This is a genomic window from Paracoccus limosus, from assembly GCF_009711185.1.
In the GTDB taxonomy this organism is placed as follows: domain Bacteria; phylum Pseudomonadota; class Alphaproteobacteria; order Rhodobacterales; family Rhodobacteraceae; genus Paracoccus; species Paracoccus limosus.
The window spans coordinates 1-92,421 of record NZ_WMIF01000016.1; the positions used below are offsets into that span (position 1 = coordinate 1).

General features: G+C 66.3%; 88 protein-coding genes, 2 tRNA genes and 1 pseudogene. 55 read left to right on the plus strand and 36 right to left on the minus strand.

Going from position 1 to position 92,421, the window contains the following annotated elements; all coding sequences use genetic code 11:
* Positions 1-141: 141 nt before the first annotated feature.
* Positions 142-612 carry a hypothetical protein gene (locus tag GL279_RS11945; protein WP_155064872.1) on the plus strand — a complete coding sequence of 157 codons (471 nt, stop codon included), beginning with the start codon at positions 142-144 and terminating at the stop codon, positions 610-612.
* A 284-nt stretch (positions 613-896) separates the two neighbouring features.
* Here the strand turns inward: GL279_RS11945 and GL279_RS11950 are convergent.
* Positions 897-986, minus strand: a tRNA-Ser gene (locus tag GL279_RS11950).
* A 127-nt stretch (positions 987-1,113) separates the two neighbouring features.
* Between GL279_RS11950 and GL279_RS11955 the strand changes: the two genes are divergently transcribed.
* The 3 genes from GL279_RS11955 to GL279_RS11965 all read left to right on the plus strand — a co-directional run bounded on the left by GL279_RS11955 (position 1,114) and on the right by GL279_RS11965 (position 5,790).
* Complete coding sequence (locus tag GL279_RS11955) at positions 1,114-2,172, plus strand: NUDIX domain-containing protein (protein WP_155064873.1); 1,059 nt, start codon at positions 1,114-1,116, stop codon at positions 2,170-2,172.
* A 97-nt stretch (positions 2,173-2,269) separates the two neighbouring features.
* Complete coding sequence (locus GL279_RS11960; protein ID WP_155064874.1) at positions 2,270-3,301, plus strand: cysteine synthase A; 1,032 nt, start codon at positions 2,270-2,272, stop codon at positions 3,299-3,301.
* 8 nt (positions 3,302-3,309) lie between these two features.
* Positions 3,310-5,790: a DUF3772 domain-containing protein gene (locus tag GL279_RS11965; protein WP_155064875.1), complete on the plus strand. Its 2,481-nt coding sequence runs from the start codon at positions 3,310-3,312 to the stop codon at positions 5,788-5,790.
* Between the two features lie 29 nt (positions 5,791-5,819).
* Here GL279_RS11965 and GL279_RS11970 read toward each other — a convergent pair whose 3' ends face one another.
* The 4 genes from GL279_RS11970 to GL279_RS11985 all read right to left on the minus strand — a co-directional run bounded on the left by GL279_RS11970 (position 5,820) and on the right by GL279_RS11985 (position 10,949).
* Positions 5,820-6,890 carry an AI-2E family transporter gene (locus GL279_RS11970; RefSeq protein ID WP_155064876.1) on the minus strand — a complete coding sequence of 357 codons (1,071 nt, stop codon included), beginning with the start codon at positions 6,888-6,890 and terminating at the stop codon, positions 5,820-5,822.
* 62 nt (positions 6,891-6,952) lie between these two features.
* Positions 6,953-9,700: a DNA gyrase subunit A gene (gene gyrA / locus GL279_RS11975; RefSeq protein ID WP_425495604.1), complete on the minus strand. Its 2,748-nt coding sequence runs from the start codon at positions 9,698-9,700 to the stop codon at positions 6,953-6,955.
* A gap of 105 nt (positions 9,701-9,805) precedes the next feature.
* A complete protein-coding gene (locus GL279_RS11980) occupies positions 9,806-10,291 on the minus strand; it encodes a disulfide bond formation protein B (protein WP_170293961.1) in 486 nt (161 codons plus the stop codon).
* Between the two features lie 61 nt (positions 10,292-10,352).
* Positions 10,353-10,949, minus strand: coding sequence for a DedA family protein (locus GL279_RS11985; protein WP_155064878.1), 597 nt, complete (start codon positions 10,947-10,949; stop codon positions 10,353-10,355).
* Between the two features lie 146 nt (positions 10,950-11,095).
* On the opposite strand from GL279_RS11985, the gene ypfJ reads away from it, so the two are divergent.
* The gene (ypfJ, locus tag GL279_RS11990) at positions 11,096-11,944 is read left to right on the plus strand and encodes a KPN_02809 family neutral zinc metallopeptidase (RefSeq protein WP_155064879.1); all 849 of its coding nucleotides are present in this window, start codon (positions 11,096-11,098) and stop codon (positions 11,942-11,944) included.
* 35 nt (positions 11,945-11,979) lie between these two features.
* On the opposite strand, the gene GL279_RS11995 is transcribed toward ypfJ, so the two are convergent.
* Complete coding sequence (locus GL279_RS11995; protein WP_155064880.1) at positions 11,980-12,168, minus strand: hypothetical protein; 189 nt, start codon at positions 12,166-12,168, stop codon at positions 11,980-11,982.
* Positions 12,169-12,223: 55 nt separating this feature from the next.
* Between GL279_RS11995 and GL279_RS12000 the strand changes: the two genes are divergently transcribed.
* Positions 12,224-12,688 (plus strand): type II toxin-antitoxin system RatA family toxin, encoded by a 465-nt coding sequence (locus tag GL279_RS12000; protein ID WP_155064881.1) that lies wholly within the window; start codon positions 12,224-12,226, stop codon positions 12,686-12,688.
* On the opposite strand, the gene GL279_RS12005 is transcribed toward GL279_RS12000, so the two are convergent.
* From GL279_RS12005 to ccrA, 3 genes are all read right to left on the minus strand, one after another.
* Positions 12,676-13,281, minus strand: coding sequence for a sulfotransferase family protein (locus GL279_RS12005; RefSeq protein ID WP_155064882.1), 606 nt, complete (start codon positions 13,279-13,281; stop codon positions 12,676-12,678). The genes GL279_RS12000 and GL279_RS12005 overlap by 13 nt on opposite strands.
* A 113-nt stretch (positions 13,282-13,394) precedes the next feature.
* Positions 13,395-14,756 (minus strand): NADP-specific glutamate dehydrogenase, encoded by a 1,362-nt coding sequence (gene gdhA / locus GL279_RS12010; protein ID WP_155064883.1) that lies wholly within the window; start codon positions 14,754-14,756, stop codon positions 13,395-13,397.
* 176 nt (positions 14,757-14,932) lie between these two features.
* A complete protein-coding gene (gene ccrA, locus GL279_RS12015) occupies positions 14,933-16,222 on the minus strand; it encodes a crotonyl-CoA carboxylase/reductase (RefSeq protein WP_155064884.1) in 1,290 nt (429 codons plus the stop codon).
* Between the two features lie 262 nt (positions 16,223-16,484).
* Here ccrA and GL279_RS12020 point away from each other — a divergent pair, with 262 nt between their 5' ends.
* Positions 16,485-17,564 (plus strand): acyltransferase family protein, encoded by a 1,080-nt coding sequence (locus tag GL279_RS12020; protein ID WP_170293962.1) that lies wholly within the window; start codon positions 16,485-16,487, stop codon positions 17,562-17,564.
* 11 nt (positions 17,565-17,575) lie between these two features.
* Here the strand turns inward: GL279_RS12020 and GL279_RS12025 are convergent, their stop codons facing one another.
* A complete protein-coding gene (locus GL279_RS12025; protein ID WP_155064886.1) occupies positions 17,576-18,466 on the minus strand; it encodes an alpha/beta hydrolase in 891 nt (296 codons plus the stop codon).
* 321 nt (positions 18,467-18,787) lie between these two features.
* Between GL279_RS12025 and GL279_RS12030 the strand changes: the two genes are divergently transcribed.
* Positions 18,788-20,746 carry a methylmalonyl-CoA mutase family protein gene (locus GL279_RS12030; protein WP_425495605.1) on the plus strand — a complete coding sequence of 653 codons (1,959 nt, stop codon included), beginning with the start codon at positions 18,788-18,790 and terminating at the stop codon, positions 20,744-20,746.
* Between the two features lie 139 nt (positions 20,747-20,885).
* Here the strand turns inward: GL279_RS12030 and GL279_RS12035 are convergent, their stop codons facing one another.
* Positions 20,886-21,455 carry a peroxidase-related enzyme gene (locus GL279_RS12035; RefSeq protein WP_155064887.1) on the minus strand — a complete coding sequence of 190 codons (570 nt, stop codon included), beginning with the start codon at positions 21,453-21,455 and terminating at the stop codon, positions 20,886-20,888.
* A gap of 230 nt (positions 21,456-21,685) precedes the next feature.
* On the opposite strand from GL279_RS12035, the gene ffh reads away from it, so the two are divergent.
* From ffh to rpmE, 8 genes are all read left to right on the plus strand, one after another.
* Positions 21,686-23,182 carry a signal recognition particle protein gene (gene ffh, locus GL279_RS12040; RefSeq protein WP_155064888.1) on the plus strand — a complete coding sequence of 499 codons (1,497 nt, stop codon included), beginning with the start codon at positions 21,686-21,688 and terminating at the stop codon, positions 23,180-23,182.
* Positions 23,183-23,713, plus strand: coding sequence for a GNAT family N-acetyltransferase (locus tag GL279_RS12045; protein WP_343039794.1), 531 nt, complete (start codon positions 23,183-23,185; stop codon positions 23,711-23,713).
* Between the two features lie 70 nt (positions 23,714-23,783).
* Entirely contained in the window at positions 23,784-24,098 is a 315-nt protein-coding gene (locus tag GL279_RS12050) for a chorismate mutase (RefSeq protein WP_155064889.1), read from the plus strand.
* Between the two features lie 46 nt (positions 24,099-24,144).
* Complete coding sequence (rpsP, locus tag GL279_RS12055; RefSeq protein WP_155064890.1) at positions 24,145-24,507, plus strand: 30S ribosomal protein S16; 363 nt, start codon at positions 24,145-24,147, stop codon at positions 24,505-24,507.
* Between the two features lie 4 nt (positions 24,508-24,511).
* Positions 24,512-25,018, plus strand: coding sequence for a ribosome maturation factor RimM (gene rimM, locus GL279_RS12060; RefSeq protein ID WP_155064891.1), 507 nt, complete (start codon positions 24,512-24,514; stop codon positions 25,016-25,018).
* A complete protein-coding gene (gene trmD, locus GL279_RS12065) occupies positions 25,015-25,869 on the plus strand; it encodes a tRNA (guanosine(37)-N1)-methyltransferase TrmD (protein ID WP_170293963.1) in 855 nt (284 codons plus the stop codon). Before rimM ends, trmD begins: the two co-directional genes overlap by 4 nt.
* A 16-nt stretch (positions 25,870-25,885) precedes the next feature.
* Positions 25,886-26,266 (plus strand): 50S ribosomal protein L19, encoded by a 381-nt coding sequence (gene rplS, locus GL279_RS12070; protein ID WP_155064892.1) that lies wholly within the window; start codon positions 25,886-25,888, stop codon positions 26,264-26,266.
* Positions 26,267-26,277: 11 nt separating this feature from the next.
* On the plus strand, positions 26,278-26,499 hold the full coding sequence (gene rpmE / locus GL279_RS12075; protein WP_155064893.1) for a 50S ribosomal protein L31: 222 nt from the start codon (positions 26,278-26,280) through the stop codon (positions 26,497-26,499).
* A gap of 150 nt (positions 26,500-26,649) precedes the next feature.
* Here the strand turns inward: rpmE and GL279_RS12080 are convergent, their stop codons facing one another.
* Together GL279_RS12080 and GL279_RS12085 are read right to left on the minus strand one after the other, a co-directional pair.
* Complete coding sequence (locus GL279_RS12080; RefSeq protein WP_155064894.1) at positions 26,650-26,877, minus strand: hypothetical protein; 228 nt, start codon at positions 26,875-26,877, stop codon at positions 26,650-26,652.
* Complete coding sequence (locus tag GL279_RS12085) at positions 26,877-27,113, minus strand: hypothetical protein (RefSeq protein WP_155064895.1); 237 nt, start codon at positions 27,111-27,113, stop codon at positions 26,877-26,879. The genes GL279_RS12080 and GL279_RS12085 overlap by 1 nt, the downstream gene beginning before the upstream one ends.
* Before the next feature lie 274 nt (positions 27,114-27,387).
* On the opposite strand from GL279_RS12085, the gene GL279_RS12090 reads away from it, so the two are divergent.
* From GL279_RS12090 to GL279_RS12100, 3 genes are all read left to right on the plus strand, one after another.
* Entirely contained in the window at positions 27,388-28,161 is a 774-nt protein-coding gene (locus GL279_RS12090; protein ID WP_343039796.1) for a division plane positioning ATPase MipZ, read from the plus strand.
* A 67-nt stretch (positions 28,162-28,228) separates the two neighbouring features.
* Complete coding sequence (locus GL279_RS12095; RefSeq protein WP_155064896.1) at positions 28,229-29,389, plus strand: efflux RND transporter periplasmic adaptor subunit; 1,161 nt, start codon at positions 28,229-28,231, stop codon at positions 29,387-29,389.
* Positions 29,386-32,454, plus strand: a complete 3,069-nt coding sequence (locus tag GL279_RS12100; RefSeq protein ID WP_155064897.1) for an efflux RND transporter permease subunit — start codon at positions 29,386-29,388, stop codon at positions 32,452-32,454. The genes GL279_RS12095 and GL279_RS12100 overlap by 4 nt, the downstream gene beginning before the upstream one ends.
* A gap of 124 nt (positions 32,455-32,578) precedes the next feature.
* Here the strand turns inward: GL279_RS12100 and GL279_RS12105 are convergent, their stop codons facing one another.
* From GL279_RS12105 to GL279_RS12120, 4 genes are all read right to left on the minus strand, one after another.
* A complete protein-coding gene (locus tag GL279_RS12105) occupies positions 32,579-33,871 on the minus strand; it encodes a pyruvate dehydrogenase complex dihydrolipoamide acetyltransferase (RefSeq protein WP_155064898.1) in 1,293 nt (430 codons plus the stop codon).
* Positions 33,872-33,883: 12 nt separating this feature from the next.
* Entirely contained in the window at positions 33,884-35,251 is a 1,368-nt protein-coding gene (locus GL279_RS12110; RefSeq protein WP_155064899.1) for a pyruvate dehydrogenase complex E1 component subunit beta, read from the minus strand.
* Between the two features lie 14 nt (positions 35,252-35,265).
* Positions 35,266-36,276 carry a pyruvate dehydrogenase (acetyl-transferring) E1 component subunit alpha gene (gene pdhA / locus GL279_RS12115; protein ID WP_155064900.1) on the minus strand — a complete coding sequence of 337 codons (1,011 nt, stop codon included), beginning with the start codon at positions 36,274-36,276 and terminating at the stop codon, positions 35,266-35,268.
* A gap of 122 nt (positions 36,277-36,398) precedes the next feature.
* Positions 36,399-36,692, minus strand: a complete 294-nt coding sequence (locus GL279_RS12120; protein ID WP_155064901.1) for a septum formation initiator family protein — start codon at positions 36,690-36,692, stop codon at positions 36,399-36,401.
* 127 nt (positions 36,693-36,819) lie between these two features.
* On the opposite strand from GL279_RS12120, the gene GL279_RS12125 reads away from it, so the two are divergent.
* Positions 36,820-37,101, plus strand: coding sequence for a hypothetical protein (locus tag GL279_RS12125; protein WP_155064902.1), 282 nt, complete (start codon positions 36,820-36,822; stop codon positions 37,099-37,101).
* Between the two features lie 12 nt (positions 37,102-37,113).
* Positions 37,114-37,776 carry a DUF1523 family protein gene (locus GL279_RS12130; RefSeq protein ID WP_155064903.1) on the plus strand — a complete coding sequence of 221 codons (663 nt, stop codon included), beginning with the start codon at positions 37,114-37,116 and terminating at the stop codon, positions 37,774-37,776.
* Positions 37,777-37,858: 82 nt separating this feature from the next.
* Here the strand turns inward: GL279_RS12130 and GL279_RS12135 are convergent, their stop codons facing one another.
* Complete coding sequence (locus tag GL279_RS12135) at positions 37,859-38,614, minus strand: hydroxypyruvate isomerase family protein (protein WP_155064904.1); 756 nt, start codon at positions 38,612-38,614, stop codon at positions 37,859-37,861.
* Position 38,615: 1 nt separating this feature from the next.
* Entirely contained in the window at positions 38,616-39,161 is a 546-nt protein-coding gene (locus tag GL279_RS12140) for a DUF1285 domain-containing protein (RefSeq protein ID WP_155064950.1), read from the minus strand.
* Positions 39,162-39,223: 62 nt separating this feature from the next.
* Between GL279_RS12140 and GL279_RS12145 the strand changes: the two genes are divergently transcribed.
* From GL279_RS12145 to lpxB, 8 genes and pseudogenes are all read left to right on the plus strand, one after another.
* On the plus strand, positions 39,224-40,225 hold the full coding sequence (locus GL279_RS12145; protein WP_155064905.1) for an AAA family ATPase: 1,002 nt from the start codon (positions 39,224-39,226) through the stop codon (positions 40,223-40,225).
* Positions 40,222-41,103, plus strand: coding sequence for a DUF58 domain-containing protein (locus GL279_RS12150; RefSeq protein WP_343039797.1), 882 nt, complete (start codon positions 40,222-40,224; stop codon positions 41,101-41,103). Before GL279_RS12145 ends, GL279_RS12150 begins: the two co-directional genes overlap by 4 nt.
* A pseudogene (locus GL279_RS12155) lies at positions 41,103-43,864 on the plus strand (DUF4159 domain-containing protein). The gene GL279_RS12150 and the pseudogene GL279_RS12155 overlap by 1 nt, the downstream one beginning before the upstream one ends.
* The gene (locus GL279_RS12160) at positions 43,861-45,960 is read left to right on the plus strand and encodes a hypothetical protein (RefSeq protein WP_155064906.1); all 2,100 of its coding nucleotides are present in this window, start codon (positions 43,861-43,863) and stop codon (positions 45,958-45,960) included. The pseudogene GL279_RS12155 and the gene GL279_RS12160 overlap by 4 nt, the downstream one beginning before the upstream one ends.
* A 63-nt stretch (positions 45,961-46,023) precedes the next feature.
* Positions 46,024-46,503 (plus strand): 3-hydroxyacyl-ACP dehydratase FabZ, encoded by a 480-nt coding sequence (gene fabZ / locus GL279_RS12165; RefSeq protein ID WP_155064907.1) that lies wholly within the window; start codon positions 46,024-46,026, stop codon positions 46,501-46,503.
* Positions 46,496-47,281 (plus strand): acyl-ACP--UDP-N-acetylglucosamine O-acyltransferase, encoded by a 786-nt coding sequence (gene lpxA, locus GL279_RS12170; RefSeq protein WP_155064908.1) that lies wholly within the window; start codon positions 46,496-46,498, stop codon positions 47,279-47,281. The genes fabZ and lpxA overlap by 8 nt, the downstream gene beginning before the upstream one ends.
* Before the next feature lie 10 nt (positions 47,282-47,291).
* On the plus strand, positions 47,292-48,089 hold the full coding sequence (locus GL279_RS12175; RefSeq protein ID WP_155064909.1) for an LpxI family protein: 798 nt from the start codon (positions 47,292-47,294) through the stop codon (positions 48,087-48,089).
* Between the two features lie 97 nt (positions 48,090-48,186).
* The gene (lpxB, locus tag GL279_RS12180) at positions 48,187-49,350 is read left to right on the plus strand and encodes a lipid-A-disaccharide synthase (RefSeq protein ID WP_155064910.1); all 1,164 of its coding nucleotides are present in this window, start codon (positions 48,187-48,189) and stop codon (positions 49,348-49,350) included.
* Here the strand turns inward: lpxB and GL279_RS12185 are convergent.
* The gene (locus GL279_RS12185) at positions 49,325-49,675 is read right to left on the minus strand and encodes a RidA family protein (RefSeq protein ID WP_155064911.1); all 351 of its coding nucleotides are present in this window, start codon (positions 49,673-49,675) and stop codon (positions 49,325-49,327) included. The genes lpxB and GL279_RS12185 overlap by 26 nt on opposite strands.
* A gap of 350 nt (positions 49,676-50,025) precedes the next feature.
* On the opposite strand from GL279_RS12185, the gene GL279_RS12190 reads away from it, so the two are divergent.
* The 3 genes from GL279_RS12190 to GL279_RS12200 all read left to right on the plus strand — a co-directional run bounded on the left by GL279_RS12190 (position 50,026) and on the right by GL279_RS12200 (position 51,171).
* Entirely contained in the window at positions 50,026-50,421 is a 396-nt protein-coding gene (locus tag GL279_RS12190; protein ID WP_155064912.1) for a hypothetical protein, read from the plus strand.
* A gap of 69 nt (positions 50,422-50,490) precedes the next feature.
* Positions 50,491-50,572: transfer RNA gene (locus GL279_RS12195), tRNA-Leu, on the plus strand.
* A gap of 221 nt (positions 50,573-50,793) precedes the next feature.
* Positions 50,794-51,171 (plus strand): hypothetical protein, encoded by a 378-nt coding sequence (locus GL279_RS12200; protein WP_246175294.1) that lies wholly within the window; start codon positions 50,794-50,796, stop codon positions 51,169-51,171.
* A 53-nt stretch (positions 51,172-51,224) separates the two neighbouring features.
* Here the strand turns inward: GL279_RS12200 and metG are convergent, their stop codons facing one another.
* From metG to GL279_RS12220, 4 genes are all read right to left on the minus strand, one after another.
* Positions 51,225-52,943: a methionine--tRNA ligase gene (gene metG / locus GL279_RS12205; protein WP_155064913.1), complete on the minus strand. Its 1,719-nt coding sequence runs from the start codon at positions 52,941-52,943 to the stop codon at positions 51,225-51,227.
* A gap of 210 nt (positions 52,944-53,153) precedes the next feature.
* Positions 53,154-53,675 (minus strand): CHAP domain-containing protein, encoded by a 522-nt coding sequence (locus GL279_RS12210; RefSeq protein WP_155064914.1) that lies wholly within the window; start codon positions 53,673-53,675, stop codon positions 53,154-53,156.
* Positions 53,676-53,795: 120 nt separating this feature from the next.
* Positions 53,796-54,236: an NUDIX hydrolase gene (locus tag GL279_RS12215; protein ID WP_155064915.1), complete on the minus strand. Its 441-nt coding sequence runs from the start codon at positions 54,234-54,236 to the stop codon at positions 53,796-53,798.
* Between the two features lies 1 nt (position 54,237).
* Entirely contained in the window at positions 54,238-54,855 is a 618-nt protein-coding gene (locus tag GL279_RS12220) for a GcrA family cell cycle regulator (RefSeq protein WP_155064916.1), read from the minus strand.
* A gap of 130 nt (positions 54,856-54,985) precedes the next feature.
* Between GL279_RS12220 and GL279_RS12225 the strand changes: the two genes are divergently transcribed.
* The 3 genes from GL279_RS12225 to argF all read left to right on the plus strand — a co-directional run bounded on the left by GL279_RS12225 (position 54,986) and on the right by argF (position 58,359).
* Positions 54,986-55,807, plus strand: coding sequence for an ABC transporter permease (locus GL279_RS12225; protein ID WP_155064917.1), 822 nt, complete (start codon positions 54,986-54,988; stop codon positions 55,805-55,807).
* A gap of 198 nt (positions 55,808-56,005) precedes the next feature.
* A complete protein-coding gene (locus GL279_RS12230; protein ID WP_155064918.1) occupies positions 56,006-57,178 on the plus strand; it encodes an aspartate aminotransferase family protein in 1,173 nt (390 codons plus the stop codon).
* A gap of 254 nt (positions 57,179-57,432) precedes the next feature.
* Positions 57,433-58,359, plus strand: a complete 927-nt coding sequence (gene argF / locus GL279_RS12235) for an ornithine carbamoyltransferase (RefSeq protein WP_155064919.1) — start codon at positions 57,433-57,435, stop codon at positions 58,357-58,359.
* 894 nt (positions 58,360-59,253) lie between these two features.
* On the opposite strand, the gene GL279_RS12240 is transcribed toward argF, so the two are convergent.
* Complete coding sequence (locus tag GL279_RS12240) at positions 59,254-60,573, minus strand: HlyD family type I secretion periplasmic adaptor subunit (protein ID WP_425495606.1); 1,320 nt, start codon at positions 60,571-60,573, stop codon at positions 59,254-59,256.
* Positions 60,574-60,647: 74 nt separating this feature from the next.
* Positions 60,648-62,390, minus strand: coding sequence for a type I secretion system permease/ATPase (locus tag GL279_RS12245; protein ID WP_155064920.1), 1,743 nt, complete (start codon positions 62,388-62,390; stop codon positions 60,648-60,650).
* Positions 62,391-62,542: 152 nt separating this feature from the next.
* Between GL279_RS12245 and GL279_RS12250 the strand changes: the two genes are divergently transcribed.
* Both GL279_RS12250 and GL279_RS12255 read left to right on the plus strand, forming a co-directional pair.
* The gene (locus GL279_RS12250; RefSeq protein ID WP_155064921.1) at positions 62,543-63,286 is read left to right on the plus strand and encodes an MlaA family lipoprotein; all 744 of its coding nucleotides are present in this window, start codon (positions 62,543-62,545) and stop codon (positions 63,284-63,286) included.
* On the plus strand, positions 63,276-63,872 hold the full coding sequence (locus GL279_RS12255) for an MlaC/ttg2D family ABC transporter substrate-binding protein (protein WP_155064954.1): 597 nt from the start codon (positions 63,276-63,278) through the stop codon (positions 63,870-63,872). The genes GL279_RS12250 and GL279_RS12255 overlap by 11 nt, the downstream gene beginning before the upstream one ends.
* Positions 63,873-63,919: 47 nt before the next feature.
* Here GL279_RS12255 and GL279_RS12260 read toward each other — a convergent pair whose 3' ends face one another.
* On the minus strand, positions 63,920-66,265 hold the full coding sequence (locus GL279_RS12260) for a transglycosylase domain-containing protein (protein ID WP_155064922.1): 2,346 nt from the start codon (positions 66,263-66,265) through the stop codon (positions 63,920-63,922).
* A 256-nt stretch (positions 66,266-66,521) separates the two neighbouring features.
* Here GL279_RS12260 and GL279_RS12265 point away from each other — a divergent pair, with 256 nt between their 5' ends.
* Positions 66,522-67,949, plus strand: a complete 1,428-nt coding sequence (locus GL279_RS12265; protein ID WP_155064923.1) for an ammonium transporter — start codon at positions 66,522-66,524, stop codon at positions 67,947-67,949.
* A gap of 98 nt (positions 67,950-68,047) precedes the next feature.
* Here the strand turns inward: GL279_RS12265 and GL279_RS12270 are convergent, their stop codons facing one another.
* A complete protein-coding gene (locus GL279_RS12270) occupies positions 68,048-69,049 on the minus strand; it encodes a polyprenyl synthetase family protein (protein WP_155064924.1) in 1,002 nt (333 codons plus the stop codon).
* Positions 69,050-69,124: 75 nt separating this feature from the next.
* On the opposite strand from GL279_RS12270, the gene GL279_RS12275 reads away from it, so the two are divergent.
* The 3 genes from GL279_RS12275 (at position 69,125) to GL279_RS12285 (ending at position 70,316) form a co-directional block, all read left to right on the plus strand.
* The gene (locus tag GL279_RS12275) at positions 69,125-69,340 is read left to right on the plus strand and encodes a putative signal transducing protein (RefSeq protein ID WP_155064925.1); all 216 of its coding nucleotides are present in this window, start codon (positions 69,125-69,127) and stop codon (positions 69,338-69,340) included.
* Positions 69,330-70,082 carry a tRNA1(Val) (adenine(37)-N6)-methyltransferase gene (locus GL279_RS12280; RefSeq protein WP_155064926.1) on the plus strand — a complete coding sequence of 251 codons (753 nt, stop codon included), beginning with the start codon at positions 69,330-69,332 and terminating at the stop codon, positions 70,080-70,082. Before GL279_RS12275 ends, GL279_RS12280 begins: the two co-directional genes overlap by 11 nt.
* 69 nt (positions 70,083-70,151) lie before the next feature.
* Complete coding sequence (locus GL279_RS12285) at positions 70,152-70,316, plus strand: YdcH family protein (protein ID WP_155064927.1); 165 nt, start codon at positions 70,152-70,154, stop codon at positions 70,314-70,316.
* Between the two features lie 95 nt (positions 70,317-70,411).
* Here the strand turns inward: GL279_RS12285 and phbB are convergent, their stop codons facing one another.
* The 3 genes from phbB to GL279_RS12300 form a co-directional block, all read right to left on the minus strand.
* Positions 70,412-71,137, minus strand: a complete 726-nt coding sequence (phbB, locus tag GL279_RS12290; protein ID WP_155064928.1) for an acetoacetyl-CoA reductase — start codon at positions 71,135-71,137, stop codon at positions 70,412-70,414.
* 90 nt (positions 71,138-71,227) lie between these two features.
* The gene (locus tag GL279_RS12295) at positions 71,228-72,400 is read right to left on the minus strand and encodes an acetyl-CoA C-acetyltransferase (RefSeq protein WP_155064929.1); all 1,173 of its coding nucleotides are present in this window, start codon (positions 72,398-72,400) and stop codon (positions 71,228-71,230) included.
* A gap of 785 nt (positions 72,401-73,185) precedes the next feature.
* Positions 73,186-74,013 (minus strand): EAL domain-containing protein, encoded by an 828-nt coding sequence (locus GL279_RS12300; RefSeq protein WP_155064930.1) that lies wholly within the window; start codon positions 74,011-74,013, stop codon positions 73,186-73,188.
* Positions 74,014-74,104: 91 nt separating this feature from the next.
* Between GL279_RS12300 and GL279_RS12305 the strand changes: the two genes are divergently transcribed.
* Positions 74,105-74,689: a DNA-3-methyladenine glycosylase I gene (locus GL279_RS12305; RefSeq protein ID WP_155064931.1), complete on the plus strand. Its 585-nt coding sequence runs from the start codon at positions 74,105-74,107 to the stop codon at positions 74,687-74,689.
* Here GL279_RS12305 and GL279_RS12310 read toward each other — a convergent pair.
* Positions 74,664-75,218, minus strand: coding sequence for a TlpA disulfide reductase family protein (locus GL279_RS12310; protein WP_155064932.1), 555 nt, complete (start codon positions 75,216-75,218; stop codon positions 74,664-74,666). The genes GL279_RS12305 and GL279_RS12310 overlap by 26 nt on opposite strands.
* 23 nt (positions 75,219-75,241) lie before the next feature.
* Between GL279_RS12310 and argH the strand changes: the two genes are divergently transcribed.
* From argH to GL279_RS12330, 5 genes are all read left to right on the plus strand, one after another.
* Entirely contained in the window at positions 75,242-76,642 is a 1,401-nt protein-coding gene (gene argH, locus GL279_RS12315) for an argininosuccinate lyase (RefSeq protein ID WP_155064933.1), read from the plus strand.
* A complete protein-coding gene (locus GL279_RS19145) occupies positions 76,639-76,794 on the plus strand; it encodes a hypothetical protein (protein ID WP_170293964.1) in 156 nt (51 codons plus the stop codon). Before argH ends, GL279_RS19145 begins: the two co-directional genes overlap by 4 nt.
* Positions 76,775-77,050, plus strand: a complete 276-nt coding sequence (locus tag GL279_RS12320; RefSeq protein WP_343039800.1) for a DUF2834 domain-containing protein — start codon at positions 76,775-76,777, stop codon at positions 77,048-77,050. The genes GL279_RS19145 and GL279_RS12320 overlap by 20 nt, the downstream gene beginning before the upstream one ends.
* Positions 77,050-78,315: a diaminopimelate decarboxylase gene (gene lysA / locus GL279_RS12325; RefSeq protein WP_155064935.1), complete on the plus strand. Its 1,266-nt coding sequence runs from the start codon at positions 77,050-77,052 to the stop codon at positions 78,313-78,315. The genes GL279_RS12320 and lysA overlap by 1 nt, the downstream gene beginning before the upstream one ends.
* Before the next feature lie 90 nt (positions 78,316-78,405).
* Entirely contained in the window at positions 78,406-80,931 is a 2,526-nt protein-coding gene (locus tag GL279_RS12330; RefSeq protein ID WP_155064936.1) for a DUF4175 domain-containing protein, read from the plus strand.
* A 28-nt stretch (positions 80,932-80,959) separates the two neighbouring features.
* On the opposite strand, the gene GL279_RS12335 is transcribed toward GL279_RS12330, so the two are convergent.
* On the minus strand, positions 80,960-82,069 hold the full coding sequence (locus tag GL279_RS12335; protein ID WP_155064937.1) for a zinc-ribbon domain-containing protein: 1,110 nt from the start codon (positions 82,067-82,069) through the stop codon (positions 80,960-80,962).
* Between the two features lie 151 nt (positions 82,070-82,220).
* On the opposite strand from GL279_RS12335, the gene GL279_RS12340 reads away from it, so the two are divergent.
* From GL279_RS12340 to GL279_RS12360, 5 genes are all read left to right on the plus strand, one after another.
* Positions 82,221-82,895 (plus strand): cell division ATP-binding protein FtsE, encoded by a 675-nt coding sequence (locus GL279_RS12340; protein ID WP_343039801.1) that lies wholly within the window; start codon positions 82,221-82,223, stop codon positions 82,893-82,895.
* A gap of 26 nt (positions 82,896-82,921) precedes the next feature.
* Positions 82,922-83,818: a cell division protein FtsX gene (locus GL279_RS12345; RefSeq protein ID WP_170293967.1), complete on the plus strand. Its 897-nt coding sequence runs from the start codon at positions 82,922-82,924 to the stop codon at positions 83,816-83,818.
* Positions 83,818-84,588 (plus strand): lysophospholipid acyltransferase family protein, encoded by a 771-nt coding sequence (locus GL279_RS12350; RefSeq protein WP_155064938.1) that lies wholly within the window; start codon positions 83,818-83,820, stop codon positions 84,586-84,588. Before GL279_RS12345 ends, GL279_RS12350 begins: the two co-directional genes overlap by 1 nt.
* Positions 84,589-84,721: 133 nt before the next feature.
* Positions 84,722-85,660, plus strand: coding sequence for an ABC transporter ATP-binding protein (locus GL279_RS12355; RefSeq protein ID WP_155064939.1), 939 nt, complete (start codon positions 84,722-84,724; stop codon positions 85,658-85,660).
* 8 nt (positions 85,661-85,668) lie between these two features.
* The gene (locus GL279_RS12360) at positions 85,669-86,430 is read left to right on the plus strand and encodes an ABC transporter permease (protein ID WP_343039802.1); all 762 of its coding nucleotides are present in this window, start codon (positions 85,669-85,671) and stop codon (positions 86,428-86,430) included.
* 40 nt (positions 86,431-86,470) lie between these two features.
* Here the strand turns inward: GL279_RS12360 and GL279_RS12365 are convergent, their stop codons facing one another.
* The 3 genes from GL279_RS12365 to GL279_RS12375 form a co-directional block, all read right to left on the minus strand.
* A complete protein-coding gene (locus GL279_RS12365) occupies positions 86,471-86,659 on the minus strand; it encodes a hypothetical protein (protein ID WP_155064941.1) in 189 nt (62 codons plus the stop codon).
* Positions 86,660-86,757: 98 nt separating this feature from the next.
* On the minus strand, positions 86,758-86,964 hold the full coding sequence (locus GL279_RS12370; RefSeq protein ID WP_155064942.1) for a cold-shock protein: 207 nt from the start codon (positions 86,962-86,964) through the stop codon (positions 86,758-86,760).
* A 171-nt stretch (positions 86,965-87,135) separates the two neighbouring features.
* The gene (locus GL279_RS12375) at positions 87,136-87,603 is read right to left on the minus strand and encodes a hypothetical protein (RefSeq protein WP_155064943.1); all 468 of its coding nucleotides are present in this window, start codon (positions 87,601-87,603) and stop codon (positions 87,136-87,138) included.
* A gap of 130 nt (positions 87,604-87,733) precedes the next feature.
* Here GL279_RS12375 and rimO point away from each other — a divergent pair, with 130 nt between their 5' ends.
* From rimO to ettA, 3 genes are all read left to right on the plus strand, one after another.
* Positions 87,734-89,104, plus strand: coding sequence for a 30S ribosomal protein S12 methylthiotransferase RimO (gene rimO, locus GL279_RS12380; protein ID WP_170293965.1), 1,371 nt, complete (start codon positions 87,734-87,736; stop codon positions 89,102-89,104).
* 121 nt (positions 89,105-89,225) lie between these two features.
* On the plus strand, positions 89,226-90,107 hold the full coding sequence (locus tag GL279_RS12385) for a sulfotransferase family protein (protein ID WP_246175295.1): 882 nt from the start codon (positions 89,226-89,228) through the stop codon (positions 90,105-90,107).
* 74 nt (positions 90,108-90,181) lie between these two features.
* On the plus strand, positions 90,182-91,837 hold the full coding sequence (gene ettA / locus GL279_RS12390) for an energy-dependent translational throttle protein EttA (RefSeq protein WP_155064945.1): 1,656 nt from the start codon (positions 90,182-90,184) through the stop codon (positions 91,835-91,837).
* The last annotated feature ends 584 nt before the right edge of the window (positions 91,838-92,421 follow it).

The window sequence follows — 92,421 nt, forward strand, 5'->3', positions numbered from 1 at the left end:
CCGAAACGCAGGCCCGCGTCGGCTGCGCCAGCTGGAAAGCTACGCCGCCACGGGCCTGCTCAACCGCGCGCCAAAGGGGTCACTTTTGGGCGCCGATCGGGGGGGCCGTTTGGATGCCGATTGACAGTCGCGCGTTTCCGCATGCTGACCAACTTCAGCCGCGATCTGGGGCCGAACGGTACGATGATCTTCGGCGGCCAGGCCGCCCACTTTGCCTGGATCGAGGCACGCTCGTCCTACGTCCACGGCAACTTCGCCGCCACAATCCTGCTGTGCCAGGGGCTGGTCGAGCATCTACTGGCGGCCTGGTTGCACGTCGGCCTTCTGATTGACGACATCCCCAACCGGATCTCCTTTCGTGAAACCCTGCGCCGCTGCCGCGAGCGGGACGTGATCTCCGATCTGGACGTGACCGACCTGCAAAGGCTGATGGGCCTGCGCACCCCGCTGTCCCATTTCCGGCACGCCGATGATGCCGGCAATCTCGACCGCCGCTCGCTCGACACCGGCCAGCACGCCGCCGACGTCGTTCGCCACGACGCCATCTTCGCCATCGGCCTCGCCGTCAGAATGCTGGCCAAGCCCGCCTTCCGCCTTGGACCGACCGCCTGAGCCGGGTGCCGCGACGCCATTACGGTTCGACTCCGGTTCCATCCCGCTAACGCCCCTCTCGTCGAAGTGCTCAGCCTGGCCCTGAAATAAACAATCCCTGCCAATGGCTTGCAGAACTTTACCAAATCCGCGCAGTCAACAGGTCCGGAGAATATCGGCCCGGAGAGAACGCTTTCGGGCCTACTGGCACCGGGGCCAGTGCTCAGCCCCTCCCGCATAACCCTCGAAAACAACGGAATAATCCGGCCGCAGCCGGATCGGGAGAACGCTTTCGCAAGGGCAAGTGGCGGAGAGGGTGGGATTCGAACCCACGGAACCCTTGCAGGCTCAACGGTTTTCGAGACCGCCCCGTTCGACCACTCCGGCACCTCTCCGCGCTTCTTGGGTGGTGGCGGGGATTTAGACGGGACGGGGTTGAAGCGCAAGGGGCTTCGCGCGAAAAAAACGGCGAAACTTTCAAGGCGGTGTCCCAATGTCCGATTTTCCCCGAAAACCTGCGCCATGCTGCTGATCGGCGCGCTTGCTCATCCGGCGCTGCGGCTGCGGCTGGCGCCTCAGGCGGTGGCGGCGCCGCCGATTGCGTGCCGGCTCTCGGGCGGTGGCCGGGCCGGGATTCTGGCCGGAGGCTTTGCCGCGCTGCGGCCCGGTCTGGGTCAGATCCCGGCATGGCGCACCGATTGGACGCCGCAATTGCGGCGCTATGCGGCGATCTTCGACCTGCACCCGCAAGAGGTCGAGGGCCAGCAGGTGCTGGGCGTGCAGACCGGCGATTCCGATCCCGATCTGGCGTGGCAGCCCGAACTGGCCGGCGCCATGGCGGACTGGTTGCTGAACCTGCCCGAAACCCGCCCGGCCGAGGCCATCCGCCAGCGCCTGAACGGCATCGCCATTTGGGTCGCCTCGCGCCTTCGGGCGGCGCAGGACAGCGCGCATCTGCCGCAGCTGGGCCCCGAGGGGGACGAGCGGTTGCAGGTGCTGGACCGGCACGAGCCCTATGCGAATTTCTTTTCGGTCGAGGAACTGACCCTGCGCCACCGCCGCCATCGTGGCGACTGGACGCCCGAGGTGCTGCGGGCGGTCTTTGTCTCGGGCGATGCCACGGTGGTGCTGCCCTGGGATCCGGTGCGCGACACCGTGCTGCTGATCGACCAGTTCCGCGCGGCCCCGGCGGCACGGGGCGATCTGCAACCGTGGTTCTATGAAACCGTTGCCGGCCGCGTCGATCCGGGCGAGACGCCCGAGACCGCCGCCCTGCGCGAGGCGCTGGAGGAGGCCGGGCTGCCGCTGCGCCAGCTGCTGCCCGGGCCGCACAACTATCCCAGCCCCGGCATGCTGGCCGAGTTCCTGTATCTTTACGTTGGCATTGCCGATCTGCCCGAGACGGCGGCGGGTTTCGGCGGGCTTGATGCCGAGGACGAGGACATCCGCAGCCATATCCTGCCGCGCGCCGAGCTGACGCGCATGGCCATGTCGGGCCAGATCCGCAACGGGCCGCTTCTGTCGCTGGCGCTGTGGCTGGAACTGGCGCATGAGGATCTGCGCAGGAAACTTCCGGGCTAAATCCCGGGTTTACTTCGGCGGCGACGGCCCGGCCGGGGTTGCCGCCATCCGACGCACCCGTGTAAACCGGGGCGATCCATTCGCGAAAGGCCAAGCCATGCGCATCTGCCCCGACCTCGCCTCTGCCATCGGCAATACCCCCCTGATCCGCCTGCGCCGGGCGTCCGAAGAAACGGGCTGCGAGATTCTGGGCAAGGCCGAATTCATGAACCCCGGCCAGTCGGTCAAGGACCGCGCCGCGCTTTATATCATCCGCGACGCGGTGGCGCGGGGCGAATTGAAGCCGGGCGGCACCATCGTCGAGGGCACCGCCGGCAACACCGGCATCGGTCTGGCGCTGGTCGGCGCCTCGATGGGCTTCCGCTCGGTCATCGTCATCCCCGAGACGCAGAGCCAGGAGAAAAAGGACATGCTGCGTCTGGCCGGTGCCGAACTGGTCGAGGTTCCGGCGCAGCCCTACAAGAACCCGAACAACTATGTGCGCTATTCCGGCCGTCTGGCCGAGGAACTGGCGCGGACCGAACCGAACGGCGCGATCTGGGCCAACCAGTTCGACAATACCGCCAACCGTCAGGCACATGTCGAAACCACCGGCCCCGAGATCTGGGAACAGACCGGCGGCCGGGTCGATGGCTTCATCTGCGCCGTGGGCTCGGGCGGCACGCTGGCCGGCGTCGCCGATGCCCTGCAACCCAAGGGCGTCAAGATCGGCCTTGCCGACCCCGAGGGCGCGGCGCTTTACAGCTTCTACACCGAGGGCGTGTTCGACAGCCCCGGTTCCTCGATCACCGAGGGCATCGGCCAGGGCCGCATCACCGCGAACCTCGAAGGCTTCACCCCCGATTTCGCCTATCGCATCTCTGATGCCGAGGCGCTGCCGGTGATCTTTGACCTGCTGGAGTACGAGGGGCTTTGCTTGGGTGGCTCGTCCGGGGTCAACATCGCCGGCGCGATCCGCATGGCGCGCGATATGGGCCCGGGCCATGTCATCACCACCGTGCTCTGCGACTACGGCACGCGCTACCAGACCAAGCTCTTCAACCCGGACTTCCTGCGCGCCAAAAGCTTGCCCGTGCCGCAATGGATGGTGCGCAAACCCGCCGAACTGCCCGAAGTCTTCGAGGATTGAGACCTGCCATGCCCCGGCTGACCAAGCTGATCGCGGCTTTCGTAACCGCGCTGTCGCTGTTTCTTGCCGTGTCCGCCTGGGCGCAGGACCAGCCGCAGGCGCCGGATTACGACGCCTGGAACAAGCTGGCCGGGCAGGCCGAGCAGATTCTTGAAAGCGGGCAGGCCAATGATGCCCGCCTGCAATCCATCCGCGATCAGGTCGTGGGCTGGCGCGACCGGTTCAAGGCGGCCGAGGGCACCAATTCAACCCGCATCGCCACCCTTAAGGATCAGATCAACGCCCTTGGGCCGCCACCGGCCGAGGGCCAGACCGAATCGGACGATATCGCCGCCCGGCGCAAGGATCTGAACGACCAGCTGTCGCAATTGCAGGCCCCCGGCCTGCAGGCGGTCGAGGGGTTCGGTCGCGCCGACGGCATCGTGCAGCAGATCGACCAGACGGTGCGCCAGCGCCAGACCTTCGCGCTGATCCGTCGCACGCCGACACCGCTGAACCCCGCCAACTGGGGCCCGGCGCTGGCCGAGGCCGGCGGCGTCGGCATGCATGTCTATGACGAGGTTCAGACCGGCTGGGCCGATTTCGGCAACAGCCCCGACCTGACCAGCCGGATTCTGGTGACACTGGGCTTTCTGGCTGCGGCTCTGCTGTTGCTGTCGCGGGGCCGGCGCTGGGTGGATTCGCTGCCCGGGCGGCTGTCGGCGCGGGCCAGCGAACGCTCGCGCGCCGCACTGATCTTTGCGGTGTCGCTGGGCCAGATCGCCATTCCCTTCATCGGCATCGTGCTGGCGACCGCCGCCCTGATCGCGACCGAGCTTTTCGGCGATTGGGGCGTGCCGCTGTTGCGCTCGATCCCGCAGGCGGGGATGGCATTCTTTGGCGGCTTCTGGCTGGCGCGGCGGCTCTTCCCCGAGCCGGGCACCGCCGTCACCCCTCCCTTGCCTTTGCCCGAAGAGAACCGCCGGCAGGCCGCGTTCCGCGCCACCATGCTGGCGCTGTCGGTGGCGCTGCATCAGCTGTTTTCGCGCACGGTGCTGCCGCTGTCGGGGTTCCACAGCCAGAACGATTCGCTGACCGTGCCGCAGCGCCTCAGCGAGGCCTCGGCCGGGGTCTGGCATTTCCTGATGATTCTGGTGGCGGCGTTTTTCCTGTTCCAGCTCAGCAATGTCCTGCGCCGGCTGCGGCCCACTGACAGCGAGGCCCCCGATTATCGCATCCGGCTGGTGGCCTTTCTGGCCGCGCTGGGCCGGGTCGTCGCCGTGGTCTCGCCGCTGCTGGCGGCGGCGGGCTATGTGACCGGAGCGAATGCGCTTTTGTGGTCGACGATCCTGACGCTGGCGCTGGTCGGTCTGCTGCTGGTGCTGCAGGATTTCATCGGCGATCTTTACGCGCTTGCCAAGGGCGGCGACCAGAAGGCGGCGCGCGACGCGCTGATGCCGGTGCTGATCGGCTTTGCACTGGTGCTGTTGTCGGCGCCACTGTTTGCGCTGATCTGGGGGGCTCGGACCAGCGATCTGGCCGAGGCCTGGACCCGCGCGCAGCTGGGCTTCAGCTTTGGCGGGGTGACGCTGTCGCCCTTTGCCATCCTGACCTGCCTTGTGGTGTTCATCATCGGCTATTCGCTGACCGGCTTTGTGCAGGGCGCGATGCGCAGCTCGATCCTGCCCAAGACCAAGCTGGATCCGGGTGGCCAGAACGCCGTCAGCTCGATCATCGGCTATGTCGGCATCGCGCTGTCGGCGCTGCTGGCGATCACCTCGGCGGGGATCAACCTGTCCTCGCTGGCGGTCGTCGCCGGTGCCCTGTCGGTCGGTATCGGTTTCGGCATGCAGCAGGTGGTGTCGAACTTTGTTTCGGGCATCATCCTGCTGGTCGAGCGTCCGATCGCCGTCGGCGACTGGATCGAGGTCAGCGGCCAGCAGGGCATCGTCAAGAAGATGGCGGTGCGTGCGACCCAGATCCGCACCTTCGACCGCAACGACATCATCATCCCGAACTCGAACCTGATCACGCAGCCGGTGACCAACTGGACGCGGGGCAGCCTGCAGGGGCGCATCATCATCCCGCTGACCGTCAGTGTCACCGCCGACAGCCGCGAGGTGGCGCGACTTATGATCGAGATCGCCGAGGATCAGCCGACCATCATGGTCAACCCCGCGCCGGTGGCCTTCCTGCGCACGATCACCTCGACCGGGCTGACCTTCGAGCTGCGCGCGGTGGTGGCCGACATCAATGGCGGCACCGCCGTGGTGTCCGAGATCAACCACCAGATCCTCAAGCGTTTCGCCGAGGCCGGGATTTCCCTGCCGGGCAGCACGCGGGCGTCGCAGGACGTCTATCTTTACAAGACCGCCGAGGCACCGGCACCCGCAGCCGGCGAGGATGGCGGGGACGCAGATCTGCCGGCTACTGTGCCCAGCCAGACCGACCCGCCGTCGCATGTCTCGCGCGATTTCGGCCCGGCGGCGGGGCAGGACGGGCGGGCCTAGGCCGGGCAAGGCGCGCCTCGGCGGGCCGGTCAGGCCCGCAGCCGGCGCGGCGGCTCCTGCTCGGGCACGCCCTCTTGCGACAACAGCACCGCCACCGGCCGCAACCACGGGATCTGCGCGCAGACGATCATCACCGCCACCATGATCGGCACCGCCAGAAAAGTGCCGGCAATGCCCCAGACCGCGCCCCAGAAGGCCAGCGCCAGCACGATCCCGAACGAGGACAGCCGCAACGTCTGACCCAGCAGCATCGGGTCAAAGATATTGCCGATGACGAAATGCACCATGGTCGCCAGCCCGCCCACGACAACCGTGGTGGTGGGATCGCCGGTCTGCGCCAGAATAACCGCCGCCGTGATCACCATGGCGATGATCGAGCCGATGGTCGGGATAAAATTCAGGATGAAGGTCAGCGTGGCGATGGCCCCCGCCAGTTCCAGCCCGGCGGCGCGGAACAGCGCCCAGATCAGCGCCGCCGTCACCGCGCTGATCGCGGCCTTGACCACCAGATAGCGGTTCACCCGGCGCATGATGGTATGGATGATGCCCATGACCTCGCCGGCGCGGGTGGCATCGCCCGTCAGCCGCTCGATCTTGATCGGGAACCAGATCCGCTCGCTGAACATGAAGCCCACGAAGGTCAGGATCAGCACCGAGCCTGAGATCAGGTTCGAGGCCTGCGCGGCCGCCGAACGGATCCAGCCCGCCACGTCGATATTGCCAAGGAAGGTGGTGATGCTTTCCTGCGCCTTCGGCCCCCAGCGCTGGCTAAGGCTGGACAGCACCGCCTGCGCGCGGTCCGAATAGGCGATCGAGGTCGAGACCACCTCGTTGATCTGGCTGACCACGGCGGTTGCGGCCCAAAGCACGCCGACGGTGATCGCGATCAGCGCCAGCGTCGTTGCCAGCCAATTGGGCACTTTCAGCCGGGCAAAGGCAGAGATCGCATCCGATGTCAGGGAAAAGATGATGATGGCAAAGGCAAGGCAGATCAGGATGAAGCGCGCCTGCACCAGCAATGCCAGAATCAGGCCAAAGGCAATGACCCCCAGAAAGCCGGTCTGCAACCGCTCGCTCAGCTGCGAGTCACGCGCCTTCAATGGCCATCCTCATGTCCTTTGCGGGCCGGGGCAGGGCGGTTCCCACCCCGGCGGGGCCGGGATCATTCCTCGGCTTCATCCTCACCGCTCTCGGCGATGCGGGCAACAGAAACCACGGTTTCATCGGCGCCCGTATTGAAAACGCGCACGCCGCCGGCAGTCCGCGACCGGAAGCTGATGCCTTCGACAGGCACGCGGATCGATTGCCCGGTCGAGGTGGCCAGCATGATCTGGTCGTCGCGTTCCACCGGGAAGCTGGCGACCAGCGCGCCGCCGCGCATCGCCTTGTCCATGGCGGTGACGCCCTGACCGCCGCGCCCGCGCAGCGGATAGTCGAAGCTTGAGCTGATCTTGCCCGCACCCTTGGCGGTGATGGTCAGGATCAGATCCTCGGCCGCCGACATCTCGGCATAGCGTTCCTGGCTGATCGCGCCCTCGGTCACGGCCTCTTCGTCCTCATCGGCCTCGGCGCCATCGTCCAGCGCGCCCTCGACCGCGCGGCGCATCTTCAGATAGGCGGCACGCTCGGCCTGATCGGTCTCAAAGTGGCGGATGACGGACATGCTGACCACACGGTCGCCGTCATTGACCAGCCGGATGCCGCGCACGCCGGTGGAATCGCGGCTGCGGAACACCCGCACATCCGTGGTCTGGAAGCGGATCGCGCGGCCCGAGGCGGTGACCAGCATCACATCGTCATTCTCGGTCGCCAGCCGTACGCCGATCAGCTCGACCCCTTCGGGCAGCTTCATGGCGATCTTGCCGTTGCGCATGATATTGGTGAAATCCGACAGCGCGTTGCGGCGCACATCGCCATCCGAGGTGGCAAAGACCACCTGATAATCGTCCCAATCCGCCTCGGGCGCGTCCATCGGCAGCAGCGCCGCGATGGAAACCCCGGCCTGGATCGGCAGGATATTGACGATGGCCTTGCCCTTCGAGGTGCGCCCGCCCAAAGGCAGCCGCCAGGTCTTGAGCCGATAGACCATGCCGTCGGTGGTAAAGAACAGCAGTTCGGTATGGGTATTGGCGACGAACAGCGTGGTGACGACGTCGTCTTCCTTGGTCGCCATGCTGGCCAGGCCTTTGCCGCCGCGCCGCTGGCTGCGGAATTCGGCCAGCGCCGTGCGCTTGATATAGCCGCCCGAGGTGATGGTCACGACCATGTCCTCGCGCTCGATCAGGTCCTCGTCGTCCATGTCGCCGGCCCAGTCCGAGATCTCGGTGCGGCGCGGCACGGCGAACAGGTTCCTCACTTCGGTCAGTTCCGCCGAGATGATGCCCATGATCCGCTCGCGCGAGGCGAGGATGGCCAGGAATTCGCGGATCGAATCCGCCAGAGTTTTCAGCTCGTCGGTGACCTCCTGCACGCCCAGCTGCGTCAGGCGCTGCAGGCGCAGTTCCAGAATGGCGCGGGCCTGCGTTTCCGACAGGTTATAGGTGCCATCCTCGTTCACCGGATGCAGCGGATCGTCGATCAGCTTCAGATATTCGACGATCTCATGCGCCGGCCAGCGGCGTTCCATCAGGCGCTGGCGCGCCTCGGCGGCATCGGCACTGCTGCGGATGGTCGCCACCACCTCATCGACGTTCGACACCGCCACGGCCAGACCGCACAGCACATGTGCGCGCTCGCGGGCCTTGCGCAGCTCATAGGCGGTGCGGCGGGCGACGACCTCCTCGCGGAAGGTGATGAAATGCGTCAGAAAATCGCGCAGAGTCAGCTGCTCGGGCCGGCCGCCGTTCAGCGCCAGCATGTTGCAGCCGAAACTGGTCTGCATGGCGGTAAAGCGGAACAGCTGGTTCAGCACCACCTCGGCGGTGGCGTCGCGCTTCAGCTCGACCACCACGCGCACACCGATCCGGTCGGATTCGTCCTGCACATGGGCGATGCCCTCGATGCGCTTTTCCTTGGCCAGTTCGGCGATCTTCTCGATCAGCGTGGCCTTGTTCACCTGATAGGGGATCTCGTCGAGGATGATCAGCTGCCGCCCATTGCGGCCTTCCTCAATGCGGGTCTTGGCCCGGATGATGACGCTGCCACGCCCCTCAAGATAGGCCTTGCGCGCGCCCGAGCGGCCAAGGATCACGCCGCCGGTCGGAAAGTCCGGGCCGGGTACGATTTCCAGCAGACGCTCGGTCGGCAGGTCCGGGTTCTCGATCAGCGCCAGCGTGGCATCAACCACCTCGCCCAGATTGTGCGGCGGGATGTTGGTGGCCATGCCGACGGCGATGCCACCCGCGCCATTGACCAGCATGTTGGGGAAACGCGCCGGCAGGACGGTCGGCTCGCGGTCCTTGCCGTCGTAGTTGTCCTGAAACTCGACCGTGTCCTTGTCGATGTCCATCAACAGATAGGCCGAGGGCTTGTCCATCCGCACTTCGGTGTAACGCATGGCGGCGGCGCTGTCGCCGTCCATGGACCCGAAGTTGCCCTGACCATCCAGAAGCGGCAGCGACATCGAAAAGTCCTGCGCCATCCGCACCAAGGCGTCATAGATCGCGGAATCGCCATGCGGGTGGTATTTCCCCATCACGTCGCCGACCGGGCGCGCCGATTTGCGATAGGGCTTGTCATGGGTGTTGCCGGTCTCGTGCATGGCGAACAGGATGCGCCGGTGCACGGGCTTCAGGCCGTCGCGCAGGTCGGGGATCGCCCGGCTGACGATGACCGACATGGCATAATCCAGATAGGACGAGCGCATCTCGTCCGAGATGTCGATCACCGGGCCGTCATGGGCCATCACGGCGCGTTCGGGCGCGCCGTTTTCCGGGGTATCGTCATCGCCATTTTCGGGGGTATCAGCCACAGGGTTCGCCTCAACATCTTGTTGAGAAACGGTCTATCCCATACCAGCCCAAGGTGCAATCTTTGCCCGTCCCGCCGCCAAGGAAAAGCCGGCGAAAGGCCGGTTTCAGGCCAGCCCGCCGACCCGGTTGCGCCGACGCAGGCAGGCCGCCCAGATGCCCGCCAGCATGGCCGAGCAGATCGCGTTCCAGCCCGCCATCGAGATGCCGAACAGGCTCCATGCGATCTGGTCGCAGCGCACCACCGGCGCGGCCTGCAGCGCGGTCACCAGATCCTGCGTGGACATGTTGGCCAACCCGCTGACCCCGCCCGAGCAATGCTGCGGCCCGGCCCAAAGTTTCAGCTCGACCCCGGCGTGATAGGAGGCAAGGCCAAAGGCCGCCAGCGCTGCCAGCAGACCCAGCGCGACCAGCGAGCGCCGCCAGCCGACCACCGCGATGGCAAGCCCCGACAGCGCCGCGACCACATGCGGCCAGCGCTGCAACAGGCACAGCTCGCAGGGCGCATATCCCAGCGCCTGAAAGGTCAGCGCGGCGGCCAGCAGCGCGGCCGAACCCGCGCCTGCCAGCATGGCCAGTTCTCTTTGGGTCATCTGCTTCATCCGTTCGGGTTAGGGCCTCTGCCGCAAGCCGGCAAATCCCAATGGTGTGATCTCAGTGCCGCTTCCAGGTCACGACACGATAAAGATAGGCCGCAACCACGGCGATGACGACCAGCTTGGACAGCGGATCGACATAGCCTTCGACGCGGGTATAGTTTTCATGCAGCAGCAGGCCGGCAAAAGTCAGGGCGGCGGTCCAGACCGCGCTGCCTGCCGCGGTAAAGACCAGAAACTTGCCAAAGGGCATCCGCGCCAGCCCCGCCGGGACCGAGATCAGCGTCCGGATCGCCGGGATCATGCGGCCAAAGAACACCGCCGCCGCGCCATGACGCTCGAACCAGCCGCGCGCATTGTCGATATCGGCGGGCGACAGCGCCATCAGCCGGCCATAGCGGCCCGCAAAGCGCTTGATGCGCGCCTCGCCGATCCACATGCCGATGAAATACCATGTCATGGTGCCGACGGTCGAACCCAGCGTGCCGATCAGGATGGTCAGCCCCAGCGACAGCTTGCCCTGCGCGGCCAGAAATCCGGCCAGCGGCATGATCACCTCCGAGGGAATCGGCGGGAACAGGTGCTCGGCCACCATCAGCAGGAAAACCCCCAGATAGCCCCAGCTATCGATCGTCGAGACAACCCAGTCGAACATCAGCTTCTCCTGCTTGCGCCTGCCTGCATCCTTGCGCGGCCTTGCTGGCCAGCATGGCCGCGACTGTCAAGCCTGCGTGGCAGTTGCAGCAGGGGGGATTTCGGGCCACTCTGCGGCCCTGAGGTGCTTCAACGCGGGGGAAAACCATGGAATGGCGAGGCAGGCGGGGCAGCCGCAACGTCGAGGACCGGCGGGGGATGGGCCGGGCCGGTGCCGGCGGGGTCGGCATCGTCGGCATGCTGGCGATTCTGGCCGTGGGATATTTCTTTGGCATCGACATCACGCCGATCGTGCAGGGAATCGATGGCGGCAGCCAAAGCGGGCAAAGCCGCGAGCTGACGCAGGAGGAAAAGGAATCGGGGCAATTCGTCTCGGTCGTGCTGGCCGATACCGAGGAGGTCTGGAGCAGGGTGCTGCCCGAACAGGCCGGGGTGAAATACACCGACCCGCAGCTGGTGATGTTCTCGGGCGTGGTCAACTCGGCCTGCGGCAGCGCGCAATCGGCGATGGGGCCGTTCTATTGCCCCAATGACCGCAAGGTCTATCTGGATACCGATTTCTTCAAGATCATGTCGCAAAAGATGGGGGCGGGCGGCGATTTCGCCTATGCCTATGTCATCGCGCATGAGGTGGGCCACCATGTCCAGAACCTTCTGGGCATCCTTGGCCAGACCATGAAGGCGCGCCAGCAGACCGATGAGGTGACGGCCAACCACATCTCGGTCGCGACCGAATTGCAGGCCGATTGCTTTGCCGGCATCTGGGCGCGGCAGGCCAATGAGCAATTCGGCACCATCCAGCCCGGCGACATCGAAGAGGCGATCAATGCCGCCGCCGCCGTGGGCGACGACACGCTGATGACCAAGGCCGGCCGGGCGCCGATGCCCGATGCCTTTACCCATGGCTCGTCGCGCGACCGCATGACCTGGTTCAAGCGTGGCTTTGACAGCGGCCAGCTGGCCAATTGCGACACGTTCAAGGCCGCGGGCTTCTGACCCGGTGGGGGCGCGTCAGGCGCCCCCGTTTCGGCTCAGGGGCGCAGCAGGCGCATGCCGCGCGGGCGCTCCATCACCGCCCAGTCGGGCCACCAGCCGAAATGCTGCAGGCCCGCGATGGCCAGCGCCACGGCGACGATCCCCAGCACCAGCACGACCCGGCTGGCTTTGGGTGGATTTCTGGCCCAGCGTGACGCTCGGATCAGCCAGATTAGGTTGTTCATCCGCCCCATCCTTTGCTAGGGAACGCCGAAACGGAATCCGCCCCGGAACAGCTCTTTGCCTCAGCATAGCGACAGCCGCATCCTGCCCTATACCGCCGACCAGATGTATGCCCTGGTCGCCGATGTCGAAAGATACCCCGAGTTCCTGCCATGGAACAGCGCCGCCCGCATCCGCGCGCGCCGGCCCGGTCCCGAAGGCAGCGAGGTGATCGAAGCCGATCTGGTCATCAGCTTCAAGGTGTTTCGCGAACGCTTCGGCTCGCGCGTAACGCTGTGGCCGCAGCGCAAGCGCATCGACACCGAATATCTGGACGGGCCGTTCAAATACCTCAAAAGCGGCTGGACCTTTGCCGATCTGCCGGCGCAGGACGGCAAGCCTGCCTGCAAGGTCGAGTTCTTCGTCGATTTCGAATTCCGCAACGCCATCCTTGGCAAGGTGATCGGCGTCGTCTTTGGCGAGGCGATGACGCGCATCGTGCGCGCCTTTCAGGACCGGGCCCGCGCGCTTTACGGCTCCTGACGCGCGCCCTGCCACAGCGCATGTTCGTCCGACAGCGCGGCGCGCAGCCGCGCCTCGGCCTGAGGCGCCAGATCGGTCGCTGCCGCGGGCGAGACATTGGCGCGGGGCAGGGTGATCGGCTGCCCCAGACGTGCGGACAGGAAATCGACCAGCGCCGGCAGCGCCTCATAGCGGAAAAGGTGATCGACGGCGAATTCGCCGGCATTGTTCTGCATGAATTCCGATTGCCGGCCCAGCCGGGCGTGGGCCGGCCGCCGGCCCGGCGTCAGATAATCGGTGACGAAGCGTTCAAAGCTGATCGCGGCTGTGCTGTTGGGCTGGCCGATCAGCTCGTCGCGGGCGCGAAAGCGATACCAGCTGCGCAGCCAATCCAGCGGCTCGCGGATCACGGCCACGGTCTCGAAGGGCGCGCCGCCCAGCGGCTGCAACAGCGGCTGGATGCGGTTCTGATATTGCCGCAGGTTCAGGTGCTTGATTTCGGGCCGGCCGCGAAAGGCGATCTCGGCCCGCTCGGACAGCGCCTGCTCCAGCGCGGTGGTGCCGGTCTTGGGCACCGACAGCAGGACGATCCGTGGCTTGAGAAAGATCAGCATGGACAACCCGTGGTCGAAAGCATCCCTGCGGATTAACCGGCAAGGCGCGGGCTGGCAAGGTCGTCGGGTCGCAATGGGCAGCGGGCCGCAGATCCGGCCCGCCGCGTTTTGCTTCAGATCACGCCAAAGGCCCGCATCGGCTCGGCCACGCGGATGAAGCCGGCGATATTGGCGCCGATGACGTAATCGCCCGGCGCGCCGAATTCCTCGGCGGTCTCGTAGCAGCTGTCGTGGATGTCGCGCATGATCGTCGCCAGCCGCGCCTCGGTCTGCTCAAAGCTCCAGCGATCGCGCGAGGCGTTCTGCTGCATCTCCAGCGCCGAGGTGGCGACGCCACCCGCATTCGCGGCCTTGCCGGGGCCGAACTTGACGCCGGCCTGCTGGAAGGTGCGGATCGCCTCGGGGGTCGAGGGCATGTTTGCGCCTTCGCCCACCGCCTGCACGCCGTTCTTGACCAGTTTGGTGGCATCCTTGCCGGTCAGCTCGTTCTGCGTGGCCGACGGCATGGCGACATCGCAGGCCACGTCCCAGATCGCGCCATCGCCGGACTTGACGAAATAGACGCCGCTGCCTTCGCCCTTCAACCGGGCATATTCGGAAATGCGGCCGCGCCGGACTTCCTTGATTTCCTTGACCAGATCCAGATCCAGCCCGTTTTCATCGACGATATAGCCGCCGCTGTCGGAACAGGCGATGACCTTGCCGCCATAGGACTGCACCTTCTCGATCGTGTAGATCGCGACATTGCCCGAACCCGAGACGACGACCCGCTTGCCGTCGAAATCCTCGCCGCCGGTCTGCAGCATGGCGCGGGTGAAATAGGTGTTGCCGTATCCGGTGGCCTCCTTGCGCGCCAGCGAGCCGCCATAGAACAGCCCCTTGCCGGTCAGCACGCCCGCTTCATAGCGGTTGGTCAGGCGCTTGTATTGCCCGAACATATAGCCGATCTCGCGCGCGCCGACGCCGATGTCGCCCGCCGGCACGTCGGTATATTCGCCCAGATGGCGGTAAAGCTCGGTCATGAAGCTTTGGCAGAACCGCATGATCTCGCCATCCGAGCGCCCCTTGGGATCAAAGTCCGAGCCGCCCTTGCCGCCGCCGATGGGCAGGCCGGTCAGCGCGTTCTTGAAGGTCTGCTCGAAGCCCAGAAACTTGATGATGCCGACGTTCACCGAAGGATGGAACCGCAGCCCGCCCTTGTAGGGGCCCATGGCCGAGTTGAACTGCACGCGGAAACCGCGGTTGATCTGCACCCGCCCGGCGTCATCGGTCCATGGCACGCGAAAGATGATCTGCCGCTCGGGCTCGCAGATGCGCTCGATCAGGGCGTCCTCAAGGTAGTCGGGGCGCTTGGCCACCACCCGGCCAAGGCTTTCCAGCACCTCGCGCACCGCCTGGTGAAACTCGGGCTCGCCGGCGTTGCGGCTTACGACCTGCTCATAGATGGGCGCCAGCTTGTCGTCGATCTGCGGCATGTTGCGGGATCCTCCTTAAAAAGTCGGATTTGCGCATAGCCCAATGTTTCGGCAATTTGAATGGGTGTTTGGCGAATTTTGGGCAGTTTGCCAAAATTCTTGCCGAATTGGCGGGCAGGCCGCCCCCCGGCGCAGGTCAAGGGCCGGCCCGGTTGCTCCGGCCGGCCCGTCATGGTTCAGCGCCGCCCTGCCTCCAGAGCGTCCTCGAAGGTGCGCAGCCCGGTGACCGGCGACTGCACCAGCACCGCCATGTTGCCGGGCTTGTGCTGGTTGCGCAGCATCTTCAGATGCGCGGCCGGGATCTCGGCCCAGGGGAAGACTTCGGACATGCAGGGGTCGATCCGGCGCTCCAGCATCAGTTTGTTGGCTGCCGACGCCTGTTTCAGATGCGCGAAATGGCTGCCTTGCAGGCGCTTCTGGTGCATCCACATGTAGCGCACGTCAAAGGTGCAGTTGAAACCCGAGGTGCCGGCGCAGATCACCACCATGCCGCCCTTTTTGCAGACCAGCGTCGAGACCGGGAAGGTCGCCTCGCCGGGATGCTCAAAGACGATGTCGACGTTGTTGCCCTTGCCGGTGATGTCCCAGATCGCCTTGCCGAACTTGCGCGCCTCGGTGAACCAGTCCTTGTATTCGGGCGTGTTCACCGTGGGCAGTTGCCCCCAGCACTTGAAGTCCTTGCGGTTGATGACGCCCTTGGCGCCCAGCGACATGACGAATTCGCGCTTGTCCTCTTCCGAGATGACGCCGATGGCATTGGCGCCGGCAGCGTTGATCAGCTGGATCGCGAACGAGCCAAGCCCGCCCGAGGCGCCCCAGACCAACACGTTCATGCCCGGTTTCAGCTCATGCGGCTCATGGCCGAACAGCATCCGGTAGGCGGTGGCCAGCGTCAGCGTGTAGCAGGCCGATTCCTCCCAGGTCAGATGCTTGGGCCGCTTCATCAGTTGCTGCGCCTGCACGCGGGTGAATTGCGCGAACGATCCGTCCGGCGTCTCATAGCCCCAGATGCGCTGGCTGGGCGAGAACATCGGATCGCCGCCGTTGCATTCCTCGTCATTGCCGTCGTCCTGATTGCAATGGACCACGACCTCGTCGCCGACCTTCCAGTTCTTGACCTTGTCACCGACCGCCCAGACGATGCCCGAGGCATCCGAGCCCGCAATGTGATAGGGCGCGCCATGGCCGTCAAACGGGCTGATCGGAACGCCCAGACCGGCCCAGATGCCGTTGTAGTTGACGCCCGCCGCCATCACCAGAACCAGCACCTCGTTGCTGTCGATGCTGGGGGTTTCGACGACTTCGACCTGCATGGCCTTGTCGGGCTCGCCATGGCGCTCGCGGCGAATGGCCCAAGCATACATCGAGCGGGGCACATAGCCCAGAGGCGGCATTTCGCCGACCTCGTAAAGATCCTTTTGCGGCGCATCGTAAGGTGCGATCGTCGTCGGTGCGTCGAGGGCCATCTGCTTCTCCTGCATTGCCGCGCCGCAGAATCGGCCCGGCCATTGCGGTATAGCTAGCGGTGCTCGCGCAACATTGCAACCGTTTGCGACGGTAAATGCGCAACAATATGACCAAAGGTCAGGGTTTCGGCGGGCTTCTAGCTGCGATGCAGCACAGGGTCTGGCGGTAACTCTTTTGAAATGCGGCGATTTCTGATATGTAGAATATGCCTGCCAGCTGCATTTGCGGGCAGTTTCCCCTGTTCCTGTATCGAGTGCGTCTGTGACATCGACAGCTTTTCCCGCGACAAGCCGCCCGGCGGCCCCGGCCCGTCCGGCCGATCTGCCCATCGAAACCGTTCGCGCCATCGCCATTCTGGTGCTGGTCAGCTTTCACGTCATTGGCGGGGATGGCGGCGGCGGCGGGCGCGGGCTTGGCGTCACCTATCCGCATCCGCTGCGCTACTATGCCGATCTGCTGGTCGACATCCGCATGCCGCTCTTTGCCTTCGTCGCAGGCGTCGTCTACGCGCTGAAGCCGGTCGAGCCGGCGCAGCTTGGCCGCTTTCTTCTGGGCAAGCTGCGCCGGCTGGCCGTGCCCGGCATCACCGTCTTCATGCTGATGGCCGTGGTCATGGGCTCGCGCGAGGGGCGGATCATCACCCATCCCTGGGATGCCTATCTGCATCATTACGCGATCTTCTGGTTCCTGCAGGTGATGCTGGTGATCTTTGTCACCTATGGCACGCTCGACATCCTGACGCGGGGCCGGGTCCTGCTGCCCGCGCTGGCGCTGGCCCTGCTGGCGCTGGCGATGGGCTGGCGCTTTGACGCCACTTTCCTTGCGCTGAACCGCTATACGCATCTGATGGCCTATTTCCTGCTGGGCGTGGCCTTCTGCCGCTATCAGCCGCTGGTGCAGCGCCGGCGCGGCCTTGTGCTTGCGGTGGCGCTGGCCGCACTGGCGGCGGGGCTTGCGATGAATCTGGCAGTGCTGAACCAGACCGGCGCCTTTTCGACCGAGCGGCTGGACCTGCAAAGCCTGCTGCTGGGTAGCGGCACCAGCGTCGCGGCCTTTCTGCTGCTGCCGTCGCTGCGCTGGCTGTCCTGGCTGGGGGCCTATTCGCTGACCATCTATCTTTACCACATCCTGTTCACCTCGACGGCGCGGCGGGTGCTGTTCTCGGCCGGCATCGATTCGCCATGGGCGCATGTGCTGATCGGCACGGCGCTGGGCATCAGCCTGCCGATCGCGCTGCATCTGCTCAGCAACCGCTTCCGGCTCAGCCGCCTGCTGGTGCTGGGGCTGCGCGACCGCAATGCGGGCCAACGCCGCGCGGCCGGGGCCATGGCCACCGCCTAGGGGCGCGCCGTTCAGCTTCTGGTCGCGCCCAGATGGCGCGACAGGAACGCCGCCAGCTGCTCCATCAGCGCCGGGCTGCCAAAGGCGCGGGTGCCATGCCCTTCGCCCTGCAACAGCGCAAAGTCGATCTCGGCCGAGGGGTCGGCGCGGTGCCATGCCTTGCGCAGCCGCTCGGCCTGACCGGCCGAGACGATGCTGTCGGCGGTGCCATGCCGGATCATCAGCGGCGGCAGGCGCAGCCCGTCCAGCCCCGCCAGCCTGCCGACCGGGCCCATGGCGGTGGCCTCGCTGCGGCGCTGGCCGACGGCATAGCCGATCAGCAGCGATTCGACGCTGCCCGGGTCATCGGCGGGCGGGCGCTGAAAGCGGATGCCAAGGCTGGCCATGTCGGCATCCATGCTGCCGAAATCCATCGGCCCATAGAAATCCACCACCGCCGCCAGAGGATGACCGCTTTCCACCATGCTCAGCGCCGCCGAAACCGCCATGAACGCCCCGGCCGACCGCCCGCCGATGGCCAGCCGCCCCGGCACCAGTCCCAGCTCGGCGGCGTGGGCCTGCAGAAAACCCGCCGCGTTCAGCACGTCCTCTTGTTGCGCCGGCCAGCGCGCCTGATTCGACAGCCGGTAGTTCATCCGCACCACGGCGATGCCCGCCTCCAGCAGCCGCTGCGGCACCGGCAGTTGCCGCTTGTCGCCGGTCAGGAAGCCGCCGCCATGGATGTCCAGCAGCGCCGGAAACGGGCCCGCGCCTTCGGGGCGGTGAATGTCCAGCAGGTTGCGTGGCGAATGATCGGAATAGGCCATTTCGATCAGCTGCGCCTTGGCCAGTCCGGCCTGCGCCAAAGCCGTCGCCGGAATCGATCCGGCCAGAACCGCAAGCATCCTGCGGCGGGTCAGCATCCTGGTCTCCTGCCCCTGCGTTCGATTGCGCTCAGGCTAACATTCCTGACGCCAGCCGCAACCGCGCCGCAGCGCGGCACGGGGCAAGGCAGCCGGGGAATTGCCGGCAAAACCGGCGCCGTGCGTGGAGTTGCATGACCAAAGGGCAGGGCCAGAGCGTCGCCCGGCGACCGGCCGCACACCGACGCCAGACCCGCCGCAGCCGCAGATCACCCCATCGCCGCGCAAATGCGGCGATTTTCTGCAATGCGGCGAATTGACGGCGCATCATTGTTACGATACCGCTATTCATGTCGTAATAATCTTGCGAAGGGACTGGCCGTGGCCGAGAAAGACAAACCCTGGCTCTTCCGCACCTATGCGGGGCACTCGACCGCCGAGAAATCGAACGCGCTTTACCGCACCAATCTGGCCAAGGGCCAGACCGGGCTTTCGGTGGCCTTCGACCTGCCGACCCAGACCGGCTATGACAGCGACCATGTGCTGGCGCGGGGCGAGGTCGGCAAGGTCGGCGTGCCGGTCTGCCATCTGGGCGACATGCGCGCGCTCTTCGACCAGATCCCGCTGGAACAGATGAACACCTCGATGACGATCAACGCCACCGCGCCGTGGCTGCTGTCGCTTTACATCGCCGTAGCCGAAGAGCAGGGCGCGGACGTGTCCAAGCTGCAAGGCACGGTCCAGAACGACATCATCAAGGAATACCTGTCGCGCGGCACCTATATCTGCCCGCCGAAACCGTCGCTGAAGATGATCACCGACGTCGCGGCCTATACGGCAAAGAGCCTGCCGAAATGGAACCCGATGAACGTCTGTTCCTATCACCTGCAAGAGGCCGGCGCGACGCCCGAGCAGGAGCTGGCCTATGCCTTGGCCACCGGCATCGCGGTGCTGGACGACCTGAAAGACAAGGTCGAACCCAAGGACTTCCCGAACATGGTCGGCCGCATCTCGTTCTTCGTGAACGCCGGCATCCGCTTCGTGACCGAACTGTGCAAGATGCGGGCCTTTACCGAGCTCTGGGACGAGATCTGTCAGGAGCGCTACGGCATCGAGGAGGAAAGATACCGCCGCTTCCGCTATGGCGTGCAGGTGAACAGCCTCGGCCTGACCGAGCAGCAGCCCGAAAACAACGTCTACCGCATCCTTCTGGAAATGCTGGCAGTGACGCTGTCGAAAAACGCCCGCGCCCGCGCTGTTCAGCTGCCGGCCTGGAACGAGGCGCTGGGCCTGCCGCGCCCCTGGGACCAGCAATGGTCGCTGCGCATGCAACAGATCGTCGCCTATGAAACCGACCTTCTGGAATACGGCGATCTCTTCGACGGCAACCCCGCCATCGCCGCAAAGGTCGAGGAACTGAAAGCCGGCGCCCGCGCCGAGCTGGAGACGCTGGACCAGATGGGCGGCGCCATCGCCTCGATCGAATACATGAAATCGCGGCTGGTCGAATCGAATGCCGCCCGGCTGAACCGGATCGAGGCCAATGAAACCGTCGTCGTCGGCGTCAACCGCTGGCAACAGGGCGAACCCTCGCCGCTGACGGCGGGCGATGGCGGCATCATGGTGGTCGATCCGGCGGTCGAGCAGGACCAGATTGCCCGGCTTGACGCTTGGCGGCAGGCCCGCGACGAGACGGCCGTCGAGGCCGCCCTCGTCGCGCTGCGCGAAGCCGCGCAGAAGGGGCAAAACGTGATGCCGTTCTCGGTCGTCGCCGCCAAGGCGGGTGCCACCACCGGCGAATGGGCACAGGTCATGCGCGAGGTCCATGGCGAATATCGCGGCCCGACGGGCGTGTCGCAAAGCCCCTCGAACCGCACCGAAGGGCTTGAGCCGATCCGCGAGGCCGTCGATGCCGTCAGTCAGCGCCTTGGCCGCCGGCTGAAATTCCTGGTCGGCAAGCCCGGCCTCGACGGCCATTCCAACGGCGCCGAACAGATCGCCTTCCGCGCCCGCGACTGCGGCATGGACATCACCTACGAAGGCATCCGCCTGACCCCCGAACAGATCGTCGCCCGCGCGGCCGAGGAAGACGCCCATATCGTCGGCCTGTCGATCCTGTCGGGCAGCCACCTGCCGCTGATCGAGGATTTGATGGCCCGCATCCAGGCGGCGGGCCTTGCGCATGTGCCGGTGGTGGTCGGTGGCATTATCCCCGACGAGGATGCCGCCCGGCTCCGCGCCATGGGCGTGGCCCGCGTCTATACGCCCAAGGATTTCGAGCTGAACCGCATCATGATGGATATTGTGGCGCTGGTCACGCCCAGCGAGGCGGCTGCCTGATCCGGTGGTGGGGTCAGCATGGGTATTTGAAAAATGGTGAAGACAGGCGCCGCGCTGCAGGAGAGGCGCGTGGCCTGCAGCTTCACCATTTCAAAAATACCCAATGCGACCGCTGCAAAAGGCGTGGCGACGTCTGGTTCTAGCTGCGGCCCAGCATGTAGAATTCGTCATTCGGCCGGATGTCGCCGGCATTGACCAGTCGGTTCGACATGCCGAAAAAGGCCGCGATGGCGCCGATGTCCCAGATCTCGTCTTGCGAGAAGCCGGCCTCGGTCAGGGCCGCGTGGTCCTTGGGCTCGATGTGCTGGGCGGTAAGGGCGACCTGTTCGGCATAGGTCAGCATGGCGCGTTCGCGGGCGGTCAGATCCGCCTTGCGCCAGTTCACCGCCACCTGATCGGCGATCAGGGCGTTCTTGGCCCGGATGCGCAGGATGGCACCATGCGCCACCACGCAATATTGGCATTGGTTCAGGCCTGAGGTGGCGACGACGATCATCTCGCGTTCGGCCTTGCTCAGGCCACCCTCGCGCTCCATCAGCGCGTCGTGATAGGTAAAGAAGGCGCGGAACTCGGTCGGGCGATGCGCCAGCGCCAGAAAGATGTTCGGCACGAAGCCGGATTTTTCGGCGACCTTGCGGATGCGCTGGGCGATATCCTCGGGCATCTCGTCAAGCGAGGGCACCGGGAAGCGGCTGATCGGATGGGTCATGCGGGATCTCCTTTGCCGGGGCAGCTTCGGCAAGGCCGGGCCTTGGGTCAACCCGGCCCCGGCGGTTGACTCGCACCGGCATTCGGCCTATGCATCCCCGGATTCCCGGAAGGACAGCCCTTCCGGTCCCCGCCTGCCGGGGATCGCCCTCCGTCAGCGCGTTGCGCCCACGGGGGCGTATCTGTTTATTCGCGCCCTTGCGGGCAACGGCAACCATTGGAGGGCCGCCGATGTTTGAAAACCTGTCCGACCGCCTTGGCGGCGTCTTCGACCGGCTGACCAAGCAGGGCGCACTGACCGAGGATGACGTGACCGCCGCCATGCGCGAGGTGCGTGTCGCCCTGCTTGAGGCCGACGTCTCGCTGCCGGTCGCGCGCAATTTCGTGAAATCGGTGACCGCCAAGGCCACCGGCAGCGCCGTCACCAAGTCGATCACCCCAGGCCAGCAGGTCGTCAAGATCGTCCATGACGAGCTGATCAAGGTGCTGCAGGGCGAGGGCGCGCCCGACGCGCTGCGCATCGACAACCCGCCCGCGCCGATCCTGATGGTCGGCCTGCAGGGCTCGGGCAAGACCACCACCACGGCGAAACTGGCCAAGCGGCTGAAGGAACGCGAGAAAAAGCGCGTCCTGCTGGCGTCTCTTGACACCAACCGCCCGGCCGCCATGGAGCAGCTGGCGATCCTTGGCCAGCAGATCGGCGTCGACACCCTGCCGATCGTGCCGGGCGAAAATGCCGTGCAGATTGCCAAACGCGCCAAGCAGCAGGCGAGCCTTGGTGGTTACGATGTCTATATGCTCGACACCGCCGGTCGTCTGCACATCGACCAAGTGCTGATGGACGAGGTGCAGGCGGTCCGTGACGTGGCCCAGCCGCGCGAGACGCTGCTGGTCGTCGACGGCCTGACCGGTCAGGACGCGGTGAATGTCGCGACCGAATTCGACGGCAAGGTCGGGATCTCGGGCGTGGTGCTGACCCGGATGGACGGCGACGGCCGTGGCGGTGCGGCGCTGTCGATGCGCGCGGTCACCGGCAAGCCGATCCGCTTCGTGGGTCTGGGCGAAAAGATGGACGCGCTGGAAGCCTTTGACGCGCAGCGTGTCGCCGGCCGTATCCTTGGCATGGGCGATATCGTCGCTCTGGTCGAGAAGGCGCAGGAAGTGCTGGAGGTCGAACAGGCCGAACGCATGATGAAGCGTTTCCAGAAGGGCATGTTCAACATGAACGACCTGCGCAGCCAGCTTGAGCAGATGCTCAAGATGGGCGGCATGCAGTCGATCATGGGCATGATGCCGGGCATGGGCAAGATGGCCAAGCAGGCCGAGGCCGCCGGTCTGGACGACAAGGCGATCAAGCGCCAGATCGCGCTGATCAACTCGATGACGAAAAAGGAACGCGCCAACCCGGACATGCTGCAGGCCAGCCGCAAGAAGCGGATCGCCAGCGGCGCCGGCATGGATGTGGCCGAGCTGAACAAGCTTTTGAAGATGCAAAAGCAGATGGCCGACACCATGAAAAAGCTGGGCAAGATGGGCAAGGGCGGCATGCTGAAGCAGGCCATGCGCGCCATGACCGGCAAGGGTGGCGGTCTGCCCGACATGGCCAATGTCGATCCGGCGCAGATGGCCGAGGCCACCAAGATGCTGCAAGACCCCAAGGGTCTGGGCGGCGATCTGGGCAAGCTGGGCCTGCCCGGCGGTCTGTCGGGGCTGTTCGGGAAGAAATAAGTGGTCACGCTCTCTGACACGCCTGTGCTGACGACCGAGCGTCTGGTCCTGCGCGCGCCGCAGGCCGGCGACTGGCCGGTCTGGCGTGAGTTTGCGCTCGGACCGCGTTCCGCCTGGGTCGGCGGCCCGATGGTGGGGCCGGGCATCGCTTGGCGCGCCTTTGGCCATATCATCGGCCATTGGGTGCTGCGCGGCTATGGCCTGTTCACCGTGACCGACCGCGACAGCGGCGCGGTGCTGGGTAGCGTTGGGCCGTGGTTCCCGGACGGCTGGCCCGAGCATGAGATCGGCTGGACGCTTTGGAACGCCGAGGCCGAAGGGCGTGGCATCGCGCATGAGGCGGCGCTGGCCAGCCGCGATTTCGCCGCCCGCAAACTGGGCTGGAAAACCGCCGTCAGCTATATCCTGCCCGCCAATGACCGGTCGGCGGCGTTGGCCCGGCGTCTGGGCGCGGCGGTGGATGCCGGCGCCGCCCATCCCGGCACCGAGCCCTGTACCGTCTGGCGCCACCCGGCGGAGGCCATGGCATGAGCTACGCGCGCTGCATCCCGGGTGTACGCCCTGTGTACGGGTGGTGTACAGCCGCTTTGAATGAAATCAAATGCTTGGAGATTTCCGCGTGAGTGATGACGCCGCCCGCGCTGCGCAGCTTCTGAAAGAGCATCGCGCCAGCATCGACCGGCTGGACGCGATCCTGGTCTATACGCTGGCCGAACGCTTCAAGCACACCCAGAATGTCGGCCGCCTCAAGGCCGAACACGACCTTCCTCCGTCCGATCCCGCCCGCGAGGCGAGCCAGATCGAGCGGCTGGAACGCCTCGCGCGCGAGGCCGATCTCGACCCGGAATTCGCGCGCAAATTCCTGAACTTCGTGATCGCCGAAGTGATCCGGCATCACGAGACTTTCCAATCCTGACGCGGGGATTCCCACGTCAACCCCCGCCATTCAAAGGAGAAAACCTATGGCAATGAAGATCCGTCTGGCCCGTGGTGGTTCGAAAAAACGTCCGCACTACGCCATCGTCGCCTCTGATTCGCGCATGCCGCGCGACGGCCGCTTCCTGGAAAAGCTGGGCACCTACAACCCGCTGCTGGCCAAGGATTCCGAAGACCGCATCAAACTGGACGTCGAGCGCGCGAAATACTGGCTGAGCCAGGGCGCCCAGCCGACCGACCGCGTTGCCCGTTTCCTGGAAGCCGCCGGCGTCACCCCGAAAACCGAGCGCAAGAACCTGAAAAAAGGCGAGCCGGGCAAGGCCGCGAAAGAGCGTGCCGAGAAGCGCGCCGCCCGTGAAGCTGCCGCTTCGGAAGCTGCTTCGGAATAATCCCATGGCCGAGCGGATCTGTGTCGGTGCGATTGCGGGCGCCTTTGGCGTCAAGGGCGAGGTAAGGCTGAAAAGCTTTACTTCTCAACCAGATGATATCGCAGCTTACGGTCCGCTCTGGTCCGAGGATGGCAAGCGCAGTTTTACCATCCGCCTGACCCGCCCGGTAACGGGCGGGCTGGGTGCCCGGCTGTCGGGGGTGGAAACCCGCGACGATGCCGAGGCGCTGAAGGGCGTCACGCTCTGGGCCGACCGCGAGCGGCTGCCCTCGCTGCCCGATGACGAATTCTATCATACCGACTTGATCGGCATGTCGGTCTATGATGCGGGCGGGGTGCTGATTGGCACCGTGCGCGCGATCTATGACCATGGCGCCGGCGATATCCTTGAAATCTTTGGCCCCGGTCGCAAGCAGACGCTGCTGCTGCCCTTTACCCGCGCCTTCGTGCCGACGGTGGATATCGCGGCGGGCCGCATCATCGCCGACCCGCCCGAGGAAACCGAGGAATGACCGACGAGGGCGCCTCGGCAGGGATGAAATCGCATGGCCGGCTGTCGATCCGCGACAGCCTGCAACCGCGCGACCTGATGGCCGAGCCGCAGGTCAAGGGGGCATGGACCGCGCAGATCATCACCCTGTTTCCCGAGGCCTTTCCGGGGGTTCTGGGACTGTCCCTGACCGGCCGCGCGCTGGCCGAAGGGCTGTGGAATCTGCGCACCACTGACCTGCGCCCCTTTGGCATCGGCAAGCATCGCAATGTCGACGACACGCCCGCAGGCGGCGGCGCCGGCATGGTGATCCGCGCCGATGTGATGGATGCGGCGCTGCGCGAGGCGGGCGGGCATCTGCCGGTGATTTACCTTTCGCCGCGCGGCAAGCCGTTTACGCAGGACCGTGCACGCCAGCTGGCCAGCGGTCCCGGCATGACCCTGATCTGTGGCCGGTTCGAGGGTGTGGACCAGCGCGTTCTGGACGCCCACGGGGTCGAGGAAATCAGCATCGGCGATTACGTCCTGACCGGCGGCGAGCTGGCCGCTCAGGTCTTGATCGACACGACGGTTCGGCTTATACCGCGCGTGCTGGGGAATCAGGACTCTCTGGCCGAGGAATCCTTTTCCGACGGTCTGCTTGAGCATCCGCAGTATACGAAGCCCGCCCTTTGGGAAGGCCGCGCGATACCCGAGGTTCTGCTTTCGGGAAATCACGCGGCTATTGCCAGTTGGCGACGCGACATGGCCGAAAGGCTGACCAAGGAACGCCGCCCCGACCTGTGGCGGGCATACGGGGAAACCCGCATGGACCCGACAAAGGACCGACAGCTCTCGGGCGCATCAGACCAAGCGCGGGACTACCGCGAGTAACCGAAGGAACCATGCGATGAACCTGATCGCCCAACTGGAAGCCGAGCAAATCGCCTCGCTCGGCAAGGAAATCCCGGACTTCAAGGCCGGCGACACCGTCCGTGTCGGCTATAAAGTCACCGAAGGCACCCGCACCCGGGTGCAGATGTACGAAGGCGTGGTCATCTCGCGCAAGGGCGGCGGCATCGGTGCCTCGTTCACCGTGCGCAAGATCTCGTTCGGCGAAGGCGTGGAACGTGTGTTCCCGCTGTATTCGACCAACATCGATTCGATCACCGTCGTGCGCCGTGGCCGCGTCCGCCGCGCCAAGCTGTACTACCTGCGTGACCGTCGCGGTAAATCCGCCCGTATCGCCGAAGTCAGCAACTACAAGCCCAAAGCCGAAGCCAAGGCCTGAGGAGACGCGCCATGAAAGCAGATATTCACCCCGACTACCACTTCATCACCGTGAAGATGACCGACGGCACCACCTACGACGTGCGCTCGACCTGGGGCAAGGAAGGCGACACCATGTCGCTGGACATCGATCCCAGCGTGCACCCGGCATGGACCGGCGGTTCGGCCAAGCTGATGGACACCGGCGGCCGCGTGTCGAAGTTCAAGAACAAATACGCCGGCCTGGGCTTCTGATCCCGGCTTGGCCCGCGCCCGGATCCGGGCGCAGGCCATCAGGCGAGAAAGCGAAACGCCGCCCCCCAAGGGGCGGCGTTTCCAGTTCCGGGCTTGGCTTGCGGAACGGTGGGCCTGTCCGCAAACCTGAAGGGGAGGCGCCCGGACGGTTCAGATCAGCCCGGCAAACAGCGGCGACCAGATCGGCGCCTCGACCGGCTGATGGCCCAGCGGCATGCCGGACAGCCGTTGCGTGCCGGTGTCGATCACCACGCGGCCGTCGCGATAGCGGCGCACCACCGGGCCCTGCGCGCTGCGATGCGTGGACAGCATGATCGTCGCATAGCGCTGGATGGACGTGGCGGGTGCGGGCTGGGTGGCAAGGGCAAAACGGATCATCACTGGTTTCCTTTCCATTTGGCGGGCCGGACGGTGGCGTCCCAGCGCCGCGTGTCGCGGTGGCGCATCATCTGTTCGCGGGTCAGTTGCGGCTCACAGGTCAGCACGGCCAGCCGGAAACCGGCGACGGCATGGGGCTGTCCGGTCAGGCGGTCAATCAGCGCAACCTCGTAAAGCGGCGCGAGCCATTGGCGCGCAGTCCTGGCAAGGTTCGCAAGTCGGGTCGGTTTCGGCATCCTTGGCTCCTTTCCTTTGCGCAGGCGTGGCCGGCTTCTTCATGTAACTATTACGACATAAGCAATCGTGTTTTTCAACTGAAATATCTACTCAACGGGTCGTCTTAAATCCGCATGTGATTTCAGCCGGTTGAAATCGAGCGGCCGCGGCCCCTGCCGGATTTTCCCTTGTTTCGAGATTGCCGCAGTTGCGGCGAATCTTTGCCGCGCTTGGCTTTCCTTGGCCCGGGGGCGGACCTAATCTGCGCCAACAGCATGCGGGCAGGGGGGATTCGTGGCGCATATCATCGTCGTCGGGAACGAAAAGGGCGGCTCGGGCAAGTCCACCACCTCGATGCATGTCGCGACGGCGCTGGCGCGGATGGGGCACCGGGTGGGTGCGCTGGATCTGGACGTGCGCCAGCGCAGCTTTGGCCGCTATCTGGAGAACCGCGCCCATTTCGCCGCGCGCGAGGGGCTGGAGCTGCCGATGCCGCGTCTGGGCGTGCTGGACCCCGAACAGGCGGATCCGCTGTCGCAGGCCATGGCCGAGCTGGAGCCGGACTGCGATTTCATCCTGCTGGACTGCCCCGGCTCGCATACCCGGCTTAGTCAGATGGCGCATAGTCTGGCCGATACGCTGATAACGCCGATGAACGACAGTTTCATCGATTTCGACCTGCTGGCCCGCATGTCGCCCGATGGCAAGATCCTTGGCCCCTCGATCTATGCCGAGATGGTCTGGGGCGCGCGGCAGCTGCGTGGCGAGGCGGGCGCGGGGCCGATCGACTGGCTGGTGCTGCGCAACCGGCTGGGCACGCAGGCCATGCACAACAAGCGCAAGGTCGGCAGCGCGCTGACGACGCTCTCCAAACGCATCGGCTTTCGCGTCGCGCCGGGGTTTTCCGAGCGGGTGATCTTTCGCGAGCTGTTTCCGCGCGGCCTGACGCTGCTGGATCTGCGCGACATCGGCACCGAGCAGCTGTCGATGTCGAATATCGCCGCAAGGCAAGAGCTGCGCGAACTTGTCGCAGAATTGAACCTGCCGGGCGTCACCGTTTCGTTCTGAGCGCATTGCCGCCGCTGGCGCTGCCGCCTATCGTTGCGGCTGGCATTGGCAAAGAGGGCTGGAACAGATGACGTTGATCGGCAGGATCGCCGCAATGGCCATGGGCCTTGGCCTTGGGTGCCTGCCCGTTCTGGCCCCGGCGCTGGAGGCCGATGCCGCCGCCGTGGTGCAGGATCTGCCCGTCGTCACGCTGGCGCCCGCCACCCGCGAACGCATTCAGGAACGGGTGCCGGTGTCGGGCTCGTTGCGAGCGCGGCAATCGGTGCTGATCCACGCCAATGTCTCGGGCCATGAAATCCGCGAGATCCGCGCCGAGGTTGGCGACAGGGTCAAGGCCGGCGATGTGCTGGCGGTGCTGGCCGATGACACGCTGCGCGCGCAGCTGGCGCAGGCCGAGGCCGAGGATGCCCGCGCCGTCGCCAGCGTGCGGCAGGCCGAAAGCCAGATCGCCAGCGCCGAGGCGACGCTGACGCAGGCCGCGACGGCGCTGGAGCGCACCCGCGCCCTGCGTCAAAGCGGCAATGCCAGTCAGGCGGTGCTGGATCAGGCCATCGCGACCGAGGCGGCGGCGCGGGCATCCTCGGCCTCGGCCTCGGACGGGCTGAGCGTGGCGCAGGCGGCGCAGCGTCAGGCGGCGGCGGCGCAGCGGATTGCGGTGCTGAATCTGGATTACAGCCGCATCGTCGCGCCGGTTGATGGGCTCGTGGTGGCCCGCGGCGCCGAGCTGGGCGCGTTGTCGGGCGGGGCCGATCCGCTGTTCACGCTGATCGACGGCGGCGAGATCGAGATGGATGCCGATGTGATCGAAACCGCTCTGGGCCAGATCAAGCCCGGCGATGCCGCGCTGATTCAGGTTGCGGGTCTGGGCGAGGTCCGGGGTCGGGTCCGGCTGGTGCCGGCCGCCGTCGATCCGGTGACGCGGCTGGGGCAGGCCCGGATCGCGCTGGACGCGGATCCGCGGCTGCGCATCGGCCTGTTCGCGCAGGGTTGGGTGGTCACCGATGAACGCGAGGCGGTGACCGTGCCGGCCTCGGCGATCCTGTCCGATGACAGCGGCGACCGGGTGCAGGTGGTCGCGGATGGCAAGGTCGAAAGCCGCCCGGTCCGCGCCGGCATCATCTGGCAAGACCGTCGCGAGGTCATCAGCGGCCTGTCCCCCGAGGAAACCGTGATCGCCCGCGCCGGCGCGTTTTTCCGCAGCGGCGATGCGGTCAGGGCGGCGCCATGAACTTTTCCGCCGGTTCCATCCGTCATCCGGTGCCGCCGATCGCGGTCTTTCTGGTGCTGCTGCTGGTCGGACTTTACAGCTTTTCGCGGCTGGCGGTCACGGCCATGCCCAATATCGACCTGCCGCTGGTCCAGATCACCGTCAGCCAGCCCGGCGCCGCCCCCAGCGAGCTGACCCGGCAGGTGGTGCAGCCGATCGAGGATTCGCTGGCCTCGATCACCGGGGTGCGCCATATCACCGCCGCCGCGACCGACAGCGCCGCGCATATCTATGTCGAATTCGAGCTGGCGACCGATACCGACCGCGCCGTGAACGATGTCAAGGATGCGGTGGCCAATGTCCGCGCCGACCTGCCGGAATCGATCATCGAGCCGCTGGTCCGGCGGCTGGACGTGACCGGGCAGGCGATCCTGACCTATGCCGTCAGCGATCCCGGCAAGTCGATGGAGGCGCTGTCGAAATTCGTCGATGACGTGGTTGCGCGCGAGCTGACCACCGTCAAGGGCGTGGCCAGCATCACCCGCATCGGCGGCGCCGACCGCCAGATCAATGTCGAGCTGGACGCCGGACGCGTGCAGGCGCTGGGGCTGACGGTGGCCGAGGTCTCGGACCAGCTGCGGGCCAAGAACATCGACATGGGCGGCGGGCGCGGCGATCTGGCCGGCACCGAATATTCGATCCGGGCGCTGGGTTCGGCGCAGGATGTGGCGCGGCTGGCAGCGACGCCGATCCTGATCGGCGCCGATGCCAAGGGCGGCGGGCGCACGGTGCGGCTGGACCAGCTGGGCACCGTCACCGACGGCCCCAGCGACGAACGCAAATTCGCCCTGCTGGGCGGCCAACCGGTGGTGGCCTTTGGCGTCTTTCGCGGCAGCGGCCAGTCCGACCTTGAGGCCGGCGACGGTGCCAAGGCCCGCATCGCCCAGATCGAGGCCGCCCATCCCGGCACCCGCATCCAGCTGATTGACGACGCCACCACCCATACTTTGGCCAGCTATACCAGCGCGATGACCACGCTTTACGAGGGCGCGGCGCTGGCGGTGATCGTGGTCTTTCTGTTCCTGCGCAACTGGCGGGCGACGGTGATCGCCGCCGTCGCGCTGCCGCTGTCGATCATCCCGACGTTTTTCGTGATGCATTGGCTGGGATTCACACTGAACGGCATCAGCCTGCTGGCGATCACGCTGGTCACCGGCATCCTTGTCGATGACGCCATCGTCGAGATCGAGAACATCGTGCGCCACATCGGCATGGGCCGGCCGGCCTATCAGGCCAGCATGGAGGCGGCGAATGAAATCGGCCTGACGGTCATCGCGATCAGCTTTTCCATCGTCGCGGTCTTTGCCCCGGTCAGCTTCATGGGCGGGATTCCGGGGCAGTATTTCAAGCAGTTCGGGCTGACGGTCGCGGTCTCGGTGCTGTTCTCGCTGTTGGTGGCGCGGTTGATCACGCCGATGATGGCGGCCTATTTCCTGCGCGACAACTCTACCCCGGTCGAGGAACGCGACGGGCCGCTGATGCGCGGGCTGATGGCGATCCTGGCCTGGACGCTGCGCCATCGCGGGCGGACGATGCTGCTGGGGCTGGGTGTCTTTGCCGGCTCGATCTATTCGGCGACTTTGCTTCCGACCGAATTCATTCCGCAGCAGGACGTCGGCCGCAGCCAGATCAGCGTCGAGCTGCCGCCCGGTTCGACCATCGCCGAGACCGAGGCGGTGGCCCGGCGCATCTCGGCCCGGATCGCGCAGGAACCCGAGGTGAAGGCGGTCTTTGTCAACGGCGGCGACGGCGATGTGACCAAGGCCACGATCATGGTCAATTATGGCTCGAAGGATGATCGCGCCCGGTCGAGTTTCCAGATCGAGGACGTGCTGAAGCGCGATCTGGCCGAGATGCCGGACTTGCGCGTCAACTTCCAGAACGAGGCCGGGCAGAATGATTTCGAGATCTCGGTGCTGGGCGATACCGAAGAAGGCGCTGCCGAGGCGGCCGAGCGGCTGATGGCGGCGATGAAGCGTCTGCCGAGCCTTGAAGGCGTCAGCTCATCGGCCGCGCTGCAACGGCCCGAGATCCAGATCCGGCCGCGTCAGGGCGTGGCTGCCGAGATGGGCGTCACCGCCAGCGCGCTGGCCACCACGCTGCGGGTGGCGACGCTGGGCGACAATGAATCGAACCTTGCCAAGTTCAACACCGGCGACGAGCAGATCCCGATCATGGTGCGGCTGAATGCCGACGCCCGCCGTGACCTGATGGCGGTGCGCGACCTGCGCGTGCCAAGCTCTGCGGGGCAGGTGCCGCTGGAGGCAGTGGCCGATATCGGGCTGTCGGCCGGCGCGACCGAGATCGGCCGCTATGACCGGCGCTATCGCACCACGGTTTCGGCCAACCTTGCGCAAGGCGCGCTGCTGGGTCCGGTGAACGCGCAGGTGACCGAGTTGCAGCACAAGGTCGAGCTGCCGCCCGGCACGCAGATCCAGCCCGCCGGCGATGTCGAGATTATGGGTGAGGTGTTTCAGGCCTTTGCCGTGGCGATGATCTCGGGGGTGATGCTGACCTATGTCGTGCTGGTGCTGCTGTTCCACAATTTCGTCACGCCGGTCTCGATCCTGATGTCGCTGCCGCTGGCGATTGGCGGGGCGATTCTGGCGCTGTTCCTGACCGGCAATTCGATCAGCATGGCGGTGGTGATCGGGTTCCTGATGCTCATGGGGATCGTGACCAAGAACGCGATCATGCTGGTCGAATTCGCGCTGAGCGCCATTGACCGGGGCGTCGACAAGCGGGCGGCGATTCTGGATGCGGTGCACAAGCGCGCCCGGCCGATCGTCATGACCACGATCGCCATGACGGCGGGGATGGTGCCCTCGGCCATCGGACATGGCGAGGGGGCCGAATTCTCGGCGCCGATGGCGATTGCGGTGATCGGCGGGCTGCTGTTGTCGACCATGCTGTCGCTGTTGTTCGTGCCCTCGCTGTTTTCGCTGATCCATGGGGCGCAGCGCCGGCTGGGCGGTTGGCTGCGGCGGCGGATCGGGCTGAACAGCCGGCCCGAAGCGGCGGAATAGCACGCAGGCGGGCGCAGGCAGGCCGGGGGTTTCACACCCCCGGACCCCTGTGGGGTATTTGTGAAATGGCGAAATGAAAAAGGGGCCGGTCTGGCCCCCTTTCGTTGTCATGTTCCGGTCTGGGTCAGGCCAGCATGCCCATCGGGTTTTCCAGATGCTTGACGATGGCGTCGAGCAGCTGGGCGCCGAGCGCGCCGTCGATGACGCGGTGATCGACCGAGAGCGTCATCGACATGACGTTGCGGATCACCACTTCGCCATTTTCGACGACCGGGGTCTGGATGCCGGCGCCAACGGCGAGGATCGCGCCATGCGGCGGGTTGATGACCGCGTCGAAATTCTCGATGCCGAACATGCCGAGGTTCGAGATCGCGAAGCTGCCGCCCTGATATTCATGCGGGGCAAGCTTTTTCGTCTTGGCGCGGTTGGCGAGATCCTTCATTTCAGCCGAGAGGGCCGACAGCGTCTTTTGCTGCGCGTCCTTGAGGACCGGGGTAAAGAGCCCGCCTTCGATCGCGACGGCAACCGCCACGTCCGAGGGTTTCAGTTTCAGGATGCGGTCGCCGGCCCAGACGGCATTGGCATCCGGCACCTCTTGCAGGGCCAGCGCGCAGGCCTTGATGATGAAGTCGTTGACCGACAGTTTCACGCCGCGCGATTCCAGCTGCTTGTTCAGCATGGCGCGGAACTTCATCAGTTCGTCCAGTTTGGCCGATTTGCGCAGGTAGAAATGCGGGATGGTCTGTTTGGCTTCGGTCAGGCGGGCGGCGATGGTGCGGCGCATGCCGTCCAGAGCCACCTCGGTCGTCTCGCGGTCGGCATACATCTTGAGGATGGTTTCCGCCGAGGGACCGGCTGCCGGGGCCGCAGCCTTGGCCGGGGCGGCGGCTGCCGGGGCGCTGGCCGCCGCTGCGGGCTTGGCCGCACCGGGTTTGGCGCCTTCGACATCGGCCTTGACGATGCGGCCATGCGGACCCGAGCCCGCTACGCCGGCAAGGTCGATACCCTTTTCGGCCGCGATGCGGCGCGCCAGCGGCGAGGCGAAGACGCGGTTGCCGTCGGCACCTTTCGGCGCTGCCGGGGCAGGGGCCGCGGCGGTCGCAGCCTCGGCCTTGGGGGCCTCGGGCTTGGCTTCGGCCTTGGCGGCCGGGGCGGCGACGGCATCGGCCGATTCGCCTTCCTCAAGCAGCAGGGCGATGGGGGTGTTGACCTTGACCCCCGCCGAGCCCTCGGCGATCAGGATCTTGCCGATCTTGCCCTCATCGACGGCCTCGAATTCCATCGTGGCCTTGTCGGTCTCGATCTCGGCCAGGATGTCGCCGGCCTTGACCTCGTCACCCTCTTTCACCAGCCATTTGGCCAGCGTGCCTTCCTCCATGGTGGGGGAAAGCGCGGGCATCAGGATTTCGGTAGCCATCTTGATAACCCCTTACTTGTAAGTGACTTTTTTCACGGCCGCGACAACCTCGTCCGAGGTGATCAGGGCGTGTTTTTCAAGGTTGGCGGCATAGGGCATGGGCACGTCCTTGCCGGTGCAGTTGATCACCGGGGCATCGAGATAATCGAAGGCGTTTTCCATGATATAGGCCGAGAGGTGGTTGCCGATCGAGGCGACCGGAAAACCTTCTTCGACGGTGACCACGCGGTTGGTCTTTTTCACCGATTCGATGATCGTCGCATAGTCGAGCGGGCGCAGGGTGCGCAGGTCGATGACTTCGGCGTCGATGCCATCGGCAGCCAGCTTGTCCGCCGCTTCCAGCGCATGGGCCATGCCGATGCCAAAGCTGATCAGCGTCACGTCCTTGCCCTCGCGGGCGATGCGGGCCTTGCCGAAGGGAATGGTGAAGTCCGGCAGGTCCGGCACCTCGAACGAGCGCCCGTAGAGGATCTCGTTTTCAAGGAAGATCACCGGGTTCGGGTCGCGGATCGCCTGTTTCAGCAGGCCCTTCGCGTCGGCGGCCGAATAGGGCATCACCACCTTGAGGCCCGGGATCTGGGCATACCAGGCGGCGTAATCCTGGCTGTGCTGGGCACCCACGCGGGCAGCGGCCCCGTTCGGGCCACGGAACACCATGGCCGCACCCATCTGACCGCCCGACATGTAAAGCGTCTTGGCGGCCGAGTTGATGATGTGGTCGATGGCCTGCATGGCAAAGTTGAAGGTCATGAACTCGACGATCGGGCGCAGACCGGCCAGCGCGGCGCCGGTGCCGATGCCGGCAAAGCCGATTTCCGAGATCGGGGTGTCGACCACGCGGCGGGGACCGAACTTGTCCAGCAGCCCCTGCGAGATCTTGTAGGCGCCTTGGTATTCGCCGACTTCCTCGCCCATCAGGAACACGGTCTCGTCGCGTTCCATTTCCTCGGCCATGGCTTCGCGCAGGGCTTCCCGCACGGTCATGGTCTTCATCTTGGTGCCTTCGGGCCAGTCCGGCGAGCGGTCGGCCTTGGGGGCAGGGGCAGCGGCTGCGGCGGGCGCCGGCGCCTCGGCGCGGGCCTCGGCGGCAGGGGCTGCTTCGGCCGGAGCGGCGGCCTTGATGTCATCGGCGGATTCGCCTTCCTCGACCAGAACGGCGATCGGGGTGTTGACCTTGACGCCCTGGCTGCCCTCGGCGATCAGGATCTTGCCGAGGATGCCTTCATCCACGGCCTCGAATTCCATCGTCGCCTTGTCGGTTTCGATCTCGGCGATGATGTCGCCAGCCTTGACCGCGTCGCCTTCTTTTTTCAGCCATTTCGCCAGCGTGCCTTCCTCCATGGTCGGAGACAGGGCGGGCATCAGGATTTCGGTTGCCATCTTGTCGTCCCCCCTCAGGCTTTCTCGTCGGCGTAGATATCGGTCCAGAGCGCATCCAGCGACGGCTCGGGGCTTTCCTTGGCGAATTCGGCGGATTCGTTCACGATATCCTTGATTTCCTTGTCGATGGCCTTGAGGTCATCTTCGGTCGCATGGTTGCCGGTCAGCAGCAGGTCGCGGACATGCTCGATGGCGTCGCGTTCGTCGCGCATCTTCTGCACTTCTTCGCGGGTCCTGTATTTCGCCGGGTCGGACATCGAGTGGCCGCGATAGCGATAGGTCATCATTTCAAGGATGTAGGGGCCCTTGCCCGCGCGGCAATGCGCCACGGCCTTTTCGCCGGCGGCCTTGACGGCCAGCACGTCCATGCCGTCCACGCGCTCGCCCGGAATGCCGAAAGCCTCGCCGCGACCGTAAAGTGTCGTCGATTTGGTCGAGCGGGTCATCGAGGTGCCCATGGCATACTGGTTGTTCTCGATCACGAAAACCACCGGCAGCTCCCAGAGCTCGGCCATGTTGTAGGTCTCATAGACCTGACCCTGGTTGGCCGCGCCGTCGCCGAAATAGACGAAGGTGACGTTGTCATTGCCGCGATACTTGTCGGCAAAGGCCAGACCCGCGCCCAGCGGCACCTGCGCCGCGACGATGCCGTGGCCGCCGTAGAAATGCTTCTCGCGCGAGAACATGTGCATCGAGCCGCCCTTGCCCTTGGAGTAGCCCCCCTCGCGGCCGGTCAGCTCTGCCATGACGCCATTGGCGCTCATGCCGCAGGCCAGCATGTGGCCGTGGTCGCGGTAGCTGGTGATGCGCTTGTCACCTTCCTTCGACGTGGCCTCAAGGCCGACGACGACGGCTTCCTGACCGATGTAGAGGTGGCAGAAACCGCCAATGAGGCCCATGCCATAAAGCTGGCCGGCCTTTTCCTCGAATCGACGGATCAGAAGCATGTCTCGGTAGTATTTAAGCAGGTCGTCCTTGGAGACGTTGGACGTGCTTTCTTTGGCTGCGGCTGGCTTTCGTACCATGCGGGCCCCTCCTCGGCACAGGAAATAGTTCAGCGTTAAACTACTTCTAGGACGGAGTTTGCGGGAAAGTAAACATGCCTTCTGCGCGCCGGTAGCAAATTGGGCATGGCCCGGCGGGCGGCTTAGCGGATGATGATTTCGTCGGGGCGCATATAGCCCAGCACGTCGCGCGCGCGCTCGTCCAGCAGGTCGAGGTCCAGGAATTCGTCCGACAGCCGCCGGGTCAGGTTGCGCATGTGGTCGACATCGGCCTGCAGCTTGTCACGCTGGTCGATCAGGGCGCGGGTGTCGGCCTTGATCTGTTCGCGGCGCAGCACGCCCGAGGGGCCCTGCACGGCGGCAAAGGCGAAATAGGCCGCCAGAAGGGCCATGATGACAAAGAACACCAGGGCGCTGATCGACAGTCTTTCGGGCATCGGGGCTGCTCGCTTTCTTTTTGCGGCGATCATGCCATAGCTGGCGGGCGGGGGAAAAGCCCCGTCGGCCGTTGACAGTGCGCCATGGGCGGCTTTCCATGGGCGGGCATGGCAGGGGACGGGGCAGATGATGGCATTCTTGCGCCTGATCGGCATGGTGCTGGTGATCGAGGCGCTGTTCTACGCGCTGCTGACCGTATATCTGCGCAGCACGCGGCGCGAGGCGCTGGAAAAGGAATGGGACCGGCGCCACCCAGGGCGCGCCGGCGATACGCCCGAACGGCGCGAATTCATCCGCCGTTCGATGCGGGGCTTCAGCCGCCGCCTGCGCGGGCGGCTGGCGTTTCTGGTGCTGGTGCTGCCGGTGGTCGCGATCGTCGCGATCATCATCATCGTGAACTATGACTGAGAAGGAGCGTCGATGCGCTGGTTTCTGACCGTGATCGGTGTGCTGTTCGGCATCACCGTCTTCCTGTTTCTGGACTATGCGCTGCCCTATCGGCAGACGGTGCGGATCACCAACACCTACAACCGGCTGACCGAGATTTCGACCAGCAACGCGATCTTCTTTGCCTCGCCCGATACCGGCACGGTGCAGAATGCTCAGGGCCAGCGCGATATCCGCTTTATCGACGCGGTGCGCCCCAACGGCAAACCCTATGTCTATCGCAACGAGGACACCGGCTGGATCTGGCCACCCTATTTCAAATACGACAGCTCGAACCTGCATGCCAAGGCGACCGATCTGCGCTCGACCTCGGCCAGCCCGGAATGGGTCAGCGTGACCTCCTATGGCTGGCGGCTCGCCTGGTTGTCGATCTATCCCAATGCCATCTCGATCCGGCCCGTCGCCGGTCCGTCGGAGCATCCGTTCAACTGGCCGGCGGTGATCATCCTGCTGCTGCTGGGGCTGCTGCTGTTCCTGCTGTGGCGGATGTGGAACCAGTTCCGCGAGCGCAGCATCGACCCGGCCATCGCTTCGGCTGATGCGGCCTGGGACCGGCTGGATGCCCGCGCCGACGCTGCCCGCGACCGCGCGCGCGGCCGCCTGTCGCGCTGGTGGGCGCGGCTTTCGGGGCGCTAGGCCGGGACGGGGGCCGATCCGCAGGCCGGCTCAGCGCTGGCTGATGGGATCGCCCTGCCGCCGGGGCGGGGCGTCCGGCCCCTCAGGCCGTGCGCAGCCAGCGCAGGCCCGCCTCGGTCGAGGTGCGGGGAATGTATTCCGCGCCGACCCAACCATCATAGCCCGAGGCATCCAGCGCCCGGAAAAAGGCGGTATAGTCGATCTCGCCCGGGCGCGGCTCGTGACGGCCGGGAAAGCCCGCGATCTGGACATGGCGCGCCAGCGCGCCGTGCCGTTCCCACAGGCCCACCGCGTCGCCATGGATCATCTGCGCCTGATAGGCGTCGAATTGCAGGCCAAGGTTCGGCGCGCAGACCTCCGAGATGATCTCGGCGGTCAGGTCGAAATTGCACAGGAAATAGCCGGGCATGTCCTGCGGGTTGATCGGCTCGATGGTCAGGCTCAGATCGGGGACGCGCTGGCAGGCCCAACGCAGGTTCTCGACCAGCGTGCGATGCGCCAGCGCACCCTCGGCCTTGCCCGACATGACATGCAGATGGCGCACGTTCAGCGCCCGCGCAAAGCGCACCGCCCGGTCGAAGTCGCTGCGGAACCGCGCCTCATTGCCGGGCTCGGCGGCAAAACCGCGCGGCCCGCCGGCCCAGTTCGGCGGCGGCGCATTGATCAGCACGAATTCCAGCCCCGCCGCCTGTGCCGCCGCGGTCAGCTCCTTGGTGGCGAGGTCATAGGGAAACAGGATCTCGACCCCGTCGAACCCCGCCCGGCGGGCGGCGGCAAAACGCTGCACCATCGGCAATTCGGTGAAAAGATAGGTCAGGTTCGCGGCAAAGCGCGGCATGTCAGGTCTCCAGCGGAAAGGTTTCCCCGCCCGAGTGCAACACCATGCGCCCGTCGTCGCCGGGCACAGACGCATCGGCCAGTCGATAGAACGTCTTGCGGTCGATCCTGGCCCAAAGCCCGCGGCGGATGTGCACATAGGGCCGGGGCGCCTCGGGCGTGCCGCGAATCTCGATCGCATGGTCGGGACCGGCCTTGACCGTATCGCCGACATTGGTGGTGAACAGGATATCCTGACCGATTTCGGCATCCTCGGCGATGAAGGGCGCATCGACGACGCGGATGCCGACCTTTTCGACCGGGGTGACCAGAAAATAATCCTCGCCCTCGCGCTTGAGGATCGAGGCGAACAGCCGCACCATCGCCGGTCGGCCGATGGGCGTGCCCTGATAGAACCAGCTGCCGTCCGCGCGGATCTCCATGTCGAGATTGCCGCAAAAGGGCGGGTTCCACAGATGCACCGGCGGCGGTCCCTTTTTCGAGGCCGCTTGCGCCGCGCTGGCCAGCCCGGCCGCATCGCTCACAGGATTGTCAGTCATTCGACCCATTACCAGTGGAGCCCCGCTCATGCTCATCCTATGCTGTCCTAGATCAGATAAGAGACGTTGTCATGGCCGAGAATGAGAACCTGGTTTCCGAAGTCCTTGCGCTGACTGCGCGACTGGCCGAGGCGCGGGCCAGCGTCGAGCGGCGATTCGTCGGCCAACACGCTGTTGTGGAACAGGTTTTATCCGCCATCCTGTCGGGTGGCCATGCCTTGCTGGTCGGTCAGCCGGGTCTGGGCAAGACCATGCTGGTCGATACGCTGTCGGTGGTTCTGGGCCTTGACAGCGCGCGGGTGCAGTTCACCCCGGATCTGATGCCCGCCGATATCCTTGGCTCCGAGGTGCTGGACGTTCTGGCCGACGGCAGCCGTGCCTTTCGCTTCATCGAGGGGCCGGTGTTCACCCAGCTTCTGATGGCCGATGAGATCAACCGCGCCAGCCCGCGCACGCAATCGGCGCTGCTGCAGGCCATGCAAGAGGCCGAAGTGACCATCGGCGGCGCGCATCGCCCGCTGGGCCGGCCGTTCCATGTGCTGGCGACGCAGAACCCGATCGAGCAAGAGGGCACCTATCCCTTGCCCGAGGCGCAGCTTGACCGCTTTCTGATGCAGGTCGACGTGGACTATCCCGACCGCGACACCGAGCGCGCGATCCTGATGGCGACCACCGGGGTCGAGCAGGGCGCGGCGCATGCCGTCTTTGACGCGCCGGGGCTGATTGCGGCGCAGGCGCTGATCCGGCGCATGCCGGTGGGCGATTCGGTGCTGAACGCGATTCTGGATCTGGTGCGGGCGGCGCGTCCCGGTGCCCCCGAAGCACCGGGCTGGATCGCCGAGACGCTGGTCTGGGGGCCGGGGCCGCGCGCGGCGCAGGCGCTGACGCTGGTGGCGCGGGCGCGGGCGGCGTTGAACGGCCGCTTTGCCCCGACGCTTGACGATGTCGAGGTCATGGCCGCCCCGGTGCTGCGTCACCGCATGGCGCTGTCCTTTGCCGCCCGCGCCCGGGGCGAGACGGTCGAGGCGGTGATCGCGCGCCTGCTGGGCGACCGGATGCAGGCGGCGGCGTGAATTCGCGGACCGGTCAGGACAGTGCGGGGCTGCGCGCCCGGGCCGAGGCGGCCAGCGGCGGCCTGCCCGCGCTGATGCTGTCGGCAGAACGGCTGGCGGCCAGCCTGACGGTCGGCGCGCATGGTCAGCGCCGCGCCGGCACCGGCGAGGATTTCTGGCAATACCGCCCCGCGACGGCGGGCGATACCGCACGCAGCATCGACTGGCGCCGCTCGGCCCGCTCGGACGGGCAGTTCGTGCGCGACCGCGAGGCGCAGGTGGCGCAATCGGCGGTGCTTTGGGTCTCGGCTGCTGCGGGGATGGAGTTCGCCGGCGGTCCCGATCGGGTGGCCAAGCGCGACCGCTGCGACCTGCTGGCGCTGGCCGTGGCCCTGGCGCTGCTGGCGGGTGGCGAGCGGGTAGCGCTGGCCGGCCAGCCGCCCCGACCGGGCCGGATGCAGGCCGACCGCATCGCCGAGGCGCTGGTTTCGCGCATGCCGCTGAACGCCGATGACGATGTCCCGCCTGCCGAGGCGCTGCGTCCCGGCCAGCGCGTGGTGCTGTTTGACGATTTCCTGGGCGATCCGGCCCCGCTGCTCGCCTATCTTGAGCGCGCTGCCGGTCTGGGGGTGCAGGGCGCGCTGATGCAGGTGCTCGACCCCGACGAAGAGGGCTTTCCCTACGGCGGCGCGGTGCTGTTCCGGTCGGCGGCGGGTGCGCTTCGCCACGACACCCGCGATGCCGGCGGGCTGCGCGCGGCCTATCTGGCCCGGCTGGCCGAGCGGCGCGAGCTGCTGGGCCGCGCTGCTTTGGCGGCAGGCTGGCATTTCGGCACGCATGATACCGCAAGCCCGCCCGCGCAGGCGGCACTGTGGCTGTGGTCGATGCTGGAGGGCTGATGCTGGTTCTGGGCCCCCTCGGCTTTCTGGCGCCATGGCTGCTGGCGGCGCTGGCGGCACTGCCAGTGCTGTGGCTGATCCTGCGCGCCATGCCGCCGACGCCAAGGCGCGTGCTGTTTCCCGGCACCCGGCTGCTGGTCGGTTTGCGCGATGCCCATCCGGTGGCGCGGCACACGCCGTGGTGGCTGTTGCTGATCCGGGTTCTGGCCATCGCGGCGCTGATCTTCGGCTTTGCTGGTCCGGTCTGGAAGCCGGCGCCGCATCTGGCCGGGCAGGGGCCGCTGCTGATCGTTATGGATGCCGGCTGGGCAGCGGCACCGGATTGGGCGGCGCGGCAGGCCCGCGCCTTGCAGGCGCTGGATCTGGCCGGTGCCAGCGGCCAGCCTGCGGCGCTTTTGGTGGCCGATGGCGCGGCCGAGGGCGCGCTGCCGTTTCAACCCGCCGCCGAGCTTGCAGCGCGGCTGCGCGCGGTGCAGCCGCAGCCATGGGAAACCCGCTATCCGGGCGATCTGGCCCAGCTTCTGGCGCAGGCCCCGGCGGGGCTGTCGGTGCTGTGGCTGTCGGACGGGCTGGACCATCCCGGTCGTGCGCCGCTGCTGGCCGAGCTGACACGGCGCGGCGCGGTGACAGTGGTGCCGCCGCAAGGCCCCCGCCGCTCGCTGCAACTGGTGGCGGGCGATCAGCCCATGCTGCGGATGCGCAGCATTGGCGAGGCGGCAGGGGCGCTGCCCCAGATCCTAGCCATGGGCGTTGATCCCCAGGGGGCGCCACGCGAACTGGCCCGGTTGAAGCCTTTGCAGACCGAGCCGGACCCCGGCGTCGACACGCGGCTGGTACCGATCGACCTGCCGTCCGAGCTGAAAAACCGCATCACCCGGCTCCAGATCGAGGGGCAAGAGAGTGCTGGCGCCGTGGTGCTGGCCGACGATTCGGTGCGGCGACGAAAGGTGGCGCTGGTCGGCGATGCCTCGGCCAGCGAAGGCCAGCAATTGCTGTCGCCGATGCACTATCTGCGCCGGGCTCTGGCGCCGACCACCGATCTGATCGAGGGGGGCTTGGGCGATGTGCTGCAGGCCTCGCCCGATGTGATCGTGCTGGCGGACCAGATCGGCCTGCCCGAAGCTGCGGCGTTGCAGGAGTGGGTGGAAAAGGGCGGATTGCTGATCCGCTTTGCCGGCCCGCGCATGGCGGCATCCGAACATCTGGCCGAGGAGCCGCTGTTGCCGGTGCGGCTGCGCGCCGGGGGGCGCGACATCGGCGGCGCGCTCAGTTGGGGCGATCCGCGCGGCATCGCGGCCTTCCCGCCAGAGGGGCCCTTTGCCGGCTTGGCCGTGCCGCCCGACGCCGCGATCCGCGCCCAGCTCCTGGCCGAACCCTCGCCCGATCTGGCCGGGCGCACGCTGGCGCAACTGTCGGACGGCACGCCGCTGGTCACCCGCGCGGCACTGGGGCAGGGGCAACTGGTGCTGTTTCACACCACGGCCAATGCGGAATGGTCGAACCTGGCGATCTCGGGCCTGTTCGTCGAGATGTTGCAGCGGCTGGTGCAGACGGCACGCGCCGGCGCGGCTTCGGTCGAGGCACCGGCCAGCGCGCAAACCTTCTGGACGCCGGTGCAGGTGCTCGATGGCTTTGGCCGCGCGCTGGACCCTGCCGATCCGGTGCCGGTCTCGGCCGCCGATTTCGGCAAGGGGCCGGGGCCGGGGCGACCGGCCGGGCTGTATCGCGCCGGCGAGCGCATGGCGGCGTTGAACGCAGGCGGCCGGATGCAATCCGCGACATGGCCCGGCGCCCGCGTTGAGGCGCGGGCCCAGACCCCGGGCACCGACCTGCGCGGCGGGCTGTTGGCGCTGGCGGTGGTGCTGTTTGCGCTGGACGCCCTTGGCAGCGTATGGCTCGCGCGTGGCCGCAGCCCGAGGGCCATCGCATGAGGCTGCTCATGATCCTTATGGCCTGCATCTGGGCCGCGACCGCGCGGGCGCAGGACGATCCCGATCCCCGACTGGTGCGTGCCGCCGACGAGGTGGCGCTGGCCTATGTCGTGACCGGCGACGCCGAGGTTGACCGCGCCAGCGAGGCCGGCTTGCGCGGGCTGTCGCAGGTCTTGACCCAGCGCACCACCATCGAGCCGGGCGCGCCCTTGGGCATCGACCTCGACCGCGACGACCTGTCACTGCTGACCTTTCTTTACTGGCCGGTGACCGAGGCGCAGCCCTCGCCGACCCCGCAAGCCTATGTGCGGCTGAACCATTTCCTGAAATCCGGCGGGGTGATCCTGTTCGACACCCGCGACGGCGATATCGCCGGTCTGGGCGGTCCCGATGGCTCGGCCGCGCTGCAACGGCTGGCGGCACCGTTGGATATTCCCCAACTGGCGCCGATCCCGGCCGACCATGTGCTGACGCGCAGCTTTTACCTGCTGCATGACTTTCCCGGCCGCTATCAGGGCCGCGAGGTTTGGGCCGAGGCACCGCGCGCCGGGGCCGAGGCTGCCGAGGGCGTGCCGTTCCGCAATCTGAACGACGGCGTCTCGCCGGTCATCATCGGTGGCAATTCCTGGGCCGAGGCCTGGGCGGTGGATGACAACGGTCTGCCGATCTACAGCATGGGCGCCGGCTTCGAGGCCGAGGAGGGGCGTGAGATGGCCTACCGCTTTGGCGTCAACCTGATCATGTATGTGCTGACCGGCAACTACAAATCCGATCAGGTGCATGTGCCGGCGCTGCTGGAACGGCTGCGGTCCGAGGAAGTGCTGCGATGACCGGCCTGTCCTTCGATCCTCTGTTGCCATGGGCGCTTGTCGGTGCGGTTGCCGTGTTGTCGACGCTGGTGGCTGTCTGGTCGCTGTGGCGCGGGTTGCGCGGCTGGTTGTGGCGCGGGCTGGCCGGGCTGGCGGCGGCGGCGGCGCTGTCGGGGCCGGCGCTGCAATCGGGCATCCGCAACGCGCTGTCCGATATCGTGATCCTGCTTGACGACCGCAGCGCCAGCCAGTCGCTGCCGGGCCGGGCCGCGCAGACCGACGCGGCTCTGAACGGGCTGACGCGCCAGCTGTCCGCGCTGCCCGATACCGAGATCCGCCGTGTCACCGTGGGCGACGATCCTGACGGCACCTTGCTGGGCACCGCACTGACCAAGGCGCTGGCCGCCGAGCCGCAGACCCGTATCGCCGGCGTCATCGCGCTGACCGATGGGCTGGCGCATGATGCCAGCCAGATCCCCGCCAATGCGCCGGCGCCGGTACATGTGCTGCTGACCGGCACGCCCGCCGACTGGGACCGCCGGCTGGTGATCGAAGAGGCCCCGGCCTATGGGCTGATCGGCCAGCCCGTCACCATCCGCCTGCGCATCGAGGATCAGGGCGCGGTCCCGCCCGAGGCCGCCTCTGCCCCCGCGCGGCTGCATGTGCTGCTGGATGGCGAGGAAAGCCGGGTCTTGGATCTGCCGCCGGGCGTGCCCCTGGATCTGCCGGTGGTGCCGGAACATGCCGGACAGAACGTGGTCTCGATCGGCTTCGATGCGCCGGGGGGCGCGGTGCCCGAACTGACCGACCGCAACAACTCGGCCGCCCTGCAAATTCAGGGCGTGCATGACCGGCTGCGCGTCCTGCTGATCTCAGGCGAGCCGCATGCGGGCGAACGCACATGGCGCAACCTGCTGAAATCGGACGCGAATGTCGATCTGATCCATTTCACCATCCTGCGGCCACCGGACAAGCTGGACGCGGTGCCGGTCGACGAGATGTCGCTGATCGCCTTTCCGACGCATGAACTGTTCATGGAGCGGATCCGCGATTTCGACCTGATCATCTTTGACCGGGACCGGGTGCGCGGCATCCTGACGCCGCAATATTACGACAACATCCGCCGCTATGTCGAAGAGGGCGGCGCGGTGCTGGTGTCTGCCGGCCCCGAGATGTCCTCGGTCGAAAGCCTGAACCTGTCGCCGATGGGCGCGATCATTCCGGGCCGGCCCACGGGGCGGGTCTATGACCAGCCGTTCCTGCCGCAGCTGACCGATCAGGGCCGCCGCCACCCGGTCACCGCCGGCCTGACCGGCGCGCCCGAGCCGGGTCGCGCGGACCATTGGGGCCGCTGGCTGCGCATGTCGCAGGTGATCCCCGATCCGCGTGCGCAGGTGGTGATGACCGGCGCCAATGACGAGCCGCTGTTGATCCTGAACCGCGTGGGCAAGGGCCGGGTGGCGCTGCTGACCTCGGATCAGGTCTGGCTTTGGGGGCGCGGCTTCGAGGGCGGCGGGCCGCAGCTGGAATTGCTGCGCCGCATCGCGCATTGGTCGATGAAAGAGCCCGAACTGGAAGAGGAATCGCTGCTTGCCGATGTTTCGGGCGAGGTGGTGACGATCACCCGGCGCACGATGAAGCCAGAGGCGCCGCCGCTGCGCATCACCCATCCCGATGGCAAGGTCGAGACGCTGGATCTGGCCGAGGCCGGGCCCGGCCGCTTTTCCGCGCGCTGGACGGCACCGGGGCCGGGGCTCTACCGGATGACCGATGGCGAGATCAGCCGCGTGCTGGCGCTTGGCCCGGCCGCGCCGCGCGAATTCGAGGAAACCGTGGCCTCGGGCACCCGGCTGCAACCATTGGTCGAGGCGACGCGCGGGGCGGTGCTGCATCTGTCGGACGGCATTCCCATGCTGCGCACCCTGCGCGAGGGGCGGCCGGCGCATGGACAGGGCGTTTCTGGCGACTGGATCGGCATCACGCCGCGCGGCGCGGCTTCGGTTTCGGGCATGACGCATCGCCCGCTGTTGCCGGCCTGGGCCTGGCTTGCGCTGATCGCGGCGCTGGCCCTGATCGGCTGGCTGGCCGAGGGGCGCGGCTGGCGGCGGGGCGCATAGGCAAACTTGCCAAGGCAGCGGCCCGTTGCTAGGCAAAAGCCAAACCTATTGATGAGGACCGATATGCCCGCCGACGAGACCACCTACATCCCGCCGACCGAGGTGGACCTCGCGCAGATCAAGCGGATCCTGCCGCATCGCTACCCGTTCCTGCTGGTGGACAAGGTGCGTGACATCGTGCCGATGAAAAGCTGCGTAGGGATCAAGAACGTCACCTCGAACGAGCCGCATTTCGAAGGGCACTTCCCGCAAGAGCCGGTGATGCCGGGCGTTCTGATCATCGAGGCGATGGCACAGGCCGCCGCCGTTCTGGTCGGCGTCTCGCTGGATCTGGCCGGCAAGGGCATGGGCACCTATTTCATGTCGATCGACAAATGCCGGTTTCGCCAGAAGGTGGTGCCGGGCGACGTGCTGGAACTGCACATGACCACGCTGCGCGGTGGCGGCAAGATCTGGAAATTCGAGGGCCGCGCCATGGTCAACGGCCAGCTCGCCGCCGAGGCCGAGGTGATGGCGATGCTGAACCGGGGCGACAATGGCTGAGCCGCGTATCCACCCCACAGCCGTGATCGAAACCGGCGCCGTGATTGGCCCCGATTGCGAGATCGGCGCATTCTGCGTGATCGGCCCCGAGGTCAGGCTGGGCCGTGGCGTGGTGCTGAAATCGCATGTCGTCGTCGCGGGCAATACCTCGATCGGCGATGAAACCGTGCTGTTCCCCTTTGCCTCGATCGGCGAGGTGCCGCAGGACCTGAAGTTCCGCGGCGAAAAGGTGCGGCTGGAGATCGGCGCGCGCAACCGCATCCGCGAATATGTGACGATGAACCCCGGCACTGAGGGTGGCGGCAGTGTCACCCGCGTCGGCGATGACGGGCTGTTCATGGCCGGCAGCCATGTCGCGCATGATTGCCAGATCGGCGACCGGGTGATCCTGGTCAACAATGCCTCGGTCGCAGGTCACTGCCACCTCGAGGATGACGTGATCGTCGGCGGTCTCTCGGGCGTGCATCAATGGGTCCGCATCGGTCGCGGTGCAATGATCGGCGCAGTCTGCATGGTGACGGCCGACGTGATCCCTTTTGGTCTGGTGCAGGGGCCGCGCGGCCATCTGGACGGGCTGAACCTCGTCGGGCTGAAACGCCGTGGCGCCTCGCGCGAGGAAATCCACGCGCTGCGCGACATGCTGGGCCGGCTCGGCTCGGGCAGTTTCCGCGATACCGCCCGGCAGATGGCGGAAACCGCGAATGGCCCGATGGTGCAAGAGGTGCTGGACTTCATCCTCGGCCCCTCGGACCGCAGCTTTCTGGCCCCGCATCCATGAGGGCGCATCCATGAGCCGCATCGCCCTGATCGCCGGAGAGGGTCGTCTGGCCCCGGCCATCGCAGAGGCGCTTGGCCAACCGCTGGTCTATGCGCTGGATCACCTTTGCCCGGAAGTCGCGGCCAAACCCTTCCGCCTTGAACGTCTGGTGCCGTTTCTGGACGAACTGACGGAGCAGGGCGTCGATCAGGTCGTCTTTGCCGGCGCCATCCGTCGCCCCCGCATCGAGCCCGACCTGTTCGATCCGCGCACCATGGCCATCGTGCCGAAAATCCTGATGGGCATGCAATCGGGCGATGACGCTGCATTGCGCGCTGTTCTGGATGTCTTCGAAGAGGCCGGCATCCGCATCCGCTCGGTCGACGAAATCCTGCCCGAACTGGTGCCGGGCGAAGGCGTTCTGACCGGCGAACCCAGCCCCCGCGACCAGAAGGACGCCGCCCGCGCCGCCGAGATCGTCGCAGGCCTCGGCCCGCTCGACATCGGTCAGGGCGCGGTCGTGGTGCAAGGCCTGTGCCTGGCGGTTGAGGCGCTGCCCGGCACGCAGGCCATGCTGGCCTTTGCCGGATTGCACGCCGGGCTGAAACCCGATCCGAGCGGCGCCCGAGGCGTGCTCTATAAGGCACCGAAACCGGGTCAGGACCGCCGCATCGACCTGCCGACCATTGGCCCCGACACCGTGCGACAGGCGGCTGAAGCCGGGCTGGGCGGCATTGCCTGGCAGGCCGGCAGCGTCATCCTTCTGGACCGCGAGGCCGCAATCGCCAGCGCTAAGGAGGCGGGCTTGTTTCTTTGGGCGCGCGGGTGAATGGGTATTTGAAAAATGGTGAAATCCCGCAGGCCGGCCTGTGGCATTCATCATTTCCCAAATACCCCCAGCATGAGCTTGACGCAGGAGCGGTGCCATGAAGTTCTTCCTGATCGCGGGCGAGCCTTCGGGGGACAATCTGGGCGGTCCGCTGATGGCTGGGCTGCGCAGTCTCGATCCAGCGGCCGAGTTTCTGGGCGTTGGTGGCCGTGCTATGGCCGCGCAGGGGCTGGAGAGCCTGTTTCCGATGGAAGAGCTGTCGGTCATGGGCATCGTCGAAGTGCTGCCGAAATACCGCCAGCTTAAGGCGCGGATCCGACAGACTGCCGAAGCGGTGGCCGCAGCCCGGCCCGATGTGCTGATCACCATCGACAGCCCGGATTTCTGTCTGCGGGTCGCGCGTGAGGCGCGGGCCCTGCTGCCGGATCTGCGCACCGTGCATTATGTGGCGCCCTCGGTCTGGGCATGGCGGGCGGGACGGGCCGGCAAGATGGCCAAGGTCATCGACCATGTTCTGGCGATCCTGCCATTTGAGCCCCCCTATATGCGTGCGGCCGGCATGAGCTGCGATTTCGTCGGCCATCCCATTGCAACTGAGCCGGTGGCGGGGCCGCTCGAGGCCGCGGAGTTCCGCGCTGCGCATGGGATCGCGGCCAATGCGCCGCTGGTCCTGTGTCTGCCCGGATCGCGCCGGGGCGAGGTGGCGCGGCTGGGGCCGCGCTTCGACGAGGCGCTGATGCGGCTGCGCGACCGCGTGCCCGAGATCCGGGTGGCGATTCCCACCGTCAGCGGAGTCTCGGCGCTGGTGCGCGACATGGCGCGGCGCTGGCCGATGACGCCGATCGTGGTCGAGACGGCCGAGGAGCGGCGGGCGGCCTTTGCTGCGGCCGATCTGGCGCTGGCGGCCTCGGGCACGGTCAGTCTGGATCTGGCGGCCAATGACGTGCCCATGGTGATCGGCTATGACGTGGCGCCGCTGAGCCGGCTGATCATCGGTCTGTTGCTGAAAACCGACACCGTCACCCTAGTCAATCTGGTCAGTGAGACGCGGGTGGTGCCCGAATTCCTTGGCCGGCGCTGTCAGCCGGCGCCTTTGGCGCAGGCGCTTCTGGAACTGATCGAAAGCCAAGAGGCGCAGGCCGAGCAACATGCCGCCATGGCGCTGACCATGCAGCGGCTGGGGCGCGGCGGCGAGGCTCCGGGCCTGCGCGCCGCGCGGTCGGTGCTGGCGGCGATCAGTTCTGCGCCGCGACCACGATGATCTCGACCTTGTAGTCCGGCGTCGCCAAAGCCGATTCGCCAGTGGCGCGGGCCGGGGCGTGGCCGGCGGGCACCCAGGCGTCCCAGACGGCGTTCATTTCGGCGAAATGCGCCATGTCGGCCATCCAGACCTGCGCCGTCAGGATGCGGGTCTTGTCCGAGCCGCATTCGGCCAGCAGCCGGTCGATCTGGGCCAGAACCTCGCGGGTCTGATCGGCGACCGATTCGCCGGGTTTGCCGACTTGACCGGCCAGATAGACGATGCCGTTATGCACGACGGCCTGGCTCATGCGGGGGCCGGTTTCGACGCGTTTGATCTCGGACATGATGATTCCTTCCTGGGTTGGGGCCACGGCACCTTGCGGCCGTCGGGCGCTGCGCCCTCATGCCAAAGCCGATGCAGCGCTTCAATGGCCGCGACCCGATTCGCGAAACAAAACGCCCGGCGAAGCGGGGCCGCCGGGCGCAGGGATATGTGATGGGGGACATCAGGGACAAGACTAGCCGGTCCAGACGACAGCAGGATGACAGCGCCCGGCACCGCCTTGCGCAGGGGTTTCCTTTGGTCCGGGGGATTGTCTGCGGAATGAACGACTTGGCGGTTCGGGCAGGCCGCCCATTGACCTTGGCGCCGCAAGCCGGTCAGATGGCGCCGATACACGTCACGGAGGGACATATGCGACTGATTGCGGTTCTGGCCTGCGGGATCTCGCTGCTTTCGGCCTGCAGCAGCCCCGACAAATATACCGAGGTGATCGCCGCCTCGCAGCCGCCCAGCCCGGCGCTGAAGGCGCAGATCGTCACCGGAGCCAAGAAGCTGCTGTTCGATCCCGCCTCGATCAAGGACGCCGAGATCTCGAACGTCGCCACCTTCCCCAGCGGCGGGCAGGGCGTCTGCGTCCGCGCCGACAGCAAGAACGTGAAGGGGGTCTATGTCGGGCCCCAGATCATGGGTCTGGCGATGCGCGACGGCAAGCTGATCGATGGCACGCTGAACCATCCGATCTGCAACCGGATCGACGTGCCCTGGCAGCCGTTCCCCGAGCTGAACGCGCTGGCTCGGCGCAAGTAAAGGCCGCGCGGCGTGATGCGAAGGCTTGAGTGGCGGCAGGAATTGTGATTCTTCGCCGCAGGCCTCGCTGCGGGTGTGGTGGAATGGTAGACACAAGGAACTTAAAATTCCCGGCCTAGGCGTGAGGGTTCGAATCCCTCCACCCGCACCAGTTCCGGCGAGCTTGCCGGGATGGCTTTCAGACCCGGCCGCAGGCTTTCGCCGGGGTTGGGCGGCCTGATTTCGTCCCCTATGCAGCCCCGGCCCTGTGGCCGGCGGGGCATCGGCGGCGGGGCGTTATCTGCGGCATTTTAGCGGCCGGATTGATCGGTGGGCGCGATGGTGCTCTCACGGGAACACGTATTTCTCTGTGTTTTCATTGTGAGGTTCCCTATGCGGCACTCTTTGCTTTTGTCTTTCCTTGGGCTGGCGGTGATCGCCGGCTGCGCGCAGACCACGATCCAGCCGATGTCGAAGGACACGTTCAAGATCGCCACCAATGCCGCGCCCGCCTGCGGCCCCAATGGCGCGCGCAACGTGGCCTTCAAGTCCGCCTCGGTCGAGGTCATTCGCCGGGGTTACGACAAGTTCGTGATTGTCGGCGACAACCACAACTCGGACTTCTGGTCCGGCGCGCATGAGCAGGACATGGTGGTGCGGATCATTCCCGAAGGCAGCCGCGAGGCGGCGAATGCCCTGTCGGCGCGGCAGCAGCTGGGCGACGATTGGCAAGAGCAACTGGCCAAGGGCTCGCCGACGACCTGCGGCTGACCGCAAGCGCGGCAGGCCCAGCCCCCGCCAAGCGGGGGGCCGGGCCGGGCGGTTCAGGTGCGGATGCCCTTGAACCGCTCTTGCCATTCGTCGCGTTGCTCGTCGCTGATCTTGGCAAACAGCACCTCGGGCACGGTAAAGGCATGGCCGGCGGGCAGGGCCTGCAGGGCGGCGGCGACGTCGCCCGGCCAGTCGCGGATTTCGGTCTGCATCGCCGCCAGCATCGCATCGGCGGCAAAGGGAATGAACGGTGCCGACAGGACCGCGTAAAGCCGGATCAGGTTCAGGCCCAGCCGCACCTGCATGGCGGCGCGCGCCTCGTCGGTCTTGATCGTGGTCCAGGGGGCGGCGGATTGCAGATATTCGTTGCCCAGGACCCAGATCGCGCGCAGCTCGGTGGCGGACTTGCGGACCTCCATATGGTCCATGAAGCCTTCATAGGCGCGGACGCGGGCGGTCAACGCCGCGATCAGCGCCTCTTCCTCGGGGCCGTAGCTGCCGCCTTCGGGGATGACCTCGCCGAACTTTGCGCGACAGAACTTGGTGATGCGGCTGACGAAATTGCCCAGCACATCGGCCAGGTCCTTGTTCACCGATTGCTGGAAATTGTCCCAGGTGAACTCGCTGTCACCCGATTCCGGGGCGTGCGACAAGAGCCACCAGCGCCAGTAATCGGCGGGCAGGATCGACAGCGCCTGATCCATGAACACGCCACGCCCCTGCGAGGTCGAGAACTGGCCGCCATCATAGGTCAGGTAGTTGAAGGACTTGATGTAATCGACCAGCTTCCACGGCTCGCCCGAGCCGATGATGGTGGCCGGGAAGCTGAGCGTGTGGAAGGGCACGTTATCCTTGCCCATGAACTGGGTATAGGTCACGTCCTCGGCGCCCTCGTCCAGACGCCACCAGCGGCGCCATGCGCTGTCGGGCAGGCCCTTGGCGTCGGTGCCCTCGGCGGTGCCGGCAATATATTCGATGGGTGCGTCGAACCAGACGTAAAAGACCTTGCCCTCCATCCCCGGCCAGGGCTGGTCGCCCTTTTTCACCGGGATGCCCCAGTCCAGATCGCGGGTGATGCCGCGATCCTGCAAGCCGTCGCCGTCATTGAGCCATTTGCGCGCGATCGAGGTGGTCAGGATCGGCCAGTCGGTCTTGCTGTCGATCCATGCCGCGATCTGATCCTTCAGCGCGCGCTGGCGCAGATACAGGTGCTTGGTCGCGCGCACCTCCAGATTGGTCGAGCCGCTGATGGCGCTGCGTGGGTTGATCAGGTCGGTCGGGTCCAGCTGTTTGGTGCAGTTTTCGCACTGGTCGCCGCGCGCCTTGTCATAGCCGCAGTTCGGGCAGGTGCCCTCGATATAGCGGTCGGGCAGGAAGCGGCCATCGTCGATGGAATAGACCTGGCTTTCCGCGACTTCGGTGATCCAGCCGTTTTCGTCCAGCTTGCCGGCGAAATGCTGGGTCAGGACGTGGTTGCGTTCCGACGACGAGCGCCCGAAATGGTCGAAGGACAGGCCGAAATTGCGGGCGATCTCGGCCTGCATCTCATGCATCTCGGCGCAATAGACCGGGACGGGTTTGCCGGATTTCTTGGCGGCCAGCTCGGCCGGGGTGCCGTGCTCGTCGGTGGCGCAGATGAACATCACCTCATGGCCGCGTTCCCGCAGATATCGGGCGTACAGATCGGCCGGCAGTTGCGAGCCGACCAGATTGCCGAGGTGCTTGATCCCGTTGATATAGGGGATCGCCGAGGTGATGAGATGCCGGGCCATATGCGCGTCCTTGTCTGTTGCGCGATTTCTAGCCCGGCAGGCTGGCAAGGGAAAGGGTCAGGCGGCGGCGGCAAACACCTCCTTGGCCGCGAAAAGCCCGTTCAGCGCGGCGGGCCAGTTCGGCAATCTTCATGCGTCCCGATTCCTGTCAGACTTTGCACAGGGCTACGGGTTTGAGCGCGCTCTAAGTCAAGCGGCGGCTGCCGGGGATCAGTCGGGCAGGATAAAGCCCTGCACCGGGTATTTGGCGCCCAGCTGGCCGGGGGCGCTTTCCAGCCGCACCATCGACCAGTCATTGGCCGGCGAGACATCGACCGCCAGCATGTCGCGCGAGACCCTGTTGCGCTGCCAGTTGCTGTGATCCAGCCGCACCTGCCGGTCCGACACCATCTGCGAGACGACGGCGACATGGCCGTTGGGGTTCTTGCGCGTGGGCAGGAAGCTCATCACCGCGCCGATCTCGGGTTCATTGCTGCGCGCGTATTTGCCGCGCGCCTGATCCCACCATGTCCGGGCATTGCCAAACAGGTTGATGCCGCTGAGATCGCGGGCAAAGGGCACGCACCAGACGCGCTGGCCGGTCTTTTGCTTGCGCTGCACCTCGACAAGGGCATTGGTCAGCCGGTCCTCGGAAATGCGGCCCATGCGGATGTCGGGGCCCGCGTTCTGCGTGGGCGTGGTCGTGGCGCATCCGGCCAGAGTGGTCAGGCAAAGGGCGGCCGTCGCAGCCATGATGCGGAACTTGCAAAGCGCGGACATAAGAGAGGCGATCTCGCTATCTTGGTCTTGGTTCGCGCGAGAGCTACCATCCGTGGTAATTTTATCGCAATAGGCCCTTTGTCTGCGCGGCCGTCATCGGCGGGATCTTGCGCGTTCGGCGTCCTGCGCCATAGCGCGGCGCAGAATCGCGGCGACGCTGGCGCTTTGGGGCAGGGCGCCCGACAACACCTCGCCGACCGGCACCCAAGCCGCGTCCAGGGCGTCGTCGCCGGCCACCGGCTGACCCGAGACATAGTCACAAAGCACCGCCGCCAGCAGGAAATGAAAACGCAGGGCGCCATCGGCCCCGCGTTCGATCACGTCCACATTGTCCAGATACGCCAAGGGCTTGGCGATGACGCCGGTTTCCTCGGCCAGTTCGCGGGCCGCCGCATCAAGCGCGGTTTCGCCCGCCTCGACATGGCCGCCCGGATAGCCCCATAGTCCGGCATCGGGCGGATTGCGCCGCCGCACCAGCAGCACCCTGTCGCCCTGCAGCGTCACCGCCAGCGCGGCAAGGCGGGGAAAGGACATGTCAGCGCCGGCGGTCGCGGCGCGCGCTCATCGGCTGGAAGGCCACGCCGACATGGGCCTCGCAATAGGGTTTGCCGGGGGCCGAGGGCAGGCCGCAGAACCAGAACTTGTCGGTCGCCGGATCGCCAATCGGCCATTTGCAGGTCCGCTCGGTCAGCTCCATCAGCGTCAGCTTGCGGGCGCGCTTTTCCACCTCGCGCACCGAGGCCAGCGCCTCGGGGCTGATTTCATTGGCCGAGGGTTGCGGCGGCAGCGGCTGGCCGGCCGGCACGATCGGGCGGCGGTTGAAGCTGACGGCCTGCTGCGGCGCGGGCTCGGGAGCGGCGGCGGGCTCGGCGGCCTTGGCCGGCTCAGGCGCGGGTTTCGGCTCGGGCGCCGGGGCGGCGGCTGCGGCCGGTTTCGGCTCGGGCTTGGGTTCAGGCGCGGGGGCCGGGGCGGCAGCGGCGGCCGGGGCGGCGGCGCTTTCGTCCTCGTTGCGGTTCGACAGGCCCAGCCGGTGGACCTTGCCAATGACGGCGTTTCGGGTGACGCCGCCCAGTTCCTTGGCGATCTGGCTCGCGGACTGACCCTCGGCCCACATGCGTTTCAGAGTCTCGACGCGCTCATCGGTCCAGGACATGGCTTGCCTTTCCTGCGCCAGACCCTGTCCGACGCCCTTCTTGTTCGTGGCTTCAATTCCGCTAGACCCGGGCTTAAATCCGGGGATAGCCAGATTTACCTGCACAAGCCCGCAAATTCAAGGAGCGCCGATGCAACCCCTGCAGTCCCGTCCCGGATTCCGCCAGATGGGCGTGCGCCGTTTCGGCCGCGTGAACTGGCTGGGTCTCTATACCCTGTCGCGGCGCGAGATCATGCGCTTCATGAATGTCTGGCAGCAGACCATCTTTGCGCCGCTGATGACCTCGGCGCTGTTCGTGGTGGTCTTTGCCTTGGCGCTTGGGCGTTCGCGCGGCGAGGTGATGGGCCTGCCCTATCTGGCCTTCCTTGGGCCGGGCATCCTGATGATGACGGTGATCCAGAACGCATTCGCCAATACCTCGTCCAGCATCATCTCGGCCAAGATGCAGGGCAATATCGTCGATACGCTGATGCCGCCCCTGTCGGCGGCCGAGATCCTGACCGGCTATCTGACCGGCGCCGTGGTGCGGGCGCTGATCGTGGCGGTGGCGATCGGTGCCGGCATGGCGCTGATGCTGGGGCAGGGCATCGCGCATCCGCTGTGGGCGCTGGCCTTCGTGCTGCTGGGCGCGGTGCTGATGGGCGGGCTGGGGCTGCTGAGCGGGATCGTGGCGCAGAAATTCGACCAGATGGCGGCGATCACCAATTTCATCGTCACGCCGCTGTCATTCCTTTCGGGCACGTTCTACTCTGTCGAAGCCCTCCCCGAGCCTTTCCGGACGCTGGCCCATTGGAACCCCATCTTCTACCTGATCGACGGCGCGCGCTATGGCATTGCCGGCGTCTCGGATGCCCCGCCGCTGCGCGGTCTTGTGGTCTGCGCGCTGACCGTGGCGCTGGTGGTCTGGCTGGCGTGGCGCTGGATCGCCTCGGGCTATCGCATGAAGCCCTGAGCCCTCGGGGGCACCAGACATGAGGCGCCGAAAGCCGTTGCGCCCTGTGCGGTTCCGCGCTATGCGGTCGCCATGATCGCCCGGACCGCCCTTGTCGCCCGTCCCCGACGTTGATCCTGTCAACGTTCGATCCTGCCTGTCTTTTCCCGATTCCATCCCGAGCCGCTGCCTGCGGCTGCCATCCGTGAGGACAACTCCATGATCTCGCACGTCCTGCCGACCTATAACCGCGCGCCCCTTGCCTTTGAGCGGGGCGAAGGCACCTGGGCCATCGCCACGGACGGCACCCGCTATCTGGACCTGGGTGCCGGGATCGCGGTCAATGCGCTGGGCCATGCCAACCCCGAACTGGTCGCCGCCCTGACCGAGCAGGCCAACCGCATCTGGCATGTCTCGAACCTGTATCAGATCCCGCAGCAGGAACGGCTGGCCGATCTGCTGGTCGAGCACACCTTTGCCGACACCGCCTTCATCACCAATTCCGGCACCGAGGCTGCCGAGCTGGCGATCAAGATGGTACGCAAATACTGGTCCGAACAGGGTGAGCCCGACCGGATCGAGATCCTGACCTTCGAAGGCGCCTTCCACGGCCGCTCGACCGGGGCCATCGCGGCATCGGCGTCGGAAAAGATGGTCAAGGGCTTTGGCCCGCTGATGCCCGGCTTTCGCCAGCTGCCCTGGGGTGACATGGCGGCGCTTGAGGCCGCGATCTCGGAGCGCACCGCCGCCGTCATGCTGGAGCCCGTGCTGGGCGAGGGCGGCATCCGCCCGCTGCCCGATGCCGATCTGCGCCTGATCCGCGAGCTCTGCGACCGGACCGGCGCGCTTTTGGTGCTGGACGAGGTGCAATCGGGCATGGGCCGGACGGGCAAGCTGTTCGCGCATGAATATGCCGGCATCACGCCCGACATCATGATGGTCGCCAAGGGCATCGGCGGCGGCTTTCCGCTGGGCGCGGTGCTGGCCACCGAAAAGGCTGCAGCGGCCATGGTCGCGGGCACGCATGGCTCGACTTATGGCGGCAACCCGCTGGCCTGCGCGGTCGGCAGCAAGGTCATGGAGATCATCGCCACGCCCGAATTCCTGGCCGAGGTGAACCGCAAATCGGCCCTGTTCCGGCAAAAGCTGGAAGGGCTGGTCGCCGCCCATCCCGATGTCTTTGAAAGCGTGCGCGGCCAGGGGCTGATGCTGGGCCTGAAATGCAAGGTCGCGCCGACCGATCTGGTCAAGGCCGGCTATGCCGAACATCTGCTGACCGTTCCGGCCGCCGACAACACGCTGCGCCTGTTGCCGCCGCTGACCATCACGGATGCGGAAATCGCCGAGGCGGTGGCACGGCTGGACCGGGCCGCCGGCAGGCTGGATGGCTGACGGATCGTCAGGGTCGCTGCAATTCGCCGATCCGCCCCTGCCGGCGGGTCGGTTGCGCCTGTCCGGCGCTCTCGGGTTCGGCGGCGGATCGGCATCCTGCGCCTCAGGCTCGCTTCAGCACGGCACCATGGTCCGCGCCCTGACGCGGCACCGATGAGGCGGGCGATATCTCCCGCGAAATAGGGGCTTCGGCCCTTGACCTCATCCCGGCAAAGCGGCTTGCTGAGCGCACCGATCCGAAAGACAGTCTCACGATGAACAATTTTCTCGACATCCACACCACCGCCAAGGCCGATCTGCGCGGCATGATCGACACCGCCCGCCGCATGAAGGATGCCCGGGCCGGCCAGCCCAAGGGCGCGCCGGATGCCGAACAGCCGCTCAAGAACCGCATGGTCGCGCTGATCTTTGAAAAGCCCTCGACCCGGACCCGCGTCAGCTTTGATCTGGGCGTGCGTCAGATGGGCGGACAGACCATGGTGCTGTCGGGCAAAGAGATGCAGCTGGGCCATGGCGAGACCATTGCCGACACCGCCCGCGTGCTGTCGCGCTATGTCGACCTGATCATGATCCGCACCTTCGAAGAGGCGACGCTGCTGGAAATGGCGGAATATGCCTCGGTGCCGGTGATCAACGGCCTGACCAACCGCACCCATCCCTGCCAGATCATGGCCGATGTGATGACCTTCGAGGAACATCGCGGCCCGATCGCCGGGCGCAAGGTTGTCTGGTCGGGCGACGGCAACAACGTCTGCGCCAGCATGATCCATGCCGCGGGCCAGTTCGGCTATGACTTCACTTTTACCGGCCCCCCGACGCTGGACCCCGAGGCCGAGGCGCTGGAGTTTGCCCGTGCCCAGGGTGTGCGGGCGGTGATCGAGCGCGACCCGGCCAAGGCGGTCGAGGGTGCTGATCTGGTGGTCACGGACACCTGGGTCTCGATGCATGACCCGCAATCGGCGCGCGAGCGGCGGCACAACCAGCTGCGCGCCTATCAGGTCAACGAGACGCTGATGGCGCAGGCCAAGCCCGATGCGCTGTTCATGCATTGCCTGCCGGCACATCGCGATGACGAGGTGACCAGCGCGGTGATGGACGGCCCGAACTCGGTCATCTTCGATGAGGCGGAAAACCGGCTCCACGCGCAAAAGGCCGTCATGCGCTGGTGTCTGGACGTCTAAGCGCCAGCAAGCCGCGCCGGCACCCCGCCGGCGCGGCTTGTCCGGGCGTCATGCGTTCATGGGTGTAGAGCGTCCTTGGTCGCGCTCTGGCTTGACGGTGCGCGCATAGCTCTGGTCACCGGGCTTACGGCCCGCGCCAATCTTCGTCCGCCAACATGCCAATATCACCCGGGTCCGGAGCAAGACCCGGCACCCATCGGCAAAATGCCCCGAGCGCCCTTCTTTCATGCAAAAATATCCCGGGGTCCGGGGCAGAGCCCCGATCCGGCGGCGCCGTCCAGATATTCCACCCCGGCAGCTTGACGCCACGGCCTGATCCGGCACGTATCGCCGTATCGCCGTATCGCCGTATCGCCGTATCGCCGTATCGCCGTATCGCCGTATCGCCGTATCGCCGTATCGCCGTATCGCCGTATCGCCGTATCGCCGTATCGCCGTATCGCCGTATCGCCGTATTGGGCGGCCCTGCGTTTCGTGCGGGCAGAGTCTGCACCGGGATCTACGCGCCTTTACCCTTTACCCTGATGCCGACGGCTCGTGAAGCCTGCCGAGGCCCGCGCATCGCACCATTTCAAATGCGGCACAAAAGACCAGAGCATCCATCCGCCCCTGCAACGCGGTTCGGAGAATGCGGCCGTGAAGCTTCGGACGTTTGTCAAAGGGTTGGGGGCGTCACGAATATCCGTGCTTGCAGTTAGCCGGCGGCTCTCACTGTGAAAGCAATGGAGCGGCACCGCCATCGGGCAGTGTTCTGGCTCCCGGTTCCTGAAGCACCCGCAAAACCTTCGCGACACGCCCCATGACATGACAAGCCCGCCGAACCTGCCAATCCTTGCGCATCGCAACGCGACCGGGCCAGCCTACCCTGCAAGCCAGCCCGGCCTGCTCTCGCAATCAGCTTTCGCGGAAAGCGCGGATGAAATAGTCGCTCAAGGGTTTGACCAGATAGGCGAACGGGCTGCGCTCGCCGGTCTGGACATAGACCTCGACCGGCATCCCCGGCACCAGCGTCAGCTTGCCCAGCTTGGCGATCTGGTCCGGCGGGATCGTCACCTCGGCGCGGTAATAGGACACATGCGCGGTCTGATCGACCAGCGCATCAGCCGAGACGCGGGTCAGGATGCCGTCGATCTCGGGCGTGGTGCGCGAGGAAAAGGACGAAAACCGCAGCACGACCTGCTGGCCCGGATGCACCTCGTCGATGTTGATGGTGGCGATACGCGCCGCCACCACCAGCGGGCGGTCCTGCGGGATGATGAACATGATCGGATCAGCCGGCCGGATCACCGAGCGCGGCGTGGTCACCTGCAACTCCTGCACAATGCCCGAGACGGGCGCGCGGATTTCCAGCCGCGCGATCTGCTCGGTCAGCGCGCGGCGGCGCTCGGCCAGCTCCAGCTCGCGATAGCCCAGATCGCGCAGCTCGGTCTCGGCCTGTTCGCGATAGGTGGCGGATTTCTCCAGCCGCGACAGGTCGATCTGCGACAGCTGGGTTTCGGCCTGCGCCTCCGAGGCGGTGGTTTCGCCCAAAAGCCCGTCCAGCCGCGCCCCTTCGCGCTCCAGCGCCAGCACGCGCGGCGCCTGCGCCAACCCCTTTTCCAAGAGTGAACGCTGATCGCGCAATTCCTGCGCGATGAAGTCGCGCTGCTGTTGCAGGGCGCGGTTCTGCGCCTGAATGCCGGCAATCTGCGAGCGGACCTGTTCGGACTGCTTGGCAAGCTGGCCCAGCGATTGCGACAGCGTGTCCAGCCGCGCGTGGAACAGGCTGGTCTGGCCGTCCATCAGCTCTTGCAGCTGTGGCCGGGTCTTGGCCAGTTCGACCAGCTCGGCCGGGAACAGGATCTCTTTTTTATCGGCGCGCTCGGCCTCCAGCCGGCCACGGCGGGCGAGAACCTCGAAATACTGGCCCTCGACGATGGTGCGCTCGGTGTCGAGCAGCGCGCCATCCAGCCGGATCAGCGGCTGGCCGGCGGTCACGGTCTCACCCTCATGCACGAGGATCTGATCGACGACACCGCCATCGGGATGCTGCACCACCTGCCGGCGCTGTTCCACCTCGACCTGTCCGGCGGCCACCACGGCACCGGCGATCCGCGCGGTCACCGCCCAAAGGCCAAAGCCCCCGACCAGCAGCGCCATGGTCACCAGGCCAAGGATCACCGCGCCGCGCGCCGACCATTCTGGGCGGGGCGGTGTCGGTGTCGGCCGGATCAGCGGCATGGCGGGACGTTCGGGCCGCGCCGGTTCGGCGGCCCGGGTTTCGGTCGGGTTCGGCATCTTGGGATTGCTCACGACACACCTCCGCCCTGGCCCTGCGCCCGGTTGATCTGTTCGGCATTGCGGACCATGGAGTTCAGCACCTCGTCCCTTGGGCCAAAGGCGCGGCGCATGCCCTGATCCAGAAACAGCAGCAATTCGCATTCCGAGATCGCGGCCGGGCGGTGCGCCATGATGATGACTGCGCCGCCGCGCGCCTTGATGTTGCGGATGGCGAGGTTCAGCGCCTGCGAGCCCTCGTTGTCGAGGTTCGAGTTCGGCTCGTCCAGCACGAAGAGCACCGGATCGGCATAAAGCGCGCGCGCAAGGCCGATGCGCTGGATCTGCCCGCCCGAAAGCCGGCCACCGGCTTGGCTGACCTGGGTGTCATAGCCCTGCGGCAGGTCAAGGATCATGCGATGCGCGGCCGCCGCGGTGGCGGCGGCGACGATGCGCTGCGGGTCGGGATCGGGCGAGAGCCGGGCGATGTTTTCGGCAATCGTGCCGTCGAACAGCGTGACCTGTTGCGGCAGATAGCCGATCAGGCTGCCCAAAAGGTCGGGGTCGTATTGGTCCAGCGTCGCGCCCGCCAGCCGGATCGAGCCGCCGGCGATGGGCCATGCGCCGATCAGGGCCCGGGCAAGCGTGGTCTTGCCCGCGCCCGAGGGGCCGATCACCCCCAGAGCCAGCCCCGGCGTGATGTCAAAGCTGACGCCGCGCAGCGTCGGCACGGTTTGACCCGGCGGCACGACGGTCAGGTTGCGCACCTCGATCTGGGCGTCGGGCCGGGGCAGGGCGGTGCGCGGCACCACCGGCGGGCGGCGCCCCAGCAGCTCGCCCAGCCGCTTCCAGCCGTCCTGCGCGCGCTGCACCAGCGACCAGCCGCCCACGACCTGCTCGATCGGCGACAGCGCCCGGCCCATCAGGATGGATGAGGCGATCATCGCGCCCGGCGTCACCTCTTGGCGCAGCACCAGCCATGCACCGGCGGCCAGAAGCGCGCTTTGCAAAAACAGCCGGAAGGTGCGGGAAAACACCGTGAAGCCGGTCGCGCGGTCCTGGCTTTTCACCGTCGCCTCGGTGGCGCGGTCGCGCATGGACTGCCAGCGGCGGAATGTTGCCTCGCGCATCCCGAGCGAGCCGATCAGCTCGCCCTCCTCGCGGTAAAGATCTGACATCCGTTCGGCCGATTGCGCGGTGATCGTGGCCTTTTGCAGCGATTCGCGGCCCAGCCACTGGTTCAGCACCGTCGCCACCACCAGTACGATCAGCCCCGCCGTCGCCACCGCCCCCAGAACCGGGTGGAACACATAGACCGCCCCCAGAAACAGCGGTGCCCAAGGCAGGTCGAATAGCGCCATCAGCACCGGCGAACCGATCAGGCGCATTACCGCCTCAAGATCGCGCATCCCACCCTTGACCGCCACATCCGAGGCGCCGGCGGCGCCGTCCTGCAGGGCTGCGGTGAACACCCGCCCCTCCATCCGTTCCTGAAAACGGGCGGCGACCCGCGACATGACGCGGCTGCGGGCGAAATCCAGCACGCCCATCATGATGAACAGGAACACCACCAGCAAGAACAGCGCCGTCAGCGTTTCGACCGAGCGGCTGCCCAGGACGCGGTCATAGACCTGCATCATGAACAGCGGGCCGGTCAGCATCAGCAGGTTCACCATGAACGAAAACAGGCCGACGATCAGGTAGAGATGGCGCGCATTGCCGCGCGCCTCAACCAGTTCACTACGGCCATCGTGGCGCATCGGCGGCAGGGCCATGCCGGTTCCTTCCGTGTTCGTCTCGCCGGGCTTGCCCGGATCCGCGTCAGCGCATATCCGAACCTTGCCGTCGGCGACAGTGGGCCCTGTCCCGCGCTGGGCGGAGAATCGCCGGGTTGCCACGACCATAGCCACAGAAGGTTAGCAGAGTATTGAAGCGAAGTATCGCACTTGCCGCTGTTCTGGCGCTGGCCGCCTGCCAATCGGCCCCCCGGGAACAAGAGATCAACGACCCGCTGGAGCCGCTGAACCGGCGCGCCCATGCCTTCAACGTCGGGCTGGACCAGCAGGTGGTCAAGCCGCTGAGCGCCAGCATGGCCGGGGGCAAGGGCGGCAGCAGTGACGGGGGGCAGGGCGGCATCGGCAGCCATGTCGTGACCGGGCTTGGCAATTTCGGCTCGAACCTTGCGCAGCCGGGCAAGGCGGTGAACCATCTGCTGCAAGGCCGGCCGGAGCCGGCGATCAAGACCACCTTCCGGTTTCTGGTCAACGGCACGCTGGGTCTGGCCGGTTTCCTTGACCCGGCGAGCGCGGATTTCGCTTTGCCCGAGCAGGATACCGATTTCGGCCAGACGCTTGCGGTCTGGGGCGTCGGCGAAGGCCCCTATCTGGAGCTGCCGCTTTTGGGCCCCTCGACGCTGCGCGACAGTGCCGGGCGGGTGGTGGATCTGGTGATCGATCCGATGCATTCGGTGCTGAACCGCGACCAATATGCGATCGGCCTAGGGGCACGCGCCGTCTCAAAAGCCGGTGAACGGGCGCGTTTTGGCGATTCCGTCGATAGCGTCCTGCATGAAAGCGCCGATAGTTATGCCCAGACCCGGCTGATCTGGCTGCAACATCGCCGCCACGAACTGGGCGAGCAAGGAGACGAGATTGACCCTTATGCCGAATGACACCCGCCGCGGTTTTCTGGGCCTGATCGCCGCAGGCTGCGCCTTTGTCGCGACGCCGGCCCTGGCGCTGGACGAAAAACAGGCCAGCGCTCTGGTGCAGAAATCGCTGGACGAGGTCTATGCCGTCATCAACTCGGGCCAGCCGCCGGCGCAGATGTACAAGGCCTTCGAGGCGATCTTTGCGCGCTATGCCGATGTCGACATCATCGCCCGCTCGGCGCTGGGTCCGGCGGCGCGTCGGGTCAAGCCGGCCGAGTTCGCCGCCTATAAACACGCCTTCCAGGGCTATATCGGGCGCAAATACGGCAAGCGCTTCCGCGAATTCATCGGGTCCAAGATCGAGGTGACCGGCGCGCGACCGGTGAAAAGCTTCATCGCCGTGACCTCGATCGCCTATCTGAAAGGCCGCAGCCCGATGGAGATGGAATGGCACGTCTCGGACAAGTCCGGGCAGGGCCGCTATTTCAACATCATCATCGAAGGGGTGAACATGCTTGCCTCGGAGCGGGCCGAGGTCTCGGCCATGCTGGCCAAGCGCAAGGGCGACATCGCCGCGCTGACGGCGGATCTGCAAAAGGCCGGTTGATCGCTGCACCCGTGTAAAATGAAAAGGCGGCCCGCAGGCCGCCTTTCTTATTGGTTGTAGACGCCGTCGATGCCGCGCAGCGCCTGTGTCAGCGGATCGTCCGGCGACAATTCGGTATCGCCGCTGGACGAGGTTTCCGCCGGGAAGCTGGGTGGGGTGGTGCCCGGCTCGCCCGGATCGGGCAGGGTGCGGCCCGGCTGCGTGCCGCCATCGCTGCTGATCGTCGAGGAAGGCGTCGCCGGCGCCGAGCCCGAGGGCTGTTCCTGCCCCAGCGCCTCGGACAGGGCGGCGGCCAGCGGATCGGCCGCGCCATCGGCGCCGCCCGAGCTGACCACATGCGGCACCGCACCCGAGGCGTCGAAGACGAAATTCCCCAGCGGCTCGACCGGCAAGCCGTCGTGGATTTCCGCCATCACCGCCTGCCAGATCTCGGCCGGAAGGCCACCGCCGGTCACGCCCTTCATCGGCTTGTTGTCGTCATTGCCCAGCCAGACGCCGGTGACATATTGTCCGGTAAAGCCGATGAACCACGCATCGCGATAGCTGGAGGTGGTGCCGGTCTTGCCCGCCACCGGGCGGTTGCCCAGCTTGGCGCGGCCGCCGGTGCCGTTCTGGATCACCTGCTGCATCATGCCGATCAGCTCGCCCGCCGCCTTTTGCGAGATGACGCGCTGACCCATGCCGCCGGTCTGGCCGATCAGCGGCTGGTCGTCGCCCTTGATGCGCAGTTCGACCAGACCATAGGGCCGGACCGCCGTGCCGCCATTGCGGATGCCGGCATAGGCCGAGGTCATGTTGAGCAGCGTCGATTCCGACACGCCCAGACCCAGCGACGGCCCGTTGGCCATGTCATTGGCAAAGCCGAAATCCTGCGCCACCCGCCGCACCGCGTCGCGGCCGACGATTTCCTGCAAGCGGATCGTCGCGGTGTTCAGCGATTGCGCCAGCGCCCGGGTCAGTGTCACTTCACCCAGATATTTCCGGGTGTAGTTCTGCGGCGACCACGGCCCGGAGCCGCGCACATTGATGGTCAGCGGCGCGTCAAGAATCCGGTCGTTCGGCCCATAGCCCTGATCCAGTGCGGCGGCATAGACAAAGGGTTTGAAGCTGGAGCCGGGCTGACGCAGCGCCTGCGTGGCGCGGTTGAAGGTGCCGGCGGCGGTATTGTCACGCCCACCGATCATCGCGCGCACCGCACCATCGGGCGACATCACCACCACGGCCGCCTGCGCGGTCGAGCCCTTGGCCACCTTTTCGTCGAACACCCGCTTCAGCGCACGTTCGGCCGCGCGCTGGATGCGCTGGTCGAAGGTGGTCTGGATGGTCACGTCCTCGGTCGTCTCGCTGGTCAGGAAGCCGGGGCCGGAATCCATCACCCAATCGGCGAAATAGCCGCCCGCGCGGGCCGCTGCCGCCTTGGACAGCACCGCCGGATGCGCCTTGGCATCGGCATATTGCTTGTCGTCCAGATAGCCCTGATCATGCATCAGCCCCAGAATGACGCTGGCACGTTCCTGCGCGCGTTGCAGGTTCGAGGTGGGCGCGAAATAGCTGGGTGCCTTCAGCAGCCCCGCCAGCATCGCAGCCTCGGAGGCCGTGACATCCGCCGCCGACTTGCCGAAATAGCGCTGCGACGCCGCCTCGAAGCCGCGGGCGCCGGCCCCCAGATACGAGCGGTTCATGTAGATGTTCAGGATGTCCTGCTTGGAGTATTTCGCCTCCATCGCCATGGCATAGGGGACTTCCTTGACCTTGCGCCAGATGCTGCTCTTGCGGCACTCGGCCTCGTAATCGGATTCGGATTTCCACTTGATCGGGTCAAAGCCCTCGCCCAGACACAGCAGTTTCGCCAGCTGCTGGGTGATGGTCGAGCCGCCATGGCCCTGCAGCGCGCCGCGCCCCTGGGTCAGGTTGATCTTGACCGCCGAGGCGATGCCCTGCGGATCGACGCCGAAATGGCTGTAGAATCGCTTGTCCTCGGTGGCGACGACCGCATCCTTCAGCACGGGGGCGATTTTATCGGCACTGACCATGCCGAAAGTTTCGCCACGCCATGCGAAAACCCGGCCGTCGGTGTCCAGCATCGTGACCGAACCGCGGGCGCGACCGTCGAAAAGTGCCGAAGCTTCGGGCAGCGTCGTATAGAAATAGAACGTCGCCGCCGCGAGGATTGCCGCGAAAGTCAGCGCCAGCCGCCAGAACGATCCCCAGATCACGCGCCAGACCAAAGACACCGTGCCGGCGATTCCCCGGCTGATCATATTGCCGCGCCGGGGCGGGCGCGAGCCACCGGACTTGCGCGCCGGCTGTTGCTGTTTCTGTGCTTTCTGAGGGGGTTGGTCGAAATTGCGCTTGTCAGCAACGATCCGGCCCCTGCCGGTGGGTTTTTTCATGCCTGTATCCTGCCCGGCCGGATGATCCCGGCTTGTTTGCGCGAAAGATACAGGAACCGGAACAGTTTGAGAACCGCGATGACCTATCAGTGAACTGCCGCGCCAAGCTGCAATGCGCTCAAGGCGTGCTGAAATTTTGTGCTGAATGAATCGGCGGGCGGCGAAAACTTGCACAACTCTTGTGCTCAATGCGTAAGCGCGGGTTTTCTGGCAGCGACACGGAACTGCTGCGACGCAGAAAGAAGGTGCAGGAATCATGAAAAGACTAACCGCGATCAATCCCCTGATCCCGGCGCTTGCCCTCCCCCTGGCCGGGATGGGCATGCCGGCGTTGGCGCAGGAGGTCGCGGATGCCGCGGCCGCCGTGGCGCCCATCGTGGACAAGGGTGACACCACCTGGATGATGGTTTCGGCCATTCTGGTCATGATGATGACTGTGCCCGGCCTTGCGCTGTTCTATGGCGGCCTCGTGCGCTCCAAGAACATGCTGTCGGTGCTGATGCAGGTCTTTACGATCTTCTGCATCATGGCGCTGCTCTGGGTCTGCTTTGGCTATTCGCTGGCCTTCACCGGCGCCGGTTCCGCCGAGGATGCGACCGCGCTGACCCCGTTCATCGGCGGGCTGTCCAAGGCCTTTCTGTCGGGCGTGACCACGGCGTCGCTGGCCGAGACCTTTACCCAGAACGTCTTTGTGCCGGAATATGTCTTCATCATCTTCCAGATGGCCTTTGCCTGCATCGCGCCGGCGCTGATCGTCGGTGCCACGGTCGAGCGGATGAAATTCTCGGCTATCCTGCTCTTCGTGGTGATCTGGTTCTTCTTCTCGTATCTGCCGATGGCCCATATGGTCTGGTGGTGGGGCGGTCCCTCGGCCTATACCGCGCCGGGCGGCTATCTGTTCGGCCATGGCGCGCTGGACTTTGCCGGCGGCACGGTCATCCACATCAACGCCGGTGTCGCGGGTCTGGTCGCCGCGATCGTCGTCGGCCCGCGTCTGGGCTTTGGCAAAGAGCTGATGGCGCCGCATAACCTGCCCTTTACCCTGCTGGGCGGCTGCCTGCTGTGGGTCGGCTGGTTCGGCTTCAACGCCGGCTCGAACATGGAGGCCACCGGCACCGCCGCGCTGGCGATCCTGAACACCACCGTCGCCACCGCCGCCGCCGCTTTGGCCTGGGCCTTTGGCGAATGGCTGTTCCGTGGTCATCCCTCGCTGCTGGGCGGTGTCTCGGGTGCCATTGCCGGTCTGGTGGGCATCACCCCGGCTGCCGGTTTCGTGGGCCCGATGGGCGCCATCGCCATCGGTCTGGCTGCCGGCTTCCTCTGCATGTGGTTCGTCATCAGCCTGAAGTCGAAACTGGGCATCGACGAAAGCCTTGACGTGTTCGGCATCCACGGCGTCGGCGGCATCATCGGTGCCATCCTGACCGGCGTCTTTGCGGCACCCTCGCTGGGTGGCTCGGGCGTCTTCGACTATGCCACCGGCGCAGTTTCGCCCGATTACAGCATCGCGGGTCAGGTCACGACGCAGGCGCTGGGCGTGCTGGTCGCGGTGATCTGGTCGGGCGTGGTGTCCTTTGTCGCGCTGATGATCGTCAAGGCGGTCGTCGGGCTGCGGGTGCCGGCCAATGACGAACGCCAAGGGCTGGACGTCACCGTGCATGGCGAGAACGCCTACAACAACTGAGCCTCTCCCTCGGACTGGAAAAGCCCCGCATTGCAGCGGGGCTTTTTCGTTTCCGGGTTTGGGATTGCCGGGGCGGGCTCGCGCCGCGCCTTGCCCGATCAGGACAAGCGCGAGACCACGTAATCGGCCAGATCCGACAGGATCACCCGCAGCGGCTGGTCGGGGCAGGCTTGCAGGGCGGCCTTGGCGCGGTTGGCCCAGGCGATGGCATCGGCCCGCGCCGCCGCCGGCGCGCCGCGCCGTTGCAGGATCTCCAGCGCGGTTTCCAGATCGCCCTCGTCCTGCTTGCCCTTGCCGATGGTGCGTTCCCAAAAGGCGCGCTCATTGGCATCGGCGGCGGCGATGGCCTTGATCACCGGCAGCGTCAGCTTGCGCTCGCGGAAGTCGTCGCCGACGTTCTTGCCGATGACCTGGGCCGAGCCGCCGTAATCCAGCAGGTCGTCCACGATCTGGAAGGCGATGCCCAGGGCGTCGCCATAGTCGAACAGCGCCTGCTGCACCGCAGCCTCGGCGCCGGCCACCTCGGCGCCCGATTCGGTCGCGGCCGAGAACAGCGCTGCGGTCTTGCCGCGCACGATCTGGATATAGGTGTCTTCGCTGGTCGAGATGTCCTGCGCCGCCGTCAACTGCAGCACCTCGCCCTCGGCGATGGTGGCGCTGGCATTGGCAAGGATGCGCATGACGCGCATGCTGCCGGTGTCGGCCATCAGCTGGAAGCTGCGGGCGAACAGATAGTCGCCGACCAGCACGCTGGACTTGTTGTCCCATAGCAGGTTGGCGGTCGGCCGGCCCCGGCGTTGCTGGCTTTCGTCGACCACATCGTCATGCAGCAGCGTCGCGGTGTGGATGAATTCGACCGCCGCCGCCAGCAGGATATGCGCGTCGCCTTGATAGCCGCAGAGCCGCGCCGCTGCCAGCACCAGCATCGGCCGCAGCCGTTTGCCGCCAGCCTCGACCAGATGGGCCGTTACCTCGGGGATGCGCGGCGCATGCCGGCTGGCCATGCGGTCGCGGATCAGCACGTTGACCGCCTCCATGTCCAGCGCCAGCGCGGCGGACAGTCGGTCGAGCGGCTTCGAGACGTTCTCGTTCATACCCATGGGCCATTCCCTTTCGCTGGCAAGCCATTGCCATGCCATGGACACATAAGCAACTGCCCCTTAACCTCTGGCGCCATGAAGGAAGTCCTGCGCACCACGAATCCGCTCCTGATCGTCCGGGCCTGCGATCTGCTCGAATCCGAGGGAATCGCCGCCTTTGCGCTGGACCAGCACATGAGCGTGCTGGAGGGCTCGCTGGGCATTTTGCCGCGCCGGCTGATGGTGGCCGATCGCGACCTGTTCATGGCCCGCGCCATCCTGCGCGACAATTGCATCGACGATGGCCGCTGAGACGCGCCGCGACGGCTTTCTGGGCGGGCGGCTGCAACTGGCGCAGCCCGTGGCCGGCTATCGGGCCGGCGCCGATGCGGTGATGCTGGCGGCGGCCTGCCCGGCGGTGGCGGGCGAGTCGGTGCTTGAACTGGGCTGCGGGGCAGGAGCGGCGTTGCTGTGCCTTGGGACGCGGGTGCCGGGGCTGGAACTGACCGGGCTGGAGCTGCAAGACGATTACGCCGCCCTTGCCCGCGCCAATGCCACGGCCAATGGCCTTGCGGCCAGCATCCTGACCGGCGATTTGGGGCGGATGCCGGCCGAGTTGCGGGCCCGCAGCTTTGACCATGTCATCGCCAATCCGCCCTATTTCCAGTCGGGCACCATCGCCCCCGATGCCGGGCGCGGCACCGCGCGGCACGAGGATGCGCCGCTGTCGCTGTGGATCGGCACGGCGCTGCGGCGGCTGCGGCCCGGCGGCTGGCTGGCGCTGATTCACCGCGCCGAGCGGCTGGGGGCGATTCTGACCGTGCTGGACGGGCAGGCGGGTGAGATCACGATCTTGCCAGTCAGCGCGAGGAGCGGTCGCGCGGCCGGGCGGGTGATCGTGCTGGCACGCAAGGGCGCACGCGCGCCACTGCGGCTGCTTTACCCCTTCATCATGCATGAAAAACCGTCACATGGCGCCGATGGCGAGGATCTGACCGCAGCCGCTCACGCGGTCTTGCGCGAGGCGGCGGCGCTCAACCTGCGGGATCGGTAATTTTCGGTGACAATGCGACGATTCTGTGATGCACTCATGACTGTTCGATAAATCCACGAGGAGGACGACATGTCGGTTGAATCCCATGTTCAGGAGCTTCGCCGTAAACATCAGTCACTTTCCAGCAAGATCGAGGCTGCCCATCGCAGTCCCGCGACGGATGACCTCTCGATTTCCCAGATGAAGAAGGAAAAGCTGCGCCTGAAAGAGGAGATCACGCGCCTGTCGCACTGAGGCGACGGCGGCTTGTCGACACGAAATTCCAACTCGTTCAATGTGAAACGGCCCGCGAAACTCGCGGGCCGTTGCCATTTTCCGGGTGCCGTCGGTCAGACGAAGAACTGGCCGCCGTTGGCGCTGATCGTCGAGCCGGTGATGAAGCCCGCGTCGTCCGAGGCCAGGAACACCACGCAGCGGGCGATTTCCTCGGGCTCGCCCAGCCGGCCGACCGGGATCTGCGGAATGATGCGTTCGTTCAGCACCTTTTCGTCGATGGCGCGCACCATTTCCGTGCCGATATAGCCCGGGCAGATCGCGTTCACGGTGATGCCGGCGCGGGCGCCTTCCTGAGCCAGAGCCTTGGTAAAGCCCAGATCGCCCGCCTTGGCGGCGGAATAGTTCGCCTGACCGGCCTGACCTTTCTGACCATTGATCGAGCTGATGTTGACGATGCGGCCGTATTTGCGGTCGCGCATGCCGGCCCAGGTCGGGTGCGTCATGTTGAACAACCCGGTCAGGTTGGTGTCGATGACCTCTTTCCACTGCTGCGGCGTCATTTTGTGGAACATCGAATCGCGGGTGATGCCGGCGTTGTTGACCAGTACGGCGATCGGGCCCAGCTCGGCCTCGACCTGTTTGATGCCGGCGGCGCAGGCATCATAATCGGCGACCGACCATTTGTAGGTCTTGATGCCGGTTTCCTCGGTAAAGGCGCGCGCCGCATCGTCGTTGCCGGCATAGTTTGCCGCAACCGTGTAACCTGCAGCCTGCAGAGCCTTCGAGATGGCCGCGCCAATCCCGCGCGAGCCGCCCGTCACCAGAGCCACTTTCGACATTTCATTCCCCCTCTGTGGAGCTAACGTGTAATTCCGTTGCCAGTGGTTGATCTTGCACGCAAGAAAATTGCGCGCAAGATCATTTCTGGTTCAGCGCTCGACGCAGAGGGCCACGCCCATGCCGCCGCCGATGCACAGCGTGGCCAGGCCTTTCTTGGCGTCCCGGCGCTGCATTTCGAACAGCAGCGTGTTCAGGATGCGCGCGCCCGAAGCGCCGATCGGGTGGCCGATGGCGATGGCGCCACCGTTGACGTTCACAATGGCCGGATCCCAGCCCATGTCCTGGTTCACGGCGCAGGCCTGCGCGGCAAAGGCTTCGTTCGCCTCGACCAGATCCAGATCACCGACTTTCCAGCCGGCTTTTTCCAGCGCCTTGCGGCTGGCCGGGATCGGGCCGGTGCCCATGATCGCCGGATCGACGCCGGCGGTGGCATAAGAGGCGATGCGGGCCAGCGGCGTCAGGCCGCGGCGGGCCGCTTCTTCCTCGGTCATGACCAGCAGCGCGGCGGCGCCGTCGTTCAGGCCCGAGGCGTTGCCGGCGGTCACGGTGCCGTCCTTGGCAAAGGCCGGGCGCAGCTTTTGCATCGCATCCAGCGTGGCGCCGTGGCGGATGTATTCGTCCTGATCGACGACGACATCGCCCTTGCGGGTCTTCAGCGTCACCGGGACGATCTCATCGGCGAAACGGCCGGCCTTTTGCGCAGCCTCGGCCTTGTTTTGCGATGCGGTGGCGAATTCGTCCTGCGCCTCGCGCGAGATGTTCCATTGCTTGGCAACGTTCTCGGCGGTGGTGCCCATGTGATAATCGTTGAAGGCGTCCCAGAGCCCGTCCTTGATCATCGTGTCGAGCATCTTCAGGTCGCCCATCTTTTGCCCGGCGCGGATATAGGCGGCATGGGCCGAGAGCGACATCGATTCCTGACCGCCCGCAACCACGATGCGCGAATCGCCCAAGATCACCTGCTGCGCGGCCAGCGCCACGGTGCGCAGACCCGAGCCACAGACCTGGTTCATACACCAGGCCGGGCTTTCCTTGGGCAGGCCGGCGAGGATATGCGACTGGCGGGCGGGGTTCTGGCCCTGACCGGCGGTCAGCACCTGACCGAGGATGGTTTCCGAAACCTCGGCCGGATCGACACCGGCGCGTTCCAGAACCGCCTTGATGGCGATGGCGCCCAGCTCATGGGCCGGCGTGTTGGCGAAACTTCCAAGAAAACTCCCGACGGGGGTGCGCGCGGCGGATACGATCACGGCTTTGGTCATGGCAGGCTCCTTCACTGAGTGCCGAAAACGGGGGCGTCCCCCTCAAGTTGCCGTTTCGTCAAGCAACGTCAAGCGACCAACCTGAGGGGGGAGCGCGGGTGCAGCCTGACACGGGCGCCGCGCGGCGCGCCAGTCCTTGTTGGACCGACCAAAGACGCGATTTGCCTAAGGCAAGGATTTCTCGGCCAGAACTTGCCCGTGGCCCGACCAGCGAAAGACCAGGATCTGGCTGTCAAGGTCCCTATGATGCGATTACGGCTTTTGTTGTAGATTGGGGGCAGAAAGCAGGTTCAAAGCCCCGGTTGGGGCGGCGCGGCGCCCCGGTTTCCCGGGAATCCGCCGCAAGCCCTGCTCGGCCCGCATGGCCAGATTGCAGCGCACGCATGTTGCCGGCGGCTGCGGGATTCGGTTGTTGACAGGTGGTGAGAGACCGGCCACGCGGACCCGTCCGCGCGGGCAGGGCGCCCACCGGCCCCGAGCGGCAAAGCCTTCCGTCTGCCTGAGCGGGCAAAGGGGCCCGGCCCGGTGGGGCAAAGCGCCCGCCAGCCCTGACGGGCGCGGCGACCTGCTGGGCTGGTTCGGGCAGGGCGATCCGAGGGCAGCGGGCAGGCAGCGTGACCTACCGACCCCATGCGGAGAGAGTTTTCCTCGCTCGCCCAAGCCGGGCAGCGCTCGATCCGCTGGCAATGCCGGGCAGGGCCACATCCGCAGGTCAAGGCAGGCAGGGCGATCCGCCAGCCCAAGGCGCGAGCAAGGCGCGAGCAAGGACCGCCCCCACGCTCCGCCTAAGAGCGTTTCGCCGCCGAATTCGGCGAGCGCCAGGGCGGCACGATGGTCGGGGCGCCGAAGTAATATCCCTGCAGGCAGTCGATGCCCATGTCGATCAGGAAGGCGGCGTCCTCGGCCGTTTCGACCGATTCGGCGACGGTGAACATGTCGAAATGATGCGCGATCGCCTGCAGGGCGCGGGCCAGCACCTGATTGTCGCGTTCCTGCGCGATCTCTCGGATGAATTGCCCGTCGATCTTGATCATGTCGAAACAGAAATCGCGCAGGTAGCGGAACGAGGTATAGCCGGCGCCGAAATCGTCCAGCGCAAAGCTGACCCCCTGGGTCTGCAACTCCTGCATGAAGCGGCCGACCAGATCGGGCAGGCCCATGGCCGAGCTTTCGGTGATTTCAAGGATCAGCCGCTCGGACAGGCTGACGTCGCCGCCGATGCCGTCGCGCAGGGTGCGCAGCCATGCCGGGTAGCCGATCGAGCGGGCCGACATATTGATCGACAGCCGCATCGAGGGCTCCTCGGCCAGTGCCTTGATGCCCAGGGACAGCGACAGGCAGTCGATCTGGCGGCCAAGCTCGGTGGTTTCGGCCAGCGGCATGAAATCGCGCAGGGGCACGATGCGCCCGGTTTCGTCGATGATTCGGATCAGCCCCTCGTGAAAGGCGACGTTGTCGGGGCGATCGGCCTGCACCACCGGCTGATAGGCCAGGACGGCATCGCCCCGGGATACCGCGCGCCGGACGGTGGCCATCGTCACGCGCGTCTGCTGATCAACGGCGAAATCCAGCGGCGAGCCGGTTTCATTGCGCGGGTCAAAGGTCTCTGTCATGCCAAGGCTCCTGTCTTCAGCCGAAGTCTGGCGATCATGTCCTAAGATCGGGTAAACCTCAGGTGGTTTCTCGACTCAGGGTTAATGGACGATGACCGAAGGCAGCCGCTGCGCATGGTGCGGGACCGATCCGCTATATGTCGATTACCACGACCGCGAATGGGGCGTGCCCGAACGCGATCCGCGCGCACTGTGGGAAAAACTGGTGCTCGACGGCTTTCAGGCCGGGCTGAGCTGGATCACCATCCTGCGCAAGCGCGAGGCGTTTCGCGAGACTTTCGAGGGCTTCGACCCCGAGCGCGTCGCCGGCTGGGACGAGGCGCAGATCGCCGCCGCCCTGCAAAACCCCGGCATCATCCGCCACCGCGGCAAGATCGAGGCGACGGTCAAAGGCGCGCGGCTGTTTCTAGAAATCGAGGCGGCCGAGGGTTTTACCCCCTTCATCTGGTCCTTCGTCGGCGGCGAGACGGTGCAGAACCGCTTTCGCAGCATGGCCGAGGTGCCAGCCAAGACGGCGCAGTCGGAAATCATGGCCAAGGCCCTGAAAAAGCGTGGTTTCAACTTTTGCGGCCCGGTCATCACCTATGCATTCATGCAGGCCTGCGGGCTGGTTAACGACCATATGGTCGACTGCCCGGCGCATGGCCGCGTCAGGGCGCTGTCGCCTGCCGGATAAGCGCCTGCGCCGCCTCCGAGGACCAGTCGGCGCCGCCGATCAGCCGGGCGATCTCATTGCCCTGACGGTCGACCAGCACGGTCACCGGCATGCCCATGACGCCCATCTCGCGCGCCAGTTGCTGGCGCGGGTCCAGCCGCACGGGCAGGTTCTCGACCTTGGCTTCGGTCAGGAATTTCTGGATCGCGGGCGGCGGATTGTGCCCGGCGGCAATGGCCACCACCTGAAAATCCTCGCCCCCCAGCTGCGCCTGCAGCCGGTCCAGAGACGGCATCTCCTCGCGGCAGGGGGCACACCATGTCGCCCAGAAATTCACCAGCACCACCTTGCCCTTGTAATCGGTCAGGCTGTGGCTGCCGCCGTCGGGATCGGTAAAGGACGTCTGCGGCACCGGCGCCGGATCGATCGGGTTCAGCTTGGCCAGCCCGCCGTCATGCGCGGCCTGCCAGTCGATCGCGCCGGCAAAAGCCGGGGCGCAGACCGCATTTGCACCAAGCACCAGCGCCGTATAAAGAGCCAACCAACGCATTCCACCCCCTTGAGGCACCAGTCATGACCGAGCAAGCCAGCCGCACCGCCAACCAGATGTGGGGCGGACGTTTTGCCGCAGGCCCGGATGCGATCATGGAGGCGATCAACGCCTCGATCGGCTTCGACCAGCGGCTTTACGCCCAGGACATCCGGGGCAGCCGCGCCCATGCGGCGATGCTGGCCGCACAAGGCATCATCAGCACTAACGATGCCGAGGCCATCGGAAAAGGGCTTCTCACGGTCTTGTCAGAGATCGAGGCCGGGGATTTCCCCTTCTCGACCGCGCTGGAGGACATCCACATGAACGTGGAATCGCGGCTGAAAGAGGTGATCGGCGAGCCTGCGGGCAGGCTGCACACGGCGCGTTCGCGCAATGATCAGGTGGCGACCGATTTCCGGCTGTGGGTGCGCGACCAATGCGACGCCACGATCGAGGGTCTGGACGCACTGATCCGCGCGGCTTTGTCGCAGGCCGAAAAGGGCGCGGATTGGGTGATGCCGGGCTTTACCCATCTGCAAACCGCGCAGCCGGTGACCTGGGGCCATCACATGATGGCCTATGTCGAGATGTTCGGCCGCGATCTGTCGCGCTTTCAGGACGCGCGCAAGCGGATGAACGAATCGCCTTTGGGCGCAGCCGCGCTGGCGGGGACGGGCTTCCCCATCGACCGCGCGGCGACGGCTGCGGCGCTGGGCTTTGACCGGCCGATGGCCAACAGCCTCGATGCAGTAAGCGACCGCGATTTCGCGCTGGAGTATCTGTCGAGCGCGGCGATCTGCGCCGTTCACCTGTCGCGGCTGGCCGAAGAGCTGGTGATCTGGTCCTCGGCCCAGTTCCGGTTCGTGACCATGTCGGATCGCTTCTCGACCGGCTCGTCGATCATGCCGCAGAAAAAGAACCCCGATGCGGCCGAACTGATCCGCGCCAAGATCGGCCGGATCCTTGGCGCGGCCGTCGCGCTGTTCGTGGTGATGAAGGGCCTGCCCTTGGCCTATTCCAAGGACATGCAAGAGGACAAGGAGCAGGTCTTTGACGCAGCCGACAACCTGATGCTGGCCTTGGCGGCGATGACCGGGATGCTGTCGGACTTGACCGCCAACCGCGAGCGGCTGGAAGCGGCGGCGGGCTCGGGCTTTTCGACCGCGACGGATCTGGCTGACTGGCTGGTGCGCGAGGCCGGGCTGCCCTTCCGCGAGGCCCATCACGTCACCGGCGCGCTGGTCGCTATGGCCGAAAAGGCCGGCGTCGATCTGCCCGAGTTGACGCTGGAGCAGATGCAATCGGTCAATCCGGCGATCACCGCGGATGTCTACAACGTGCTGGGCGTGCACAATTCGGTCGCCTCGCGCATGTCCTATGGCGGCACCGCGCCGGCGCAGGTCCGCGCCCAGATCGCCCGCTGGAAGGAGAAACTGGCATGACGCAATCCCTGTTGCTGGCGGTTCTGGCGCTGATGCTGGCCGCGCTTGCGGCCTGCGGCGTCGATGGCGCCCCGACCCGGCCCGAGCCGCAGCCCGAACCGGGGCTGCATGTCAGCGGCGAGGCACGGATCGGTGTCACGACCCGGCTCTGATCTGACGCTGCTGCGGCTGGTCTGGCTGGCGCTGGCGCTGTTTGGCGCGGCGCTGGCGCTGCTGACCGGCAGCTGGTTCTGGGGCGGGGTCGGCGCAGCCGACATCGTCGCGCAGATTACACTGGCGATTTGGTGTCTGGTCGAAACCATGGTGCGGCGCAACTGGGTGGCGCTGATCACCCTGCCGGCCATGGCGCTTGGTCTTGGCTGCGCGCTGCCGCTTTATCTTTTCATCCGCTCTCGCAGGATCGTCTGATGGATCATTTCAACTACCGGGATGGCGCGCTTCATGCCGAGGATGTGCCGCTGTCGCGCATCGCGGCCGAGGTCGGCACGCCGGTCTATGTCTATTCCGCCGCCACGCTGACCCGGCATTTCAACCTGTTCCGGCAGGCGCTGGACTGGACCGATCATCTGGTTTGTTTCGCGGTCAAGTCGAACAGCAATCTCGCGGTGCTCAAGCTTCTGGGCGATCTGGGGGCGGGCATGGATATCGTCTCGGCCGGGGAATATGCCCGCGCCAAGGCAGCAGGTGTTCCGGGCGAGCGGATCGTCTTTTCCGGCGTCGGCAAGACCGAGGCCGAGATGCGCATGGTGCTGCAGGGCGGCATCCGCCAGTTCAACGTCGAATCCGAGCCCGAGCTGGAGCAGTTGTCGCGGGTGGCGTCCGGCATGGGCGTGGTGGCCCCGATCGCGGTGCGGGTGAACCCAGACGTCGACGCCAAGACGCATGAAAAGATCGCCACCGGCAAATCCGAGAACAAGTTCGGTATTCCCATCGCCCGCGCGCGCGAGGTCTATGCCCGTGCCGCCAGCCTGCCGGGGATCGAGGTCGTCGGTATCGACATGCATATCGGCAGCCAGCTGACCGATCTGGAGCCCTTTCGCCAAGCCTATGCCAAAATGGCTGAGCTGACGCGGGCGCTGCGTGCCGATGGCCATGACATCCGGCGGCTGGACATGGGGGGCGGTCTGGGCATCCCCTATCGCCGCGACAACAACGCGCCGCCGCTGCCCATCGAATACGGGCAGGTGATTCGCGAAGCGGTGGGCGATCTGGGCTGCGAGATCGAGATCGAGCCGGGGCGCAATATCTCGGGCAATGCCGGGATCCTGCTGAGCTCGGTCATCTATCTGAAAGAGGGCGAGGGCCGCGATTTCCTGATCCTCGACGCCGCCATGAACGATCTGATCCGCCCGGCGATGTATTCGGCGCATCATGACATCGTTCCGGTGATCGAGCAGGCGCCGGGCGTGGCGGTTGCGCCTTTCGACGTGGTCGGGCCGGTCTGCGAAACCGGCGATACCTTTGAAAAGGCGGTCGAGCTGCCGCAACTGGCCGCCGGCGATCTGGTGGCGCTGCGCTCGGCCGGGGCCTATGGGGCGGTCATGGCCTCGGAATACAACTCGCGGCCGCTGGTGCCCGAGGTGCTGGTCAGCGGCGATCAATTCGCCGTCATTCGTCCGCGACCGACGCTTGAGGAAATGCTGGGACGCGATACCATCCCGGCATGGCTTTGATCGCAGATCCGCAGGGCAGGACAGGCGGGGGTTTCACACCCCCGCACCCCCGTGGGATATTTGCACACGAAAGAAACGCGGGAGGCTGCGATGGCGCGGCCTGAACCCCGCCGCATCGCGCGGGCGGTCTGGCTGACGCGGGCCGGCATGGTCTGGGAGGCGCTGGCGGCGGCCTTTTGGCCGCTGGGTGTGGTTCTGGCCGGGGCGCTGTCGGCGCTGGCTTTTGGCGTGACGGATCTGATTTCGGCGCGTGGGCTGCTGCTGGCGCTGGCCCTGGTCGGCGCGGCGGTCGCGCTGGCGCTGGTCTGGGGGGGGCGGCGGTTTCACCGGCCGAGCCTGCAGGCGGCGCGCGGGCGTGTCGATGCCAGCCTGCCGGGGCGGCCGCTGTCGGCGCTGCGCGACCGGATGGCGGTCGGGGCCGGCGATGGCGGGGCCGATGCCCTGTGGCAGGCGCATCAGGCGCGAATGGCGCGCGAGGCGCAGGCGGCGCGGGCCATTGCCCCGGATGCCCGGCTGCGCTGGCGCGATCCGGTTGCCCTGCGGCTGGCGGGGATGGTCGCGCTGGTCATGGCGGTGCTGTTTGCCCCGGCCGGCCAGTTTGGTCAGGGGCTGGCGGCGCTGGGCGCGACCTTTCGCCCGCTGCCCGAGCAGCGCCCCGATGTTGGCGCGGCGCCAGCCTGGGAGGGTTGGGCCGAGCCTCCGGCCTATACCCGCCGTCCGACGATCTATCTGAACGATCTGGCCGAAGGGCAGGGGCTGGACCTGCCCAAGGGCTCGAAGCTGAGTTTCCGCATCTATGGCGAGGGTGCGACCCTGCGTCAGGATCTGGCCGATGGCGTGACGGGCGAGCCTGCCGCGCCCGAGCTGATCGCCCTGCGCAGCGGCCATGTCGAGATTGGCGGCCGCAGCTTTGCGATCACCGTCACCCCCGATGCCGCGCCCGAGGTGCGTCCGGTGGTGCAACCCGACCGGCGGGCGGATGGCCGCTTTGTGCAGCCCTTTGCCGCCAGTGACGACAATGGCGTCGTGTCTGGCAAGGCCACGATCACGCTGGATCTGGCGGCGGTGGATCGCCGCTATGGGCTGGCGGTCGCGGCCGAGCCACGCGATCCGGTGGTGATCGACCTGCCGATGCCGGCGACGGGCTCGCGCAAGCAGCTGCGCGGCCAGCTGGTCGCCGATTTGGCGCGGCACCCTTGGGCGAACCTGCCGGTCACCGTCTCGCTGGAGGTGCGCGACGGCATCGATCAGGCCGGGCGCTCGGCCCCCGTGGCGATGGTGCTGCCGGGGCGGCGGTTCTTTGACCCGACGGCGGCGGCGCTGGTCGAGATCCGGCGCGATCTGTTGTGGTCGCGCCAGAATGCCAGGCGCAGCGCCGAGGTCTTGCGCGCGATCAGCTGGCAGCCGCAGGATTTCATGGACCCGGCGCTGGTCGAGGGGTTGCAGGGCGCCATCGGCACACTGGAGGCGGGCCCGCTGACCGAGGCCTCGCGCAATGCGCTGGCGCAGGTGCTGTGGGATGCCGCAGTGGCGCTGGAGGATGGCGGGCTGGCCGATGCGCTGGAGCGGATGACGCAGGCGCAGGAGCGGCTGTCCGAGGCGATCCGCAATGGCGCCAGCCCCGACGAGGTGCAGCGCCTGATGGATGAGCTGCGCAAGGCGACTGACGCCTATACCGACATGCTGGCGCAGAAGGGGCAGGATCCGGCGCAGAAATTCGACCGCTCGAAACAGCAGGGCCAGCGCGTCACCGGCGACCAGATCCAGAAGATGATGGACGAGATCCAGCGCCTGATGAACGAGGGCCGCATGGCCGAGGCGCAGGAGCTGTTGGAGCAGTTCAACCGCATGATGCAGAACATGCGCGTCACGCAAGGCGAGGATGGCGAGGGCGGCCGCCAGCGTCCCGGTGACCGTCTGGCCGAGACGCTGCGCCAGCAGCAGCGGCTGGCCGATGAGGCGATGCGGCAGATGCAGGACCAATACGGCCAGTGGCAGCAATCGCCGCAGCAGGGCGAGAGTGGCCAGCAGGGCAAGGATGGCCAGCAGGGGGACGCAGGTCAGGATCTGGCCGACCGGCAGCGCCAGTTGCGCGAGGATCTGGGCCGGCAGCGCGGATTGCTGCCCGGTCGCGGCACACCGCAGGGCGACGAGGCGCGGCGCAGTCTGGACGAGGCCGGCCGCGCTATGGAGCAGGCCGAGCAGGCGCTGCGTGAGGGCGATCCTTCGGCGGCGATGGAGGGGCAGGCGCAGGCGATCCAGAACATGCGCGAGGGCATCCGCTCATTGGGGCAGATGCAGGCGCAGAACCAGCCGGGCCAAGAGGGGCAGCCGCAGCAGGGTGGCCAGCAGGGCGGTCCCGAGGGGCCCGAGGGCCAGCGCGGCGGCCAGCGCGGTCTGGATCAGGCGTGGCGCGACGGGCAGCGCACCGATCCGCTGGGGCGGCCCAGCACCGGCAATGGCAATGACATCACCTCGGGCGATCCGCTGGCCGAAGGGCCGGATCCGGCGCGCCGCGCCCGCGACCTGCAGGACGAAATCCGCCGGCGCAGCGGCGAACGCGACCGGCCCCGCGACGAACGCGATTATCTGGGCCGGCTTCTGGACAATTTCTGATCGCGATGCGGCGCGCCTGTGTGTGGCGTCAGTTGCCGGCGATGCGGGCAGCCTGATCGTGCAGCCACAGGCGAGCCCGGTCGATGCCCAGCCGCCATTGCGCAGCAGGGCCGGCCTCGGTTCCCGGCGCGGCGCGTGGGGCCAGCGCATAAGAGCCGACCAGCGCCAGCGCCAGCAGCACGGCCAAAGCAAAGCCCGCCGCATAGCCGCGCCCGGTGCGGGGCGCGCGCAGCGCCGGCACCTGCGCGCGCCGTTCGGGGGCAGGTGTGATCACAGCGGTTTCGGCCAGTGCGGGCTGGCTGGGCGCCGCCTGCGGCAGTGGACGCGTCAGCGTGGCCGCGAGTCGGGCCGCATCGGGCAGACGCGGCCGGGGCGGCTGTGGCGGGACGGGTTCGGGTGCCGGGGCTGCCGCAGGCTGGTCCTCGGGCTCGGGGTCGGTGATCGAGGCCACCGGCTCTTCGATCGGAGGCAGGGGCGGCGGCGTATCGGCGGCGCGTGGCGTCCGGCTTTCGGGCTGCGCATCGGCGGCGGGCGCGGATTCGGGTGCGATGGCCGGTGCGGCGGCAGCTTCGGGCGTTGGCTTTGGTGCGGCGGCCTTGTTCCGGCGGCTGTCGGCGGGGGCGGGCATTACGGCTTCGGGCACCGCAGCTTCGGGTTCGGCATCCGGCGACGTTCCGGCCGGATCGCGGATCGGCTCGCCGGGCAGGATCACCGTGCTGACCGGCCAGTCAAAGCTTGCCGGCTGCGGGTTGGCTGCGGGTTTAGGCGCCGGGGCGGCCTCTTGTTGCACAGATGTCACGGAATTGTGATCATGCGGCGCGCGGTCCCGCGCCTCGCGCGCACGGGCCGAAAGCTCGCGCTGGGCCTCTTCGCGCAGGATCGCCAGCACATCATCGTCCAGATTGCGGTGCAGCACCGGTCGCGCGCCCGCAGCAGGGCCCGAAGCGGCCGGATCCGGCGCAACCTCTGCGCGATCCAGAGTTTTCGGGGCGATTTCTTTGCCCTGTGCGGCGCTCTGAGGGCTGTCCTGATGCCAGACATGGCCGCAGGCCGAACATTCCACCTCGCGGCCGCCGGTCGGAATGACCGCTTCGGGGATCTCGTATTGGACCGCACAGCGGGGGCAGGTCAGGCGCATTTGCTCGTCTTTCTTGGCCGGTCTTGTTGCGACGCGGTCGTTCCCGCATCTCGCATTCGCCGCAGGACTGTTCTATCAAGCCGCGAACCGCGCGCCAAGCAGCCCGGCCGAATTGCCAGCCAAAGAAGCCCATGTGGAAGGGGACCTTAACGTGATCGAGATGCAGAACCTGTCCTTTGGCTATAGCGGGGACGAGCCTCTGCTGGCGGACATGTCTCTGAACCTGCCGCCGGGCTCGTTCCATTTCCTGACCGGACCCTCGGGCGCGGGCAAGACCACGCTGTTGCGGCTGTGCTATGCCGATCTGTTGCCGACGGCGGGCAAGATGCTGGCCTTTGGCGAGGATGTCACCGGGCTGTCGCGCGACGGCATCGCCGCACTGCGCCGCCGCGTCGGCGTCGTGCATCAGGACCCGCAATTCCTTGAACATCTGCCGGTGGCCGAAAATGTCGCGCTGCCGCTGATCGTTTCGGGCGAGCAGGTGGACATGCGCGCGCTGGGTGATCTTTTGGGCTGGGTGCAGCTGACCACGCACAGCCGCGTCATGCCGCAGGCGCTGTCGGGGGGCGAGCGGCAGCGCGCGGCCTTGGCCCGTGCCGTCATCATGTCGCCCGATCTGGTCATCGCCGACGAGCCGACCGGCAACCTCGACTGGGACATGTCGATGCGGCTTTTGCAGCTTTTGATCGAGCTGAACCGTTCGGGCAAGGCGGTGCTGTTTGCCACCCATGACATGAACCTGATCCGCGCCGCCAAGCAGCAGGTGCAGGCGCGGGTGCTGCGGATCGCCGGCAAGCGGCTGCAACTGGCGGGGGCGGACCTGTGAAGAAACCCGATCTGAAATCGCTTGATCTGGCTGCGCTGTGGCGGGGGCTGACCCAGCCCGATGGCGCCGGCACCGACCGCGTGGTGCCGCCGACGGGCTTTACCGCGCAGCTGACGCTGTTTTCGGCGGCGGCGATGGCCTTTCTGGCCGTTTTCGCGCTGGCTTTGGCGCTGGCGACGGGGCGGCTGGCGGAACGCTGGTCGTCGGAACTGGCCGAGACGGTGACGGTGCGACTGTCGGCCCCGCCAGAGCAGATGGACGAACAGACGGTGACGGTGATGGAGGTGCTCAAGACCTCGCCCGGCGTCGCCAATGCCCGGCTGCTGCCCGATGCCGAGGTCGAAAAGCTGCTGGAGCCGTGGTTCGGCCCCGATGTGCCGGTCGAGGCGCTGCCGGTGCCGCGCCTGATCGAGGTGACCGAGGGGGCCGGTTTCGACGCCGACGCGCTGCGCCTGCGCCTGCAGGGCGAGGCGCCGGGCGCGGTGCTGGACGATCACACCCGCTGGCGCGAGCCGCTGGTCAAGGCCGCCTCGCGCCTGCGGTTCCTTGGGCTGGTGTCGCTGCTGCTGATTGCGGCCACTTCGGCGGCGATGATCACGCTGGCGGCCAAGGCGTCGCTGGCGGCGAACGGGCAGGTGATCCGGGTGCTGCGCCTGATCGGGGCGCGCGACATCACCATCGCCACCGCCTTCGTGCGCCGCTTTACCCGGCGCGCGGCGCTGGGGGCGGCGGCAGGCACGGTCATCGGCATGATCGCCATCTGGGCATTGCCGGCGATGGACGAGGCCGGCGGCTTTCTGACCGGGCTGGGCTTTCAGGGTTTTGGCTGGATCTGGCCGCTGCTGATCCCGCCGGCCGCCGCCGGGATCGGCTTTTTCTCGACCCGCTGGGCGGCGCTGCGGATGCTGCGCGAGGTGCGCTGATGGCGGCGGGATATCGGCCGCGCCGGGCCTCGGGCCTCGATTGGCTGCGGACGGGCATTTACTATGTCTATATCGCGCTGGCGACGCTGGTGCTGGGCATCGTCGGCCTGCCGCTGGGTCTGCGCGGGCGAAATTCCGCGAACCGCGTCGCCTCGATCTGGCTGGGCCAGATGCTGGGCGCGGCGCGGGTCATTCTGGGCCTGCGCGTCGAATATCGGGGCGAGGTACCGGCGGGCGATCTGCTGATCGCCGCCAAACACCAGAGTTTCCTTGACATTCTGGCGCTGGCCCGCGCCTGTCCCCGCCGCGCCTTCGTGATGAAGCGCGAGGTGCTGAACGTGCCGATCATGGGCTGGTTTGCCCGCAAGGTCGGCTGCATCCCCATCGACCGCGCCCGGGGCAAGGAGGCCATGCGCCAGATCATCTCCGAGGTTGCGACCGCGCGTGAGACGCCCGAGGGGCTGGGGCAGCTGATCTTTTACCCCGAGGGCACCCGCACCCGCCCCGGCGAAAAGGTGCCCTACAAGCATGGCGTGACCGTGGTGCAGCGCGCCACCGGCCTGCCCATCGTGCCGGTCGCGGTGAATTGCGGCATGTTCTGGCCCAAGCGCGGCTTTCCGATCCGCCCCGGCATCGCCGTGGTTGAATTCCTGCCCGCGATCCCGGCCGGGCTGCGCGCCGAGCCGCTGCTGGCCGAGCTGGAAAACCGCATCGAGCCGGCCAGCATGGCGTTGTTTCACGAGGCGGGCGGGCGCGAGGCGCTGGCCTGAGCGCAGCCGCGCCGATCCCTGCCGCCATTCGGGCCGTCCTTGCGGTGGGCAGCGTCTTGCCCCGGGGACCGGCCTCGGTCAAAGCTGTCGCTGACACCCTGCGGCACCGCCCGCATGGCAAGGAGAGCACGGCATGAGCCCCCCCATCATCCAGATCGAGCATCTCGTGAAACGCTACGACTCGGGCACGGCGGCGCTGGACGACGTGTCGCTGGAAATCCGCGAAGGCGAGATTCTGGCGCTTCTGGGTCCGAACGGCGCCGGCAAGACCACGCTGATCTCGATCATCTGCGGGCTGGTCCGGCCCAGCGGCGGCGCGGTGCGGGTCGGCGGCCATGACATCCAGCGCGACTGGCGCGCGGCGCGGCGGATGATCGGTCTGGTGCCGCAGGAAATCGCGCTGGATCCGTTCGAGACCGTGCTGAGCTGTGTGCGCTTTTCGCGCGGGCTTTACGGCGAGCCGCCCGACGACCCCTATCTGGAACAATTGCTGCGCAGCCTTGCGCTGTGGGACAAACGCGACGCCCGCACGCGCGAGCTTTCGGGCGGCATGAAGCGGCGCGTGCTGATCGCCAAGGCGCTGGCGCATCGCCCCCGCGTGCTGTTTCTGGACGAGCCGACGGCCGGTGTCGATGTGGCGCTGCGCCGCGAGATGTGGCTGGTGGTGCGCGACCTGCGTGCCCAGGGCGTGACCATCATCCTGACCACGCATTATCTGGAAGAGGCCGAGGAAATGGCCGACCGCATCGGCGTCATCAACCACGGTCGCCTGCTGCTGGTGCAGCCCAAATCCGAGCTGATGGGCGAGTTCGGCAAGAAGCACCTGACCATCACCCTGCAGGAACCCCTGGCCGAGCTGGCGCCCGAACTGTCCGACCGGCTGGTTCTGGCGGCCGACGGCCTGTCCCTTGGCTATGATTATGATACGCGGGCCGAGCGCACCGGCATCGCGCAGCTTCTGGCCGCGCTGAACGCGCAGGGCATCGCGGTGCGCGACATTTCCACCAAGGAAAGCTCGCTCGAAGACATCTTCCTGTCGCTGGTCGAGGGCGGGCAGGAGGGCCGGGCATGATCGGAACCATCAACTGGCGCGCGGCCGAGGCGATTTTCGCCAAGGAAATGGCGCGGTTCTTTCGCACGGTCTGGCAATCGCTGGCCTCGCCGGTGCTGTCCACCGTGCTGTATTTCGTGGTCTTCGGCGCGGCGATCGGCGGGCGCATCCAGTCGGTCGAGGGCGTGGCCTATGGCGCCTTCATCGTGCCGGGGCTGATGATGCTGACCGTGCTGCAGCAATCGGTCAGCAATGCCAGCTTTGGCATCTATTTTCCGAAATTCTCGGGCACGATCTATGAATATCTGGTGGCGCCGACCGGCTGGATCGAGGTCACGCTGGGCTTTGTCGGTGCCGCCGCGACCAAGGCGATCCTGATCGCGCTGGTGATCCTGCTGACCAGCTTCTGGTTCAACGGCGTGCATATCGCGCATCCGTTCTGGATGCTGGCCTTTCTGGTGCTGACGGCGACGGCGTTTTCGCTTTTGGGCTTCATCATCGGGCTGTGGGCCAAGAATTTCGAGCAGTTGCAGATCGTGCCGATGATGGTGATCACGCCCTTGGTGTTTCTGGGCGGCGCCTTTTACTCGGCGGCGATGCTGCCGGCCTTCTGGCAGGGCGTGGCCAAGATGAACCCGGTACTTTACCTGATCTCGGGCTTTCGCTGGGCGTTCTTCGGCTTTGCCGATGTGCCGGTCGGGCTGTCGCTTGTGGCCGTGATGCTGATGATCCTTGCCTGTCTGGCGGCGACACGCTGGATCTTTCTGACCGGCTGGCGGCTGCGCGAGTGAACCGCCGCCGCCGCTGTCAGATGGCCCCTGCCGGCGTGCCTTACTTCTTGCGCGCCTTGGCAGGACCGGCGTCGCGCGCCAGCCGCTCGGCCCGCAGGCGGGCGGTCAGTTCCTGACGCTTTTCGGTTTGTTCGTCGATGATGCGGCGGGCTTCGGTCGTGGTACGGTCCGCAACCGTCAGCGGGGCCGGTTCGCGAAACAGCCCCCGTGCCCTGTCCTTGCTGCTCATGAAAGGCTCCTGCCTTTGCGGCCCGGCCAAAAGCGGCCGGGACCGGTGTCAGGACGGGGCATGCCCGTCAGCGCGCCCCGCAGGGCGCTACGGCAGAATCAGGCCAGAGCCAGATCGCGGGCCGACTGACGGCCGTCACGGCCGGATTCGATCTCGAACGTCACGGCCTGGCCGTCGTTCAGATGCGCGATATTGGCACGCTCCAGCGCCGAGATGTGCAGGAACACGTCCTTGCCGCCATTCTCGGGCGCGATGAAGCCATAACCCTTGGTTGCGTTGAACCATTTCACGGTGCCCTTGGCCATCGTGTCGTCTCCTTTGATACATCGCCCACGACATGTGGCGACCCGGCTCAGTCAGATCGAAAAGCAGCTGAAGCCGAAAGGAGACAGGAGCAGAGGAAATAACGTAGCGCCCCAAATGTGCCTGATCGGGGCCGATTCTGCAAGGCCAATGCCCCCGCAGGCCTCACCCGCCTAGCGGCAGATGCGGGTCTGCGGGTCCAGCCGGACATATTGCTGGGCCGAGATCTTGTGCATTTTCAGCGAGTATTTCCATTCGCTGTTCCATTTCTGCAAGATCCCGTTGCGATAGTAATTGCCCATGATCTGGTCCACCATCGGCGGGATGATCGTGGTGCCGGGGATGCGCGGCGCATGGAAACCCACGGTCGCGCCCGGACCCAGACAGGCATTGGGCAGGGTGATGTAGATGGTGCAGGCCGAACGGCAATAGCCGCGCACCTCGACCCGGCGGCCGCTGGCGGCCAGCTGCTGGCGATAGCGCACCGCCTCCATCACATTGCCGCCCTTGTTGTTGAGGATGACGATGGGATCGTCGCGGCGGGCTTGGCGGGCCTCGGCGCCATGCGGCAGCACGAAGGCGACCATGAGCGCGCCGATCAGCGCGAAGAAAAGCGGCAGGGCGGGTCTGGTTCGGATCATGGCGGGCCGATCTTGATGGTTGCGCAGCATTTATGCGGGCAACAACGCCAGAGGTCAAAATGATGTTCCTGTGTGCGTGCCGTGATGCTTGCCGCTTAACAAGCGCCCCGCTTGGCCCTATATGCCGCGCATGAGCCAGAACCCGCCCCTGTTGCGCCCCGATCTAGCCCCCAGCCCGATCTTCGACACCACGCGAAGGGCAGGGCAACCGACCATTGGCATGGTCAGCCTTGGCTGTCCCAAGGCGCTGGTCGACAGCGAGCGCATCCTGACACGGTTGCGGGCCGAGGGCTATGCCATCAGCCCCGACTACAAGGGCGCCGGCGCGGTCATCGTGAACACCTGCGGCTTTCTGGATTCGGCCAAGGCGGAATCGCTGCAAGCCATCGGCGAGGCCCTGTCGGAAAACGGCAAGGTCATCGTCACCGGCTGTCTGGGCGCGGAACCCGAATATATCACCGGCGCGCATCCTTCGGTGTTGGCCGTAACGGGGCCGCAGCAATATGAGCAGGTCCTGGACGCGGTGCATCTGGCGGTGCCGCCGTCGCCCGATCCGTTCATCGATCTGCTGCCGGCCAGTGGCGTCAGCCTGACGCCGCGCCATTACAGCTATCTGAAGATCTCCGAGGGCTGCAACCACGCCTGCAAGTTCTGCATCATCCCCGACATGCGCGGCAAGCTGGTCAGCCGTCCCGCCCATGCCGTGATCCGCGAGGCTGAAAAGCTGGTCGAGGCCGGGGTGCGCGAGCTTCTGGTGATCTCACAGGATACGTCGGCCTACGGGCTTGACCGCAAATATGCCACCGAACGCGGCCACCGCGCCCATATCACCGATCTGGCCCGCGATCTGGGCAGCCTTGGAGCCTGGGTGCGGCTGCATTACGTCTATCCCTATCCGCATGTGCGCGACCTGATCCCGCTGATGGCCGAGGGGCTGGTGCTGCCCTATCTGGACATTCCATTCCAGCACGCCCACCCGGACACGCTGAAACGCATGGCGCGGCCTGCGGCGGCGGCGAAAACCTTGGACGAGATCGCGGCATGGCGTGCGGCCTGCCCGGACATCACCCTGCGCTCGACCTTCATCGTGGGTTACCCCGGCGAGACCGAGGCCGAGTTCCAGACCCTGCTGGACTGGATGGACGAGGCGCAGCTGGATCGCGTCGGCTGTTTCCAATACGAAAACGTCAAGGGCGCGCGGGCGAACCTGCTGCCCGATCACGTCCCCGATGAGGTCAAGCAGGACCGCTGGGACCGTTTCATGGAAAAGGCGCAGGCGATTTCCGAGGCCAAGCTGGCCGCCAAGGTCGGCCGCCGGCTGGAGGTGATCGTCGACAGCGTCGATGCCGAGGGCGCCACCTGCCGCACCATGGCCGATGCACCGGAAATCGACGGCAACCTGTTCATTGACGAGGGCTTCGAAAGCTTGAGCGCCGGCGATATCGTCAGCGCGACGGTGGACGAGGCCGGCGAATACGACCTCTGGGGCCGGCTGGACTAGGTCCGCCCCGCCCGCAAAGGCATCGTTTCAGGCAGGGCGTAGGGGCAAAATGCCCGCACAAGGCGATTAACCCGCGCCTTGGTCTTTCGTCATGCTGCGCCGTGGCATAAGCAGGGGGCGCATGACCTCGCAAAAGGCAGGACGGATGAACTGGGACCCCGAAGGCAAGCCCCGCAAGCCGGATTTCATCGGCATCGGCGCGCAAAAAGCCGGCACGACCTGGCTGTCGCAAATGCTGTCCCAGCACCCCGAGATCTGGACCCCGCCCTTCAAGGAGGTGCAGTTCTTCAACCACCGCTTCATCGAAGAGCACCGCAGCTGGCTGCCGTGGCATTTCAAGCGCGCCAAGGCCAATATCCAGAAGCGCTATGAGACCCGGGGCGAGGATGTGCCGCGCGAGGTGCAGAAATACCTTGACCGCATCACCCGCGAGCCGATGTTTACCAACCATTGGTACAAGCTGGTGTTTTCCCCCGCGCCCGCTGGCAGCAAGACGCTGGACGTCACGCCGGAATATTCAACCCTTCCCGAAGAAGGCTTGGATTTCATTGCGAAATTCCTGCCCGATGCCAAGTTCGTCTATATCATCCGCCATCCGGTGGACCGCGCGATCTCGCAGCTCAAGATGAACCTGACGCGCAAGCGCCGCAAACCCGCCTCGATCGAGCAATGGCTGGCCGAGGTCGAGGATCCGGTGCTGGTCGATCGCGGCGATTACCGCACCTATGTGCCGCGCTGGAATGCCCGCTTTACCGCTGACCGGATGCTTTATCTGCCCTTTGGCATGATCGCGCGCGATCCCTTGGGTGTGCTGCGTCGGGTCGAAAGCTTTTTCGGCATTGCGCCCTTCGACTATCGCGACGTCGGCAAGAAGGTCTTTGCCTCGGACAATACGCTGGTGGTGCCCGACAAGGCCCGCGCCGCGCTGCGCGCCAAGCTGGAACCGCAGTTCGCCTTTCTGGACGAGACCTTCGGCAAGGAATTCACCAGCCAGTTCCGCTGAGCGGTGCTTTCCCTTTTGGCAAGTCTGCACTACATAGCGGCCAAGATTGGCGGTTTCACAGACGGGGAAAGATCATGGCCTCCTACCAGTTCGTTTACCACATGGACGGGGTGTCCAAGACCTATCCGGGCGGCAAGAAGGTATTCGAGAACATCCACCTGAACTTTCTGCCCGGTGTCAAGATCGGCGTCGTCGGTGTCAACGGTGCCGGTAAATCGACGCTGCTGAAGGTCATGGCCGGCATCGACAAGGACTATTCCGGCGAGGCCTGGGCCGCCAAGGGCGCCAAGGTCGGCTATCTGTCGCAGGAACCCTACCTTGACCCGCAGCTGAATGTGCGCGGCAACGTCATGGAGGGCGTCAAGCACAAGCAGGCCAAGCTGGATCGCTACAACGAGCTGGCGATGAACTATTCCGACGAGACCGCCGACGAGATGGCGCGGTTGCAGGACGAGATTGACGCCGAGAACCTGTGGGATCTGGACAACCAGATCGACATCGCCATGGAGGCGCTGCGCTGCCCGCCCGACGATGCCGATGTCGAAAGCCTGTCGGGCGGGGAACGCCGCCGCGTCGCGCTGTGCAAGCTGCTGCTCGAAGAGCCGGACATGCTGCTGCTGGACGAACCGACCAACCACCTGGACGCGGAAACCATCGCCTGGCTGCAAAAGCACCTGATCGAATACAAGGGCACGATCCTGACCGTGACCCACGACCGCTATTTCCTTGACGACATCACCACCTGGATCCTTGAGCTGGAACGCGGCCGCGGCATCCCGCATGAGGGCAACTATTCCAGCTGGCTGGACGCCAAGGCCAAGCGGCTTGCGCAGGAAGCGCGCGAAGACAAGGCCAAGCAGAAGGTCATGGAAAAGGAGCTGGAATGGATCCGCGCCGGCGCCAAGGCCCGTCAGGCGAAATCCAAGGCCCGGATCGCCGCCTATAACAAGATGGCCGATGAATCGGTCAAGGATCTGGTCGGCAAGGCCCAGATCGTCATCCCGCACGGCCCCCGCCTTGGCAACAAGGTGATCGAGGTCGAGGGTCTCTCCAAGGCCATGGGCGACAAGCAACTGATCGAGAACCTGTCCTTCAGCCTGCCGCCGGGCGGCATCATCGGCGTGATCGGCCCGAACGGCGCCGGCAAATCGACGCTGTTCAAGATGCTGACCGGGCTGGAACAACCCGACGAGGGCACGGTCACCATCGGCGATACGGTGAAACTGTCCTATGTCGACCAGTCGCGCGACAGTCTGGACCCGGAAAAGAACGTCTGGGAGGAAATCTCGGGCGGGGCCGAGATGATCGAGCTGGGCGATGCGCAGGTCAGCAGCCGCAACTATGTCGGTTCGTTCAACTTCAAGGGCAGCGACCAGCAGAAAAAGGTCGGCCTGCTCTCGGGCGGGGAACGCAACCGCGTCCACATGGCGAAACTGCTGAAATCCGGCGGCAACGTGCTGCTGCTCGACGAACCGACCAACGATCTGGACGTCGAAACGCTGCAGGCGCTGGAGGCCGCGATCGAGAATTTCGCCGGCTGCGCGATCATCATTTCGCACGACCGCTTCTTCCTCGACCGTCTCTGCACGCATATCCTTTCCTTCGAGGGCGATGCCCATGTCGAATGGTTCGAAGGCAACTTCGAGGATTACGAAGCCGACAAGATCCGCCGCCTCGGCCCGGATTCGGTCGAGCCGAAACGGGTGAAATACAAGAAATTCACGCGCTGAGGGTTTGATCTGCAAAGCGCCCGTGACCGGCTGTCCGGTCGCGGGCTGGGCTTTGGAGGTGCCCGCCATCGGCAGTGGGGCGGCTGCCCTTCGCGTCACCTGCGGGAGAACTTGGTGAGATCGGGGGGCCGTGGTCCCTTCATCGTTTTCGCGCCGTCATGAAGGTGCGGAGATCGTGACGCCGCGCTGCGCTGCCAAAGCCAAGGCTCCCTCTGGGCTGCGCAAAGCCTTGCAATCCATTGATCTATCAGCGGCACTTGGCGCAACAGAGTGCATACCTCTCAGGGATGCAGACGACGCCGAAGATGCTGCGGATAGCGGGCGCCGGTTTCTTTTCTCTTTCGATATAGGCAACAAACCGGAGAACATCTCTTCTTTGATCTGGGCGGCGGTCGCGGACGAAATGGGTGTCAGACCTCGTTTCCCCTCTATCGCCAACTCTATCGCGGACCTTGAACTAGGCCGTGTTGACAAAAGGGGTTCCGTTGGCAGTCGTCCTATGATTCAAGCTCATCTCTGCTTGGGAGATGGGCTTGGCGCGCAACCTGATATCCGACGATGAGTGGGCCTTCTTCGAGGGCTTC

What these genes read in the sequence shown, in the direction of transcription:
- GL279_RS12280 (WP_155064926.1), top strand. Translation starts at nt 69,330, where the DNA reads ATGGCCGCTGAGACGCGCCGCGACGGCTTTCTGGGCGGGCGGCTGCAA.
- phbB (WP_155064928.1), bottom strand. Translation starts at nt 71,137, where the DNA reads ATGTCGAAAGTGGCTCTGGTGACGGGCGGCTCGCGCGGGATTGGCGCG.
- ffh (WP_155064888.1), top strand. Translation starts at nt 21,686, where the DNA reads ATGTTTGAAAACCTGTCCGACCGCCTTGGCGGCGTCTTCGACCGGCTG.
- GL279_RS19145 (WP_170293964.1), top strand. Translation starts at nt 76,639, where the DNA reads ATGACGCAATCCCTGTTGCTGGCGGTTCTGGCGCTGATGCTGGCCGCG.
- GL279_RS12105 (WP_155064898.1), bottom strand. Translation starts at nt 33,871, where the DNA reads ATGGCTACCGAAATCCTGATGCCCGCGCTTTCCCCCACCATGGAGGAA.
- GL279_RS12270 (WP_155064924.1), bottom strand. Translation starts at nt 69,049, where the DNA reads ATGGGTATGAACGAGAACGTCTCGAAGCCGCTCGACCGACTGTCCGCC.
- argH (WP_155064933.1), top strand. Translation starts at nt 75,242, where the DNA reads ATGACCGAGCAAGCCAGCCGCACCGCCAACCAGATGTGGGGCGGACGT.
- argF (WP_155064919.1), top strand. Translation starts at nt 57,433, where the DNA reads ATGAACAATTTTCTCGACATCCACACCACCGCCAAGGCCGATCTGCGC.
- GL279_RS11960 (WP_155064874.1), top strand. Translation starts at nt 2,270, where the DNA reads ATGCGCATCTGCCCCGACCTCGCCTCTGCCATCGGCAATACCCCCCTG.
- GL279_RS12100 (WP_155064897.1), top strand. Translation starts at nt 29,386, where the DNA reads ATGAACTTTTCCGCCGGTTCCATCCGTCATCCGGTGCCGCCGATCGCG.
- GL279_RS12190 (WP_155064912.1), top strand. Translation starts at nt 50,026, where the DNA reads ATGCGACTGATTGCGGTTCTGGCCTGCGGGATCTCGCTGCTTTCGGCC.
- GL279_RS12120 (WP_155064901.1), bottom strand. Translation starts at nt 36,692, where the DNA reads ATGCCCGAAAGACTGTCGATCAGCGCCCTGGTGTTCTTTGTCATCATG.
- ccrA (WP_155064884.1), bottom strand. Translation starts at nt 16,222, where the DNA reads ATGGCCCTCGACGCACCGACGACGATCGCACCTTACGATGCGCCGCAA.
- GL279_RS11955 (WP_155064873.1), top strand. Translation starts at nt 1,114, where the DNA reads ATGCTGCTGATCGGCGCGCTTGCTCATCCGGCGCTGCGGCTGCGGCTG.
- GL279_RS12140 (WP_155064950.1), bottom strand. Translation starts at nt 39,161, where the DNA reads ATGGGTCGAATGACTGACAATCCTGTGAGCGATGCGGCCGGGCTGGCC.
- GL279_RS12145 (WP_155064905.1), top strand. Translation starts at nt 39,224, where the DNA reads ATGGCCGAGAATGAGAACCTGGTTTCCGAAGTCCTTGCGCTGACTGCG.
- rplS (WP_155064892.1), top strand. Translation starts at nt 25,886, where the DNA reads ATGAACCTGATCGCCCAACTGGAAGCCGAGCAAATCGCCTCGCTCGGC.
- GL279_RS12300 (WP_155064930.1), bottom strand. Translation starts at nt 74,013, where the DNA reads ATGACAGAGACCTTTGACCCGCGCAATGAAACCGGCTCGCCGCTGGAT.
- GL279_RS12200 (WP_246175294.1), top strand. Translation starts at nt 50,794, where the DNA reads ATGCGGCACTCTTTGCTTTTGTCTTTCCTTGGGCTGGCGGTGATCGCC.
- GL279_RS12275 (WP_155064925.1), top strand. Translation starts at nt 69,125, where the DNA reads ATGAAGGAAGTCCTGCGCACCACGAATCCGCTCCTGATCGTCCGGGCC.
- ettA (WP_155064945.1), top strand. Translation starts at nt 90,182, where the DNA reads ATGGCCTCCTACCAGTTCGTTTACCACATGGACGGGGTGTCCAAGACC.
- GL279_RS12295 (WP_155064929.1), bottom strand. Translation starts at nt 72,400, where the DNA reads ATGACCAAAGCCGTGATCGTATCCGCCGCGCGCACCCCCGTCGGGAGT.
- GL279_RS12305 (WP_155064931.1), top strand. Translation starts at nt 74,105, where the DNA reads ATGACCGAAGGCAGCCGCTGCGCATGGTGCGGGACCGATCCGCTATAT.
- GL279_RS12210 (WP_155064914.1), bottom strand. Translation starts at nt 53,675, where the DNA reads ATGGCTGCGACGGCCGCCCTTTGCCTGACCACTCTGGCCGGATGCGCC.
- pdhA (WP_155064900.1), bottom strand. Translation starts at nt 36,276, where the DNA reads ATGGTACGAAAGCCAGCCGCAGCCAAAGAAAGCACGTCCAACGTCTCC.
- GL279_RS12025 (WP_155064886.1), bottom strand. Translation starts at nt 18,466, where the DNA reads ATGCTGACCCGCCGCAGGATGCTTGCGGTTCTGGCCGGATCGATTCCG.
- GL279_RS12110 (WP_155064899.1), bottom strand. Translation starts at nt 35,251, where the DNA reads ATGGCAACCGAAATCCTGATGCCCGCCCTGTCTCCGACCATGGAGGAA.
- GL279_RS11995 (WP_155064880.1), bottom strand. Translation starts at nt 12,168, where the DNA reads ATGAACAACCTAATCTGGCTGATCCGAGCGTCACGCTGGGCCAGAAAT.
- fabZ (WP_155064907.1), top strand. Translation starts at nt 46,024, where the DNA reads ATGCCCGCCGACGAGACCACCTACATCCCGCCGACCGAGGTGGACCTC.
- GL279_RS12005 (WP_155064882.1), bottom strand. Translation starts at nt 13,281, where the DNA reads ATGCTGATCTTTCTCAAGCCACGGATCGTCCTGCTGTCGGTGCCCAAG.
- ypfJ (WP_155064879.1), top strand. Translation starts at nt 11,096, where the DNA reads ATGGAATGGCGAGGCAGGCGGGGCAGCCGCAACGTCGAGGACCGGCGG.
- GL279_RS12265 (WP_155064923.1), top strand. Translation starts at nt 66,522, where the DNA reads ATGAAAAGACTAACCGCGATCAATCCCCTGATCCCGGCGCTTGCCCTC.
- GL279_RS12355 (WP_155064939.1), top strand. Translation starts at nt 84,722, where the DNA reads ATGAGCCCCCCCATCATCCAGATCGAGCATCTCGTGAAACGCTACGAC.
- GL279_RS12160 (WP_155064906.1), top strand. Translation starts at nt 43,861, where the DNA reads ATGACCGGCCTGTCCTTCGATCCTCTGTTGCCATGGGCGCTTGTCGGT.
- GL279_RS12130 (WP_155064903.1), top strand. Translation starts at nt 37,114, where the DNA reads ATGCGCTGGTTTCTGACCGTGATCGGTGTGCTGTTCGGCATCACCGTC.
- lysA (WP_155064935.1), top strand. Translation starts at nt 77,050, where the DNA reads ATGGATCATTTCAACTACCGGGATGGCGCGCTTCATGCCGAGGATGTG.
- trmD (WP_170293963.1), top strand. Translation starts at nt 25,015, where the DNA reads ATGACCGACGAGGGCGCCTCGGCAGGGATGAAATCGCATGGCCGGCTG.
- GL279_RS12255 (WP_155064954.1), top strand. Translation starts at nt 63,276, where the DNA reads ATGCCGAATGACACCCGCCGCGGTTTTCTGGGCCTGATCGCCGCAGGC.
- GL279_RS12245 (WP_155064920.1), bottom strand. Translation starts at nt 62,390, where the DNA reads ATGGCCCTGCCGCCGATGCGCCACGATGGCCGTAGTGAACTGGTTGAG.
- gdhA (WP_155064883.1), bottom strand. Translation starts at nt 14,756, where the DNA reads ATGCCGCAGATCGACGACAAGCTGGCGCCCATCTATGAGCAGGTCGTA.
- GL279_RS12375 (WP_155064943.1), bottom strand. Translation starts at nt 87,603, where the DNA reads ATGATCCGAACCAGACCCGCCCTGCCGCTTTTCTTCGCGCTGATCGGC.
- GL279_RS12385 (WP_246175295.1), top strand. Translation starts at nt 89,226, where the DNA reads ATGACCTCGCAAAAGGCAGGACGGATGAACTGGGACCCCGAAGGCAAG.
- metG (WP_155064913.1), bottom strand. Translation starts at nt 52,943, where the DNA reads ATGGCCCGGCATCTCATCACCTCGGCGATCCCCTATATCAACGGGATC.
- lpxA (WP_155064908.1), top strand. Translation starts at nt 46,496, where the DNA reads ATGGCTGAGCCGCGTATCCACCCCACAGCCGTGATCGAAACCGGCGCC.
- GL279_RS12175 (WP_155064909.1), top strand. Translation starts at nt 47,292, where the DNA reads ATGAGCCGCATCGCCCTGATCGCCGGAGAGGGTCGTCTGGCCCCGGCC.
- GL279_RS12225 (WP_155064917.1), top strand. Translation starts at nt 54,986, where the DNA reads ATGCAACCCCTGCAGTCCCGTCCCGGATTCCGCCAGATGGGCGTGCGC.
- GL279_RS12285 (WP_155064927.1), top strand. Translation starts at nt 70,152, where the DNA reads ATGTCGGTTGAATCCCATGTTCAGGAGCTTCGCCGTAAACATCAGTCA.
- GL279_RS12330 (WP_155064936.1), top strand. Translation starts at nt 78,406, where the DNA reads ATGGCGCGGCCTGAACCCCGCCGCATCGCGCGGGCGGTCTGGCTGACG.
- GL279_RS12220 (WP_155064916.1), bottom strand. Translation starts at nt 54,855, where the DNA reads ATGTCCTGGACCGATGAGCGCGTCGAGACTCTGAAACGCATGTGGGCC.
- GL279_RS12125 (WP_155064902.1), top strand. Translation starts at nt 36,820, where the DNA reads ATGATGGCATTCTTGCGCCTGATCGGCATGGTGCTGGTGATCGAGGCG.
- GL279_RS12335 (WP_155064937.1), bottom strand. Translation starts at nt 82,069, where the DNA reads ATGCGCCTGACCTGCCCCCGCTGTGCGGTCCAATACGAGATCCCCGAA.
- GL279_RS12215 (WP_155064915.1), bottom strand. Translation starts at nt 54,236, where the DNA reads ATGTCCTTTCCCCGCCTTGCCGCGCTGGCGGTGACGCTGCAGGGCGAC.
- GL279_RS12260 (WP_155064922.1), bottom strand. Translation starts at nt 66,265, where the DNA reads ATGAAAAAACCCACCGGCAGGGGCCGGATCGTTGCTGACAAGCGCAAT.
- GL279_RS12185 (WP_155064911.1), bottom strand. Translation starts at nt 49,675, where the DNA reads ATGTCCGAGATCAAACGCGTCGAAACCGGCCCCCGCATGAGCCAGGCC.
- GL279_RS12350 (WP_155064938.1), top strand. Translation starts at nt 83,818, where the DNA reads ATGGCGGCGGGATATCGGCCGCGCCGGGCCTCGGGCCTCGATTGGCTG.
- GL279_RS12135 (WP_155064904.1), bottom strand. Translation starts at nt 38,614, where the DNA reads ATGCCGCGCTTTGCCGCGAACCTGACCTATCTTTTCACCGAATTGCCG.
- GL279_RS12085 (WP_155064895.1), bottom strand. Translation starts at nt 27,113, where the DNA reads ATGCCGAAACCGACCCGACTTGCGAACCTTGCCAGGACTGCGCGCCAA.
- GL279_RS12095 (WP_155064896.1), top strand. Translation starts at nt 28,229, where the DNA reads ATGACGTTGATCGGCAGGATCGCCGCAATGGCCATGGGCCTTGGCCTT.
- GL279_RS12080 (WP_155064894.1), bottom strand. Translation starts at nt 26,877, where the DNA reads ATGATCCGTTTTGCCCTTGCCACCCAGCCCGCACCCGCCACGTCCATC.
- rpsP (WP_155064890.1), top strand. Translation starts at nt 24,145, where the DNA reads ATGGCAATGAAGATCCGTCTGGCCCGTGGTGGTTCGAAAAAACGTCCG.
- rimM (WP_155064891.1), top strand. Translation starts at nt 24,512, where the DNA reads ATGGCCGAGCGGATCTGTGTCGGTGCGATTGCGGGCGCCTTTGGCGTC.
- GL279_RS12370 (WP_155064942.1), bottom strand. Translation starts at nt 86,964, where the DNA reads ATGGCCAAGGGCACCGTGAAATGGTTCAACGCAACCAAGGGTTATGGC.
- GL279_RS12050 (WP_155064889.1), top strand. Translation starts at nt 23,784, where the DNA reads ATGCTTGGAGATTTCCGCGTGAGTGATGACGCCGCCCGCGCTGCGCAG.
- GL279_RS12035 (WP_155064887.1), bottom strand. Translation starts at nt 21,455, where the DNA reads ATGACCCATCCGATCAGCCGCTTCCCGGTGCCCTCGCTTGACGAGATG.
- rpmE (WP_155064893.1), top strand. Translation starts at nt 26,278, where the DNA reads ATGAAAGCAGATATTCACCCCGACTACCACTTCATCACCGTGAAGATG.
- GL279_RS11985 (WP_155064878.1), bottom strand. Translation starts at nt 10,949, where the DNA reads ATGTTCGACTGGGTTGTCTCGACGATCGATAGCTGGGGCTATCTGGGG.
- GL279_RS11945 (WP_155064872.1), top strand. Translation starts at nt 142, where the DNA reads ATGCTGACCAACTTCAGCCGCGATCTGGGGCCGAACGGTACGATGATC.
- rimO (WP_170293965.1), top strand. Translation starts at nt 87,734, where the DNA reads ATGAGCCAGAACCCGCCCCTGTTGCGCCCCGATCTAGCCCCCAGCCCG.
- GL279_RS11980 (WP_170293961.1), bottom strand. Translation starts at nt 10,291, where the DNA reads ATGACCCAAAGAGAACTGGCCATGCTGGCAGGCGCGGGTTCGGCCGCG.
- GL279_RS12310 (WP_155064932.1), bottom strand. Translation starts at nt 75,218, where the DNA reads ATGCGTTGGTTGGCTCTTTATACGGCGCTGGTGCTTGGTGCAAATGCG.
- GL279_RS12230 (WP_155064918.1), top strand. Translation starts at nt 56,006, where the DNA reads ATGATCTCGCACGTCCTGCCGACCTATAACCGCGCGCCCCTTGCCTTT.
- GL279_RS12365 (WP_155064941.1), bottom strand. Translation starts at nt 86,659, where the DNA reads ATGAGCAGCAAGGACAGGGCACGGGGGCTGTTTCGCGAACCGGCCCCG.
- lpxB (WP_155064910.1), top strand. Translation starts at nt 48,187, where the DNA reads ATGAAGTTCTTCCTGATCGCGGGCGAGCCTTCGGGGGACAATCTGGGC.
- GL279_RS11965 (WP_155064875.1), top strand. Translation starts at nt 3,310, where the DNA reads ATGCCCCGGCTGACCAAGCTGATCGCGGCTTTCGTAACCGCGCTGTCG.